The organism is Burkholderia sp. LMU1-1-1.1 (genome assembly GCF_040675865.1).
Lineage (GTDB): Bacteria > Pseudomonadota > Gammaproteobacteria > Burkholderiales > Burkholderiaceae_D > Rugamonas.
Genome location: NZ_JBEGHG010000086.1, coordinates 230,384 through 335,933 on the forward strand (window position 1 = coordinate 230,384; position 105,550 = coordinate 335,933).

The 105,550-nt window shown below is 64.1% G+C and carries 83 protein-coding genes, 2 tRNA genes, 1 rRNA gene and 2 pseudogenes (1 of these 88 only partly in view); 45 read left to right on the forward strand and 43 right to left on the reverse strand.

From position 1 onward, the window contains the following. The 3 genes from MRBLMU1_RS32230 to MRBLMU1_RS32240 form a co-directional block, all read right to left on the reverse strand. Positions 1–179: the start of a nuclear transport factor 2 family protein gene (locus MRBLMU1_RS32230; protein ID WP_363510724.1), read on the reverse strand. The gene continues 280 nt to the left of window position 1, outside the view; 179 of the gene's 459 nt are visible here — the first part of the coding sequence; its start codon is at positions 177–179; its stop codon lies beyond the left edge, outside the window. A gap of 154 nt (positions 180–333) precedes the next feature. Next, a complete protein-coding gene (locus MRBLMU1_RS32235; RefSeq protein WP_363510727.1) occupies positions 334–978 on the reverse strand; it encodes an NADPH-dependent F420 reductase in 645 nt (214 codons plus the stop codon). A gap of 138 nt (positions 979–1,116) precedes the next feature. Beyond that, positions 1,117–1,563: an Rrf2 family transcriptional regulator gene (locus tag MRBLMU1_RS32240; RefSeq protein ID WP_209723029.1), complete on the reverse strand. Its 447-nt coding sequence runs from the start codon at positions 1,561–1,563 to the stop codon at positions 1,117–1,119. A gap of 216 nt (positions 1,564–1,779) precedes the next feature. On the opposite strand from MRBLMU1_RS32240, the gene MRBLMU1_RS32245 reads away from it, so the two are divergent. The 7 genes from MRBLMU1_RS32245 (at position 1,780) to MRBLMU1_RS32275 (ending at position 11,316) form a co-directional block, all read left to right on the forward strand. Beyond that, positions 1,780–2,445: a response regulator transcription factor gene (locus MRBLMU1_RS32245; protein ID WP_363510731.1), complete on the forward strand. Its 666-nt coding sequence runs from the start codon at positions 1,780–1,782 to the stop codon at positions 2,443–2,445. Then, positions 2,435–3,844, forward strand: coding sequence for an ATP-binding protein (locus MRBLMU1_RS32250; protein WP_363510734.1), 1,410 nt, complete (start codon positions 2,435–2,437; stop codon positions 3,842–3,844). Before MRBLMU1_RS32245 ends, MRBLMU1_RS32250 begins: the two co-directional genes overlap by 11 nt. 151 nt (positions 3,845–3,995) lie before the next feature. Continuing rightward, entirely contained in the window at positions 3,996–4,400 is a 405-nt protein-coding gene (locus tag MRBLMU1_RS32255) for a YgiW/YdeI family stress tolerance OB fold protein (protein ID WP_363510737.1), read from the forward strand. Positions 4,401–4,508: 108 nt separating this feature from the next. Beyond that, positions 4,509–5,216: a DNA-binding protein gene (locus tag MRBLMU1_RS32260; protein WP_363510740.1), complete on the forward strand. Its 708-nt coding sequence runs from the start codon at positions 4,509–4,511 to the stop codon at positions 5,214–5,216. A gap of 411 nt (positions 5,217–5,627) precedes the next feature. Continuing rightward, on the forward strand, positions 5,628–8,504 hold the full coding sequence (locus tag MRBLMU1_RS32265; protein WP_363510743.1) for a TonB-dependent receptor: 2,877 nt from the start codon (positions 5,628–5,630) through the stop codon (positions 8,502–8,504). Between the two features lie 183 nt (positions 8,505–8,687). Further along, positions 8,688–10,226, forward strand: coding sequence for a carboxylesterase/lipase family protein (locus MRBLMU1_RS32270; RefSeq protein ID WP_363510746.1), 1,539 nt, complete (start codon positions 8,688–8,690; stop codon positions 10,224–10,226). 118 nt (positions 10,227–10,344) lie between these two features. Further along, positions 10,345–11,316: an AraC family transcriptional regulator gene (locus MRBLMU1_RS32275; RefSeq protein WP_363510749.1), complete on the forward strand. Its 972-nt coding sequence runs from the start codon at positions 10,345–10,347 to the stop codon at positions 11,314–11,316. Between the two features lie 92 nt (positions 11,317–11,408). Here the strand turns inward: MRBLMU1_RS32275 and MRBLMU1_RS32280 are convergent, their stop codons facing one another. Continuing rightward, positions 11,409–12,989 (reverse strand): isocitrate lyase, encoded by a 1,581-nt coding sequence (locus MRBLMU1_RS32280; protein WP_363510752.1) that lies wholly within the window; start codon positions 12,987–12,989, stop codon positions 11,409–11,411. Between the two features lie 485 nt (positions 12,990–13,474). Here MRBLMU1_RS32280 and MRBLMU1_RS32285 point away from each other — a divergent pair, with 485 nt between their 5' ends. Next, positions 13,475–14,992 carry a family 43 glycosylhydrolase gene (locus MRBLMU1_RS32285; protein ID WP_363510755.1) on the forward strand — a complete coding sequence of 506 codons (1,518 nt, stop codon included), beginning with the start codon at positions 13,475–13,477 and terminating at the stop codon, positions 14,990–14,992. A gap of 122 nt (positions 14,993–15,114) precedes the next feature. Here MRBLMU1_RS32285 and MRBLMU1_RS32290 read toward each other — a convergent pair whose 3' ends face one another. Both MRBLMU1_RS32290 and MRBLMU1_RS32295 read right to left on the reverse strand, forming a co-directional pair. Then, positions 15,115–16,806, reverse strand: coding sequence for a GH39 family glycosyl hydrolase (locus tag MRBLMU1_RS32290; RefSeq protein WP_363510757.1), 1,692 nt, complete (start codon positions 16,804–16,806; stop codon positions 15,115–15,117). Positions 16,807–16,938: 132 nt separating this feature from the next. After that, positions 16,939–17,583, reverse strand: coding sequence for an MSMEG_1061 family FMN-dependent PPOX-type flavoprotein (locus MRBLMU1_RS32295; protein ID WP_363510760.1), 645 nt, complete (start codon positions 17,581–17,583; stop codon positions 16,939–16,941). 122 nt (positions 17,584–17,705) lie between these two features. Between MRBLMU1_RS32295 and MRBLMU1_RS32300 the strand changes: the two genes are divergently transcribed. Next, the gene (locus tag MRBLMU1_RS32300) at positions 17,706–18,482 is read left to right on the forward strand and encodes an AraC family transcriptional regulator (protein ID WP_363510763.1); all 777 of its coding nucleotides are present in this window, start codon (positions 17,706–17,708) and stop codon (positions 18,480–18,482) included. Positions 18,483–18,498: 16 nt separating this feature from the next. Here MRBLMU1_RS32300 and MRBLMU1_RS32305 read toward each other — a convergent pair whose 3' ends face one another. Both MRBLMU1_RS32305 and MRBLMU1_RS32310 read right to left on the reverse strand, forming a co-directional pair. Beyond that, positions 18,499–19,848, reverse strand: coding sequence for a methyl-accepting chemotaxis protein (locus MRBLMU1_RS32305; protein WP_363510766.1), 1,350 nt, complete (start codon positions 19,846–19,848; stop codon positions 18,499–18,501). 195 nt (positions 19,849–20,043) lie between these two features. Beyond that, positions 20,044–21,072, reverse strand: a complete 1,029-nt coding sequence (locus tag MRBLMU1_RS32310) for an SDR family oxidoreductase (protein WP_363510768.1) — start codon at positions 21,070–21,072, stop codon at positions 20,044–20,046. Positions 21,073–21,183: 111 nt separating this feature from the next. Here MRBLMU1_RS32310 and MRBLMU1_RS32315 point away from each other — a divergent pair, with 111 nt between their 5' ends. Beyond that, the gene (locus tag MRBLMU1_RS32315) at positions 21,184–21,819 is read left to right on the forward strand and encodes a TetR/AcrR family transcriptional regulator (protein ID WP_363510771.1); all 636 of its coding nucleotides are present in this window, start codon (positions 21,184–21,186) and stop codon (positions 21,817–21,819) included. Between the two features lie 18 nt (positions 21,820–21,837). Here the strand turns inward: MRBLMU1_RS32315 and MRBLMU1_RS32320 are convergent, their stop codons facing one another. Further along, positions 21,838–22,608 (reverse strand): ParA family protein, encoded by a 771-nt coding sequence (locus MRBLMU1_RS32320; RefSeq protein ID WP_363510774.1) that lies wholly within the window; start codon positions 22,606–22,608, stop codon positions 21,838–21,840. A 125-nt stretch (positions 22,609–22,733) separates the two neighbouring features. Here MRBLMU1_RS32320 and MRBLMU1_RS32325 point away from each other — a divergent pair, with 125 nt between their 5' ends. Further along, positions 22,734–23,867: a branched-chain amino acid ABC transporter substrate-binding protein gene (locus MRBLMU1_RS32325; RefSeq protein ID WP_363510777.1), complete on the forward strand. Its 1,134-nt coding sequence runs from the start codon at positions 22,734–22,736 to the stop codon at positions 23,865–23,867. On the opposite strand, the gene MRBLMU1_RS32330 is transcribed toward MRBLMU1_RS32325, so the two are convergent. Next, positions 23,864–25,225 (reverse strand): diguanylate cyclase domain-containing protein, encoded by a 1,362-nt coding sequence (locus MRBLMU1_RS32330; RefSeq protein ID WP_363510780.1) that lies wholly within the window; start codon positions 25,223–25,225, stop codon positions 23,864–23,866. The two genes, MRBLMU1_RS32325 and MRBLMU1_RS32330, sit on opposite strands and share 4 nt — an antisense overlap. Before the next feature lie 296 nt (positions 25,226–25,521). Between MRBLMU1_RS32330 and MRBLMU1_RS32335 the strand changes: the two genes are divergently transcribed. Next, positions 25,522–26,403 carry a bile acid:sodium symporter family protein gene (locus MRBLMU1_RS32335; RefSeq protein WP_414646142.1) on the forward strand — a complete coding sequence of 294 codons (882 nt, stop codon included), beginning with the start codon at positions 25,522–25,524 and terminating at the stop codon, positions 26,401–26,403. Between the two features lie 143 nt (positions 26,404–26,546). Here MRBLMU1_RS32335 and MRBLMU1_RS32340 read toward each other — a convergent pair whose 3' ends face one another. After that, positions 26,547–27,038 (reverse strand): Hcp family type VI secretion system effector, encoded by a 492-nt coding sequence (locus tag MRBLMU1_RS32340; RefSeq protein WP_363510783.1) that lies wholly within the window; start codon positions 27,036–27,038, stop codon positions 26,547–26,549. Between the two features lie 232 nt (positions 27,039–27,270). Between MRBLMU1_RS32340 and MRBLMU1_RS32345 the strand changes: the two genes are divergently transcribed. The 3 genes and pseudogenes from MRBLMU1_RS32345 to MRBLMU1_RS32355 form a co-directional block, all read left to right on the forward strand. Continuing rightward, the gene (locus tag MRBLMU1_RS32345; protein ID WP_363510786.1) at positions 27,271–27,780 is read left to right on the forward strand and encodes a lysozyme; all 510 of its coding nucleotides are present in this window, start codon (positions 27,271–27,273) and stop codon (positions 27,778–27,780) included. A gap of 2 nt (positions 27,781–27,782) precedes the next feature. Then, positions 27,783–28,229 carry a hypothetical protein gene (locus tag MRBLMU1_RS32350; protein WP_363510789.1) on the forward strand — a complete coding sequence of 149 codons (447 nt, stop codon included), beginning with the start codon at positions 27,783–27,785 and terminating at the stop codon, positions 28,227–28,229. A gap of 17 nt (positions 28,230–28,246) precedes the next feature. Next, a pseudogene (locus MRBLMU1_RS32355) lies at positions 28,247–28,486 on the forward strand (integrase core domain-containing protein); the annotation flags it as partial. A 251-nt stretch (positions 28,487–28,737) separates the two neighbouring features. On the opposite strand, the gene MRBLMU1_RS32360 reads toward MRBLMU1_RS32355, so the two are convergent. Beyond that, a tRNA-Phe gene (locus tag MRBLMU1_RS32360) sits at positions 28,738–28,813 on the reverse strand. After that, positions 28,779–31,040 (reverse strand): family 1 glycosylhydrolase, encoded by a 2,262-nt coding sequence (locus MRBLMU1_RS32365; RefSeq protein WP_363510791.1) that lies wholly within the window; start codon positions 31,038–31,040, stop codon positions 28,779–28,781. The genes MRBLMU1_RS32360 and MRBLMU1_RS32365 overlap by 35 nt, the downstream gene beginning before the upstream one ends. A 157-nt stretch (positions 31,041–31,197) precedes the next feature. On the opposite strand from MRBLMU1_RS32365, the gene MRBLMU1_RS32370 reads away from it, so the two are divergent. Further along, positions 31,198–32,613: a M20/M25/M40 family metallo-hydrolase gene (locus MRBLMU1_RS32370; RefSeq protein ID WP_363510794.1), complete on the forward strand. Its 1,416-nt coding sequence runs from the start codon at positions 31,198–31,200 to the stop codon at positions 32,611–32,613. A gap of 8 nt (positions 32,614–32,621) precedes the next feature. Here MRBLMU1_RS32370 and MRBLMU1_RS32375 read toward each other — a convergent pair whose 3' ends face one another. Further along, positions 32,622–33,614, reverse strand: coding sequence for a DUF3616 domain-containing protein (locus MRBLMU1_RS32375; protein WP_363510797.1), 993 nt, complete (start codon positions 33,612–33,614; stop codon positions 32,622–32,624). Between the two features lie 132 nt (positions 33,615–33,746). Here MRBLMU1_RS32375 and MRBLMU1_RS32380 point away from each other — a divergent pair, with 132 nt between their 5' ends. Further along, positions 33,747–34,283 carry a DUF2058 domain-containing protein gene (locus MRBLMU1_RS32380; RefSeq protein WP_363510800.1) on the forward strand — a complete coding sequence of 179 codons (537 nt, stop codon included), beginning with the start codon at positions 33,747–33,749 and terminating at the stop codon, positions 34,281–34,283. Between the two features lie 37 nt (positions 34,284–34,320). On the opposite strand, the gene MRBLMU1_RS32385 is transcribed toward MRBLMU1_RS32380, so the two are convergent. The 6 genes from MRBLMU1_RS32385 to MRBLMU1_RS32410 all read right to left on the reverse strand — a co-directional run bounded on the left by MRBLMU1_RS32385 (position 34,321) and on the right by MRBLMU1_RS32410 (position 42,309). Then, positions 34,321–35,655 carry an alpha-amylase family glycosyl hydrolase gene (locus MRBLMU1_RS32385; RefSeq protein ID WP_363510802.1) on the reverse strand — a complete coding sequence of 445 codons (1,335 nt, stop codon included), beginning with the start codon at positions 35,653–35,655 and terminating at the stop codon, positions 34,321–34,323. 2 nt (positions 35,656–35,657) lie between these two features. Continuing rightward, complete coding sequence (locus MRBLMU1_RS32390) at positions 35,658–38,066, reverse strand: S9 family peptidase (RefSeq protein WP_363510805.1); 2,409 nt, start codon at positions 38,064–38,066, stop codon at positions 35,658–35,660. Between the two features lie 228 nt (positions 38,067–38,294). Further along, positions 38,295–39,650, reverse strand: coding sequence for an MFS transporter (locus MRBLMU1_RS32395; RefSeq protein WP_363510808.1), 1,356 nt, complete (start codon positions 39,648–39,650; stop codon positions 38,295–38,297). Positions 39,651–39,980: 330 nt separating this feature from the next. Further along, the gene (locus tag MRBLMU1_RS32400) at positions 39,981–40,571 is read right to left on the reverse strand and encodes a hypothetical protein (protein ID WP_363510811.1); all 591 of its coding nucleotides are present in this window, start codon (positions 40,569–40,571) and stop codon (positions 39,981–39,983) included. Between the two features lie 378 nt (positions 40,572–40,949). After that, positions 40,950–41,660, reverse strand: coding sequence for an SDR family oxidoreductase (locus MRBLMU1_RS32405; RefSeq protein WP_363510814.1), 711 nt, complete (start codon positions 41,658–41,660; stop codon positions 40,950–40,952). 70 nt (positions 41,661–41,730) lie between these two features. Next, a complete protein-coding gene (locus tag MRBLMU1_RS32410; RefSeq protein ID WP_363510817.1) occupies positions 41,731–42,309 on the reverse strand; it encodes a TetR/AcrR family transcriptional regulator in 579 nt (192 codons plus the stop codon). 131 nt (positions 42,310–42,440) lie between these two features. On the opposite strand from MRBLMU1_RS32410, the gene MRBLMU1_RS32415 reads away from it, so the two are divergent. The 5 genes from MRBLMU1_RS32415 to MRBLMU1_RS32435 all read left to right on the forward strand — a co-directional run bounded on the left by MRBLMU1_RS32415 (position 42,441) and on the right by MRBLMU1_RS32435 (position 52,593). Then, on the forward strand, positions 42,441–43,235 hold the full coding sequence (locus tag MRBLMU1_RS32415) for a hypothetical protein (RefSeq protein WP_363510820.1): 795 nt from the start codon (positions 42,441–42,443) through the stop codon (positions 43,233–43,235). A 120-nt stretch (positions 43,236–43,355) separates the two neighbouring features. Next, on the forward strand, positions 43,356–45,413 hold the full coding sequence (locus tag MRBLMU1_RS32420; protein WP_363510823.1) for a S9 family peptidase: 2,058 nt from the start codon (positions 43,356–43,358) through the stop codon (positions 45,411–45,413). Between the two features lie 137 nt (positions 45,414–45,550). After that, positions 45,551–48,196, forward strand: coding sequence for an aminopeptidase N (gene pepN, locus MRBLMU1_RS32425; protein WP_363510826.1), 2,646 nt, complete (start codon positions 45,551–45,553; stop codon positions 48,194–48,196). 451 nt (positions 48,197–48,647) lie between these two features. Continuing rightward, entirely contained in the window at positions 48,648–49,418 is a 771-nt protein-coding gene (locus MRBLMU1_RS32430; protein ID WP_363510829.1) for an NF038120 family PEP-CTERM protein, read from the forward strand. 16 nt (positions 49,419–49,434) lie between these two features. After that, positions 49,435–52,593 (forward strand): S8 family serine peptidase, encoded by a 3,159-nt coding sequence (locus tag MRBLMU1_RS32435; protein ID WP_363510832.1) that lies wholly within the window; start codon positions 49,435–49,437, stop codon positions 52,591–52,593. A 111-nt stretch (positions 52,594–52,704) separates the two neighbouring features. On the opposite strand, the gene MRBLMU1_RS32440 is transcribed toward MRBLMU1_RS32435, so the two are convergent. From MRBLMU1_RS32440 to MRBLMU1_RS32450, 3 genes are all read right to left on the reverse strand, one after another. Beyond that, the gene (locus tag MRBLMU1_RS32440; RefSeq protein ID WP_363510834.1) at positions 52,705–53,136 is read right to left on the reverse strand and encodes a hypothetical protein; all 432 of its coding nucleotides are present in this window, start codon (positions 53,134–53,136) and stop codon (positions 52,705–52,707) included. Between the two features lie 29 nt (positions 53,137–53,165). Next, entirely contained in the window at positions 53,166–54,203 is a 1,038-nt protein-coding gene (locus tag MRBLMU1_RS32445; RefSeq protein ID WP_363510837.1) for a hypothetical protein, read from the reverse strand. A 61-nt stretch (positions 54,204–54,264) separates the two neighbouring features. Continuing rightward, on the reverse strand, positions 54,265–55,425 hold the full coding sequence (locus MRBLMU1_RS32450; RefSeq protein ID WP_363510839.1) for a TIGR04552 family protein: 1,161 nt from the start codon (positions 55,423–55,425) through the stop codon (positions 54,265–54,267). 166 nt (positions 55,426–55,591) lie between these two features. On the opposite strand from MRBLMU1_RS32450, the gene MRBLMU1_RS32455 reads away from it, so the two are divergent. Further along, entirely contained in the window at positions 55,592–57,463 is a 1,872-nt protein-coding gene (locus tag MRBLMU1_RS32455; protein WP_363510842.1) for a hypothetical protein, read from the forward strand. Positions 57,464–57,588: 125 nt separating this feature from the next. Beyond that, a pseudogene (locus MRBLMU1_RS32460) lies at positions 57,589–58,991 on the forward strand (GntP family permease). On the opposite strand, the gene MRBLMU1_RS32465 reads toward MRBLMU1_RS32460, so the two are convergent. After that, positions 58,933–59,751 carry a DNA-formamidopyrimidine glycosylase family protein gene (locus MRBLMU1_RS32465; RefSeq protein WP_363510845.1) on the reverse strand — a complete coding sequence of 273 codons (819 nt, stop codon included), beginning with the start codon at positions 59,749–59,751 and terminating at the stop codon, positions 58,933–58,935. The pseudogene MRBLMU1_RS32460 and the gene MRBLMU1_RS32465 sit on opposite strands and share 59 nt — an antisense overlap. A gap of 130 nt (positions 59,752–59,881) precedes the next feature. Between MRBLMU1_RS32465 and MRBLMU1_RS32470 the strand changes: the two genes are divergently transcribed. Next, on the forward strand, positions 59,882–61,567 hold the full coding sequence (locus tag MRBLMU1_RS32470) for a M28 family metallopeptidase (RefSeq protein WP_414646143.1): 1,686 nt from the start codon (positions 59,882–59,884) through the stop codon (positions 61,565–61,567). A gap of 96 nt (positions 61,568–61,663) precedes the next feature. Beyond that, positions 61,664–64,456: a M16 family metallopeptidase gene (locus tag MRBLMU1_RS32475; RefSeq protein WP_363510851.1), complete on the forward strand. Its 2,793-nt coding sequence runs from the start codon at positions 61,664–61,666 to the stop codon at positions 64,454–64,456. Positions 64,457–64,624: 168 nt separating this feature from the next. Here MRBLMU1_RS32475 and rnk read toward each other — a convergent pair whose 3' ends face one another. The 8 genes from rnk to MRBLMU1_RS32515 all read right to left on the reverse strand — a co-directional run bounded on the left by rnk (position 64,625) and on the right by MRBLMU1_RS32515 (position 75,662). Beyond that, positions 64,625–65,032 (reverse strand): nucleoside diphosphate kinase regulator, encoded by a 408-nt coding sequence (gene rnk, locus MRBLMU1_RS32480; protein ID WP_363510854.1) that lies wholly within the window; start codon positions 65,030–65,032, stop codon positions 64,625–64,627. A 320-nt stretch (positions 65,033–65,352) separates the two neighbouring features. Continuing rightward, positions 65,353–67,383 (reverse strand): S9 family peptidase, encoded by a 2,031-nt coding sequence (locus tag MRBLMU1_RS32485; protein ID WP_363510857.1) that lies wholly within the window; start codon positions 67,381–67,383, stop codon positions 65,353–65,355. Positions 67,384–67,546: 163 nt separating this feature from the next. Then, positions 67,547–68,896: a diguanylate cyclase domain-containing protein gene (locus MRBLMU1_RS32490; protein ID WP_363510860.1), complete on the reverse strand. Its 1,350-nt coding sequence runs from the start codon at positions 68,894–68,896 to the stop codon at positions 67,547–67,549. 123 nt (positions 68,897–69,019) lie between these two features. Beyond that, positions 69,020–69,382 carry a collagen-like triple helix repeat-containing protein gene (locus MRBLMU1_RS32495; protein WP_363510863.1) on the reverse strand — a complete coding sequence of 121 codons (363 nt, stop codon included), beginning with the start codon at positions 69,380–69,382 and terminating at the stop codon, positions 69,020–69,022. 130 nt (positions 69,383–69,512) lie between these two features. Continuing rightward, positions 69,513–72,191: a bifunctional acetate--CoA ligase family protein/GNAT family N-acetyltransferase gene (locus tag MRBLMU1_RS32500; protein ID WP_363510866.1), complete on the reverse strand. Its 2,679-nt coding sequence runs from the start codon at positions 72,189–72,191 to the stop codon at positions 69,513–69,515. A 142-nt stretch (positions 72,192–72,333) separates the two neighbouring features. Further along, positions 72,334–72,753, reverse strand: coding sequence for a YidB family protein (locus MRBLMU1_RS32505; protein WP_363510869.1), 420 nt, complete (start codon positions 72,751–72,753; stop codon positions 72,334–72,336). Between the two features lie 137 nt (positions 72,754–72,890). Then, positions 72,891–74,243, reverse strand: coding sequence for a lactonase family protein (locus MRBLMU1_RS32510; protein ID WP_363510872.1), 1,353 nt, complete (start codon positions 74,241–74,243; stop codon positions 72,891–72,893). Between the two features lie 39 nt (positions 74,244–74,282). Further along, positions 74,283–75,662 (reverse strand): RCC1 domain-containing protein, encoded by a 1,380-nt coding sequence (locus MRBLMU1_RS32515; RefSeq protein ID WP_363510875.1) that lies wholly within the window; start codon positions 75,660–75,662, stop codon positions 74,283–74,285. A 178-nt stretch (positions 75,663–75,840) separates the two neighbouring features. Between MRBLMU1_RS32515 and MRBLMU1_RS32520 the strand changes: the two genes are divergently transcribed. Continuing rightward, on the forward strand, positions 75,841–76,386 hold the full coding sequence (locus tag MRBLMU1_RS32520) for a hypothetical protein (RefSeq protein ID WP_363510878.1): 546 nt from the start codon (positions 75,841–75,843) through the stop codon (positions 76,384–76,386). A 206-nt stretch (positions 76,387–76,592) separates the two neighbouring features. Then, a complete protein-coding gene (locus MRBLMU1_RS32525) occupies positions 76,593–77,753 on the forward strand; it encodes a low temperature requirement protein A (RefSeq protein WP_363510881.1) in 1,161 nt (386 codons plus the stop codon). 195 nt (positions 77,754–77,948) lie between these two features. Here the strand turns inward: MRBLMU1_RS32525 and MRBLMU1_RS32530 are convergent. Further along, positions 77,949–78,024 (reverse strand) — tRNA-Phe (locus tag MRBLMU1_RS32530). A 77-nt stretch (positions 78,025–78,101) separates the two neighbouring features. Here MRBLMU1_RS32530 and MRBLMU1_RS32535 point away from each other — a divergent pair. The 7 genes from MRBLMU1_RS32535 (at position 78,102) to MRBLMU1_RS32565 (ending at position 86,793) form a co-directional block, all read left to right on the forward strand. Further along, positions 78,102–79,322, forward strand: coding sequence for an FAD-dependent monooxygenase (locus MRBLMU1_RS32535; protein ID WP_363510884.1), 1,221 nt, complete (start codon positions 78,102–78,104; stop codon positions 79,320–79,322). A gap of 48 nt (positions 79,323–79,370) precedes the next feature. Further along, on the forward strand, positions 79,371–80,099 hold the full coding sequence (locus MRBLMU1_RS32540) for a DsbC family protein (RefSeq protein ID WP_363510887.1): 729 nt from the start codon (positions 79,371–79,373) through the stop codon (positions 80,097–80,099). Positions 80,100–80,188: 89 nt separating this feature from the next. Continuing rightward, positions 80,189–80,647 (forward strand): (2Fe-2S)-binding protein, encoded by a 459-nt coding sequence (locus MRBLMU1_RS32545; protein ID WP_090326937.1) that lies wholly within the window; start codon positions 80,189–80,191, stop codon positions 80,645–80,647. A gap of 11 nt (positions 80,648–80,658) precedes the next feature. Next, a complete protein-coding gene (locus MRBLMU1_RS32550; protein ID WP_363510891.1) occupies positions 80,659–82,911 on the forward strand; it encodes a xanthine dehydrogenase family protein molybdopterin-binding subunit in 2,253 nt (750 codons plus the stop codon). A gap of 5 nt (positions 82,912–82,916) precedes the next feature. Continuing rightward, positions 82,917–83,501, forward strand: coding sequence for a nucleotidyltransferase family protein (locus MRBLMU1_RS32555; protein WP_363510894.1), 585 nt, complete (start codon positions 82,917–82,919; stop codon positions 83,499–83,501). A 13-nt stretch (positions 83,502–83,514) separates the two neighbouring features. Continuing rightward, complete coding sequence (locus MRBLMU1_RS32560; protein WP_363510897.1) at positions 83,515–85,344, forward strand: M61 family metallopeptidase; 1,830 nt, start codon at positions 83,515–83,517, stop codon at positions 85,342–85,344. Positions 85,345–85,584: 240 nt separating this feature from the next. Further along, positions 85,585–86,793, forward strand: coding sequence for a GGDEF domain-containing protein (locus MRBLMU1_RS32565; RefSeq protein ID WP_363510900.1), 1,209 nt, complete (start codon positions 85,585–85,587; stop codon positions 86,791–86,793). A gap of 6 nt (positions 86,794–86,799) precedes the next feature. Here MRBLMU1_RS32565 and trpC read toward each other — a convergent pair whose 3' ends face one another. From trpC to rpe, 7 genes are all read right to left on the reverse strand, one after another. Then, positions 86,800–87,600 (reverse strand): indole-3-glycerol phosphate synthase TrpC, encoded by an 801-nt coding sequence (gene trpC, locus MRBLMU1_RS32570; RefSeq protein ID WP_363510903.1) that lies wholly within the window; start codon positions 87,598–87,600, stop codon positions 86,800–86,802. 7 nt (positions 87,601–87,607) lie between these two features. Beyond that, positions 87,608–88,270 carry a LysE family translocator gene (locus tag MRBLMU1_RS32575; RefSeq protein ID WP_363510906.1) on the reverse strand — a complete coding sequence of 221 codons (663 nt, stop codon included), beginning with the start codon at positions 88,268–88,270 and terminating at the stop codon, positions 87,608–87,610. An 11-nt stretch (positions 88,271–88,281) separates the two neighbouring features. Further along, positions 88,282–89,319 (reverse strand): anthranilate phosphoribosyltransferase, encoded by a 1,038-nt coding sequence (gene trpD, locus MRBLMU1_RS32580; RefSeq protein ID WP_363510909.1) that lies wholly within the window; start codon positions 89,317–89,319, stop codon positions 88,282–88,284. Positions 89,320–89,373: 54 nt separating this feature from the next. After that, positions 89,374–89,937: an anthranilate synthase component II gene (locus MRBLMU1_RS32585; protein ID WP_315215164.1), complete on the reverse strand. Its 564-nt coding sequence runs from the start codon at positions 89,935–89,937 to the stop codon at positions 89,374–89,376. A gap of 1 nt (position 89,938) precedes the next feature. Further along, a complete protein-coding gene (gene trpE / locus MRBLMU1_RS32590) occupies positions 89,939–91,435 on the reverse strand; it encodes an anthranilate synthase component I (protein WP_363510913.1) in 1,497 nt (498 codons plus the stop codon). A gap of 212 nt (positions 91,436–91,647) precedes the next feature. After that, a complete protein-coding gene (locus tag MRBLMU1_RS32595; RefSeq protein ID WP_363510917.1) occupies positions 91,648–92,331 on the reverse strand; it encodes a phosphoglycolate phosphatase in 684 nt (227 codons plus the stop codon). 1 nt (position 92,332) lies between these two features. Beyond that, positions 92,333–92,998 carry a ribulose-phosphate 3-epimerase gene (rpe, locus tag MRBLMU1_RS32600; RefSeq protein WP_363510920.1) on the reverse strand — a complete coding sequence of 222 codons (666 nt, stop codon included), beginning with the start codon at positions 92,996–92,998 and terminating at the stop codon, positions 92,333–92,335. Positions 92,999–93,175: 177 nt separating this feature from the next. On the opposite strand from rpe, the gene apaG reads away from it, so the two are divergent. After that, positions 93,176–93,550, forward strand: coding sequence for a Co2+/Mg2+ efflux protein ApaG (gene apaG, locus MRBLMU1_RS32605; RefSeq protein ID WP_090326982.1), 375 nt, complete (start codon positions 93,176–93,178; stop codon positions 93,548–93,550). A 33-nt stretch (positions 93,551–93,583) separates the two neighbouring features. Here apaG and MRBLMU1_RS32610 read toward each other — a convergent pair whose 3' ends face one another. Beyond that, positions 93,584–93,715 (reverse strand): hypothetical protein, encoded by a 132-nt coding sequence (locus MRBLMU1_RS32610; protein ID WP_363510923.1) that lies wholly within the window; start codon positions 93,713–93,715, stop codon positions 93,584–93,586. 10 nt (positions 93,716–93,725) lie between these two features. On the opposite strand from MRBLMU1_RS32610, the gene MRBLMU1_RS32615 reads away from it, so the two are divergent. Beyond that, complete coding sequence (locus tag MRBLMU1_RS32615) at positions 93,726–94,931, forward strand: murein transglycosylase A (RefSeq protein ID WP_363510926.1); 1,206 nt, start codon at positions 93,726–93,728, stop codon at positions 94,929–94,931. 9 nt (positions 94,932–94,940) lie between these two features. Here the strand turns inward: MRBLMU1_RS32615 and MRBLMU1_RS32620 are convergent, their stop codons facing one another. Beyond that, a complete protein-coding gene (locus MRBLMU1_RS32620) occupies positions 94,941–95,378 on the reverse strand; it encodes a universal stress protein (protein WP_363510929.1) in 438 nt (145 codons plus the stop codon). Positions 95,379–95,458: 80 nt separating this feature from the next. Further along, a complete protein-coding gene (locus tag MRBLMU1_RS32625) occupies positions 95,459–96,775 on the reverse strand; it encodes an MFS transporter (RefSeq protein ID WP_363510931.1) in 1,317 nt (438 codons plus the stop codon). 72 nt (positions 96,776–96,847) lie between these two features. Here MRBLMU1_RS32625 and MRBLMU1_RS32630 point away from each other — a divergent pair, with 72 nt between their 5' ends. The 8 genes from MRBLMU1_RS32630 to MRBLMU1_RS32665 form a co-directional block, all read left to right on the forward strand. Continuing rightward, positions 96,848–97,624, forward strand: coding sequence for an enoyl-CoA hydratase (locus MRBLMU1_RS32630; protein ID WP_363510934.1), 777 nt, complete (start codon positions 96,848–96,850; stop codon positions 97,622–97,624). A gap of 19 nt (positions 97,625–97,643) precedes the next feature. Next, the gene (locus MRBLMU1_RS32635; protein ID WP_363510937.1) at positions 97,644–98,333 is read left to right on the forward strand and encodes a response regulator transcription factor; all 690 of its coding nucleotides are present in this window, start codon (positions 97,644–97,646) and stop codon (positions 98,331–98,333) included. Continuing rightward, on the forward strand, positions 98,320–99,546 hold the full coding sequence (locus tag MRBLMU1_RS32640) for a sensor histidine kinase (protein ID WP_363510940.1): 1,227 nt from the start codon (positions 98,320–98,322) through the stop codon (positions 99,544–99,546). Before MRBLMU1_RS32635 ends, MRBLMU1_RS32640 begins: the two co-directional genes overlap by 14 nt. Positions 99,547–99,630: 84 nt before the next feature. Next, a complete protein-coding gene (locus tag MRBLMU1_RS32645; RefSeq protein WP_363510943.1) occupies positions 99,631–101,343 on the forward strand; it encodes a phosphoethanolamine transferase in 1,713 nt (570 codons plus the stop codon). Beyond that, positions 101,315–102,043, forward strand: coding sequence for a phosphatase PAP2 family protein (locus MRBLMU1_RS32650; protein ID WP_363510946.1), 729 nt, complete (start codon positions 101,315–101,317; stop codon positions 102,041–102,043). Before MRBLMU1_RS32645 ends, MRBLMU1_RS32650 begins: the two co-directional genes overlap by 29 nt. A gap of 59 nt (positions 102,044–102,102) precedes the next feature. Next, on the forward strand, positions 102,103–103,575 hold the full coding sequence (locus MRBLMU1_RS32655; RefSeq protein ID WP_363510948.1) for a DUF2868 domain-containing protein: 1,473 nt from the start codon (positions 102,103–102,105) through the stop codon (positions 103,573–103,575). Next, the gene (locus tag MRBLMU1_RS32660) at positions 103,572–105,047 is read left to right on the forward strand and encodes a GTPase domain-containing protein (protein WP_363510951.1); all 1,476 of its coding nucleotides are present in this window, start codon (positions 103,572–103,574) and stop codon (positions 105,045–105,047) included. Before MRBLMU1_RS32655 ends, MRBLMU1_RS32660 begins: the two co-directional genes overlap by 4 nt. Positions 105,048–105,441: 394 nt before the next feature. After that, a 16S ribosomal RNA gene (locus MRBLMU1_RS32665) occupies positions 105,442–105,550 on the forward strand; the annotation flags it as partial.

Genomic DNA, 105,550 nt, shown 5'->3' on the forward strand with positions numbered 1-105,550 from the left:
AACTCCAGCCGGGGGCTGAAGCCTTGTTTCAGCGTCGCGATATCGCGCTGGTTGATGGCGCCGAACACGCGCGCGTCCGCCGCCAGGATCTCGGCGCGCAAGTCGGGTTGGTCCGCGGCCAGAACGGGCGAAGCGAGAATGGCGGCAAGCACGAAAATTGTGGTGGTCGGTAATTTCATCGGAGCTCCCGTGGATTGAGTGATGGGGGCAGCGTACGCCGTTGCCGTGAAGTCGGCGACGCCGATCCGACGAATGGTCGATCGGGAGGGGCTGGCGGTCGCCAGACGGATTGAATGCGGCCGGCATCGGACGACGATACCGGCCGCGTCGCCCTTAGACCTTGGCGAAGTTACTCATCGCCAGGGGACCGAACGGCAGCTGAATCAACGGGCCGCCGACGTCGAGCGAGCCCAGGTCGACCGGGAAGTAGCCGATGGTTTCGAACAGTTTGCGCACTTCGGCCTTTGCGGCGGTGTCGTCGCCGGCGTAGAACATGGTGCGCTGGCCGCCGGCCACTTCGGGCTGGGGAATGACGTTGGCGTCGACATGGTTGAAGGCCTTGACCACGCGCGCGCCCGGCACCAGCCTGGCGAAGATGGCGCTGGCGTGCTGGTCGCCCAGATCGATCGCCTTGATGCCATAGACGGCCAGTGGATTGTTCGGGTCGTTGCGGTCAGGGGAGTCGGGGGCGAGGAACAGCACCGGATTGGTGGCGTCGATGACGATGCGGTTGTTCCAGGCCGGCAGGTCTTTGACCAGGGTCTCGAGCGCTTCCCAAGGTACGGCGACGACCACGATATCGGCGCTGGCGGCCTGTTCAATGGTGCCGGCGGTGATGTTCGAGCCGAGTTCGGCGGTCAGTTTGCCCAGCGATGCCGGGCCCGATTTGTTGGCGATGGTCGCCGAGATGCCTTTGGCGGCGAATGCGCGGGCGACGTTGGAACCCAGGGCGCCAGAACCAATGATACCGATATTCATATTGACTCCAAAAAGAAACGGGGCGGATTGTTCAGGACCTCAGTGCCCCTGAGGCTGCGGTCCTTGCCTTGCCAGTGATGGTTCGGCGATTAAGGTATTTGTGTAGCCAACACAGTGACATTTAGGGTCAAAAAAAAGCTACCAAGCCAGCGGGATCGTAAATTTCCCCAATCTTGCGGTCTCCGCCGCGATATCCGCGATGGTGACTTTCGACAATTCGTTCTCCAGGGCCGATTGCGCCTTGTCCAGAGTGGGCCTGATGGCTTCCTGGATGTTGCTGCCCACGATGCAATCCTTGAACGGGGAGACACGATGCAGCGTAAAAATATCCGTATCCTCCACCGCACGGTACACATCCAGCAACCGAATCTGATCGCTGGGCTTGGCGAGGATGGCGCCGCCGCCGGCGCCCAGTTGCGATGTCGTCAGGCCTGCCTCGCTCAGCAGGGACAGCAGTCGGCGGATCACCACCGGACCGGTCGCCGCCGAATGGGCGATATCCTCCGAGCGCACCGGCTTGCCATCCATAACGACGATGGAGACGAGGGCGTGAACGGCAACGACAAAGCGTGAACTGGTTGGCATGATCTGCTAAGAAACTGTGTTACAGCCACTATTACACACTGACTTGGGCGTGTCAACACTGTTTTATGAAACAATTTTTCTAAGGCTCAGACGCGATCTGAGATCGGTTGATCCATCGTGGGCTCTAAGACACCTTAAGATTGGGTTCATCTTGCCGCGTCAAACTCGGTGATGTTTTTCCGCCATACTGGCGGCAATCTCCTGTCCGAGTCTCCCATGCGCATTCTGTTAGTCGAAGACGACACCTCCCTGGGCGAAACCGTCCTCGCGTGGCTGCGGCTCGACCAGCACGCGGTCGACTGGGTCCAACGCGGCGATTCGGCCCAGACCGCGCTGATGACCCACCGCTACGATTGCGTGCTGCTCGACCGTGGCTTGCCGGGCCTGTCCGGCGACGCCTTGCTGGCCGAGTTGCGCGCCGCCGGCAACCCCGTGCCCGTCATCCTCATCACCGCCTTCAACGCGCTGGCCGACCGGGTCGAGGGGCTGGACCTGGGCGCCGACGACTACCTCGTGAAACCGTTCGAGCTGGAGGAGATGTCGGCGCGCATCCGCGCGGCGGTGCGGCGTGGCGCCGACCAGGTCAGCAACGACCTGGTGCACGCCGACATCACGCTCAACCTCGACACCAAGCAGGCCAGCCTGGGCGGCCAGCCGGTGGCGCTGACCGCGCGCGAATACCATGTGCTGTACGCGCTGCTGCTGCGCAAGAACAGCATCGTCACCCGGGCCCAGATCGAGGAAACCTTGTACGGCTGGGGCGACGAGGTGGAAAGCAACGCCATCGAGGTCTACATCCACAACCTGCGCAAGAAGCTGGGCGCCGACAGCATCGTCACCGTGCGCGGCCTCGGCTACCGGTTGAAGAACGATGACGATTAAACCGGCCGACCCGCACCGCGCGCCGTGGTCGCTGCGGCGGCGCCTGCTGGCGGTCATCGTGGCGGCCAGCACCGTGCTGTGGCTCGCCAGCCTCGGCATCGTCACCGTCATCGCCTGGCACGAGACCAACGAGGTGTTCGACGATGCGCTGGAGGAATCCGGCTACATGATCATGGCCGCCACCACCGAATGGAACGAGCGCGGCCTGCTGGCGTCGGCGCGGCCCGGCGGCGCGAACGGCCGCAAGGTCGATATGCAATACCAGATCGTCGTCGACGGCCGCGTGATCCAGCGCACCAGCGGCGCGCCGGTCCGGCCTTTTGTCACCGGCTTCGACGACAGCCACGGCTTCGCCGATCCCGAGGTGGACGAGCGCCGCTGGCGGGTGTTCGTGGTGCGCGACGACGAGCGCCGCTTCGAGGTGCAGGTCGGCCAGAAGTACAAGAAGCGCTTCGATATCCTGGAAGAGCTGGCCGAGTCGCTGTGGCTGCCCGTGCTGGGTTTTCTGGCCTTGCTGGCGCTGGTGTGCTGGCTGTTGACCGGGCGCGTGCTCAAGCCCTTGCACCGGACCGCGTCGGCCATCGCGGCCAAGACGCCCGATGACCTGGCGCTGGTGCCGACCGCCGGCCAGCCACGCGAGTTGCTGCCGATCGTGCTGGCGCTGAACGGCGTGCTGGGCCGGCTGGACGCGGCGTTGCAAGCAGAGCGCCGCTTCACAGCCGACGCCGCGCACGAACTGCGCACGCCGCTGGCCGGGTTGCACATGCATGTGCAATTGCTGCAGCGGCAGCATCCGGAGCTGGCGGCGGCCTTCCAGAAGCTGCGCCAGGATATCGCGCGCATGACGGGGCTGGTCGACAGTTTGCTCGCGCTGGCGCGGCTCGACCCGCTGGCGCGCGAGCAACTGGTGCGTCAGCCGGTGGCGCTGGCGCCGCTGTTGGAGCGGCTCGTCGCGGCCCACGCCGGCGAGGCCGGGCGGCGCGGCATCACGCTGACCGCGCGCTGCGATCTGGAGAAAGTGGACGCCAACCCGCAGATGCTGGAGATCATGCTGCGCAACCTGATCGACAACGCGCTGCGCTATTGCCCGGCCGGCAGCCGGGTCGAGGTCGAGGCGGACCGCATCGCCGGCCGTGGCCGCATTGTAGTGCGCGACGACGGCCCCGGCGTCGACGAGGCCAGCCGGCAGCGGCTGACGGAGCGGTTCTTCCGCGTGTTGGGGCAAGGGCAGGGCGGCAGCGGACTCGGTCTGTCGATCGTCAAGCGCATCGCCGACCTGCACGGCATCGATATCGTGTTCGGCGCCGGCCTGGACGGCCGAGGTTTGGGCGTCACGCTGAACCTGCCGCCGGAGCGAGATCCGTCGGTGACCCACGTAGGGCGGATTAGCGCAGCGTAATCCGCCATGTATGCGCCGCTGGCGCCAGTGCTGAATCGCGCTGGCTTCAAAATTCTTTAAGATACGGTTAATGTCCAATCGGTGTAATGCGTCCGTGCCTGCAATAAACAGCAGGTCCCCATAACGACCCACCACCACAAAGGACAACACCATGAAACGCCTACTTCAAATCTCCTGCATCACCGCTCTGCTGGCCGGTTCGGCCTTCGCCGTGGCCCAGCCGGGCGGCTACGCCGGGCCGTCGACCAACGCCGCGCCGGCCGGCTACTCGGGGCCGTCGACCGTGCCGATGATGACCGCCAAGGACTTGCTGGCCAAGGGCAAGGACGACCAGTACGTCAAGCTCAAGGGCAAGCTGGTCAACCACAAGGGCGGCGAGGAATACGAGTTCGCCGACCAGAGCGGCAAGATGACGGTCGAGATCGACGCCAAGCGCTTCCCGGACGGCGCCAAGATCGACCAGAACACCCTGGTGGAGCTGACCGGCGAATTCGACAAGGAAACCTTTGGCGAATCGACCCTGGACGTCAAGCAAATCAAGGTTGTGAGCAACTAGGCAACCCGTTGCGCGCGGCGTGCACCTTCGGCGAATAGTCTTGCCGCCGCGTAACAACATCTGTATCTTGTGGGGATCGTATTTGTTAAATTTCCACTGGAGCCTGCAATGTCACGTCAAGAAGTCACAGCCGAACAGGTCGCCTCGGCGGCCGATGAGTTACAGCGCGACGGCGAGCGGGTGACGATCGAGGCGGTGTGCGCGCTGCTGGAGGGCGCCTCCGTCAACGCCGTGCACAAGCATCTGACGGCGTGGCGCGTGCGCAACGCCAAGCCGGCCGAGGCGCCCAAGCTCGATATCCCGGAGCCGATCGCCATCGCGCTGGGCAAGTGGGCGCAGCAGTTGGCCGAGGAGGCCGGCGTCGGCGTGCGCGACGCGCTGGCGCAGTCCGAGGAGGATATGCAGGTCCTGCTCAAATCCGGCGAGCAGTTCGAGGCCGAGCGCGAAGAGCTGCTGGCCCAGGTGGCCAGCCTGACGGCCGCGCGCGACGAGGCGCTGGCCACCCTGGCCGAGCGCGGCGAGGAGATCGACCAGTTGCAGGCCGAGCTGCGCAATGCGCGCCATATCGCCACCGACGCGCTGGTCGGCAAGGCGAAGGACCAGTTGGCCATCGAGGGCAAGGATAGCCAGCTGGCCGATCTGCGCGCGCAGATCGAGCGCAACGTCGCGGCCGCCGCCGCGTTGTCCGACGCGCGCCTGAACGCCGAGATGGAGCTGGTCGGCGCCGTCACGGCGCGCGACAATTTCGCGGCGGAGATCAAGGAGTTGCGGGCGCGCCTGGCGTCGCGCAGCGCGGAACCGCGTCGGGCGGAATAGCCTCGCAGCATCCGCAATGCGGCCTCGGCGGCCTCGCCGAGGCCGCCGCGCCGCGCACCGAAATCGTCCCGGTGCGGCTTTCACGCAACGTTTTGCCGCGCGGCCGAGATTTTTTTTACCGCCGCCCGCCGCGTGGGGAGCCCTTCCCTTGGCGGTCGCCACGCCCGCCGGCGACTTGCATCGTATCCATCCCTTTTGCAGCCTCCACGCCCGGTGCAGCCCTTGATCGGCGTGGCGCCCCCGCGATCAAAACAATGACTTCCAGCATGTTGTCATAACGGTTTCGGTATCAGAGCACGGAAAAATTTGATTGGTTTGTGCTCGGTTCGCTCCTTAAGATTAGTTTCGCAGCACAAGAGAACATGCTTGCGAACTAAATCATTTACAAAAATTATAATTATGGAGACAGACATGAGCGTACCTGCCACCGGGAACCACGCGGCACCCCAATACCATCTGAAAATTAAGCTGTCGGTCGCCGTCCTGGCCGGCGCCGGCATCCTGAGCAGCGCCTCGGTGTGGGCGCAAGCGGCCGCCGAAACGACGCAGCCGATCGACACCGTCGTCGTCACCGGTGTCAAGGCATCACTGATCAAGAGCCTGGCGATCAAGCGCACCAACGACCAGGTCGTGGAATCGATCGTTGCCGAAGACATTGGCAAGCTGCCCGACAACAATGTCGTCGAAGCGCTGCAGCGCGTGACGGGGATCCAGGTCACCAACCGCTCCGGCGGCGAAGTCGGCACCTTGTCCATCCGTGGCCTGCCCGACGTCCAAACCACCTGGAACGGCCGCACTATCTTTACCGCGTCGGGCACGCAGGTCGCGCTGCAGGACATTCCCTCGAACCTGGTGCGCCAGATCGACGTCTACAAGACGCGCGACGCCAGCCAGTTGGAGGTTGGAATCGCGGGCCAGGTTGACGTCAAGTCGTTGCGGCCGTTCGATTTCAAGGGACCGAAAGTGTCGGTGCTGGCGCGTGAGACCTATCTCGATCCGGCGAAAAAGTACAACCCCCAAGTCAGCGCCTTGTTAAGCAACCGCTGGGAAACCGGCATCGGCGAAGTCGGCGCCCTGGTCAATCTGTCTGCGAGCCGGACGAAGTACCGCAACGAAAGCGTGACGCCGGGCGCGATGGTGCCGTTTGTCAGCCCCAACGCCGCCGAAGTCCCCGCCGGTTACACGCCCTTGCAGCGCATCACCGACACCAGCATCTGGACGCCCGGCACCCGTACCGGCTTGCCGACGGCAGCCGGTTCCACGCTCGATTTCAACGGCAAAGCCTATCCTTACTACCTGGCGCGCGACGCCGTTTTCCAGAGCGACCTGCAGGGCAAGCGCGAGCGTCCCGCCGCCAATCTCGCCTTGCAGTGGAAGCCGAACAGCAGTTCGGTCTATACCTTCGAATCGATGTACAGCGGTTATCGCGACAAGGCGTTCAACCAGTTGCTGTTCAGCTTTGCCGACTGGTGGGGCGATCTCGGCAGCAACCCTGCGGGGACGATTACGACGTTCCCGGGAACGAACATCATCAAGAGCCGCAATGTCGGTAGCGTCTATGGCTTCAACAGCGGCGACTACACCACGTCGGCAACCGATTCCCGCGTGTATGCCCTGAACGGCAAGTGGGATATCGGCGACAGGCTGAGGCTGGACGGCGATCTGTCGTACCAATCCAGCAGCTTCCACACGGAATTCACCGCCACCCGGATCGATCGCGTCGCGCCTTCCATCAACGTCGACTTCAATGCCGGCGGCGGCAACACGGCGTTCGGTTTCAACAACAATGCCGACCTGACCGACGCGACCAAGTGGAATGTCGCGCAGTTCTACGACAACGCCAACCGCAACAAGGGCAGCGCCGCGACGGCCAATCTGTCGGGCGTGTACGATGCCGACTGGGGTCCGCTGCAGACGATCCAGTTCGGCGCGCGCCTCGACGACCGCAAGGCGTCGGAGGCCAACCGGACCCAATCGGGCACCTTGAACCGTAACCTTGCCTCGCTCGGTCCGGAGTATTCCTCCACCAACTCGGGCTTCGGCACCGATATCTCGAACGTTCCGCGTTCATGGGTGGAGCCCAATGCCTACTACATCCGCGACCATATCGACGACTGGCGCAAGATGTTCAGCTCGACCGATCCGAACTTCCTGACTACGGACCAACTAAGGTTGCAGAAGACGTTCCAGGTCGATGAAAAGACGAGCAACCTGTTCTTGATGGGGAATACCCAAAACGAGCTGTTCGGCAATCGCCTGCGCGGCAATTTCGGCGTGCGCTACGTCAAGGTCGATACCGACATGACCTTCTATAAGGTCGACGCCACCACCAAGGCGGTCACGCCGTCCAGTGCCAGCAAGTCGACCAGCAAATTCCTGCCCAGCGCGACCTTGATTTACGACCCAGCCAAGGACGTCGTGCTGCGCGCTAACTATGGTCAAACCCTGCGCCGTCCGAGCTTCGGTAGTTTGAATCCTGTCCTGCAACTCGGTGACGACGTGACCAGGGTGGGTTATGGCTCGGGCAGCGGCGGCAATCCGGACCTGGAACCGACCCGCTCCAAGAACCTGGATCTGACGGCCGAGTGGTATTTCCAGAAGGACAGCGCGCTCTACGGTACTGCGTTCCAGCGCAAGATCGAGGGCCTGGTCGTGGATTTGCGCCGCAGGGTGCACGTCGATCCGGCGAACGATCCGTTCCGTAACTCGACCTCGGGCGGCGACCATACGAACGGCTACGACTACGTTATCAACTCGCCGGTCAACGCTTCGGACGGCAAGATCAAGGGCGTCGAGCTGGGGCTGGTTTATTTCCCGAAATGGCTGCCTAGCGTGCTGGACGGTCTGGGGTTCCAGGGTAGCTTTACGAAACTGTCGTCGTCGCAGAACGTGCCCGAGGTCAATGATGCCGGCGACGTCGTCGCCCAGCTCGAGACACCGTTCTTCGGCGTGTCCAACCGGTCCTACAACGCCACGTTGGCTTACGAAAAGGGCCCGGTCAGCGCGCGCTTGTCCTATGTGTGGCGCTCCGGTTTCCTGTCCACCAACGAAGCCGCGCAATTTGCCAATCCGCTCGGTATCTGGCGTCGTCCGGAAAAGAGCGTGGACATGCAAGTGTCCTACAAGATCAACGACAACATGTCGGTCGATATCAGCGGTGTCAACCTGACCAACGAAATGCAGCAGCAGTACTACCATTTCGGCAATGCGGGTACCCCGCAGACGACCAATTTCGGTACGCTCCAGATCGGACGTTCGGTCGCGGTTGGCTTGCGCTGGAAGATGTAAGCGTCACCATGTAGTACTCGCCGCAAGGGGGCGATTTTATTTGCGCGTCGCGGGCCTCGGTCCCCGACGCGTTTTTTTTCGCGCCAAGCCATTGGTGAATTTCGAAAAGGGGGCTGCGCAAATTCACACTGTTGCCAATGAATAAAGCGAGTAGCATTCCGACCATTATCGGAGAACATAATAATGAGACATTTACGTGCGGCCACCCTGGTCGCGTTGCACCTTGGGGGCCTGGCGGCCGGCGCGGCCCATGCGGACCAGCTGACCGCTGCGGTCAAGGTGACCGGCGGCGAGATCGCCGGCACGCGCGCCGGCGCGATGCGGGCCTATCTGGGCGTGCCGTTCGCCGCGCCGCCGGTCGGCGCGCTGCGCTGGCGGGCGCCGCAGCCCGTGGTGCCGTGGCAGGGCGTCAAGCAGGCGACGGGCTATGCCCCCGCCTGCGCGCAGACCGCCGTGTGGGTGGCCAATCCGAAAAGCGAGGACTGCCTCTACCTCAACATCTGGTCGCCCGAGAAAGCCGCGAAGCTGCCGGTGATCGTGTGGATACACGGTGGCGGCTACTACGGCGGCACCGCCGCGCAGGGCGGGTTCGACGGCGGCAACCTGGCCGGGCACGGCGCCGTCGTCGTCACGCTGAATTACCGCCTCGGCATCTTCGGTTTCTTCGCCCACCCGGAACTGTCGGCCGAATCGCCCGACCATGCCTCCGGCAACCAGGGCCTGCTGGACCAGATCGCGGCATTGCGCTGGGTCAAGAGCAACATCACGGCCTTCGGCGGCGATCCGGAGCGCGTGGCGATCGCCGGCGAGTCGGCCGGCGGCACGTCGGTCGGGGCGATGGTGGTCTCGCCGCTGGCGAAGGGGCTGTTCCAGCGCGCCATCGCCGAGAGCGGCTATGCCGCCGTGCCGCTCGACGCCGCCGACACCACCCACCTGGACCGCCGGCGCGCCGAGGCGCAGGGACTCGCGTTCGCGCAAGGACTGGGAGCGCGCGACCTGGCGCGGCTGCGCGCGATGAGCGTCGCGGACTTGCAGAAACCGGCCTGGTCGCCACAGGCGATCGTCGATGGCCACGTGTTGCGCGAAGATTTGAGCACGACCTATCGCCACCACCGTCAGAACGACGTGCCGCTGCTGGTCGGGTGGAACGCCGAGGAGGGCAAGGACCTGGCGCCGGAGATCCTGGGCACCGGCGATTTCACGGCGGCCAGCCACCGCGGGCTGGTGACGAAGTTGCTCGGCTACGCGCCGTCCGACGCCTTGATGGCGCGCTATCCGGGCGCCACCGATGCCCAGGCCAAAGCCTCCATCGATCGGCTCACCAACGACTGGTGGGGCTGGGGCAGCCTGTACTGGGCCAAGCTGCAAGCCAGGCATGGCCGCGCGAAATCGTACGCGTATTTCTTCGCGCACCAGCCGGCCGAACCAGCGACACCTTGCGGTTATGGCTGCGGCGCCGGCCACGGCGCCGAGATTCCGTACGTGTTCGACAATCTCGACAAGGATGGGCGCGCGTGGACCAGGTCGGACCGCGAACTGGCGGCGCGGCTGGCCCGGACCTGGGTCAATTTCGCCGCCACGGGCGGTCCGGAAGGGAAGGGCTTGCCGGCCTGGCCCGCATACGATGGCGGCAACGCGTCGGTGATGCGCATCGGCAACGACACCGAACTCAAACGCCATCCCTTGCCCGACTTCTCGGTGTTTCCCCCGATGGAAAAATAGTCTGTGCCCTAGCTCGATCCTGTCTAACTCTTGCCCAATCCTGTCGCCGTAGAACAATGTGCTGGCGGAATCCACGCGCGCACGGCTAGACTGGCAAGGTGAGATTCCGGGAGCGCCAGTGAAAGCATTAGAGTTGAAGGACCGTCCAGCCAGCGAGCACACCTTGCCCGTGCGACAGCGCATCCTGGCCGATTGCGCGCGGCTGGACTGGCGGGCGCCGGTCCTTGAGACCGGCGTCCCGGGCCTGACCTTGTATCGCGTGACCGAACAGTCCGCGCCGTTTTCCAGCATCTACGAACCCAGCGTTTCCTTGATCATTCGTGGCCGCAAGCGGGTGGTGGTCGGCGCCGAGGTCCTGGATTATGACGAGTCGAACTTCCTGCTCACGGCGATCGATTTGCCGACGACGGTGCAGATCCTCGACGCCAGCGACACCGAGCCCTACTACGCGGCCCTGCTGCGGCTCGACCTCGAGTGCTTGCGACGCATCATCGTGCAGCACGATGTGCGCGCCGTCGAGCCCCAGCGGGTCGGGATGGCCATCGCGGTGGGAACCGCCACGACCGGGCTGTTCGACGCGCTGGCCCGCCTGATCGGCTTGATGGAGACGCCGCGCGACATTCCCTTTCTTGCCATGCACATCCACGAGGAGATCCTGTACCGCTTGCTCAGCGGCGAGCAGGGCGCATATCTGCGGCGCATCGCGCTGTCCGGCACGCAGACCAACCGGGTGGCGACGGCGATTTCCTGGCTCAAGCAGAACTACATGGCGCCGCTGCGCGTCGAGCAGCTGGCCGAGATCGCGCGGATGGGCGTGTCGACCTTGCACCACCATTTCCGTGCCATGACGGCGATGAGCCCGCTGCAGTATCAAAAGCACTTGCGCCTGCACCACGCGCGGGAATTGATGCTCAGCGAGGCGGCCGACGCGGCCACCGCCGCCTTCCGCGTCGGCTATGAAAGCCCGACCCAGTTCAACCGCGAATACCGCCGCATGTTCGGCGCGCCGCCGATGCGGCACATCAAGTCCATCCAGCAACTCGACGATGTTCAAGCCAAGCCGTACGGGTTGGCGGGCACTGCTGATTAGGATTGGGAGTTGACCGAGATGCCGGCGCGGGAGGGCGAAAAAAAAAGCCCGCCGCGGCGAGCTTTTTTCAGTCCGTCACCGGATCCCGGGGATTAGAACTGGTTCATGGTGTTGTCCTTGCCGGCCGCTTTCAGCGCGGCCTCGCCGCTGAAGTAATCCTTGTGGTCGTCGCCGATGTCCGAGCCGGACATGTTCTGGTGCTTGACGCAGGCGATGCCCTGGCGGATTTCCTTGCGCTGTACGCCGGCCACGTAACCGAGCATGCCTTGCTCGCCGAAGTATTCCTTGGCCAGGTTGTCGGTCGACAGCGCGGCGGTGTGGTAGGTCGGCAACGTGATCAGGTGGTGGAAGATGCCGGCTTCGCGGGCAGCGTCGGCCTGGAAGGTGCGGATCTTCTCGTCGGCCGTGATCGCCAGTTCGCTCTGGTCGTATTCCACACTCATCAGCTTGCTTCGCTCGTAGGACGACACATCCTTGCCCGCTTCCTTCATCGCGTCGTACACCTGCTGGCGGAAGTTCAAGGTCCAGTTGAACGACGGGCTGTTGTTGTAGACCAGCTTGGCGTTCGGGATCACCTTGCGGATTTCGCTGACCATGCCGCCGATCTGCGAGATGTGCGGTTTTTCGGTTTCGATCCACAGCAGGTCGGCGCCGTTCTGCAGCGAGGTGATGCAGTCGAGCACGCAACGCGCCTCGCCGGTGCCGGCGCGGAACTGGAACAGGTTGCTTGGCAGGCGTTTCGGACGCAGCAGCTTGCCGTCGCGCTTGATGATGACGTCGCCGTTGCCCAGCGCGTCGGCCGACACTTCCTCGCAATCGAGGAAGGCGTTGTACTGGTCGCCCAGGTCGCCCGGCTTGGCGGTGACGGCGATCTGCTTGGTCAGGCCGGCGCCCAGCGAGTCGGTGCGGGCGACGATGATGCCGTCGTCCACGCCCAGTTCCAGGAAGGCGTAGCGGATGGCGCGGATCTTGGCCAGGAAGTCCTCGTGCGGCACGGTGACCTTGCCGTCCTGGTGGCCACATTGCTTCTCGTCGGAGACCTGGTTCTCGATCTGGATGCAGCAGGCGCCCGCCTCGATGAATTGCTTGGCCAGCAGGTAGGTCGCCTCGGCGTTGCCGAAGCCGGCGTCGATGTCGGCGATGATCGGCACCACGTGGGTGACGTGGTTGTCGATTTTCTCCTGGATGGCGGCCTTGGCCGCGCCTTCGGCGGCGTCCAGTTCACGGAACAGGCCGCCCAGCTCGCGCGCGTCGGCCTGGCGCAGGAAGGTGTAGAGCTCCTTGATCAGCGCGGTGACGGCGGTTTTCTCGTGCATCGACTGGTCCGGCAGCGGGCCGAACTCGGAGCGCAGCGCGGCGACCATCCAGCCCGACAGGTAGAGGTAGCGGCGGTCGGTGCTGTTGAAGTGCTTCTTGATCGAGATCATCTTTTGCTGGCCGATGAAACCGTGCCAGCAACCCAGCGACTGGGTGTACTTGGACGAGTCGGCGTCGTAAGCGGCCATGTCGGCGCGCATGATCTTGGCGGTGTACTTGGCGATGTCCAGGCCGGTCTTGAACTTGTTCTGGGCGCGCATGCGGGCGGCCGACTCGGGATTGATGGCGTTCCAGGCGCTGCCTTGTTGTTCTTTTAAAGCGGCAACAGCCTTGATGTCGTCTTGGTATTGGGACATGTGTATCTCCTGAAAGAAAAAGCGCGTTTGGGAAAATCGTCGAGTTCCGCTGTGGTTTCAATCGCGAACTCCATGACTAAATAGTAGGGTATTTTGGTGCGTTGCATCAAGGTCTTATATAAGACATATGACATAAATTTATCCTTTTTATTTCAATGACTTGGATAATAAATTTTGGCATGTGAAACCAATTTTCAAAAAATGATATGGCCGGCCCCGCTGGAATTGCGGCGCGATCCCGCGATGTGAAACGGGTTTTCAGCTGCTGAGTAAAACGGGGGCGCGGAGCCCGCGCGGCGGCCGCGCGCATATCGAAACCCGTATCGGCGCCGGAAAAAATGTGATTGGAGGGATTTTCGGGCGCCCATTAGCATGGCTTGGCAATAATAAAAATCGACACGCGCGGTTCGGAGCCGGGGTCCTCCCGATAAGAACGGTTTCATGCATTGCTCCGGACTACCTGATGACTATCCTTGGAGACAATAATGAAACGTATACTTTTATGGCTGGCGCTGCTGGCCTGTTTGGCCGGCTCCGCCTTGTCCGCGCACGCCGCGATCACGATGAACACCAGCGTGCAGTACAAGATCAAGAACGCCGCAAGCGGGCTGGTCCTGGGCATCGACGGCGCCAGCCAGGCCGCCGGCGCCAAAGTGGTCCAGTGGGCCGACAACGGCACCGCCGACCACCTGTGGCACTTCATGCCGATGGGGAATGGCGAGTACAACGTCGAGAACATGCTGACGCACCAGGTGCTGGGCGTGTCGAGCGCCTCCACGGCGGACGGCGCGCAGATCGTCCAATGGGCCGACAGCGGCACGCGGGACCACCTGTGGACCGTCACCCAGGCCGCCAGCGGCAACTTCCTGATCCAGAACGTCAACAGTGGCAAGTATCTGGAGGTGTTCCAGGCCAGTAACCTGAACACCGCCACCATCGACCAATGGGGCTTGACCGGCTGCGCCTGCCAGGAATGGCAGCTGGTCAATACGCAGGTGCGTCCGTATCCGGTGCCGCGCGCCGTCGCCGGCGAGGGACGGTTCGTCCACGATCCCTACATGCTCAGGGATGGCAACGGCACATATTGGCTGTACGGCAGCCACCAGACCCTGGCCACATCGACCGACCTGACCAACTTCACGCCGTACACCAACTGCACCACGACGCAGAAGGGCGGCTATGCGACGTGCCCGTCGATCGGGCCGGACTTCCCGTCATGGAGCGGATTGCAGACGCCGAAGGGGTGGAACAACGGCGCCAACACCGACATTTGGGCGCCGAGTTTGATGGTGGTGAACGGCACGTATTATCAGTACTACTCGATTCCCTACCTGCCAAGCACGGAAGCCAAGGCGGTGATCGGCGTCGCCACCAGTTCCGCGCCGCAGGGACCGTGGACCGACAAGGGATTCGTCACCAAATCCTGGACCAGCAACGACACGCCACCGGCCGGTTTCACGAAGACCACCGACAACGCGATCGATCCGGCGCCGTTCCGCGATGCCAGTGGCAACTGGTGGATGACGTGGGGCTCGTGGACCGATGGCCTGCATCTGATGCAGCTGAATCCGGCCACCGGCCTGAAGTCGACCACCAACACCAACGTCTATACGATCGCGCGGCGCGGTTCGCCGACATCGGCGGTGGAGGGACCGTTCATTTATTACTACAACGGCTATTACTACTTCTTCGCGCCGATTAACGTTTGCTGCAGCGCTACGTCGCCGTACCGGACCGTCGTGGGACGTTCGACCAGCGTGACAGGGCCGTATGTGGATCGGGGCGGGGTGGCGTTGACGGCGGGTGGTGGGACGATATTGGTCAGCACGCACGGAAATGTGATCGGTCCCGGTGGCGGGAGTGTGTTCACCGATGCGGGGAATAACAATCGGCCGACGTTTGTTTATCACTATTACGATGGCAATAACAATGGTCGGCCGACGTTGGGGATTAATCCGATTGGCTTCACGGCCGATGGCTGGCCGTATTTGATCGCGAATTAAGTCTTGGGTAATGCGCCGCCTGCGCATGCTTTGATGGCGGCGCATGCATGGCCGATTACGGCGTTCCGCCTAATCCGCCCTACGTGGATCCGTGGAACGCGGAGGTCGCGGGCCACGGCGTGTTACTTATAGCTTAGGATGAGCAGTGATACCGCTTGGCGGGGGAGTTGCATCTTCACCAGGGCGCTGCCGTTCGCCGTTTTGACCGTCGATGTCGCCCCTACCTGCGCGAGTTCGCTGGCCTTGTGGAGCTCGGCGATTTGCGCCGGCGTAGGATTGGCCGGCGCGCCCATGCGCTTCCACGCGGTGTAGGAATTGCTGGTGTCGTTGTCGACCCGGTAGTGGCGCAGCCGCACCTGCTTGGCGGGGATGCCGGCGATGCGCAGTTCCACCGGCGAGCCGGCGTCGATGACGTCGTCGTCGTGGTAGTTCCACACCATCACCGCGATGCTCTTTTTGTCCCGGGTCGCCAGCGCGTTGATGTCGGTGCGCGGGCCGCGCACGCCATCGGCCATGATGCGCGCCGCGTCGTAGGCCTGGTCGCCGCCGACCGCCACCCGCTCGCCACCCATCATGCCGAACATGCGGAACACGTTCAGCACCGGCTTGTTGACGCCGTTGGTGGCGAGGTCGCGGAAACCGGCGAACCAGGGCTGGTCCTCGAACTCGAACGACCAGTTGACGGCGCCGATCAGATTGACGCCGCGCCCGGCGGCCAGATCGAACTCGCGCGCGATCGATGCCGCCGTGTAGCTCGAATACAGGGTGCCGTTGCGGTAGGCGTTTTCCGGGTTGGTCCGCATGCCGCAGGCGGCACAGCCTTCCGGATCGGATTCGCCGATGATCACCGGAATGCCTTTGAGCTCGGGATATTTTTCAACCAGTGCGAAGCCCTCGTCGAGGCGTTTGAAATGGGTGTTCATGCCCATCCGCACCACGCCGTCGACCAGCTTGGGCGCGCCCTTGGCGTGGAAGGCCACGAAGTCCAGCGGCGAACCGGTCTTGCCGGTCGCGTAGTTCTTGCCGCGCAGGACGTGCTCGAGGAAATCATCCATGAAGCGTCCTGCGCCGGCCGTGTGCGGCCCGCCCATGCGCGCCGTCGGCAGCGCGCGCTTGACGGCGTCGGCCGCGTAGTCGTACATCTTGAAGTATTCGAGCTTGGTGTCCGGCGCGATCAGATAGTGGCCGTCCGGCTCGTTCCACACTTCCCAATACCAGCTCTCCACTTCCTTCTGCCCGTAGCGCGCCACGCTGTGCTTGACCCACTGGTAGATCAGCTCGGCCCACTTGTCGTAGTCGTTCGGCGGCGTGGCCCAGCCGGTCATGATTTCCTCGTAGCGCGTGCCGGGCTGCCAGCGGTGCTGATACGGGTGCGGGCGTTGCGACAGCGCCTGCGGCATGAAGCCGATCTGCGCCAGCGGCTTCATCTTGCGCTCGATATAGGTGTCGAAGATTTGGTCGATGATGGTCCAGTTGTAGACCGGCTTGCCGTCCTTGTCCTCGCTGTACATATCGGTCGAGCCCCATTTGAGCGCATAGCTGCCGTCGCCCGAGGTCATCAGGTTGTGTGCGCGCACATACACCGGGACCGGGCTCAGGGCCGCGATATCGCTGAGCAGCTTCTTGCCGTTGGGCGCGGTGGTGTAGTTGGGTTCGTCGTAGCCGAACCAGGCCCAGATCGGCGTCATCGGCCCCTGGACCTTGGCCGCGTCGACGGTCAGCTTGACCGGGGCCGCATTAGCAGGGGAGGGGGAGGCGGCAATGCCCAGCTGCGCGCTGGCCGCGAGGCTCAGGGCGGCAAGTAGTCTCTTCATATTATTCTCTCGTCGGAACGGGGTGGTTCGGCGACGGTAGGCCGATCCTGTGCGGCGGTCCAATGAAATTTCCACCTGCTGATATACCGAATTGGATATCGCAGCGGCAGGGCGCCGCCAGCTAGCCACCTGCTAGTACAGGTCGTGCCGTACCGAGTGGTCGTAGTGCTGGTTGATCTGTTCGATCTGCGCGTCGTCCATGCCCGCTTGGGGATGGTCGCGTTTGCCGAGCGCGGCGATGATCTTGCCAACACTGGGCAATGCGGCGGGAGCAAGCTGGGACTCGGCGCGCCATAGTTTCGCGCGGTTGACGGCCTTGCCGCAGTGGAGCAGCACTTGATCGATCCGGACCACCGTCGCGGTCTTCGGCAGGCGATCGCCTTCGGCCAGCCGCGCCAGCAATGCAGGCTCGGTCGACAGCTCGCCCCTGCCGTTGATGCGCATGAAGATCTCCAGTCCCGGGAAGATGAACAGCATGCCGAGGCGGCCGTCCCGTTCGATGTTGCGCAGCGATTCGATGCGGTTGTTGCCCGGCCAATCGGCAAAGGCGACGGTGTGCGCATCGAGCGCATGCACGAATCCGGCGGGTCCGCCGCGCGGCGACGCATCCAACCCTTGCTCGCTGCCGGTGGCCAGGCAGAAGAACGTCGCCGCCTTCAGATACTCCAGGTGGAAATCGACCAGGTGGTCCAGCACCGCCTTCTGGATCATTTCGGAGGGTGGCGCGTACAGGGCGTCGAGATCGACGGTTCCCTCGTTGACGGCTAGCTTGTCCATGGTCTCTGGTAATTCTCCTGCTGCACTCATGCTTTTGCTCCCTGGTTGCTCAAGGCCCCAGATTAATGCGATTTTGGTGGCGGCTGTACACCATCCACGCCATTCAATGTCAAAATGCGGCCATGCGCAAAATATCCATCAATCGCCACGCCAGCAATTCTTCGGAAGGTCCTGTGGTGTTCGTCGTCGAGGGCAGCCAGGAAGAAGAGCTGGTCACCGAGGCGCACCGGCATTCCCGGGGCCAGTTGTTCGCGTCGATGCAAGGGCTGTTGTCCGTCGGCGTGGAGGACGGCGTGTGGATCGTGCCGGCGATCCACGCGGTGTGGCTGCCGCCGCATCATCTCCACTCGGGCCGCTCGCACGGGCCGTTTCACGGCTGGAGCGCGTACGTCGCGGAGGAGGCGTGCCATGATTTGCCCCGGCAACCCTGCACGATCCGCACCTCGGGCCTGCTGAGGGAAGCGGTACTGCGCGCGAGCACCTGGCCGGAAGGGGAGTGGAGCGAGCAAAAGCGGCGCATCGTCGAAGTCATCCTCGACGAGATCAGGACCCTGCCGGTCGAGCCCTTCGGCCTGCCGCTGCCGACGGATGCCAGGCTGCAAAAGATCGCGCAAGCGCTGATCACAGACCCGGCCGACGATCGCGATCTGGAGGCCTGGGCCGCCTGGGCGGCCATCGGCGCGCGCACCTTGAGCCGGCGTTTTGTCGCCGAGACGGGATTTAACTTCACCGCGTGGCGGCAACGGGCAAGGTTGATGCGGTCGCTGGAAATGCTCGCCGACGGCATGCCGGTGCAGGCGGTCGCGTTCGATCTGGGCTATTCCAGCGCGAGCGCCTTCATCAGCCTGTTCAAGCGGACCTTCGGCCAAACGCCCGCCGCCCACGGGCGCGGCCGCTGAAGCGCCAGCCGTTCAATCACGTCTTCCGCGACAGGTCGGCCGCCTTCATCAGCCGAGCCAGTTCGACCGCGTTGGCCTGCATGCTGCCGGCCGCGCTGGCCGCCTGCTGCACCAGGGCCGCGTTGAGCTGGGTGACCTGATCCATGCCGGCGATGACCTGGTGCACGTGCGCGATGCCTTCGCTCTGCTGCTGGCTGGCGGTGGAGATCTCGCCCATGATATCGGCCACCTGCTTGACCGAGTTCACCAACAGCTCCATGGTCTGGCCGGTTTCGTCGACCAGCTTGCCGCCGGTCTCGACCTTTTCCACCGAGGCGCCGATCAAGTCCTTGATTTCCTTGGCCGCGCTGGCGCTGCGCTGCGCCAGACTGCGCACCTCGCTGGCGACCACCGCGAAGCCCCGGCCCTGTTCGCCGGCGCGCGCGGCCTCCACGGCGGCGTTCAGCGCCAGGATATTGGTCTGGAAGGCGATGCCGTCGATGACGCCGATGATGTCGACGATCTTGCGCGAACTTTCCCGGATCGCGCCCATCGTTCCCACCACTTGCGACACCATTTCGCCGCCCCTGACGGCCACCGACGAGGCGGCCACAACCAGTTGCTGGGCTTCGCGGGCGTCGGTGGCGTTTTGCTTGACCGTGCCGCTGAGGCGGTCGATCGCGGCGACCGTCTCCACCAGGCTGGCCGCCTGGGACTCGGTGCGCGCGGACAGGTCGTTATTGCCGGAGCTGATTTCGTGCGCGGCGGCGGTGATGGCGTCGATGCCCACCTGGGCCTGCTCGACCGTGGAGCGCATGCTGTCGAAGCTGCGTTGCACGGCTTGCTGTCCCCGGGCGGCGTCCAGCTGGTTCTTTTTCAACGTGACGGCGAGGTAGCAAAGCGCGGCCGATTCGATCACCACATAGGTCGCATGCACCAGGATCATTCCGAACCGGGGCTTGCTCAGGCACATGACGCCGTAGCCGAGCTCCTGCAACTGATTGAACGACAGATGATGCAGCGCCACGGTGGCGGCGGCGGCGATGATGACGCGCCAATCCTGATAGAACACCAGGAAGGCCAGCAGGACGAAGATGCCGAAATGCAGCTCCTCCATGCCGTTGGCCTGATGGATGTTCAGCGCGCAGAACACCATCATCGACACGCCGACCGACAGTCTGGTGACCAGGGCGTGCGGGTGGATGAAGATCAGCGCGGACGGGATCAGCGCCGCCGTCGCGCCCACCAGCATCGCGGCCTTCCAGGTGTCGTGCCAGGCGGCCAGCCCGAGTGAGAAGCCGAACAGGAGCCACAGCACGGGCAGGAAAAACTTGTTGACGGTGCTGATGTGGTGCTGCTGTTGCGCTAGCAGATAGTCGGTGGGCATGGCGGTTCCTGGGATGGCGCTTGCCACCGTCCCTCCAGGTGGTCACGCATTGAGACTTATAGTACTTTCATTTTAATGTCGCCTGGAAATTTTTAGCAATGTTTGCCGGTTGATAAGCGGGGGACCTTGCGCTGAACGCGTAGGCTGTCGGTTTTTAGCGTCAGTTTGTATGGGACAACGGTGGCCGCGCCTGCGTCAACACCAGCCGTTGTTGCGATACCAATTCACGGTGTCGGCCACGGTCTGTTCAAGCGGCCTGAACTTCAGCGCGAGTTCGCGCTCGCTCTTGCGGTGGTCGAAATGGGTGCGCCCGGCTTCCTTGACCATCAGCCGCACGGTGGCCAGGCTGAGCAGGATAGGCTTGCCGCTGACGCGGGCGTACAGCTCCTGCACCGCCGCCAGGGCGTACAACAGCGGCAAAGGCAAGGCGCGCGTGGGCGTTTTGACGTTCGCGATCTTGCCCAGCAACGGCACCAGCTGGCGCATCGTCATGTGGCGTCCCGCCGCCAGATAGCGCTCTCCGCGTTGCCCGCGCAGCGCCGCCGCGATATGCGCCTGCGCCACGTCGCGCGCGTCGACCACCGAAAAACTGCCGGGCACCAGTCCCGGCAACTTGCCCCGCACGACGTCGTTGACGAATTGACCGGACGACGTCGGGCCGATGTCGGCCGGGCCCCACATCCAGCCGGGCAGCACCAGGCTGGCATGCATGTCCGGATGGCGCGTCAGGAAGCGCAGCACGGCGTGGTCGGCCATGATCTTGCTGCGGTAATAATCGTCGGCATCGCCCAGTTCGCGCAGGCAGGTTTCGTCTATCGGGGCGCCCGGTTCGCCATTGAGCACGCCGATCGACGAGGTTTGGACAAAGCGCCGGACGCCGGCGGCATAGGCCTGCTCGATCAGCGTTTCGGTGCCATCCACATTGACGCGCTTGAGTTCCGTCCAGTGGCTGCCGCCCTTGTAATTGTCCCGAAAGAAGGCCGCCGTGTGAAACACGACGTCGCACCCTTGCAGCTTGCCGGCGAAGGCGGACACATCGGCCATGTCACCCGCCACCAGCTCGACCCCTGCCAAATCCGCGAATTGTTGCCGGCCCTTGTCGAACGAGCGTACCAAGGCCTTGACGGCGACGCCGCGCCAGACCAGTTCGCGCACGAGGTTGTTGCCGAGCAGGCCGGTGGCGCCGGTGACGAACGCGGACTTCAGGATGGTGTTGTTTTCCATTTCAATTGATTTCAAAGTTCAGTTGAAATCTAGTTTGATGGATGGACATCTGGATGTCAATTGATATCTGGATTTTGCGTTATCTGGAGTTCGTGTGATATCTTGGTCGCCATGAATGCATCCACACCAAGAAAGCGGCTGAGCCGCGAGGAAAGCCAGGCCCAGACCCGCACGCGTCTGATCGAGACCGCGCGGCAGCTGTTTGTCGAGCACGGCTACGGGGGAACATCGATCCGCGACATCGCCGATGGCGCCGGCTTCTCGCAGGGCGCGTTCTACTCGAACTTCGCCAGCAAGGAGGAGGTGCTGCTGGAATTGCTGAAAGGGCATATGGAGGCCGAGGGCGCGCAGCTTTCGCAGGTCATGGAAAGCGGCGGGCGCACGGCTGAACAGATATTCGCGGAGCTGGAATCGTGGGCGGCCACGCTCAACGCCGATGCAAGCTGGTCCATGCTATCGATCGAACTGCAACTGCACGCCAACCGCAGCCCGACGTTCGCGGCCAAGTACCAGACCGTATGGGAGGCGCACCGGGCCAGGCTCGGCGGCGTGATCGGCAAGTTGTTCGCGACCTTGGGACGTACGCCGCCGGCCGAACCGGAGGAGTTGGCGGCCGCCTTCATGGCGCTCACGCATGGCCTGGCGCTGCAAGGAATGGGGAACCGGCCCGATCCGTCGGGACGGTTGATCCTGGTGTTTTTGCGCGGACTCGTCGCCGGCGCCGGGTTGGCGGGCGCGACGCGATAGCCGTGGCAGGCCGTTGCCTCAGGCGGCCCGCAGCTCGCCATACAGCGCAAGGTACTCCTGGCTGAGCTTGTGGTTGCGGTCGAGGTGGATCATGGGCAGATTGCGCTCGTGCGATTCGCGGATGCGGATCGAGCTCGACAACTTGTTGTCGAACACGGGCAAGCCTTCCTCCTTGAGCTGTTCGACCATGCGCCGCGGCAGCGATGCTCGCGGTTGAAACTGGTTGACCACGATGCCCTCGATGTCCAGATCGGCGTTGTGGTCGGCCTTGATCTCCTTGATGTTATTGATCAGGGTGTACAGGGCCTGGCGCGAAAAATCGTCGCAGTCGAATGGAATCAGGCAGGTGTCGGCGGCGATCAGGGCGGACTGGCTGAAGAAATTATAGGCGGGCGGCGTGTCGACGAAGATTTCGTCATACTCCTTGTCCAGCTCGCGCAACAAATCGCGCAGCTTGTAGATCTTGTTGCGTGATTCCAGCTTCGATTGCAGGTCGCCCAGTTCGGGGTGGGCGACGATGACGGACAGGTTGTCGAACGGCGTCGGGTGGACGTAATGGCCGGGCGGCTGGGCGAACTGGCTGAAGCTGAGCACTTGTTCGAAGTAGGCGCCCAAGGTCGGCGCCACCGCGTGCGCCGCCGCGCCCAGCACGTAGCGGCTGGAATTGCACTGCGGGTCGATGTCGATCAAGAGCGTCCGCTTCCCCTGGCTGGCCGCGATGGCCGCCAGGTTCACCGCGATCGTCGATTTGCCCACACCACCTTTTTGATTGAAGATCACCCGTTTCATAGCTCGCCCATGTAGTGATGGAAATGCCATCATTCTAGAGCAAAGACCAAGTCGGGGAATGACATCGGTCGGATACGGGCGGCCTGTTGTTAGAATGCGTGCTTTACTCATCCTTTGGAGCCGCAATGACGCGCATTCTTCCCCTGTTGCTTGGTGGCCTGTGGAGCTGCGCCGTCATGGCGCAGGACGTGGTGACGATCGGCGTGGCGGGGCCGCTGTCGGGCGAGATCGCGCATCTGGGCAAGGCGATGGAGAATGGCGTGGCGCTGGCGATCGAGGACTTGAACACCCGTGGCGTCACCATCGGCGGCCGCAAGGCGGTCTTCAGAATGCAGAGCGAGGATGACGCGGCCGATCCGAAGCAGGGCACGGCCGTGGCGCAGAAGCTGGTCGACGCGGGCGTGAAGGCGGTCATCGGCCACGCCAACTCCGGCACGACCGTGCCCGCCTCGCGCATCTACAACGCCGCCGGCATCGCGCAGATTTCGCCGTCCGCCACCACCCCCGCGTACACCCGGCAGAAGTTCCCCGGCGCGTTCCGCGTGGTGGCCAACGACAACATGCTCGGCCGCGCGCTGGGCCGCTACGCGGTGGGAGAACTGGGCGCGCGCCGGATCGCCGTCATCGACGACCGCTCCGCCTACGGGCAGGGCGTGGCCGACGAATTCGTCAAGGGCGTCGAGGCGGGCGTGCCGGGGCTGAAAGTCGTCGGCCGCGAATTCACCACCGCCAAGGCCAGCGATTTCAGCGCCATCCTGACCCGCATCCGCGCGAAGAAGCCGGATTTGGTGTTCTTTGGCGGCATGGACGCCACCGCCGGGGGCGTGCTGCGCCAGATGAAGGCGCTGGGCATGTCGTCGCCTTTCATGGGCGGCGACGGCATCTGCACCGAAGCGCTGCCCACGCTCGCCGGCGGGAACGTGCGCGACGGCGCGGTCTACTGCGCCGAGGCCGGCGGCATCGATGCCGCGCACGAAAAAGCCGTCGCCGATTTCGTGGCCCGCTTCCACGCGCGCTTCCACAGCGACATCCAGACCTATGCCCCGCACGCCTACGACGCCACGATGACGGTGGCGGCGGCCATGCGGCAGGCCGGTTCCACCGATCCGGTCAAGTTCCTGCCGGTGCTGCGCCAGATCCAGTACCCCGGCCTGACCGGCACCATCCGCTTCGACGCCAACGGCGATCTACGCGACGGCGCGTTGACCGTTTCGACCTATCGCGCCGGCAAAAAAACCAAGCTGATCGTGCTGCGCTAAGTCGAACAAGGATTTTCAATCCCTGTCGCAGCCACCGCCACGCTCGCCTTGACGGCGTACATCGCCTGATCCGCATGCGACATCAACGCCTGCCGATTGTCGCCATGGTCGGGATAATGCGCCAGGCCGATGCTGACCGAGGCCCGCAGTTCGCTTTCCGCGCCCACCTCGATCGGCGCCGTCAGCGCCAGGTGTATCTTCTCCATCACCAGCTCGGCGTCCGAGGGCAGGGCGATATTTTCCAGCAGGATCACGAATTCATCACCGCCCAGGCGCGCCAGCGTGTCGGTCGTGCGCAGGCACGAAGTGATGCGGCGCGCGACCTGCTGCAGCAGCCGGTCGCCGCATGCGTGACCGTGGCGGTCATTGACGTGTTTGAACCCGTTCAGGTCGATGAACAACAAGGACATGCCCTCCTGCTGGCGTCGGGCACGGCCGAGAGAGGTGTCGAAGCGGTCCTGGAACAGGCGCCGGTTTGGCAGGCCTGTCAGTTCATCGTGCATGGCCATGAAACGCATTTGCGCATGCAGCCGCTGGCGCTGGATGGCGGCGGCGAGTTGGTGCGCCACGAATAGCAGCAAGTCGCGTTCGCGGACCACGTCGCAGGCGGCATGGATTTCGGTGCGCAGCACGATGGCGCCTATGATGCCCTCGGTCGTCGTCAGCGGTACCGCCAGCGCCCCGCCCGTCATGGCGTCCGCCGCAGCCCGCAACCGCGCCGGCAGGACTTCGGTGGTGCCGGCCAGCAGCAGCGGCGCGCCGCGCCGGACCACTTCCTCGCATAGCAGCTGCATTAAGGCCGCGTCGGGGGCCGTGCCATGGCCCGCGTGATAGGTGAAGCGCGGTTGTTGGCCGGCCGTGTCGAGCAGGGCGACGCCAAACCCTGAGGCGGGCAGCAGCTCGACGAGTATCTCGTGGCTGCGCTGAAACAGGTGTGCCAGGTCGTCGCTCGCATACGCCGCCTCGGAGATGGCGTAGAGCACCGACTGCATCGCTTGGGCCTCCTTCAGGGCCGTTACGTCGCGCGCGACCGCCACGCGCAGCTGATCGGGCTCGGACCAGCGCGCCGACCACATGATGTGGACGATGCTCCCGTCCTTGCGCAGGTAGCGGTTTTCGAAATTGATATGGGACTTGCCATTCATGACGTTCTGCGCCGCAGCCAGCGTGCGCGCACGGTCCGCGGGCGCGACGAAATCGATCATGGCCTTGCCGATCATTTCCTGTGGGGTGTAGCCGAAGATACGTTCGCTGGCGGCGCTGACGAACACGAAACGTCCGCTGATATCGACCATGCAGACGGCGTCGAGCAGGAGGTCGGTAAAGTTGGACACGGGGACGGCTACGCTGGGTTCCATATGTTCATTCTAACGGGCTATGTGCCGGAAAAGGACGAAATCGCAGCGATGGCGGTAAACAAGAGGCCCACGCAACGTCGCTGGCGGCAGCGGCACGGCCAAGGTTGAGGTGATGCAGGTGGCGGCGGCTGGTTTGACCCGCGCATGAGCGTTCGCGCCTCTTTGGGAACTTGTCTATTACGGTAATTTATCCATAAAGAAAATTGAAATCTCTTTTTGTGTTTATGGCAATACAACACTAAAACACAGTATGATGTCTCCCCGCCATCGCCATTCAACCCCCACTGGAGAAACGCGTGCAAGGAGATCTGTTCTCATCGTTGCTGCTGCCGCTATCGCTGGCCCTTATCATGTTTTCGCTGGGACTGGGCCTGACGCCCGCCGACTTCGGCCGCATCGTGCGCCAGCCGCGCGCGCTGCTGGTTGGCGTGGTCTGCCATTTCATCCTGCTGCCGCTGGTCTGCTTCGCTATGATCAAGGTCAGCGGCATGGCCGGCGTGTTCGCGGTCGGATTCATGATCCTCGCGGCAAGTCCGACCGGCACCACGTCCAACCTGCTGACCTATCTGGCGCGCGGCGATGTGGCGCTGGCGCTGAGTTTCACCGCCGTGGCGAGCGTGCTGACCATCTTCACCTTGCCGCTGATCGTCGCGTTCGCGCTGGACCACTTCGCCGGTTCGGCGCAGACGGTGCGCGCGCCGGCTGGGATGATGATGGCGCAGATCTTCATCATGCTGGGCCTGCCGGTGGCGATCGGCATGTTCGTGCGCCACCAATGGACGGCGCGCGCCTTGCGCATCGAGCCGGTGGCGACCAGGATCGCCACGGTGCTGTTCATCATCATCGTGCTGGGCGCGGTGTCGAAGAACTGGGCGGCGCTGCGCGACAACTTCGGCACCCTGGCGCCGTTCGCCATTTCGCTGAACCTGCTGATGCTGGCGATCGGCTTCGGCGTGGCCCGGCTGGCTCGCCTGTCGCGCCAGCAGTCGGTCACGCTCGGCATCGAGACGTCGGTGCAGAACGCGACCTTGGCCATGGTGATCGCCAGCACCGTGCTGAAGCAGGATCAGATGGCGGTGCCAGGCGCGCTGTACGGCGTGCTGATGTATGCGGGTGGCTTGCTGTTCGCCTGGTTGATGCGGCGCCAGGCGCTGAAGACGACGGCGACGCTGCGCTAGGGCCAAAACACAACGCTCCCGGGAAGGACGTTTCAGGTCATCGCCCGTGCCAGCAACGCGTGATAGCCACGGTGCAAATGAGTTGGTCTAGCGTTGTGGTTGGTTTTGCGTCGTCGCCGCGCCGTTGGCGGAGAAAAGTGCAGCTAGCAGATTTTATTAGCGGTAAGATCCCAGCCGCCGCCTGTATGTCCTGCGGCGCCGCCCGCGATCTTTTGCTGCGTGTATTTCCAGTTGGCCTTCGAAAACTTAAGACCGACGTGCTCAAATAGTAGTTCGCCTTCGTGAATCGCCGGAAAGACCCCACCGATCAGCACGTTTTCCAGTACGATTTCGAAATATTTGATGCGGTCCCCGTTTCCGTCCGCGCGCATGAACTCCAGCTTTGCCTTCGAGATGGTTCTTCCTGTCGAACAGGTCTGAAGCAAGATGGGAGACGAAAGGTCCGCGAGTTTGGTGATGACGACCTCGCCGTGCTCACAGCGCTCGGCGGTATGCCCGCCTCCGGTGGATGTTGTCGCCGATTTTGGCTGCAAAACCGACCAGGCCGCGCTCCGGCACTCGATCCATTGCTCGTGACCGTCATCGGCCGACTCGCCCTGAATTCCATCGATGTGAAGATAAACGTCGATTGCCATTTCGCCTCCGTTGATGACATGTATGTCTTGATATCGAAAGATGATTGTCGCCCCGAACTCGTCCGAGTTTGCTGCGCCTTGTCAATTAAGGAACGCGGGCGGAGAAGGCAATCTGCTCCATCAGCAAGTTGGGGATAGCGAAATCTTGAGAATGCTCATTGTCCGCCTACCTTTCGCTGTTAGTGTCGAGCTTCTATCGACGGCAAGTCCATATTGCGATCAGGAGGAGTTCATGGCCACTTCCGCAGTTCTATCAAATCCCAATGCGAATCTTTCGCTCAGCAACGAGGCTCGGAGCCGCATGCGGCATCAGCGTGAAGGCGTTGTGCGCGGATACTACAATGATGGTCGTGGAAACCGGGGCCATTGTAGCTACGGAATCGGCATTTTGGCGCATCGCGGCCCTTGTACCGCAGAGGAGTTAGGAAGGCCGTTGACGAGCGCGCAGATCGAAGCGTCATTCGCAGGCGCGGTCCGTGAGGCGGAACAAGCGGTCAGGCGCAATGTCACCAACCGGCAGCTGACGCAAGCACAGTTTGATGCCTTGGTGAGCTACACTTTTAATACGGGCGCGCGCGGGGCGCGGGAGACTTTTCAGCGTATTGACCGAGGTGATATGCGAGGCGCTGCGAATCTCATCATGAGTAACACGTATTCGACTCAACGCGGGCGCCGCGTATTCATGCCAGGATTGGTCCCGCGCCGACGCGAAGAAAGCGCCCCGTTTTTGGAGGCGCGTTAATCATGGCGCGCTTTTTGATTTTCGCTGGCTTGCTTGTTCTCGGTGCCACTCATGCCGTTGGTGGCGAGATTCGCTCCGCATTGACAGGGCGCTGGACGGTGACGGGCACTGCCGACGCGCAAGAAACAACTTCACTCTCCAGTGATGAAGTCGATAAGCTGACCGGCACCGAACTCGTTGTCACTGCTGAATCCGTGCGATTTTCGAACGAGACCTGTGACAAGCCGATATTCATGCTGACTCGTCATAGTACGGCCAGCTTTTTTCGACGTGAATACAAGATAGACCCGATCCATTTGCGCCTGCCTCATCTGGTCACCGAGATTGAGATAGTTTGCCAAGCGCCTTCGCCAATCAGCTTCGTCTATTTCAAGGACAAAAGGCATGTTGTCTTTTTCTGGAAAGGCTTTTTTCTGAACGCGGAAAAACGGATTGAGGGCAAGCCTTAGGCCGCGAGGGTGCTCCAAGTTCGGCGGCGCTGGCCTGGGCCGCCAAGCGTGGCATCCGCATTGGCTTCATCTAGCCTGGACAGCCGCAGCAGAACGCCTATGTCGAGCGCTATAACCGCACGGTGCGCTACCATTGGCTGGTCGATTACCTGTTCGACACGCTCGATAAGATCCAAGATTTTGCAACCCGCTGGCTGTGGACCTGCAATTACGACCGACCCAACATAGCACTTGGTGGCATCGCCCCAAGCCCCAAATTCAGGATAAAAATAGGTCGTAAATTCGATATCGAGGTCGATGTCCGGGCAATTGTTCTTATTGCGCTATTTTCATTTATTCCCGCCTGATCGGACAACCCCCATGGCCAAGTATTAGGGCTTGAGTCTGATACCGATATTGGGGGCTAGGCGAAGGAGTTGCGACCGGAAATAGACCGGACACGAGGACTTTCTGTTCCGCAAACAAAAACGCCGATCTGCATGGATCGGCGTTTCGTCAAGGATGTTCTTGGTGGCCCGGGGCGGAATCGAACCACCGACACAAGGATTTTCAATCCTCTGCTCTACCAACTGAGCTACCAGGCCAAGGCGCGCTATTGTAGCAGTCCTGTTTGAATTCGCCAAGCCCCCCTTCCAACGCCGCGAGATAGCGCGCCAGCGCATCGTCCAGCGGCGGCATCAGCTGGCCCCGTTCGCTGCCCAGCGCGCTGAACAGTGGATGGGCGGCGGCCAGATCCAGCGCGGTTGCCGGGCGCGCCAGCAGCCGCTCGGTCGACACCCCGGCCAGATCGGCGGCCCGCCGCGCCAGTTCCGCCCAGCTCAGCGCGCTGCCGCTGCTCAGGTGCCAGATGCCGGCCTCGCCGTCGATCAGCAGGTCGAGGCAGGTGTCGACCAGGTCCGGCACGTACGTCGGCGAGACGATCAGGTCGCTCGCGGCGGTAAACGGCTGGCCGGCCGCCAACGTCCGCAGCGCGCGCGTGACGAAATTATGCTTGTCCCACGGCCCGAAGAAGGCGCTGGTGCGCACCATCAACGCGCGCGGGTGGACCCCCAGTACGCGCTGCTCGGCCTCGGCCTTGCTCTGGCCGTAGACATTGAGCGGGGCGACCGGGTCGCCTTCCACATACGGACCGTCCTTGCTGCCGTCGAACACCAGGTCGCTGGAAAAACTCAGCAGTTCGATCGCGTGGCGGGCGCAGGCGGTCGCCAGGATCACCGGCCCCTGGGCGTTCTCGCGCAGGCAGCGTTCGGCGTCCTGCTCGGCCCGTTGCACGCGGACGTAGCCGCCGGCGTTGACGATGGCCCAGGGCCGGTAGCGGCGGATCGCGGCGTCCACCGAGGCGGGGTCGGCGATGTCCATTTCCTGGCGCGTCAGCACGTGGCAGGCCAGGTGGCGGTCGGCGCACAGGCGGGCGAAGGCGCCCCCCAGGGTGCCGCTGGCGCCGCTGATCAGGATCGGCCGCCCCGGTTCGGCGGGCGTGACGATCGCGGGCACCAGCGCCGGCCCGAACGGCATCGGCGGACACACCAAACGCTGCGGCCGGCGCCACCAGCCCAGCCCCTGCAGCACCGGGCTCGACGGTGTACGGCCGGTCGCCAGTTCGCGCATCAGGGTGGCCAGCGCGGTCGGCCTCGGTTCGGGGCCGCGCAGGTCGTAGGGGCCGTTTTCGTAGTAGCCCTTGCGCTCGGTGACCAGGCAGTTCCAGTCGAACGAGCCGAGCAGCGACCACACGGTGACGGCGCGCATGTCGACGCCGTCCCGCCGCGATTGCTGCGCGGCCTGCCAGATCTCCAGCAGCCAGCGCAGCTGGTCTTCGCGGTTGGCGTCGATGTGGGCCTCGGTGACCGCCAGCGGCAGGCCGTAGCGCTCCCAGGCTTCCTGCAACAACGGGCCGATGCCGGGCTGCGGCGTTTCCAGTGCGCGGGCGGCCACCACGTCGGCGTAGCCGTCCGGGCCGACGTCCCGCGGCGGGTAGTGCTCGGCCCGATGGTCGAGCCAGCGCTCGCTGGTGATGTAGTAGTTGATGCCGATGACGTCCGGCGGGCAGGGGTGGTCGCGGAACCATTCCAGCTCGTCGGCGGAGGCGCCGCTGTCGCGCAGGTAGCGCCACAGCGCATGGTCCGGCCCGACCATGCCGCACAGCAAGTCCCACGGCAGCCAGCGGCGGTCGTTGTAGAACTGCGCCTGCGCGGCCATCTCGGGCGTGCTGTAGGTTTTGCCGAGGTCGTCCGTCTGGATCAGCCTGGCATGCGGATTGACGGCGCGGATCGCTTGCATGGACAGCACGACGCCCTTGCACTGGTTGAGCAGCGCGCGCACGAAGGCGCGGTCGCTGCGTTCGTGCGGATACCACAGCCCGTACAGGGCGCAGAAGCGCGCGGTGGTGCACGGTTCGTTGACCGGGGTGTACTGTTCGAGCCACGGATAGCGGCGGGCGACGGCGCCGGCGTAGGCGGCCAGCTTTTCCGGGAACGCGGGATCGAGCAGGCTGGTGTCGCGCGGGCCGCTGCCATGGTGGACCAGGCCGGCGATCGGCGCTATGCCGAGACTGCGCAGCGCCGGCAGGCGTTCGTCCGGCCACGACCAGTCGGCCTTGTCGAGGCCGTCGGGCGCGACCAGTTCCCACAGCACGGGATAGCGCAGGGCGGTGATGCCGAGCGACGCGAAGCGGTCCAGGTCGCTAATTCTGCCGTCGTGGCCGTTCTGCTCCATCTGGCTGAAGTAGCTGTCGCGCACCCGGTTGACGGTGGCCTCCAGGCCTCCCCACAGCTCCAGGTGCTCGGACCGATGCGCGTCGTTGATCGTAGTCATAGCGTGGGCTGGTAGTCGAACTTGCAACAAGTATGGACAAGAAAGTCGCACCCCGGCGCAGCCTTGACCAGTGGACACTTTCCTTGACACTAATAATGTCGAGGTATAAATTCGACCGCTGTGCTATCTATTTTGCAATCCACAGGACGGGAGCGGTATGAAACGAGCGGCATGGTTGGCGGCGGCAGGATTGGGATTAACAATCACGGTAACGAGCACGGCCCGGGGCACCGAGTTGACGCCGGTGCAAAAGCAGATGCGCGGGATTTATCAGGAGCTGGTCGAGACCAACACCACCGATTCGGTCGGCTCGTGCACGGTGGCCGTGACGAAGATGGCCAAGCGCCTCAAGGCCGCCGGGTACAAGGACGCCGACCTGCGCATCGTGGTGCCGCCGGGCGGGCCGGCCAAGGGCAACCTGGTCGCGCGGCTCAAGGGCGACGGCAGCGCCAAGCCCTTGCTGTTGCTGGCCCACGTCGACGTGGTCGAGGCCAGGCGCGAGGACTGGACCCGCGATCCGTTCAAGCTGGTCGAGGAGGACGGCATGTTCTACGCGCGCGGCGCCTCCGACGACAAGGCGATGGCGGCGGCCTTCGTCGCCAACATGATCCGCTACAAAAAGGAAAAGCCGGCCCTCAAGCGCGATCTGGTGATGGCGCTGACCTGCGACGAGGAGAAGGTGCCGAGCGAATTCGACGGCGTCGAGTACCTGCTCAACCACCACCGCCCGCTGATCGACGCCGAGCTGGCGCTGAACGAGGGCGGCGGCGGCATGCTGGACAAGGACGGCAAGCCGGTCCGCCACGGCATCCAGGCCGGCGAGAAGGTGTACCAGAGCTTCCAGCTGGAGGTGACCAATCCGGGCGGACACAGCTCGGCGCCGTATCGCGACAACGCCATCTACCATCTGGCCGGCGGCTTGTCGCGTCTGGGCGGGTTCGCGTTCCCGTTCAAGCTGTCGGACGTCACCCGCGCCTACTACGAGCGCATGTCGACCATCGAGAAGGGCCAGGTCGCCGCCGACATGAAGGCGATCCTGGCAGAGCCGCCGGACCAGGCGGCGCTGGAGCGCCTGTACGCGGTTAGTCCCGGCCACAACTCCACCGTGCGCACCACCTGCGTGGCGACCAGGGTCGACGCCGGCCACGCCGACAATGCACTGCCGCAGCGTGCCCGCGCCACTGTCAATTGCCGCATCCTGCCGGGCGAGCAGATCGACGAGGTGCAGGCGACGCTGCAGCGCGTGCTGGCCGACGACAAGATCAAGATCACCCGCGTCGGCGAAGGCGTGATCAGCCCGATGCCGCCGTTGACGCCGACCCTGATGAAGGCGGTCGAAGAAATCAGCAACGACATGTGGCCCGGCGTGCCGGTGGTGCCGACGATGTCGACCGGCGGCACCGACGGCCGCTTCCTCAACAACGCCGGCATCTGGACCTATGGCGTCAGCGGCATGTTCCACGGGCCGGAAGGCTCGGGCGCGCACGGCCTCAATGAGCACATCCGCGTGAAGTCGCTGTGCGACGGCCAGGAATACCTGTACCGCCTGGCCAAGCGGCTGGCCACCGAGTAGCGCGGCCGTCAGAGACTGACGGTGACGCTGCGGAATTTGCGCTGCCCGGGCGGCGCCTCCTTGCACGGCACGCCGCAGGTCTTTTCGTCGCCGTCGTCGCTCAACAGCTGGAACGATTTGCCGTCGGTGCGCGAGAACAGGCCTTCGGGACGCAGGCCCTTGTCTATGCTGGTCGCCAGCGCGGTCGGCACCGTGCCGGTCGACGGCGACCATTTGTACAGCTTGAAGACGCCTTCGGAATCCTGCGGCCCGGCGACGATCAGAAACGCCTTCAGCTTGCCGGCATAATCGATGCTGCGGATGCCCAGGCCGTCGAGCGGCAGTTCGATCGGCGGCCCGAACACCGGCGCCTTGGCCGCCGTGCCGATCGCCAGCACCTCGTTCGGATTTTTCAATGTCAGCAGCAGCGCCTTGCCGTTGACCACGGGGCTGCGCAGGCCGATCAGCAGATGGCCGTCCGGCGTGGCCGCCAGGCCTTCGATATTCAGGCCGCCCTCGTCCTCGGGCGAGATGTGCGCCGCCTCGTGCAGCCGGTATTTTTGGAGCGGCGGGTACTCGGCGATGGCGTCGAGCAGGCCGGTGAAGGGGGTGCCGGCGACCGTCAAGGTCAGGTCGTCGCCCTTGCCGCCGATGTCGGTGGCGAAGAGCTGGCGCCGTTCCGGCCGCGCGCGCGCCTTCTTGTTGGCGCCGTGCGAGGCGATCCAGTAGATCCGCTTGCCGATCAGGGCCGCGCCTTCGATGTCCGCCTCGCGCTGTTTTTCGCCGGGGATGCGCAACTGGTCCGACAGGTCGAACGTCTGCACCGGCGCGCCCGAGCGGTCGCCGCGGTAAATGCGCAGGATGTTGTCCTCGTCGTTGGCGACGACGAAATGGTCGTCGTCGACGGCGACGCCGGCCGAGGCGTCGCACATGCCGTGGTGTTCCAGCGGCGCTTTGGCCGACGCGCCGGGCAGGGCCAGCAGGCCGGCGAGCGCGAAGGCGACTTTTTTCGTGTTGGCCATCTTTTTCTCCTGAAGAGCGGCATCGGGCCGTGGCGAAAAGGTCGGCGGCCGCGCCATATTTGCTATGCTAGCGTCTTTCCGCGTTCCGGTGCCGCAGCGCTGGCGGCGGAGCCTATTTACGGAGTAGCCGATATGGTCTCGTTACAAGAGCAGTTTTTGAAAGCCGGCCTGGTCGACAAGACCAAGGTCAAACTGGCCAACCAGGAAAAGAGCAAGCAGAAGAAGGTTGAACGCCGCACCGGCGAGCAGACGGTCGACGAAGCGCGCATCGCCGCGCTGGAACTGCAGCGCAAAAACGCCGAGCGCGCGCGCGAAGCGAACGCCCAGCGCGACGCCGCCGCCAACCAGAAGGCGATCGTCGCGCAGATCGCGCAGATGGTGCGGCAGAACCGCCAGGACAAGGGCAAGGGCGACATCCCCTACAACTTCACGCATGGCACCAAGATCGAGCGCATTTTCGTCTCGCCGGCGGTGCGCGAGCACCTGGTCGCGGGGCGGCTGGTGATCGTGGTGCTGAACGGGACGGTGGAACTGGTGCCGCGCGTAATCGCCGACAAGATCGCCGAGCGCGACGCCTCGATGGTGGTGCGGGTCAACAAATCCAGCACCCAGGTGGACGAGGACGACCCATACGCCGCGTTCCAGATCCCCGACGATTTGATGTGGTGAAAAAAGAAAGCCGCCAATGCGATTTGGCGGCTTTCTTTTATTCCGAGACGATGATGCGCCAGCGCCAGGGTTTGATGACGGCCTGGCCTTCGTCGCCGGCCAGTTTGTACTTCTGTAGCACGCCGGTCGGGTTGACGATGACCTGCACCGTGTTCTTGCCCTGCTGGCGGCGGAACGCGAACAACTGCTCGTTGATCACGTCGAGCACCTGCATGGTGCCGCCGGCCTTGCCGTTCCATAGCGCCGGGTTCTGCTTCTTCAGCTGATTCAGGCCCGCGTAGAAGCCTTCCAGCTCGGTGGTCTTCCAGTCGATGGCGTCCTTCTCGAAGAAGGCCAGTTTCTTCTCCAGCTTCGCTTCCTGGCCGTTGTACACCAGCGGCATGCCCGGCAAGGTGTAGCTCAGCACCGCCATCGCGCCGTGCGCGGGTCCATACAAATCCTTGTCAGCGCCTTGCCACGAGTTGATGTCGTGGTTGCTGGTGAACTGCAGCCGGTAGGCGTCGCGCGCGTATGCTTTCGCCGGATTGGCGACGTAGGCTTTCAGCTCGGCGGCACCGGCCTGGCCCTTGCCGATTTTTTGCATGATGCCGTTGAGCTGCCAGTCGTAGCTGGCGTCGAACGCGCGCGCGTGCAGCGCCGGGTCGTCCGCTTCCGCGAGCATGAACACGGGCTTGATCTTGTCCAGTTTCGCGCGCGCCTGCTCCCAGAATTCGGTCGGCACCATGCCGGCGGCGTCGGCGCGGAAGCCGTCGACTCCCGCTTCGCGCACCCAGAACGCCATCGCGTCCGTCATGGCCGTCCACAGCGCCTTGTTGCCGTAGTCCAGGCCGACGACGTCGGCCCATTCCTCGGTGGCGCCGCTGTCGTTCTTGAAGCTGACGGCGTGGATCTCGCCCTTGTCGTTTTTCTTGTACCAGTCGGCGTGCTCGGTGGTCCATGGGTGATCCCAGGCGGTGTGGTTGCCCACCCAGTCCAGGATCACGTGCATGCCCAGGCCGTGCGCCTGTTTGACCATGCGCCGCAGGTCGTCCATGGTGCCGAATTCCGGATTGACGGCTTGATAGTCCTTCACCGCGTAGTAGCTGCCCAGCGCGCCCTTGCGGTTCTTCTCGCCGATCGGGTGGATCGGCATCAGCCAGATCACGTCCACGCCCATTTGCTTGAGGCGCGGCAGCGTGGCGGCGAAGGCGGTCAACGTACCTTCCTTGCTGTACTGGCGAAGATTGACTTCGTAGATGTTCGAACTGCGCGTCCACGCCGGATGCTTGACGGTGGCGGCGGCCGGTGCGATTTTCTGCGCGCCCGCTTGCAGCGGCGCTCCGAGGGTGCAAATCAGCGCTGCCAGTGGCAGCAAGGTGGCAAGTCGTTTCAATGTCACTCCTTTTTGAGCGTGCGTTCAAACAGCTGATAGATGCGGCGGTATTGGTCGTACCAGCTTTCGGCGTGCACGTAGGCGTGGCGCTCCAGCGGGTAGGAGGCCAGTTCCCAGTTGTCCTTTTTCAGTTCGATGAAGCGCTGCGCCATGCGCACCGAGTCCTGGTAAAACACGTTATCGTCGATCATGCCGTGCGCGATCAGCAGGTGGCCTTTGAGCTTGTCGGCGTATTCGATCGGCGACGATACCTTGTACGCCTCCGGGTCCAGCTCCGGCGTGTTGAGGATGTTGGCGGTGTATTCGTGGTTATACGTGGTCCAGTCGGTGACGGGACGCAGCGCGGCGCCGGCCTTGAACTGGTCAGGCGCGCGCAGCAGCGCCATGAAGGTCATGAAGCCGCCGTAGCTGCCGCCGTAGATGCCGACATTTTTTGCGTCGCCCTGGTGGTTGGCCACCATCCAGTTCAAGCCGTCGATGTAGTCCTCCAGTTCCGGATGGCCCATCTGGCGGTAAATCGCGGTGCGCCAGTTGCGGCCGTAGCCGAGCGATGCGCGGTAGTCCATGTCGAGCACGATGTAGCCTTTTTCCACCAGCAGGTTGTGGAACATCTGTTCGCGGAAGTAAACCGGGAAGCGCTGCGTGACATTTTGCAGATAGCCGGCGCCGTGCACGAACATCACGACCGGATATTTTTTGCCCGGCTCCAGCGTGGCGGGACGATACAGCTTGGCCCATACCGGATCGGCACCGTGCGTCGACGGTACCGCGACGATTTGCGGCGTGATCCACTCGCGCGCCTTGTAGTCGGCGCTGCGGGTGTCGGTCAGTTGTTTGGCGGCGCCGCCGGTGCTGTCCACCGTGGCGATTTGCGCGGGCATGTAGGCGGTCGAGTAGCGCACCAGCAGCTTGCGGCCGTCCGGCGACAACGTGAAGCTCTCCACGCCGCCCAGCGACGTCAGTTCCTTCGGCGCGCCGCTGGTTGTGCCGCTCGTGGTGGCGCTGGAGCAGACCTCATAGGTGCCCGGCAGCTTGGGGTTGCACATGAAGTAGGCGGTCTTGCCGTCGGCCGACCATTCGACGTTGCTGGCTTCCCATTTGCCCGAGGTGAGCGCGCGCGGTGCCATGCCGGCGGTGGCGGGTTGCAGGTAGATGTGGGCGTAGCCGCTTTCCTCCGACTGGTACCACAGCGTGCTGTTGTCCGGCTGCCAGCCGAAGCCGTTGCCACGGTTGTTGACCCAGGCGGCGTCCGTCAGGCGGTGCACCGGCTGCAGCTTGGCGCCGGCCAGATCGACGGTGGCGATCCAGCGGTCCTTGTTGTCGATCGCCTGCGCCATCACGGCCACCTGCTTGCCGTTGTCGCTCCAGCGGATCGATTCGTCGCGGCTTTCGAAGCGCACGCCGCGATTGCCCTTCAGCGGATCGAGCTTGCGCGCGGCGCGCATCTCGGCCAGCGGATCGACATTGATGCCGGGCAGGGTGTCGAACGACAGTTCGGTCACTTTGCGCGTGGCCAGTTCGATCAGCTTCAGTTGCTGCGGTTGCGGGCCTTCGTCGCTGACGCGTTTGCGCTCGTCGTCGGTCTCCTCGTAGCCCGATTCGGTCACGTACTTCGGCATTTTGCCGACGCGGCGCTTGTCGCCGTCCTTGGCGCTGGTGACCACCAGCAGATAGCGCCCGTCCGGCGACAGCGCGCTGGTTTCGATGACGACCTTTTCGCCCAGGTAGACCGGCTGCGGGGCGCGGGTGGCGTCGGCGCCGCGTTCCTGGTTGCGGCGGTCGCGGACGGCGTCGCGCTCCTCCTTCTGGCGCGCCAGGGTCGAGAGCAGGCGCAGTTGCAGGTCGCGGCGCGCGCTGGCGTCCGGCGCGGCGTCCGGGTCCTTGGCGGTGCGCAGCACCGCCACCGGCGATACCAGGCGCTCGGCGCGGCTCCAGCTGAACCAGTCGCTGCCCACGCGGAACTGCACGCCGGCGCCGTCGGCGGTGTATTGCGGATCGGCGGCCGGGGTGGTGCCGCGCAGGATTTGTGTCAGCGCGCCGCTTTTCAAGTCACGTTCGAACAGGTCGCCGTTGCGCAGCAAAATCGCGCGCGTGCGATCGCGGTTGTAGACCGGATCGGCGCTGTCGAGGTTCGCCAGCTGCTTGTCGTCCACCAGCTTCGGGCCGCCGGCGGCGATCTGGAAGGTGTCGCGCAGCGGCGAGCCGGCGCGTTTTTGTTTGAAGTAGACCTGGCGGCTGTCCCAGCCCCACCATGCCGATTCGACCGGATTGCCGATCCAGTCGGGATTGGCCATGGCCTGGTCCAGGGTGATCGGTGTGGGAGTGGCCGCATGGGCCGCGTGGGCCGTCAAGGCGGTGAGCGCGGCCAGGGTGGTGGCCAGCGTGGTGGAGAAGGGCAGGACAAAACGCATTGATAGTTCGCTTTGAAGTTGGGTGAACGGGAGCGCCGGATTGCGACGCGTCCACGATTATAGTGGACCGCAACGCTTAATCGGTAGCGCCTGCCGCACAGGCAACGCGCATGGCTGCGTTGCAAATGCTCGCGATAGCGGGCTATCGCTGCGCTTTACGCCTTGCCCTGCACGCCGCCTGCGCGTCCTTCGCTCCCAATTAAACGTTGCAGTCCACTACCCGAACAGTCAGTTGCGGGCTATCTTGTCTCTGAGGCCGTCCTTGGCGTCCGGGCCGCCGCGGCGCGGCGCCATGCGCAGCGCCAGCATCAGGATCAGCCCCGCCGCCAGGTACGTGCCGATCAGCGCGGCGAGCATGGCGGCGCTGTCGCCCCAGGCCAGCAGGCGCGCGCTCAACGCCGGGCCGAAGGCGCCGCCCATCATGGCCAGGCCGCCCACCAGCGCGATGCCGACGGCCGCGCGTTGGCGGTTCAGCAGGTCGGTGAGGATGGCCGCCAGCAGCGGCAGCGCCGACGAGATGCCGAGCGACGCCAGCGACAGGCCGGCCAGCGACCATGCCAGGCCGTTGTCGGCGGCGATGGCCAGACCGAGGCCGCCGGCGGCCAGCACCATGCAAGCGATGAAGTGGCCGCGCCGTTCGCGCCGGCGGTCCGAGTCGTAGCCGATGGCGATCATGCCGGCGATGCCGACGACGCCGGGTATCGCCGCCAGCAACCCGGGTTCCAGCGGGCCGCCGGCGCCCCAGCGCTGCATCAGCGCCGGCGCCCAGTGCGCCAGCGCGTAGCTGGCGCCGGCCAGCAGCAGGTTGGCGAGCGCCAGCAGGCAGATGGCGGGATCGCGCAGCAGCGACCAGATGATGGCGAAGGCCGACGGCGGTTCGTCCTCGTCGTCGTCCTCGTCGATGCCGGCGGCCTTGGCGAGCGCCCTTTCATCGCGGTTCAAATCCTGCCGCACCATTTGCTGTTCGAAACCCGATAGCCATTTGGCATCGTCGGGCTGGTCGTCGAGATGGAAGTAGGCGGCGATGCCCAGCAGCGCGGCCGGCAGGCCTTGCGCCAGCAGCAGCCATTGCCAGCCCTGCATGCCGCTGTACAGATGCAGCGCCTGCTGCATGGCGCCCGACAGCGGCCCGGCGACGATACCGCCGATCAGCGTGGCCGACGCGAAGACGGCGAACACGCGCGCGCGCCGCGCGGCCGGATACCAGTAGGTCAGATACAGGATCACACCGGGGAAGAAGCCCGCTTCGCACATGCCGAGCAGGAAGCGGATCGTGTAGTACTCGAGCGGCGTGCGCACGAAGGCGCCGGCGGCGGTTGCCGCGCCCCAGCCGAGCATCATGCGCAGAAGGATTTTGCGCGTGCCGAGTTTTTCCAGCAGCAGATTGCAAGGCACTGCGAACAGCGCGTAGGCGAAGAAGAACACGCCGGCGCCCCAGGCGAAGACCTGGTTGCCGAAAGCGAGGCTGTCCTGGATGTGGCGCTGCGCGAGGTCGACGTTGACGCGGTCGATGTACGCGACCACGCAGCACAGCATCAGCAGCGGCAGCAGGCGCCAGCTGATCTTGCGGTAGATTGCATCCATGCCGGCAGCGCCGCGCAGGTGCAGAAGCGTGGCGCCATGGTTCACGATGCGGGGGCAAGAGTGGTCTGCATGTAGCCGATATTAGCCGTGCCTAAATTCTTAGGCAAGCGTTTGGCTCAATGGGGAACTCAAAACAACAAAGGATGGGCTGGCGCACCATTATGGCACGTCGGTGGCACGTCGGTGGCACGTAGGGCGGATTAGGCGGAACGCCGTAATCGGCCATCTATGAGCCGCCGACGGCGCATGCATGCATGGCCGATTACGCTGCGCTAATCCGCCCTACGTGGTTCCAAGGTGATTCGACATTCGAGGCCGGGCTTGGCGCGGTCAGATCCGCACCGAGCCGGCGCCCATGGCGCGGGCGTTGTCGTTCATGGTGCCGAGGTTGCGGCGGGGCCGCAACTCGGGCTTGGTGGCGGCGTCGCCGTCTTCCTGCGCCAGGAACTGGGTGCCGATCTCGAACCACTCGTCGCTGGAAATCACCTTTTGCGCCAGCGGCAGCAGTTCCTGTTCTTCCTTGTCCAGGCGCTTCAGAAGATTCTGGCAATACAGGTCGATGGTGCGGCACAGGAATTTTCCCTGCGAGGCGCTGCGGCGCATCGCCCGCCGCAGGCACTTGTGCACGGCGTTGAGCATCGCGCTGCCCAGCCGGCTGAGCGTCTCGAGGTCGTTCATCAGCGCGGCGCAGTTGGAATCGGCCGCGCGCACGGCGGGCATCAGGCAGGCCTCGACCTTGCGCTGGTGGCGGGCTTCGGCAAAGCTGGTCAGCTCCTTGAGCTGGGACTCGATGAACACAGGATCGATCTCCTGTGGGCGGCGCGCGATCGACTGCACATGCTGCAGCAACCGCGAGATGAAGTGGCGTTCTTTTTTTTGTTCGATGGAGAGTGTCAGTAGGACATAAGTGGCAGTTAGCATAACGTTTCCCATATTCGTCTGACTTCGGCTGCGCGGCAAGCGTGGAGTGCTGCGGCCAGCGCGGCCAGTGGGTTTACCTTAGCGCTGAGCCCAGCTCATTCAACGTCGATTTACAATTGTTCACAACTAGTGAAAAAGCAATAATTGTGCTGCAATAATAAGTATCAACTGCTTCCAATTTCGAAGATTACCGGCGGGGAAAACGCGTTATACACCTGCCATGCCGGTGATTACTGATGCGTGCTCTACCTGGCTGAGTGGGAAATTATGCACCCATTTTCTTGACCCGTGTAGGCGTTTACGGGTCACTAGCAAAAAAAGTTTTGTATCAAACCGCGCCAGGCGGGGCGCGGTTTTGCTTGTTGCGGCGCAGCGATTTCAGCCGGCCAGCGGCGTGCCGAGATAGGCGCCGCGCGGCGCGCCCAGGCCCTGCTTGACCTGCTTGCTGATGTCGTCGACCAGCACTTCGTCGTCACCGTTTTCGAGCGCGGCGACAATGATGCGCGCTACCTCGGCCGGCGGGGTTTTCTGCGCGTCGATGGCGGCGACCATGTCGGTGTCCATGTAACCCATGTGGGCCGCCAGCACCTGCGTGTTTTGCGCCTGCAGTTCGCCGCGCAGGCCGTTGGTCAGCGCCCAAGCCGCCGCCTTGGACACGCTATAGGTGCCGGTGCCCGGCATGCTGATCCAGGCCAGCGCCGACAACACGTTGACGATGGCGCCGCCGCCATTGCTCTTCAACGCCGGCGCGAAGGCCGAGCTGAGCGCCATCGGGCCGAAGAAGTTCGTGTCCAGTTCCTGTTGCATCGCCTGCAAGGCGTTGGGGGCGGTGAGATCGGTGCCGCTGAAGATGCCGGCGTTATTGATCAGGATGGTGAGGTCGGGAATCGCCCGCACGGCGGCCGCGATGTCGTCCGCGTTGGTCACGTCCAGCTTGATCGGCGTGACGCCGGGCAGGGTGACCGAGGCCGGATTGCGGGCGCCGCCGTAAACCTTGCGCGCGCCGGCTTTGAGGGCGGCTTCGGCCAGGGCTTTGCCCAGGCCGCGATTGGCGCCGGTGACGAGGACGACGGAGTCTTTGAAGTTCATGGCAATACCTTTCGATGAGAGTACAACATACAATATGACCGGTCATCTTAAAACCGGTGAAAAAAAACGATCAAGCCAATATGCGGTTCAACAGCATGTCGACGAAGCGGTCCAGCGGCGCGCGGTCTTTTTCGGCCTTGGCGCGCAGCACCGCGCCCTGCCAGGCGTCGGCGGTGAAATTGGCCAGCTCCCTGGCAGACTGCGCATTGGCGATGCTGCCGTCGCGCTGGCCTTGCGCGATGACTGCTTCCAGCATCGCGCCCATCGACGCGAACGACTGCCGCGCCTGCAGGCGGATGGCCGGACTCTGGTTCGACAGCTCGGTGCTGAAATTGCCCAGCAGGCAGCCGGCGTTGAATTCGGACGCCGCGTTGGATTCGACCATTTTGCCGAAGTAGTCACGCAACCTTTCCAGCGACGGCAGCGACGACTCGCCCAACAGGGCGCCGATCTGCCCGGCCTGCTCCGTATAACGCTGCAATACCTCCACCCCCAGCTCTTCCTTGCTGGTGAAATGGTTGTAGAACGAACCCTTCGGCACCCCGGCCGCCTCGGTGATATCTTGCACACTGGTGGCGTTGAAACCCTTGCTGTGAAGCAGGGTCAGGCTGGCGGCGACGATTTGTTCTTTGACGTTAGGTTTCGGCATGGGTGTAATATGACCGGTCGTCTTAAATAAGTCAAGCGTTGTTTCGCGGGTGGGTTACTTATTGTTCCATAGACTATGGTGAATACCAACTATATAGTTAGCGTACCAATGGTGAATATGGGTTATCTACTGTGCGTACCAAAGCTAGGGTGTGGGGTGGGCTTTCGCTGCCGTCGGCGTTGTTGCCGGGTTTGATGCTGGGCGGGGCCTTGCAGGCGGCGCCGCTGGACCTCACGCTATGCGTGTTCGACCAGCCATTTTCGCCCATGACTTTTCCGGACGGTTGCGGCCAGTCGCTGGAGTTGCTGCGGCGCGCCTCGGCGCTGCAACCGGTGACGATCCGCCAACTCGTCGCGCCCCGTTCCCAATGCATGAACCGCTTGCGCAACGGCCAGGTCGACGCCATGCTGGCCGCCTACACGCCCGAACGCGCCGCCTACGGCGCCTATCCGATGAAGGGGGCGCAGCCCGATCCCGGGCGCGGCGTCGGCGAGCTGCGCTTCGCCGTCTCCCGCCGGCGGGGCGGGACGGTGGCCTGGGATGGCCAGCGCTTTATCGGCCTGGGCCGGCAGCCGGTGGGCGCGCAACCGGATCTGCTGCACATGCCGATGCTGCGCGAGATGGACATCGTCATCGACGACAGCGGCTCCAGTGTGGACCAGGTGTTCGCCAAACTGGCGGGCAGGCGGGTGGCGGCGGCCGTGACCGAGCGCGAGGAGGGCGGCGAGCTGATCGCGCGCAAGTACCGGGAACAGATCGAAATGCTGCCGGTGCCGTTCCAGAAGACGCCCATCTACCTGATCGTCAACAAGGCCTTCTACCAACAGCACCAAGCGCAAATCGAGGCCTATTGGCAAGCTATCGCCCAGGCGCGCCAGACGCCCGGCTTCCGCCGGTTCATCGCCGAGTTCCCCAGACATCCTTAGGGGACGCCTCCCCGGTAAAGTTGCGTAAAGTAACAGTTTACTTGCCGCGGCGCGAACTTGGTATGATGCTCGACGACCGGCTACCAGCCGGTATTTTTCTACAACGTCGGAGATCCCCGAATGAGATTACCCCTGCTGCTGCTTGGGACCGCTGTTGCGGCCTCCAGCGCCATGGCCGCGCCGCGCGGCTTCACCGTGGAAGACCTGGTCAAGATGGAAAGGGTCGGAAGTCCCGCGCTGTCGCCGGACGCCACCCGCGTCGTCTACACGGTGCGTTCCACCAATATGGACAAAAACCGTGGCAACACGCAATTGTGGATGCTGGACTTGCGCGCGCCCAAGGCCGCGCCGGTGCGCCTGACCCAGGCCGACGCCAGCAGCAGCGATCCCGAATGGTCGCCCAACGGCGACGCCGTCTACTTCCTGTCGGCCCGTTCCGGCTCGTCGCAGGTGTGGCGGCTGCCGCTGGCCGGCGGCGAGGCGGCCAAGGTCACCGACCTGCCGCTGGACGTCGACAACTTCCGCCTGTCGCCGCAGGGCGACCGCCTGGCGCTGAGCCTGGCCGTGTTCCGCGATTGCGCCGACCTGGCCTGCACCAAATCGCGCCTGGACGCCAAGGCCAAGGACAAGGCCAGCGGCAAGCTCTACGACAAGCTGTTCGTGCGCCACTGGGATACCTGGGCGGACGGGCGCAACAACGTGCTGTACTCGGCGCCTATCGACGCCACGGGCAAGGTCAGCGCGCAGCCGGTCAGCCTGAGCGGCGCGCTCGACGGCGACGTGCCGTCCAAGCCGTTCGGCGACCGCGACGAGTACCGCTTCAGCCCCGACGGCAAGACGGTGGTGTTCGCCGCGCGCATCGCCGGCAAGACCGAGGCGTGGTCGACTAACTTCGACGTCTACACGGTGCCGGCCACCGGCGGCGCGCCGGTCAACCTGAGCGCCGACAACCAGGCCTGGGACACTAAGGCCAGCTACTCGCCGGACGGCAAGACCCTGGCCTACCTGGCGATGGACAAGCCGACCTTCGAGGCCGACCGCTTCCACCTGGTGCTGGTCGACGTCGCCAGCGGCAAGAAGCGCACCGTCGCCGACAGCTGGGATCGTTCGATCGCCGACTACCGCTGGACGCCCGATAGCAAGGCGCTGCTGGCGACCGCCGACGACATCGGCCAGCATCCGCTGTTCCATATCGACGCCGCCAGCGGCAAGGTCGCCAAGCTGACCGGCAACGGCTACGTCAGCGGCTTCGACGTCGCGCGCGACACCATCGTCATGGCGCAGGCCAGCCTGTCGTCCGGCGCGCAGCTGTATAAATTCAAGCTCGGCGGCAGCGGCGAAAAAGCCACGCAGCTGACCCAGTTGAACGCGGCCGCGCTGGCCGACGTCAAGTTCGGCGAGTTCGAGCAGTTCTCGTTCGCCGGCGCCAACGGCGAGACCGTCTACGGCCACGTCATGAAGCCGTGGGACGCCAAGCCGGGCGTCAAGTATCCGATCGCCTTCCTGGTGCACGGCGGCCCGCAGGGCAGCTTCGGCAACTCATGGAGCTACCGCTGGAATCCGCAGGTGTACGCTGGCGCCGGCTATGCCACCGTGTTCATCGATTTCCACGGTTCGACCGGCTACGGCCAGAAGTTCACCGATTCGATCAGCGGCGACTGGGGCGGCAAGCCGCTGGAGGACTTGCAGAAGGGCCTGGCGGCGGCGGTGCGGAAGTTCCCGTGGCTGGACCGCGAGCGCAGCTGCGCGCTGGGCGCGTCGTACGGCGGTTTCATGATGAACTGGATCGAAGGCAACTGGTCCGACGGTTTCAAGTGCATCGTCAACCATGACGGCGTGTTCGACACGCGCGGCATGGCGTACGCCACCGAGGAGCTGTGGTTCACCGAGTGGGAAAACGGCGGCCCGTATTACGACGTGCCGGAGATGCACGAGAAGTTCAACCCGGCGTTGCAGGTGAAGAAGTGGAAGACGCCGATGCTGGTGGTGCAGGGCGATCTGGATTTCCGGATTCCGACTGCGCAGGGTCTGGGCACGTTCACGGCGCTGCAGCGCCAGGGGATTCCGAGCAAGTTGCTGGTGTTCCCGGATGAGAACCATTGGGTGCTGAAGCCGGCGAACTCGGTGCTGTGGCATCACACGGTGATCGATTGGTTGGATGCTTATCTGAAGAAGTAATCGTGCGTTGTGCGTGATCCGGTGGGGCCGCTGGCGGCTCTTGGCGGATTACGCCGCGCTAATCCGCCCTACGTGTTTCCTCGTGAAATTTAACGCCCGCTGTCATTGCGGGCGTTTCCATATTTGAGAATGTAAAAATGAAAAAAAGTTTGATCGTACTGGCGCTGCTGCTCGCCTATGGCACAACCGCCGTCGCCCTCACCCCCGTCGCGCCCACGCACCCGCGCGCCGAGAACGCCTATCTGTCGCAGGAGGATGCCGCCGCCCGCTCGGCGCGCGTCAGCAACGTCGACTACACGCTCGAGTTCGCGCTGACCGGCAAGGAAACCTTCTCCGGCTCCACCACCCTGGCGTTCGACCTGAAAGACGCCACGCAAGCTCTGACCATCGACCTCGACAAGGCGACCATCGCCAGCCTGACCGTCAACGGCAAGGCCGTCACGCCACAATACAACCAGTGGTTCATCACCCTGGCGCCGCAGGACCTGAAGGCCGGCCGCAACACGGTCGCCATCGCCTACACGCGCCTGCACAGCACCAACGGCGAGGGCCTGCACCGCATGGTCGATCCGGTCGACGGCCGCGTCTACACGTATTCGCACTTCGAGCCGGCCGCCGCGCACCAGATGTTCGCGCTGTTCGACCAGCCGGACCTGAAGGGCACCTTCCAGGTGACCGTCAGCACGCCGGCCGACTGGGTAGTGTCGTCGACGATGCGCGAATCGGGTGTGACCGAGGTCGACGGCGGCAAGCGCTGGACTTTCCCGCGCAGCAAAAAACTCAGCCCGTACAACTTCTCGATGCACGCCGGCCCGTACAAGGTATGGGAGGACAACAGCGGCCCGTATCCGATGCGCCTGTTCGCGCGCCAGTCGGTGGCGGCGCAGGTGTCGCCCAAGGATTGGTTCGGCTACACCAGCCGCGGCCTGAAATTCTTCGACCAGTACTTCGGCGTGCCCTACCAGTTCGAGAAATACGACCAGCTGCTGGTGCCGGACTTCCTGTATGGCGCGATGGAGAACGCCGCCGCGATCACCTTCGCCGAACGCGCCTTCCTGCACCAGGATGAGATGACGGCGGCGCAGCGCGAGAGCCTGGCCGGCGTCATCATGCACGAGATGGCGCACCAGTGGTTCGGCGACCTGGTGACGATGAAATGGTGGAACGGCTTGTGGCTCAACGAGAGCTTCGCCTCCTTCATGGGCACGCTGGCCACGGCCGAGGCCACCGAGTTCACCCACGCCTGGCAGAGTTTCTATTCGGACGATAAGCAGAAGGCTTACACGCAGGACCAGCGGGTCACCACGCACCCGATCGAAACGCCGGTGCCGTCGACCGCCAACGCCTTCGACAATATCGACGCGATCACCTACTCGAAGGGCGCCTCGACGTTGAAGCAGTTGCGCCACCTGCTGGGCGAGGAGGTGTTCCGCCAGGGCGTGCACAACTACCTGGTCAAGTATTCCTACCAGAACGCCAAGCTCGACGACTTCATCGGTAGCCTGGCCCAGGCCGCCAACCGCGATCTCGGCCCGTGGACGCGGGAATGGTTGTACGAGCCGGGCGTGAACACCATCGCCGCCGAGTTCAGCTGCGCCGGCGGCAAGATCAAGTCGTTCAGCCTGCACCAGAACGCGCCGAGCGCGGCCATGCCGACCCTGCGCGAGCAGCGCGTGCAGATCGGCCTGTTCAACCTGGGCAAGGACGGCATGTCGCTCAGCAAGAACTTGGCGGTGACCTACAAGGGCGCCGCCACCGCCGTCCCGGAGCTCAAGGGCGTGGCCTGTCCCGACCTGGCGTATCCGAATTACCAGGACTGGGGTTACGCGAAAGTGCAGTTGGATAAGAAGTCGTTCGCCACCGCGCAATCGGGCCTGAACAAGGTTGCCGATCCGCTGCTGCGGTCGATGCTGTGGCAAAGCCTGTGGGACAGCGTGCGCGACGCCAAGCTGCCGCTCAACGCCTTCCTGGCCACCGTGCTGACCAACGCGCCGGGCGAGAAGGACTATACGCTGCTGGGCGATATCCTGGCCAAGGTGGGGCAGTCGCGGGCCTACCTGGACAAGATGGGGCCGCAGGCCGCCGCGTACCGGGCGAAGGCGGGCGGGCAACTGGAGCAAATGGCGTTCACGGCGGCCAGTGCCGCCAGCGCCGACAAGAATTTCCAGCGCCTGTGGTTCTCCACCTTCGTCGCCCTGGCCAGCAGCCAGACGGCGTTGGCGCAGCTGGCAGACATCCTCGCCGGCAAGCTGGTGGTGCCGGGCCTGAACGTCAGCCAGGACGTGCGCTGGGATATCGTCAACCGCCTGAACCGTTTTGCCTATCCCGGCAGCGAAGCCTTGCTGGCGGCCGAGCAGGAGCGCGACAAATCCGACAGCGGCCAAGCGGCCGCGCTGGCCGCGCGCGTGATCCGTCCGGACGCCAAGGTCAAGGCCGAGTGGCTGGCCAATATCGGCGATCTGCAGACCAAGTTGCCGTTCTCGAAGATACGCCAGGCGATGCAGGTCATGTATCCGGCCGACCAAGGCGCGCTGAACGAGCTCAGCGCGGAACAGCGTTTGGCGACGCTCGGACAGGTCGACAAGGCCGCCGGCCCGGTCTTCATGCGCTCCTACGCGGAGGCGATGATACCGGCCACCTGCACGCCGGCCAGCGTGTCCCGCCTGCAAGCGGCAATTGTTAAATTGCCGGACTTGTCGACGGGCACAAAACGTTCTCTTTTGGTAAGGCATCAAGAGGATGAGCGTTGTGTTGCCATAAAGAAAGCAATGACAGTATTTTAATTGCCGCGTCCGTTTTGTGAAAAAGCCGGCCATGCGCCGGCTTTTTTCTCGTCCGAGCACTTTGCCCGACGATGATCGCGACTAACGCGGCGTAGCCGGTAAATGCCAGAATTTGCTGGGCTGACATAACTTTTTTCGGACCAGATGGTTTCGATTCAGACACTCTTGTTTTGTAAAAGAACAACAGAAAAATGAGCGCATCGGCACAACTTCGTGACAATTTGATGACAGCGCTTTCATAGTGGAATCAGGATTTTATTTGGCACTTTCTCAATATTAAAGAATAATAATTCTTAATCTTAAGTTACTCAAATTGTGTTGTTTGTTTATATTCATTGTTACCTACAAAAAGTAGACAAAGGTTCCATCGGGCAATCAATCCGGCGGACCACGGCGCCATTACTTTCATCAAAAGGGCAGTGAGAAAATGAACCACTTGAAGCAAGCGCGATTGAAAAAAATAACCGGCGCCGCCCTCGGCGCCTTTGCGCTGATGAGCGCCACGCCGGCCATGGCTGCCGTGATCGATTTCGAATCCATCGGCTCGTCGATCTATGGCGGCACCGAGACCCTGGCCGAGAACGGCTATACGATGACCGTCATCGACACCCCGGCCGCCGGTCCTGCCGGCACCGGCTTCGCCGGCGCCGTCGGCGACGGCAGCGACCCGTATCTGTGCGCGATCGCCGCCTGCCCGACCGGCAACGCCAGCCATTTCTACATGGGCGTCAATGACGGCAGCCTGAAGGTGGAGCGCGGCGACAACGCGGCCTTCCAGGTGTCGAGCATCGACTACGCCTTCCTGGCCCCGGTCGGCGGCCTGCCCAGCTATTCGTGGGGTCAGCTGACCCTGCTCGGCATGCGCGCCGACGGCGGCACCATCTCGGTCGCCTACGATTTTCCCCTGCTCGACGCGCTGGGCAATTCGCCGTTCGTCACCAACTCGCTGACGGCCTTCGGCAACGTCAGCCTCAGCAGCCTGATCATCAGTTCCTGCCTGTTCGACGGCAGCGGCGGTTGCTACCGCCCGCTGCCTGGCGCGGAGAACCAGGCGCAGTTCGCCTTCGACAACCTCAACATCAACGCCGTGGGCGCCGTCGCCCCGGTGCCGGAGCCGGAAACCTACGCCATGATGGGCCTGGGTCTGGGCCTGGTGGGCCTGCTGTCGCGCCGCCGCGCCAAGGCGGGAGCCAAAGCCGCCGCCGCCACGATCAACGCCTGAGCAAGGAACACCCCACATGAAACTTCGTCCTATTTCCGCCGCCGTCCTGCTGCTGACGGCCGCCCTGATCGGCGCCGGACCGGCGCATGCCGAGTCCGAACGCCGCTCCTACATCGTGCAACTGACCGACAAGCCGGTCGCCACCTACACCGGCCAGGTCGCCGGCCTGGCCGCGACGATGCCGGCCCAGGGCCAGCGCCTCAACGTCGATGCCGCCGCCGTGCAGGCCTACATCAACTACCTCGACACCAAGCAGAACGCGGTCATCAGCACCATCAACGCCGCCGAGATCACCCATAAATACGATGTCGTCTTCAACGGCTTCGCCGCCATGCTGACCGACGACGAGGTGCGCGCGCTCAAAAAGAACAGCGGCGTGGCCGCCATCACGGCCGACTCCCTCATGGAGCTCGACACCAGCTACACCCCGACCTTCCTCGGCCTGGACCAGCCCGGCGGCCTGTGGGAAAAGCTCGGCGGCAAGGGCGTGTCGGGCGAGAACATTATCGTCGGCATCATCGACGGCGGCATTTGGCCGGAGAACCCGAGCTACGCCGACCGCATCGACGGCAACGGCAACCCGAGCCACAGCGGTTCGACCGTGGTGTACGACGCGCCGCCGGCCAGCTGGAAGGGCAGCTGCGACACCGGCGAGGGCTTCGGCGTGGCCAACTGCAACAACAAGCTGATCGGCGCGCGGTACTACAAACCGGCCGGCTTGGAATTGCACTGGACCGAGTTCCTGTCGGCGCGCGATTCGGTGGCCGGCGTCGAAGGCCACGGCGGCCACGGCAGCCATACCTCCAGCACGGCGGCCGGCAACGCCGGCGTGACCGCACAAAACGGCGGCCTGAACTTCGGCAAGGTCAGCGGCATGGCGCCGCGCGCCCGCATCGCCGCCTACAAGGTTTGCTGGACCGACGCGGCCACCGGCAAGAACGGCTGCGCCCCCTCCAACAGCGTGGCCGCCATCAACCAAGCGGTCAAGGACGGCGTCAACGTCATCAACTTCTCGATCGGCTCGAGCGCCGGCGGCGGCTCGTTCACCGACGCGACCGAACAGGCCTTCCTGGGCGCGACCGCCGCCGGCGTGTTCGTTTCCACCTCGGCCGGCAACCAGGGCCCGGGCGCCACCGCGCCGGCGCCGGTCGGCCACATCAGCCCGTGGCTGGCCTCGGTCGGCAACTCGACCCACAACCGCCTGTACCTGGCCGACGCCGTCACCGGCTCCGGCGCCAAGCTGACCGGCGCCTCGAGCAATGCCAACACCCCGGTCACGCCGCTGGTGCTGGCCAAGGACGCCGGCCTGCCGGGCGCCGATCCCCTCCAGCTGGACCGCTGCTACGGCGGCACCGACGCCGTCGCGCCGCTGCTGGACCCGGCCAAGGTGGCCGGCAAGATCCTGGTGTGCGACCGCGGCGGCAACGTACTGGTCAACAAGAGCGCCAACGCCAAGGTGGCCGGCGCGGTCGGCGTGATCATCGCCAACGTCGAAGGCGGCGCGGCGACCATCATCAACCAGGCGCACACGATCTCGACGGTGCATATCGTCAAGGAAAACACGGCCATCCTGAAGAGCTACATCGCCGCCAATCCGACCACGGCGGTCGCCTCGCTGGGCAACCTGCGCGCCAGCTTCGATCCGTCGGTCAAGGCGCCGATCATGTCGAGCACCTCGTCGCGCGGCCCGAACGTGGCCAACGCCAACATCCTCAAGCCGGACATGACCGCGCCGGGCACCGACATCCTGGCCGCCGTCACCGCCGACCTGACGCGCGCGCAGCGTGACGCCGTCGCCGCCGGCTCGCCGGCCCCGGTGACCGACTGGGCCTTCTACAGCGGCACCTCGATGGCCTCGCCGCACGTGGCCGGCGTGGCCGCGCTGCTCAAGCAGCTGCATCCGGACTGGACGCCGTCGGCCATCAAGTCGGCGCTGATGACCAGCGCGACCGACACCTTCAGCGACGGGCTGACCACCAAGGTCGCCTGGGACAGCAGCGCCACCAACGCCGGCACCTTGCCATGGGGCCAGGGCGCCGGCCACATCGCGCCGAACTCGGCGGCCGATCCCGGCCTGGTGTACGACATCGCGCCGGTCGAGTACGCGCGCTTCCTGTGCGGTCAGGGACTGACCTATACCAGCGCCCAGTGCGCCACGATCGGCGGCGGCATCGCCGCGTACAACCTGAACTTGGCATCGCTGACCGCCGCCAACGTGCTCGGCACGTTGACGATGACGCGCACCGTCACCAACGTCGGCGCCACCACCGCGACCTACAACGCCACGGCCTCGCTGCCGGGCTTCACCGTCTCGGTGCAACCGTCGACCCTGGTGCTGGCGGCCGGCGCCAAGGCCAGCTTCACCGTCAAGCTGACCCGCACCAGCGCGCCGCTCGACACCTGGGCCTACGGCGTGCTGAACTGGAAGGACGGCACCCATGTCGTGCGCAGCCCGCTGACGGCGCGCGCCACCGGCCTGTCGGCCCCATCCAGCGTCTACAGCGAAGCGGCCACCGGCAGCAAGGTCGTCACCGTCGGCACCGGCTTCGCCGGCGCGATGAGCGCGGTCAAGGGTGGCCTGCAGCCGGCCACCCGCGAGACGCGGAGCATCGCCACCGCCAACACCAACCTGAGCAATGCGGCGCTGTGCCAGGCGGGCGCCGCGACCGGCGTCAACCTGCATCCGGTGACGATACCGGCAGGCACGATGCTGGCGCGCTTCTCGCTGTTCGATTCGGAGACGACCGGCGCCATCCCCGGCGATTCGGACCTGGATCTGATCGTCATGCGCGGCAACACGCCTATCCTCAGCAGCGGCGGCGACACGGCCAACGAAACGATCCAGATGGTGGCCCCGGCCGCCGGCGACTACAACGTCTGCGTGATCGGTTTCCGTCCGAACGGCGGCCAGGCCACCTACGCGTTGTCGAGCTGGGTGGTGCAGCCTTCGACGGGCGGCAACTTCAAGGTGGTTCTGCCGAGCACGGCCACGGTGGGCGGCACCGCGAGCGTGGGCATGAGCTGGTCCGGCCTGGCGCCAGGCGTGCGCCATGTCGGCGTGGTCAACTATCTGCTGGGCGGCGTCAAGCAGGGCGCGACGGTGATCGATGTCGATACCACCGATCCGTTGCCGCTGTTTAAGAACTCGCGCACCAAGGAGGCGCTGGCGTTCTAAGCGTTTGGTGTGAATGTGAAAAACCCGCGAGGCCGGTTGGGCTCGCGGGTTTTTTTTGTTTTTGGTGCTGATGTTGGCGCGGGCCGTGCTTGCATGGCCGATTACGCTTCGCTAATCCGCCCTACGTGGATCTGTGGTGTTTCCACCGCCCGGATTCATGACACATTGGCCGGCGCGGCAGCTGGCGCCGGGGTCGCTGACCAGCGAGCAGGTCGACATCATGTGCTCGCGCTCGTCGTCGGCGCGGCGCGCGGCGGCGTGCTGGTCGATCAGCGCCTTGAGCACGGCGCCGTCGCTGTTTTTGCTCGACCAGGCCATGTAGCGTTCGGGACCGCCGCAAGCTTTTGAACCGAAGCCTATCGTGTGGCACTGGCTTTGCGTGTCGCAACTGGTGTCGGCGTTGGCCGCCTGGATTTTCTTCCACAGTTCTTCGGTCTTGCCGACCACCGGAGACGCGGGCGGCGGTGCGCTGCCGCAGGCGCTGGCGGCGAGCATCAACAGGCTTGCCGTGGCAAGGCGAAAGGAGCGGGTGGGGATTTTCATGATTTCATCATGATCCATTCGCCGCTGCTTTACAAGGGTTCGCTCAATCGTGCTTTGCGCGCAATACCGTCGGGGCCGAACAGGATGACGAATTCGGCGTAGGCGGACTTGCCGTCCTCCGGTTTGTTCTGCGGATTCATTTTGGGATACGGGTAGCGCCAGACCTGGTAGCCGCTGTCGAAGCGCACCGTCGTGGCCGGGCCCAGCGCGGCGCGCATTTGCGTCGTTGTGCGGTGGGTGTCGGCAATGGGCACCGTGCCGGCGCCTGGCGCGTCGTCCATGTAGTCGAATTCCACCAGGGTATCGTCGGACCAACGGCGGTCCCATATCGGCGCGTAGTAGCTGCGGTCGAGCAAGACTTGGCAATCGCAGAAGGGCAGGGTGTCCGGCGTTTGCGTGCCGCCCGCGTACAGCATGGAAAACGGCAGCGTCTCGGTGCGCGCGCCGTCGCGCAGCGTGACGCCGAACAGCGGCCGCTCGGCGAAGAATAGGTAGTTGCCGTCGGCGGAAGCGCAGACACGGTCGGGATCGGTGAGCAGCTCGCCCAGCCAGGCGAAGACGTTGGCGTTGTTCGACAGCAGTCCCGCTTCGACGCCGACCTGGCATTCAAGGCGCAGGTCGCCGAGGCGGCGCATACCGGGCGGCACGTTGGGGCTGCGCACCTGCGCGCGCCAGGTCAAGGTGCTGGTCTTGCTGCTGGCGATCAGCGCCGCGTCTTCGCGCAGCGCCTGACTATCGCGGTCGAGGGTGAAGGTATGGTCGGGAGCGACGGGAACGGGTAGGGCGACGGCGTCGCCGACCACGCGCAGGGTGATGCCGTCGAGCCGCGTGGTGGGCAGGCGCGGCAGCAATTGGAAACGCAAGGTCGCCTGCGGCGCCAGCGCCCGGTTGCGCTCGAACCGGTCCATGCCGGCGATCATTTTTCGGTAGGACTTGTCGACCGGATCGCGGGTGGCCGTGACGGTCACGCGGGCAGGGGTTTCCTGGCTGGACGCCTGGCAGCAGGCCGCGATCAGCATCGCGGCCGCCAGATAGTGCCACACGCGGCGTTGCATGGAATTGGGCAAGTCGGCTCCTGCTATTGGGGAAACCAATGTTAGGCCAGCGCGCGCGTTCGCGTCGCACCGCTCATTGCGCCGCTTGCGACTCCACCCAGCGCAGCAGGTCGCGGCCGAACACCCGCGTGCGGGCCGTGTCGATCTGGCGCCGCTTGTAGGCCTCGTGGCTGGCCGGACCGGCCAGGCTGCGCTCGTAGCTGGCCTGGTCCATCAGCTGGATCTCGTACTCGAAGAAAAAGCCGACGTCGTATTCCTGCTCGCCGCCGGCGCCGATGTTCGGGTGGTCCGGCTGGACGTGGATCATCTTGCGCACCGTCACCTGGATGCTGTTGAAGCCGCTGCCGCTGTGCGGGTTGTCGCAGCGCGTCTGCGGCTGCGCCAGGTCGGCCAGTTCGGCGTCCATGGTTCGCAGCAGCTCGAACGGATAGTCGTCGCTGTGCTCGATCCGCGCGCGGTATTTGTTGAAGATTTGCTTGGCCGCATCGAGGTCGAGCAAGGTGTTGCGGGTGCGCTCGGCGTCGACGTTGGTGACCGACAGCAGATGCGCGCGCTGCAGGCTGCGCAGCGCCAGCAGGCATTCGAAGCGGGTCGCGAACACCAGCCGCACGCCGAGGTGGTCGAAGATGTCGGCGGCCAGGTAGGCGGCCTTTTGCAGCAGCTTGAGCAGGATGCTCTTGCGGCCCTTGTTGTCCTTGCGCTCGTAGTGCAGCATCGGCAGGCAGACCTCGCCGTCGGTGAGGAAGTGGCGGTCGCCGTCGTGCCGGATCACCTCGTCGAGGGTGGCGAACACCTGCTCGCGGATGGCGTGGAAGTGGCGCAGCTTGAGGTTGTTGTCGATGTAGAAGATGCCGTGCATGACCTTGAGCACGGCGCACGACCACATGCGCCGCACGTCGACGTTGGTGCCGCGCAGCGAGGCGTACACCAGCAATTGCAGCGGATCGTCGGGATGGCTGACCTCCTCGGGGATCAAGCCGGCCTGGCCCGGGGCGAGGAAGGTGCAGGCGAGGAAGTCGACCGCCTCGCGGTGGGCGCGGGCGATGATCGCCGGCGCGGCCGGCTGCTCCAGGTCGAAGCCGTACTCGCGCACGAATTGCCGGGCGTCGTGGAGATTGCGTAACGCCAGCGCGCCGAGGTCGATGGCCGACACGCCGTTGGCGATGGCATTCAGATAGCTCCAGTTCAGCGAGAACCTGCCACCGCTCTTGAGCGAGGCTCGTAGTTCAGTCATGGCGTCCTGTGAGGGCTGCGATGTCCCAGTATTGCAGCCTGTTAAGCGAGCGTCAATCGATACCAACCGTTACCGTCGCCGGTGTCTCTTATTGCCAAATGGCAAATTATTAGGGTTTTATTTTTCACAAGTTTATAATGGTGGCCTTGATTCTTCGCTGACACCCATGACCTTTTTCAATCGCCGCCTGGCCGCGCTGGACGGCTGGTTCGCCCGCTGCACCGCTTTTCTGAGCCGTCCGCGCGCCGCGTGGCACGCGGCCTGGATCGTCCCCGTCCTATTCGGCCTGGTGTCCGTGATGAACGGCCAGGATGATGGCTGGGACATGCGCAACTATCATCTATATAACGCGCACGCGCTGATGAACGGGCGCATCGGCGTCGATCTGGCGCCGTCCGGTTTCCAGACCTACTTCAATCCCACCATCGACCTGCCGTATTATTTCCTGAACCGTTGGTTGCCGCCGCAGCTGGTCGGCTTCGTGCTCGGCGCGCTGCACGGGCTGAACTTCGTGCTGCTGGCCCGCATCGCGCGCGAGCTCATCGGCAAGCACCAGCGTCTGGTGCTGCTGCTGGCCGGCGCGTGCATGTTCGCGCCGGGCTTCTTGAGCGAGCTCGGCAATACGATGGGCGACAACCTGACGGCGCTTTTCGTGCTCGGCTCGTTGTATATCGTGCTGCGCCACTGGGACGGCCTGCCGCAATGGGGCGCGGGCGCGGTGCTGGCCATGGCCGGCGCCGGTGTGGCCATGGGCTTTAGCGCTGGGCTCAAGCTAACCAACGCGACCTACGCGGTGGCGCTGTGCCTGGCCTTGCTGACCGTGCCGCTGCCGTGGTGGCAGCGTTTGCGGCTGGCGCTGGTGTTCGGCGTCGGCGTGCTCGGCGGCATCGCGGCGACTGCCGGCTGGTGGTTCGTCAAGATGTGGAACACCTTCGGCAATCCGCTGTTCCCGCAATTTAATAACATCTTCCACAGCCCGCTGGCGACCGAGAAAGGCGTCATCGACTTCTACTTCCGTCCGGTCGGCTGGATCGAAAATCTGCTGTGGCCGTTCATCTTCGCGTTCAACACGCGGCGCGTCTCCGAGTTGCCGATGAAGCTGGCGGTGTGGCCGCTGCTGTACGTCTTGCTGGCCGTGTTCGTGGTGGTCTGGCTGCTGCGCCGCCGTGCCCGGGGCGGCCAAACCGCTGGTCAAAACACCGGCCCACATGGCGGCCTGCCGCAAACCGCATCGCCGGCGCTCGCTCCGCGCGCGGCCTTCACGCTGGTGTTTTTTGTCACCGCCTATATCGTCTGGATGCGCATGTTCAGCATCTACCGCTATCTGGTGCCGCTTGAACTGCTGGCGCCGCTGATGATCTGGATCGTCTGGCGCTACCTGGCGCCGGCCCGGCAACGGCTGGCCGGCGTGGCGCTGGCGCTGCTGGTGGCCGGCGTGTTTCCGGTCGCTAACTGGGGACACCAGGCCTGGGGCGAGCGCGCCTTCAGCGCCGAGGTGCCGCTGTTCGCGACGCCGGCGCAAAGCATTGTCTTCCTCGCCCAGCCCGATCCGCCGTCGGGCTGGCTGTCGATCTTCTTCCCGCACGAGGTCAAGATCATTTCGCTGGACACCGGTTTCCCCGAATCGCCGGCCTGGCACGCGCTGCGCGGGAAGGCCATCGCCGAGCGCGCCGGTCCGCACTATGTGGTGTTTGCCGCCAGCAAGAACGATCGGGACGGCTCGCTGTTGCGCAAACTGGCCGTGGCGCAGTCGTTGGGCCTGACCGGAAGCCCGTCCGGGTGCCGCAAACTGGCATGGCTGCTCAAGCGCACGGTCGAGGTGCGCAACTTGCCCGACGGCGGTTGCACCTTCGATCTGCCGCCCAAGTACCGCCTCGACCTGGCCGCGCTCGACCGCGCGGCCGTCGAGCGGCTGGCGCAAAAGCTGCCGCAATACGGGCTGCGGCTCGATGCCGGCAGTTGCGCGATCCGCCAGGCGGCCGTCGGCAAGGAGCCGTATCCGTACCAGATGTGCGGCGTGACGGTGTTGCCGAAATAAGCGCTTGGCACGCGCACGGATTTCCTGGTCTGGGGGGAGGGATGGGCGCCGATGATTGCACGCGGGCGGCGGGCTGTTGCATTTAACTCTACAATGGACGGAAGTCAATATTGTATGGAGCCGGCATGTCCTTTCTGATCGTCCTCGCCGCACTGGTGTTCCTGATGCTGGCAGCTTATCGCGGCTACAGCGTGATCCTGTTCGCCCCGGTGGCCGCGCTCGGCGCGGTGCTCTTGACCGATCCGGGCGCGGTGGCGCCGGTGTTCAGCGGCATCTTCATGGACAAGATGGTCGGCTTCATCAAATTGTATTTCCCGGTGTTCCTGCTGGGCGCGGTGTTCGGCAAGCTGATCGAGATGTCCGGCTTTTCGGAATCCATCGTCGTCGCGGCGATCCGCTACATCGGCCGCACGCGCGCCAACGCCGTCATCGTGCTGGTGTGCTCGCTGTTGACCTACGGCGGCGTGTCGCTGTTCGTGGTGGTGTTCGCCGTCTATCCGTTCGCCGCCGAGCTTTACCGTCAGAGCAACATCCCCAAGCGGCTGATGCCGGGCGCCATCGCGCTGGGGGCGTTTTCGTTCACCATGGACACCTTGCCGGGCACGCCGCAAATCCAGAACATCATCCCGACCACCTTCTTCAAGACCACCGGCTGGGCCGCGCCGTGGCTGGGCACGATAGGCGGCATCGCCACCCTGGCGGCCGGACTGGCCTTCCTGGAATGGCGCCGCCGCTCGGTGATGGCCACCGGCGAGGGCTACGGTGTCGAGGATAAGGCCAAGCCGGCGGCCGGGCAGTCGCCACAGCGCGGGCTGCCCCATCCGTTGCTGTCGGTGGCGCCGCTGCTGCTGGTGGGCGTGGTCAACTTCGCGCTGACCAAAATGATCCCCGTCTGGTACGGCGAGAGCTACGCGCTGACCGCCGACGCCTTGCCCGGCCTGCACGCGACCATCACCACGCCGATCAAGACGCTGGTCGGCATCTGGGCGGTCGAGGGCGCGCTGCTGCTGGGGATCATCTTCGTGGTCGTGACGGCCTTCGCACGGGTCCGTGACGCCTTTGCCGAGGGCACCAAGGCGGCCGTCGGCGGCGCGCTGCTGGCGGCGATGAACACGCCGAGTACGGCTTCGGCGGCGTCATCGCCGCGCTGCCCGGTTTCGTCGCCGTCAGCAACGCGCTCAAGAGCGTGCCGGATCCGCTGGTCAACGCGGCGGTGTCGGTCACCACGCTGGCCGGCATCACCGGTTCGGCGTCCGGCGGCATGAGCATCGCGCTGGCGGCGATGTCGGACCAGTTCATCCGCGCGGCCGAGGCGGCGCAGATTCCGCTGGAGGTGATGCACCGCGTGGTGGCGATGGCCAGCGGCGGCATGGACACCTTGCCGCACAACGGCGCCGTCATCACCTTGCTGGCGGTGACCGGGTTGACGCACAAGCAATCCTACCGCGAGATCTTCGGCATCACCGTCATCAAGACGGCGGCGGTGTTCTTTGTGATCGCGGTTTACTACTTGACCGGACTGGTTTAAGCGCCACCGGCGCTGTCAACGCGGGCGGATACTGCTTCTGGCAATTGGGGCAGAAGAAGCTGCGGCGCTTGGTCTTGCCCAGATGGCCTTTGTGAAACGGCAGATCGCAGCGCGGGCAGACGCGCTTGGTGTGCGCCAGCCAGTGCTGCTTGAGCACGAAGGCTTTCTTCCATTCCAGAAAGTCGAAACTGTATTCGCGCGCCTGCGCCACCAGCTCGCGCAGCTTGGCCGCCGGCAGCGCGCCCACCGTCGACAGCGGATGGACGCGGATGCGGAACAGCACCTCGTTCTTGATGATGTTGCCGACACCTGCGAAGATATCCTGGTCGAGCAGGGCGTCGCACACCAGCGTGTCCGGCGCGGCGCGCAGCTTTTTGAGCGCCGCCGCCGCCGACCAGTCGTCGGACATGACGTCGCCGCGCCAGTCGTACTGGCTGTCGAGATCGCCTTCTATCGTCTTGACCGAGCAGGTGTAGAAGTTGAGCTCTTCGCCATCGTCAAACTCCAGGCTCAGGCGCGGCGTCGCATCCTTGCGCTCGTTGATCCGGTAGCTGCCGAACATCAGCAGGTGGATGCGCAGCGCCAGGCCGGGCAACTGGATCAGGAAGTGCTTGCCCCAGCTGCGCAGGTCCAGCACCGGCTGGCCGCGCAGCGCCTCCATGTCGACGCCCTTGGTGTTGCCGCTCGCTTGCACGATGGTTTTGCCGATGAAGCCGGCCGTCTGCTCGCGCATGATGACGATCGATGGTCCTTCAGGCATGGAATGCTCCGGTTCGCAATGAAGCCATCAGTGTGCGCCGGCCGCCACCAGCGCACTGTTCGCCAGCCCACCGAGCGCGGTCCGTTTGCCGTACTTGTGGTTTCATGGCAGTATTGCCGATCTGTTTTCCATGCAGGTTTATCTTGAAAGGTCTATCTTGAAACATACGCTGCTCATCACTTCCTTGCTTGCCGCCGGTCTGGCGCAGGCCGCCACCGGTCCCGAATTCAGCCCGCAGAAGTTGTCGCAAGACGTCAAGGTGCTGGCGTCCGACGAGTTCGAGGGCCGGGGCCCGAACACCGCCGGCGAAACCAAGACCGTCAATTATCTGATCGAACAGTTCAAGGCGGCCGGCATGCAGCCGGGCGGCGATCCGGTCAAAGGCAAGAAAGGCGAGCGCAGCTGGACGCAGGACGTGCCGCTGGGCCGTTTCGAGATCAAGGGGCCGGTCAAGCTGTCGGTCAAGGACGCCAAGGGCAGCCAGGAGCTGAAGCAGGGCGACGACCTGGCCGTGCGCGCCTCGATGAGCGGCGCCAAGCTGGTCGACTTCAAGAACGCGCCGCTGGTGTTCGTCGGCTACGGCGTGACCGCGCCGGAGCGCAAGTGGGACGACTTCAAGGGCGTCGACCTGAAGGGCAAGCTGGCGGTGGTGCTGATTAACGATCCCGATTTCGAGACCGGCGCGGGCGAGTTCGGCGGCAAGGCCATGACCTACTACGGCCGCTGGACCTACAAGTACGAGGAAATGGCCAAGCGCGGCGCGCTCGGCACCCTCATCGTGCATGAGACGGCGCCGGCCTCGTACGGCTGGCCGACGGTCAAGAATTCCAACACCAACGTGATGTACGACATCGTGCGCAAGAAACCGTCGGAGGCGCACGCGCCGATGGAGGCCTGGATACAGCGCGATCTGGCGGTCGACCTGTTCAAGCGCGGCGGCCAGGACTTCGAGGCGCTCAAGAAACTGGCGCAGACGCGCGACTTCAAGCCGGTGCAGCTGAAGGACGTCACCCTGTCGGCCCACTACGCGGTCGACGCGCAGGTGATCACGTCGAAAAACGTGGCCGCCCGCATCGTCGGCGCCAGCAAGCCCGACGAGACCGTGATCTACAGCGGCCATTGGGACCACCTGGGCGTTGGATTACCGAACGCCAAGGGCGACAAGATCTACAACGGCGCGGTCGACAACGGCACCGGCCTGGCCGCGCTGCTGGAACTGGCGCGCGCCTACGGCAAGGCGCCGGCACCGGCGCGCAGCGTGCTGTTCCTGGCCGTGACGGCCGAGGAGAAGGGCTTGCTGGGCTCGGAGTACTACGCGCAGAACCCGCTGTACCCGCTGGAGCAGACGGTCGGCGTGATCAATATGGACGCGTTGAGCCCGCAGGGCTTGTCGCGCAACTTCACCATCTCCGGCAGCGCGAAAGTCGAGTTGCTCGACCAGTTGATCGCCAAGGCCAAGGAATGGAACCTGGTGTATTCGGCCGATCCGAAACCGGAGGCCGGCTACTTCTTCCGCTCCGACCACTTCCCGTTCGCCAAGCGCGGCGTGCCCGCCATTTCCTATGGCTCGGGCAATGACTTCGTCGATGGCGGTCTGCGGGCCGGCAAGCAGGCCGAGGAGAGCTACACCACCAACAACTACCACCAGCCGTCGGACGAGTGGAGCGCCGACTGGTCGTTCAAGGGCATGGCGCACGACCTGGGCATGCTGTACTCGCTGGGCCGCGACCTGGCCGAGTCGAAGGCCTGGCCGAACTGGGCGCCCGACGCCGAGTTCCGCGCCGCGCGCGACAAGACGGAGGCCAAGCGTAAATAGTTTTATGTTTAACTAAAATGCAATAAAATGGTTGCGCGCCGGCTAGGAAGCCGGCGCGCTTTTGCAGGGACAATTCCCATTACGAGGAGATACCGCATGACCATGTCCATACGCCGTACCACGATCGCGGCGTCCGTCGCGATGTCCGTCGCCCTGCTTGCGGCTAGCCCGGTGCAAGCCGCCGAAGCCGCCAAGCCGGCCGCGACCAAATCAGCCAAGTCCGACATCGCCATTCCCGATATTCCATACACCAAGTTCGTGCTGAAAAACGGCCTGACCTTGCTGGTCCACGAGGACCACAAGACGCCGGTGGTGGCCGTCAACACCTGGTACCACGTCGGCTCCAAGAACGAGAAGCCCGGCAAGACCGGCTTCGCCCACCTGTTCGAACACCTGATGTTCAGCGGCAGCGACAATTTCAACAAGACCTACATCAACGCCATGCAGCAGATCGGCGCGACCGACCTGAACGGCACCACCAATCCCGACCGCACCAACTACTTCCAGAACGTGCCGACCTCGATGCTGGACTTCGCGCTGTTCGCCGAGAGCGACCGCATGGGCCACCTGCTCGGCGTGCTGGACAAGAAAAAACTGGACCTGCAGCGCGGCGTCGTGCAAAACGAAAAGCGCCAGGGCGAGAACCAGCCGTACGGCGTCACGCGCCAGCTGCTGACCGAGAACACCTGGCCGGCCGGCCATCCCTATTCGTGGACGACGATCGGTTCGATGGCCGACCTGGACGCGGCCTCGATGACCGACGTGCAGGATTGGTTCAAGAATAACTACGGGCCGAACAACGTGGTGCTGGTGCTGGCCGGCGACATCACGCCGGAACAGGCGCGCGAGAAGGTCGAAAAATACTACGGCGACATTCCGGCCGGTCCGCCGCTGGCCAAGCACAAGGAATGGATCGCCAAGCGCACCGGCACCCATCGCGGCACGGTCGAGGACCGTGTGCCGCAGGGGCGCATCTACCGCGTGTGGAACGTGCCCGGCGCGCACACCGCGACCGAACCGCTGCTCGACCTGGCCGCGCAGGTGCTGGGCGGCGGCAAGACGTCGCGCTTCTACAAGCGCCTGGTCTACAAGGACCAGCTGGCGAGCGACGCCAGCGCCGGCAACTACAGCTCAGAGATCGCCGGCCAGTTTTATGTTGTCCTGACCGCGCGCCCCGGCGCCGATGTGGCCAGGATGGAATCGATCGCCGACGAGGAATTGCGCGCGCTGATGAAATCCGGCCCGAGCGCCGCCGAGCTGGACATCGCCAAGACCGCGATCCTGGCCTCCTACACCCGCATCGTCGAGCGTGTCGGCGGCTTCGGCGGCAAGAGCGATTTGCTGGCCAGCTGCACCACCTACACCGGCAATCCGGACTGCTACAAGGAGTACCTGGCGGCGGTCAAGGCGGCCACGCCGGCGCAGGTCAAGCAGGCGATGGGCGCGTGGCTGGACGACGGCGACTACGTGCTGGAAGTCAAACCGTTCGCCACCAACTACGCCACCACCGCTAAGCTGGACCGCAGCAAGCCGCCGGCGCTGGGCAAGGCCGAATCGCTGAACCTGCCGCCCATGCAGAAGGCCACCTTGTCGAACGGCTTGAAGGTGGTGCTGGCCGAACGCCACGCGGCGCCGGTGGTCAACTTCTCGATGATGGTCGATGCCGGTTACGCGTCCGACTCGCAGGAGTTGCCGGGACTGGCGAGCCTGACGACGAATATGCTCGACGAAGGCACGGCAACCCGCAGCGCGGCCAAGATCAGCGAGGAATTCGAATCGCTGGGCGCCAACTTCTCCGTGAGCACCAATCTCGACGGCGCCTCCGTGCAGCTCAACGCGCTCAAGGCGACGATGCCGAAGGCGCTGGACGTGTACGCCGATGTGCTGCTGCGTCCGGCCTTCGCCCAGAACGAGCTGGACCGTTTGAAGAAGGACCAGCTGGCCGCGATCCAGCGTGAAAAAGCCAATCCGTCGACGATGGCCTTGCGCGTGATTCCGTCGCTGGTGTACGGCAAGGGCCACGCCTATTCGCTGCCGCTGACCGGTAGCGGCACCGAGGCGTCCGTGGCGCGCATCGGCCGCGACGACCTGGTCAAGTACCACCAAGCCTGGTTCAAGCCCAACAACGCGACCTTGCTGGTGGTGGGCGACACCACCCTGGCCGAGATCACGCCGCTGCTGGAAAAAGCGTTCGGCGGCTGGAAGGCCGGCGAGACGCCGAAGAAGAACATCGCCCAGGTGGCGCCGGCCGACAAGCCGGTGGTCTACCTGATGGACAAGCCCGGCGCGCTGCAAAGCGTGATCTACGGCGTGCAGCTGGCGCCGCCGCGCAACTCTCCGGACGCGGTGCAGCTTGGCGTGGTCAACAACATCTTCGGCGGCAACTTCGGCTCGCGCATCAACATGAACCTGCGCGAGGACAAGCACTGGTCGTACGGCGTGCGTTCCAGCCTGTCGCCGGCGCTGGGCCAGCGTCTGTACATGAGCACGTCGCCGGTGCAGAGCGACAAGACCAAGGAAGCGCTGCAGGAACTGGTGCGCGAGTACGGCGACATCGCCGGCGCCAAGCCGATCACCGCCGCCGAACTCGCGGAGGCCAAGAGCAACGAAACCTTGGCGCTGCCGGGTTCGTTTGAAACGGCTGGGCAACTGGCCGGCGCCTACAGCACCATCCTGCAGTACAAGCTGCCGGAGACCTACTACAACACCTTCACCGACACGGTGCTGGCGATGACGCCGGAGCAAGCCAACGCGCTGGCCGCGCGCACCATCGCGCCGGGCAAGCTGGTGTGGGTGGTGGTGGGCGACATGAGCAAGGTCGAGAGCGGCGTGCGCGAACTGAAGCTGGGCGAAGTGCGCAAGATCGACGCCGACGGCAATCCGCAGTAATCAAGCGCAGAGACGGCCGCAAAAAATCCCCGCCGGAGTAACGCCGGCGGGGATTTTTTTTGATCGGACGATATGGTCCACCAATAAACCACGTAACCACGCAGGGCGGATTAGCGCAGCGTAATCGGCCATGCGCGCGCGCCAGCGCCGCCTCCATCACCCGCGCCGTCAGCGGGCGAGCTCCGCAGCCTGCTCCGGTTGATACAGCACCTCCAGGATGCGCACCCGCACCAGTTGCCCGTCCGGACGGGGCCAATCGATGGCGTCGCCCACGGACAGCCCCAGCAGCGCGCTGCCGACCGGCGTCAGGATCGAGATCGCGTCGGCGGTGTTGGCCAGGTCCCTCGGATAAACCAGGGTCAGGCGCAACTCCTCGGGCGGCGCGTCGATCTGGAAGCGCACGGTGGAGTTCATGGTGACGACGCCGGCCGGCATGTCCTGCGGCGCGACGATCTCGGCGCGGCCGAGTTCCTCCATCAGCCTCTCGTGGGTGGCGGCCTCGGCGGGCGGCAGGGCGTCGAGCAGGATCTCGAGCCGTTCGGCGTCGAGCGATGAGACGATGATTTTCGGTTGCATGATGATAGCTCCAGGTAAGTGGTTGCGGATAAGCGGGACGGCGAACGTGGCAAGGCCGCGTGCGATCGCGTATCTCGTCTAAGGATTGTTGCTGTGAGGGCGGCTCGGCAGTGCGAAGAAGACCGGGTGATCTCGCGGGGCGCTTACCGAGCCCGGGAAAGGCCGGCGGAGTTGCGCGCCGTTGGGGCGGCCGCAGGCGATGCCCCCTCGTTCAGGGACGAACAATGATTCTTCGCGGGAATGCGGAACATGTTCATGAGGAAATCGATATCGAGGGAGCCTGGGTTCAGTATATACCAAGGCTCCCCGGCGCGCCGGTCCTACTCCAGCGCGTCCTTCAATCCCGGCGCGAACTCGGCGCCGTGCTTGACTTGCGCGGTCGATGGCTTGAGCGCCTTGCCGATCGGTTCGGCGCGCCCGCTCAGGCACTTGGCCAGGAAGTTCTCGGTGACGGCGTTGAAGGCGATGTTGTTGACCGGCCGCGCGAAGCCGTGGCCTTCGTCAGGGAACACCACGTAGGTGACCGGAATGTTCTTGGCCGCCATCGCTTCGACGATCTGGTCCGACTCGGCGATGTTGACGCGCGGATCGTTGGCGCCCTGGCCGATCAGCAGCGGCCGCTGGATGTTGGCGGCGAAGTTGAGCGGCGAGCGTTCCTTCAACAGCGCCTTGCCTTCCTCGGTGGTCGGGTCGCCCATGCGCTTGTAGAATTGCTGTTTGCCCGCCTCCCAGTATGGCGGGATCGTCTTGAGCAAGGTGAACAGGTTGGACGGGCCGACGATGTCGACCCCGCACGCGAACGTGGTGGGCGTGAACGCCAGCCCGGCCAGGGTCGCGTAGCCGCCGTAGGAGCCGCCCATGATGGCGACCTTGTCGGCGGTGGTGACGCCGCTCTTGACGGCCCAGTCGACCGCGTCGATCAGGTCGTCGTGCATTTTGCGGCCCCATTGCAGATCGCCGGCGGAAATGAAGTTCTTGCCGAAGCCGGTCGAGCCGCGGAAGTTCACCGACAGCACCGCATAGCCGCGGTTGGCCAGCCATTGATGGTAGCCGTTGTAGCCGTAGCCGTCGCGCGCCCACGGGCCGCCGTGCACCAGCAGCACCATCGGCGCCGGCTTGCCGGGCTTGCCCGCGCCGTCGGCGTTGGCCGCTTTCGGCAAGGTCAGGTAGGACACCAGCGTCAGGCCGTCGCGCGACTTGATCTCCTGCGGATACATCTGCGCCAGCGGCGCGCCTTCCAGCTCCGGACGGGTCACGTACAACTTGGTCAGGCGCTTGGCCTTGCGCTCGTACAGCCAGGTGGCCGGCGGCGCCGTGACGGAATCGGCCGAGACCAGCCATTTGTCGTCGGACTCGGTGCGCGAGCCCACCGTGAACTGGCCCTTGATGTTCTTCTTCAGGAAGTCGAGGTCGGCCTTGAGGGCCGGCGCCAGCGCCACGTATTCCTGCTTCAGGTAGTCGACGCTGTAGGCCTGCGCCGCGCCGGTTTTTGGATCGTACAGCGCGCTGGAGATATCGGCCCGCGCGTCCTGCGCCACCACCGTCGTCTTGCCGGTGGCGACGTCCTGCGCCAGCAGCGCCGAGGTGTTGCGCCCGCGCGAATCGGTCCAGTACAGCGTCTTGCCGTCGGCGGTGAAGGTCAGCGGCGCGGTGGTCTGCGCGTCCTCCAGGCCGACGTCGGCCAGCGGCTCGCCATCGGGCTTGCCGTCCTTGAGGCGGAAATAGGTGGTGCCGCCGTCGGGACGCGCCTTCTCGGCCACGCGCAGGTTCAGTTGCTCGTCGGCCAGGAAGCCGGCGTAGCCGTCGTTTTGCAGCAGCAGGGTCAGTTTACCGGTGGCCGGTTCCAGGACGTAGACGTCGTGCCAGCGCGCATCGCGGTTGTTCAGGCCGATCAGCACGCGGTCCTTGACCTTGTTGCTGTAGGCGATGGGCCGCACGCGGGTCTTCTCGAACGGTGTCAGGCTGGTTTGCTTGCCGCTGACGACGTCGACGCCGTACAGCAGGAAATTCTCGTCGCCGCCCTTGTCCTGGATGAACATCAATTGCTTGGAGTCGGGCGACCAGATGGCGGTGCGGATGGGCCGCGTTTTTTCCTCGGTCAGCGCGCGGGCCTTGGACGGATCGGCGGCCGGCGCCACCCACACGTTGAGCACGCCGTCACGCGGCGCCATCCATGACAGCCACTTGCCATCCGGGCTGAGGCGCCCGCCGGTCTTGCTGGGATTGCCGAAGATCTTGGCCCGCTCGATCAGCGGCACGTCCGGCGCGGGGGCATCGGATTGGACCGGGGACTGGGCGTGGACCGGCAGCATGGTGGCGAGCACGGCGGCGGACAGCAGGTAGCGCATCATAGGGACCTCATCGTTGTGGAAAGAATGAAAAAATCGCAATTCGATGATAGACGAATATGAAGTTGCCAGGTTGACCATGCGACAGGCGGCACAATCCGGGGGATGGACGGCGCGTCGGCCGCCCGGAATCAGGCTGGAGGAGGTTGCCTCACGGGATGGCGTTTCAGGGTCCCGGCGGGAGGGCCCGGGAATAAAAGCCGAAGCGGTTGCCGCCGGCTTGCTTGGACGCGTACATCGCGTGGTCGGCTTGTTCCATCAGCCTGTCCGGCGTGTCGGCGCCGCCCGGCGCCAGCGCGACCCCGATGCTGGCGGAGATGACGATGTCGTGCTGCTTGATATGGAATGGTTTTTCCATCTGCTCCAGAATTTTCCTGGCCACGTGCTCGACGTGTCCGTTCCCGCCGAGGTCCTGAACGATGATCGTGAACTCGTCGCCGCCGAGCCGGGCCACGGTGTCGGTCTCCCGCACGCACGAGCGCAGGCGCGCCGCCGCGTATTGCAGCAGCAGGTCGCCGGCGTCGTGGCCGTAGGTGTCGTTCGCGTCCTTGAATTTGTCCAGGTCGATAAACAACAGGGCGACCGGCGCGCCGGAGCGGCAGGCGTGGCGCACCTCGTGTTCCAGCCGGTCGCGGAACAGGCAGCGGTTGGGCAGGCCCGTCAGCGGATCGAAGTTGGCCTGCCGCCAGTTGCGCAGCTCCTCGGCCTTGCGGTCGGTGATGTCGCGCGAGGTGCCGGCGACAGCCTCCACGGCGCCGTCCTCGTCCAGGACCGGGACGAATATATATTCATACACGTTGTCGCGCCCGGAAGGCAGCGTAAAGCGCACCTCGCCGCGCGCGTGCTGCCTGGAATGGATGACAAATCGCACCTGGCGGTCTTTTTCGGCGGCGTGCGGAAAGTCCAGGTCCTGGAAGCTTTTCTCGAGGACCGCGTGCAGCGGCCATCCCACCAGCTCGAGGAAGGCTTTGTTGGCGTAGGTGAAGCGGCCGTCGAGGTCGAACGTGAAGCCGAGGTCGGGCGTGGACGACAGGATGGCGTCGAACACCCGGGTTTGCTGTTCTTTTTCGTAGTAGTAACTGGTGACGGACTCGCTCAACGCCTGGTCGATCGCCTCGTTGAACCGGATCAGGTCGACCACGCCGGCGGGCGGCATCGGATGGTTTTCCGGCACCCGCTCCCACAGCCGCGTCACGCTGGCGCGCAGCGCCCGGTATTCGGACACGGCCGCGATCAGGCTGAAACCGGACTGCATGCGCGCCATGCCGTGCTCCGTGGCGGCGGTCGGTTGCGCGGGCGACGGCTGCACGCCGCGTCCCTTGGATTTCTGCGCCTGCTCGAACGCCGTTTCGGGCAACGCCAGATCGGCCGCCATCGTCTCCAGCATATGCCTGGCGTGGTCGAGCAAAATCACCCGGTCGAATTTATACTTCGCCGGCGCCAACGTGGTGGCGAAGGTCGCCCATTCCTCAAGAATGGTATCGATGTGCTCCAGAATGAAGTCCGACAGCGCCATGTTGCGCCTCCACCAGCAGCCCGATCCTTGAACATGGGTCGGTCGACATGTGTGGTGTGACAAGCGCCATGGAAAAAGGTTCTCGGCCGGCGCCGGCAGGGGCGACGCCGGCCATTGCCGGGTTTAACGTTGTGGAACGACGATCACGGTTTCGCCGGCTTTGCCCTTGTCGCCGGTCTCGCCTTTGGCGCCGTCGTAGCCGGTCGCGCCGGTGGCGCCGGACTCGCCCTTGGCGCCGTCGCTGCCCGAGACGCCGGCCGCGCCGGTGGCGCCGTCAAAGCCGGGCGCGCCGCTGTCGCCGGTTTTACCGGTGGCGCCGGTGGCGCCCGCCGGGGCCTGGGCACCGGTCGCGCCGGTCGCTCCCGTGGCGCCTGGCGCGCCGGCGGGGCCGGCGACAACCTGCACCACCGGTGGCGGCGTTTCGCGTTGGCAGGCGGTCAGGGCGAGGGTCGAGGTCAGGGCGAGCAAGATCAGTGCGGTTTTCATATGTATCCTTTGGTGGTGGGGTGGTCTGCCTGCAGCATGTTCCCCCGCACCGTGCTGGTCCGTGCGTTTGAGTACATAGCCGGCGCCGGTGTCCCGGATCGGCGACACACTGCCGCCGGATGGGCCTCCGCTACAGCGGCTTGCTACACAAACGGAAGTCGGGGTCGTCCGCATAAGGACGGATGTCGAAACCCAGGCTCGCCATCAGCTTGAGCATGCCGCTGTTTTTACACAGCACCAAACCGACGATCTCGCTCAGCCCTTTGTCGCGCGCCACGTCCATGATCCCCAGCATCAAGCGCGTGCCCAGGCCCTGGCCGCTGAAACGGTCGTCGACCAGCAGCGAGAATTCGCAGCTGCTGCGGTCGGGATTGGCGACGTAGCGCGAAACGCCGATGATGCTCGACGTCGCGACGAATTCGCCGTCGGGGCCGGGCGCGCGCAGCGTGCGCACCGCCACCAGCGCCATTTCGCGGTCGTAGTCGATCAGCGTGTAACGGGCCAGCATGGGCACCGACAGTTCGCGCAGCGAGGAGGCGAAGCGGTAGTAGCGTGATTTTTCCGACAGCCCGCGCACCAGATCCTGCAGCATCGAGGCGTCGTCCGGTTGCACCGGCCGCAAGGTGTACTGGCCGCCGCCGCGCATCGGCCACTCCCGCGTGTAGTCGGACGGGTAGGGCAGGATCGCCAGGTGGTGGTAGTTGTGCGTCGCCGGCGGCGCGGCGTCGACGACGATGCGCGCATCGACCACCAGCGCGCCGTGCTCGTCGACGATCAGGGGATTGATGTCCATTTCCCTGAGCTGCGGCAGCGCGCACACCATCTCCGATACCCGCAGCAGGATTTGCTCGACCGCTTCGCGGCGGGCCGGCGGCGCCCCGCGCCATTCGTCGAGCATCCGCGACGCGCGCACGCGCCCGATCAGGCGCTGCGCCAGGAACAGGTTCAGCGGCGGCAGCTCGACGGCGCGGTCGTCGATCAGCTCCACCATGACGCCGCCGGCGCCGAAGCTGATCGCCGGCCCGAACAACCGATCCGTGACGACACCGATGCACAGTTCGCGGCCGTTGCGCTTGCCGGCCATCTTCTGGATCGTCACGCCGTTGATGCGCGCGTCCGGCGCCAGCCTGCGCACGGTGGCCATCATGTCGCCATAGCCGTCGCGCACGGCCGCCGCGTTGCCCAGGTCGAGCGCCACGCCCTGCACATCGGATTTGTGGGCGATGTCGGGCGAATCGATCTTGAGCGCCACCGGGTAGCCGAGCTGGCTGGCGATGAGCATCGCCTCGGCAGCGCTGCGCGCCAGGATGGTTTGCGTGATGGGGATGTGGAACGCCGCCAGCAGCGACTTCGATTCCATCTCGGTGAGCGTTTTGCGCCGTTCGGCCAGCACGCCCTCGATCAACAGGCGGGCGCCGTCCAGATCGGGCTGATTCAATTGCGACAGCGGGGGCGGGGTCTGGCGCAGCAGCAGCTGATTCTGGTAGAACGACGCGATGCTGGAAAAGCCATCGACCGCCGCTTCCGGCGTGCGGAAGGTGGCGATGCCGGCGGCGGTGATGATCTGGCGCGCGGCGGCGACCTGCCGGTCGCCCATCCAGCACGTCAGCAGCGGCTTGCCCAGGCCGGCGCCGTCGGCGCTGACGGCGCGCGCCACGGCGTCCGGGTCGCTGCCGAGCTTGGGCGAATAGATCACCAGGATGCCGTCGACCTGGGCGTCGCGCGCGCACGCCAGCACGGCCGCGCGGAAGGCGTCGGCGTCGGCCTCCTCGGACAGGTCGAGCAGGCCGCCCAGGGTCGCGTGGGCGGGAAGTTGCGGCGCCAGCGCCCGCGCGCTCTCGTCGGACAGGCAGGCCAGCCGCAGGCCCAGTTCCTCTATCCAATCGGCCGCCAGCACGCCCGGGCCGCCGCCGTTGGTGACGACGGCCAGCCGCGGCCCGACCGGGCGGTAGCGCGAGGCCAGGCATTTCGCCGCCGAGAACAGCTGCACGAACGATTTCACCCGCACCGCGCCGGTGCGGCGCAGCGCGGCGTCGAACACCTCGTCGCTGGCGACGATGGCGCCGGAGTGGGTCAGCGCGGCCTGGGAGGCGGCGGCCGCGTGGCCGGACTTGAGCACCACCACCGGTTTGGTGTTGGCCGCGCCGCGCAGCGCCGAAATGAAGCGGCGCGCGTCGGTCAACCCTTCCATGCAGATGACGATGCTTTGCGTGGCCGGATCGGTGGCCAGGAAGTCGAGCGTCTGCGCCAGATCGACGGCGGTGTTGGGCCCCAGCGAGACCACGGTCGAGAACCCGACCGCGTTCTGGCTGCCCCAGTCGAGGATGGCCGAGGTCAGCGCGCCCGATTGCGACACCAGCGCCAGGCTGCCCGGGCTGGCCAGCTGGCCGGCGACGCTGGCGTTGATATGGAGGCGCGGGCGCTGGTAGCCGAGGCAGTTGGGGCCGAGCAGGTGGATGCCGTGTTTGTGGGCGATGGCATGCAGTTCCCCGGCCAGCGGGGCCTCGACGCCGGTCGACAGGATCAGCGCGGCGCGGCACTGGATGCGGCCCGCCACCTCCAGCGCGACCGCCAGGTCCTGGTCGGGCAGGGCGATCACGGCCAGATCGGCCCGCGACCGGGCCAGTTCGGTCAGGGTGCCGGTCATGCCGGTCTGCAGGAAGGTGACCGGCCCGGCGAAGCCGCCTTGTTCGAGTTGGGCGCCGATGGCGCGGCCGTAGCTGGTCTGGGTCTCGGGCTGGTCGGCATCGCCGGCGAAGACGACGATCGACTCGGGGGAAAACAGCGGGGTGAGGTAGTGGGTGTCCATGGGCGTCGGTGGTGTTGTTCGGGAGCTTGCGCCTACAGCCTTGGATCATAGACGAACTGGCGCACGACTAAGACGATTGTCCTGGCATCGACCGCTAAACCGGCCCTCCGCCGGCCGACGTTGTCGGACGGCGAGACGGGCATTAGCCGAAAAGCTTGCCCCGCAGCAGGCTCAAGCCTTGCTCCAGCAATTCGTTCTGCGGCACCTGGCCGCCGGGAGTGAGCTTGTCGATGATTTGCGGCAGTAACTGGGCCAGCCCGGTGGCCGCGTGTTCCGGTTCGATGCCCGCGTGCTGGGCGATCTGGCTGACCTTGTCCGCGCCCAGCGCGTCGGCGATCTGGTTGCCCGACACCGGGGCGTTCTCGCCGGTGCCTATCCATGACGCGACCTGGTCGGCGATGCCGCTCGCTTGCAGCTGCTGCAGGATGCCTTGCAGGCCGCCGGCGTTGTTAATCAAGTTCATCACGCCGCCGAGTAGATCGCTCTGGGAGACGGAGTCCTGTTTCTGGGCGCCCAGCGAACCGATGACTTGCCCTGCCAGTTGATCGAGTAATCCCATCATGTGCTCCTAGAGGTAATGGTTGGACGCGCTGCGGAAGGCTGCGCGATCCTTGCAATCATTAGAGCATAAGTTCGTGCCGATACGATACCGGGGCGGAATCGAACCACCGACGCGAGGATTTCCAAGACGGCTGTCGGTCACCGATGAAACAGGATGATCTGCGTCGGTTGGCCGGGCGTCGCGATGCTGCCGACCTGGGTTAATTGGCCGTCAGCGCCGACCGCGTATTGCGTTACCGTGCTTTTGATATTGTTGGGGACGTAGGCATAGGCACCGGTCGCGTCGAATGCCATCTGCATGGAGTAGTCGTCGGGGGCCGCTACCCGCGCGGGGTTAAGGGAGGTCAGCCGGCCACTTGCCGCGACGACGAATTGCTCGATGGTGTTGTGATCGCCGTTGGCGTAGACGTACTTGCCGTTGGGGGTGATCGCCATGAATATGCCCCGGCCCGCGATCCTGACATTCGCCGGCTCCATGGGCGTCAACAGACCGTCGGCGCCGATGTCGTATTGACTGATGCTGCCGCCATAGTTATTGACGGTATAGGCAAATTTTCCGCTCGGGTCCAAGACGATTTCGGTCGGCGTGCTGTCGGCGACGACGCTTGCGGTCGCCGCCGACACCAGGCTGCCATCGTCCGCGATGGAGAACTGGAACACCTTGCCCGAATAGCCGTCGCTGGCGTAAGCGCGCTTGCCGCTGGCATCGATGGTCATGTCGGACACCGAATTGACCCCCGCAACTTGCGCGCCCGTCGTTAGCGAGGTGAAGCCACCGTCCGCGTCCAGCGGGTAGCGATAAATGCTGCCGTCCCATGAGTTGAAGGAATACAAAAATTTGCCGTTCGGCGACAGCCTAGTGCCCTCCGTGGTGTCTCCACTGCGCACGGTGGCCTTGGGCTGTGCCGACAGTTCGCCGTGCGCGCCTATCGTGTAGGCGCGCACGGCGTTCGCCCGGCCCATGCCGATAAAGGCGTTGGCTGCCTTGTGGTCGATGGTAAGCGAGATGCGCTCGGTCGCTATCGGTACATCGGGCGCGCCGCTGGCGCGCATTTGGCCGTTGGCGCCAAAGGTAAACTGCGACACCGAATATTGATATGCCGAGAGTGCGGACACCCATCGGGCGCTGACCACGTAGGCGTAAGCCGTCGTGCAGGTAACGGCGATGCTGGTAACGGCCGCGCTGGAGATAGCGCCGCTGCCCTGGCTGATTTCACAGCGCTGGCCTGTCGGTTGGCTGGCGATGCCGACCGCATAGCTGCTGCCCGCTGGCAGCTTGTTGGCGAAGCTGAACGCGCCATTGCCTGTAAGCTCAAGGCTGGCCCCGCCTTTGTCTTGCAGCGTCAGTTTTGCGCCGCTGTTGAGTCCCGTGACCGCGCCACCGAGGCTGTAGGTGGACGGGGCGGAGGCGCCGCCGCCGCCGCCGCAACCGGCGGCGATGAGCATTGCGGCAAGCGGCGCGCAGCGGGTGCCGGCGAGAGATCGTTTCATGACGAGATTACCTTGCCGTAGATTAAGTGGTGTTACACGCTAGTACTGAGGCAAGCGGCGGAAGCCGTAAAATAAGGGGCCGCTGGTCGTCGCTCCCAGGGTGCAAAACGCGGTTGCCCATAACGTGCCGTCGCGCTTCTCGATAACGGTGCATGAGTCGCCCGCCCAGACCTTGCGCACCCCGCTCGCCGACTGTACCGGCCCGCCGCCCCTCGACGTCCCGTCGCCGAACTGGCCCTCGGAGTTGCTGCCGAAGCCCCACAGCGTGCCGTCCGCTTTCAGCGCCATCACGTAGTACGAGCCGGCCGACAGCGAGGCATAGCCTGGACCCACCAGCACTGGGGTATCGTCGCTCGCGGCCTGGTCACGTTTGATGGCATTGCGGCCCCAGGCCCATAGTTCGCCATTTTTCTTGATACCGTAATGGGCGTCGTAAGCACTGACCACCGTTTGATAGCCGTCGCCGGACTTGGTCGGGACGAAGGGGGTGGGCGATATATTTTCATTCCACGACCATAAGCTGCCATCCGCTTTCAGCGCCATCGAATTGCCAGCGGTGCCGGTGGCGAGATCGCTAAAGCCGGAACCGAACTGGTGGGGAATCAATTGGGCGGAGGGGGACTCCGGCACAGGACTTGAACGAGCGCCCCAGGCCCACAAGCCGCCGTCGCGCTTGAGTCCCACCACGCGTTCGCCACCGGAGGTATGCGCGCCCTTGGCCGCCACTTTTGCGTAGTCCTTGCCGATCTGAACTGGGGTGGGACTGCCCGCAGGCGGGCCTTCGGCGAACACGCCGTCGTTGTTGTAGCCCCAAGCCCACAGACCGCCGTCGGCGTCGATAGCCATGCCAAAAGCGCTGCCGGCTTCAATATCGGTGTAATTCGATCCCAACCGGGTATTGATGGTGACGACATTGCCTGTCGTGCTCTTGTCCCAATCGTTTTCCCACACCCACAGGCTGCCGTCCTCTTTCAGCACGGCCAGTTTGCGATTGACTTCGCCAACTTTCGCCACCGGCGTCAGGTAGGTCACGGTTTTGCTGGCCAGGCTGGAAGTGGTAGCGGCCGACGCATACAGTTGCAGTGGGTACTCGCCGGCGGTGCCTGATGGCGTGCAGCTAAATACCCGCCGTGTCTTGCCGCCGCCGGCGGCCTCAGTGGCGACGCAACCTGCCAGTTGGAATCGCATACCGTCGCCCAGATCGGTACCTGTCACCTCGAAGTCTGTGGGGCGGGTCAGGATTGCTGTTGCCGGAGAGATGTTGGAAATGGTTGGTGCCGGCGTCGCCGGCGGCGCAGGTGGTGGGGGCTGCGGGACCGGCGCACTGGCGCCATTGCCACCACCGCCCCCGCAGGCTCCCAGCACAGATAGCAGGAGCGTCGCGGGAAGGAGGCTGAGGCGTGGGGCTAAAAATTTCATATGGTCCTAGACATTTGTCAGAGGTGATATTTTAATTGTCTTTGGGCATCTTGAAACTATCACATTGTCACCAAGTTGCTCGGCAAGAGGCGGCCAGCAGCCAGCGATCGTTGAGCTTGGGGCGCGCCGCAGGGAGTGGCAATATTTGCGTGAGCGGCAACATCACGCATCCGCAGCGATGTTCAAGAAAGTGCTGTTAGAATTTGCAATCGTCTTTCGCCTTTGCAGGAGCACGCAAATCCTACCTTTTTTAGTCAGAACGGCGATCCGCCTGCCAAAGCTAACGGCCGCTGCTGCATTAGCCGTGCTGGCGGCGGTGGCCGGCACGATGACCTATACCGGTTTCCTTGTCGTCGGCGTGTTGGCCGATCAACTCGGCACTGGCCGCTTCATCGCAGGCCTGCTGCTCGGCGTACTTTTCGCGAGATTTCCCTGGATTAGCAACGGTAAGCCGCGTATTGTTGGCCTGCTGCCTAAACCGGTGCGTCGCCCGCTCATCGCGGGCATCCTCGCACTGTGCTTGTTGCACTTTGTCTGGCAAGGCGACTACGTGCCCGCATTGTTCATCGGATTCACGACTGCGTTTCTTCTGGCATTCCCGTGGTTGCGGCGCGTTCTATTCGATCGCCTGTTGGGGGCCATCTTCAAATTCACTGGCCGCGACCCCGTCAAGCGCGCCGATGACATGGTGATCGATGGCGAATTCAGGGAAAAGAAGGAATAAGGGAGGTGGACGGCAGTCGGCAAGCGGCTGCTGTCGTTGCAAGTTTCGATGAATAAGCTGATAGCATAGGCGCAGCCGGCGACGCAGGGCGACACGGTCCGCGCGCAGCAGCCCGTGAAGTGCACAAGCCAAGTGCTTTCTTACCATGTAACAACCACTGACGGTTGTGGCGTCAGCACTACGTGTCATGCGAAATGGTAGGCGAAATGCACAACACGAAATACTTCGAACCCAATCGTCGTGCCACCTGGCTCGAGTTGTTCTTCGACCTGATTTTTGTGGTGGCGATCGGTGACGTAACGCATATCCTGAACCACACGCACGAGGGGCACCTTGACCCACTCCGGTTCTGGCAATTCGTCCTCACTTTCATACCCTTGTGGTGGATTTGGGTCAGCCACACGATGTATGCCAACCGATTCGACGCGGACGACCGGAGGCATCGGCTGGCAACCATGTTCATCATGTTCTTGATGACTATCATCTCGGGCTTGATCGACCAACGATTCCTGGCCAGCTTTGAAGCCATCATCGTCTGCTACGCCTGTGCGAAATACATCATCGCCATGATGTATTTCGTGTCGAAACATCGGCACAAGAAAAGCGCGCAACTCGCAACGGCAGTTGGATGGGTGACCCTCGCCGGCGCCACCATCAGCCTCGCTGCGATCCTGTTCCCGGCGCCACAGCGATATGTCGTGCTTTATCTTGGAATACTGTTCGATCTGCTGGCGTTCATCTCTTTCTTGCCGCGTCATCTCCAGGGTATCCCGGTGCATACCGAACACCTGATCGAGCGTGTGGGCCTGCTCACGCTCATCTTACTGGGAGAGTCTGTTATCAGCCTGTCGACGGGACTGGCCAATATTAGCTGGACTGTGGAGAGGCTGGTGACCGCCGCCACCGGCTTCGTGACGATATCGAGCATCTGGTGGGTCTACTTCGACAGTTTTCACCTGCTGTCCAAGCAGAAGCTCACGACCGGTCATTCGGTCCTGTACTCGCATTTTTTTGTTTTCATTGGCCTGTCGATCTTAGCCAGCCTGATCGGGCACGCGATCCTGGATGACATGCAGATATCCGATTTCCGGGTACTGTCGGTCATCGGCACGGTCTGCTTTTTCATTGGCAAGCAGTACGCCTATTTCATGGAGCGTCCCGAGCTGCGGCCCCAGCTGGTCGTCAACACCGTGGTCGTATTCGTGTTGTCCGGGTTTGCCCTGCTATTGCCGAGAACCAGTTACATCCTGTTTGGTCTGACCGCTGCGGTGATTTGCTATGCTTTCCTCAGCCTCAAATACCTGGCCGTCCCCCGCGGGCGTCAGGACCATCCACGCAACAGCGCTATCGGGGGAGACCAGACATGAGCGCTACGGCAAGTTCGCGCGGCGCGATGCCGGTGGCGTTGCAGGGTGCTTAGTTTGCACAGGTGGACGATGTGGCCGGACCGCTGGACGAAGGGGCGCCGCTGCTTAGTACCGGAATTGGACCACGTCGGCTTTTCTGACGTTCGAAACAAAAACGCCAACCTGCGAGGGTTGGCGTTCTGTTTGAAGCATTCTTGGTGGCCCGGGGCGGAATCGAACCACCGACACAAGGATTTTCAATCCTCTGCTCTACCAACTGAGCTACCAGGCCAAGGAGCAGAATTATAGCAGGCCGGAGCGAAATTGCAAGGAACAATTTCTCGCGCACACTTTCGTTATAATGGGTGGATGAATAATCCATCGTCCCCGCCGCGCGTTATCGAGAGTGACATTTGCATTGTTGGCAATGGCGCGATTGCCAAGACCACCGCGCTGGGCCTGGCCCAGTCCGGCCTGAACGTCGCCTTGCTCTGTCCGCAGCCGTCCGCGCCAGCCGGCGCCGCCAGCGCCGCCGACCTCGGCTGGGACGCCCGGGTCTACGCCCTCAACCACACCGCCCACAACCTGCTGTCGTCGCTGAAGGTGTGGGACGCGCTCGACGCCGCCCGCGTGGCGCCGGTCGACGCGATGATCATCCAGGGCGACGGCGCCGGCGCGGGCGACTTGTCGTTCGACGCCTACGGCGCCCACGCCGGCACGTTGGCGTGGATACTGGAAGACCGCAACCTCGGCCAGGCGCTCGACGCCGCCCTTAAATTCGCCCGCAACGTGACCCTGGTCCATGGCCGGGCGACGCAACTGCTGCGCGGCGACGACCACGCCACCGTGCGGCTGGACGACGGCGCCAGCGTCAGGGCGCAGCTGGTGGTGGGCGCCGACGGCGCCGAGTCCTGGGTGCGCGGCCAGTGCGACATCGGCCTCGATTACCGCAGCTACGCCCAGCGCGCCGTGGTGACCAACTTCGATTGCGAAAAACCGCACCACGGCGCCGCCTACCAGTGGTTCACCGGCGCCGAGGGGATCATTGCGCTGCTGCCGCTGCCCGGCAACCGGGTGTCGCTGGTGTGGTCGGCGCCGGATCTGCTGGCCGACCGGCTGCGCGGGGAATCGGCAGCGCAGATCGCCGGGCGCCTGGCCGTCTACGCCGCCGAAAAACTGGGCGGTCTGACGCCGCTGCTGCCGGAGCTGGTGCGCGATTTCCCATTGCGCCTGATACGTCCGCACGCGATGACGTCGCCGCGCGTGGCGCTGGTCGGCGACGCCGCCCACGTGGTCCATCCGATGGCTGGCCACGGCATGAACCTGGGCTTCGCCGACGTGGCGCAGTTGATGAGGACCCTGGCCGAGCGCGAGCCGCAGCGCGGCGTCGGCGATGACCGCGTGCTGGCCCGCTACGAGCGCGCCCGCAAGGAAGACGTGCTGCTGATGCAGTTGACCACCGATGGCCTGGCGCGCCTGTTCGGCGCCGACGTCGAACCCTTGCGCGTGGTGCGTAATTTGGGATTAAACTTGTTGGATAAATTACCTGTGCTGAAGCGCCGCTTGATCTCTCACGCCATGGGCAAGTGAGTGGAAAAAAGGCGGCGGCATGGTCTGTCAGTAGTCACCGGAGATGTCATGAAAAAAAGTAAGTTCGTTTTGCTGTTGTTGTCTGTAATGATGGCGTCTTGCGGCCAGGCTCAAACCTCGCCGACCGAGGAAGAGATCAAGAAGCTCGTCGAGCCTCGCCTGGGCGAGGGCGTGAAGGTCGATTCGGTCAAGGCCACGCCTTACGCCGGCCTGTATGAAATCCGCATGGGTAACGAGATCCTCTACACCGATAAAACCGGCACCTATGTGTTCAACGGCCATATCTTCAACCTGACCACCGGCACCGATCTGACGCGCGAGCGCATCGACGATATCAACAAGATCAAGTTCTCCGATCTGCCGCTGGACAAGGCCCTCAAGAGCGTCAAGGGCGACGGCTCGCGCGTGATCGCGGTGTTCGAGGACCCGAACTGCGGCTACTGCAAACAGTTCCGCAAGACCACGCTCAAAGACATCGACAACGTCACCGTCTACACCTTCATGTACAACATCCTGCGCGAGGATTCGTTCACCAAGTCGGCCGGCGTGTGGTGCGCGACGGACCGCAACAAGGCCTGGGACGACTGGATGTTGAACGGTAAAACGCCGGCCGCCGCCGCCGACTCCTGCAAGACCCCGAACCAGGACGTGCTGGCGCTGGGCCGCAAACTGGGCGTGAGCGGCACGCCGTCGATCTTCTTCGCCGACGGCTCGCGCATTCCCGGCGCGGTCGACACCAAGGCGCTTGAGGCGAAGTTCGCCAAGCTCAAACAGTAAGCTTTTGCAGTTCTACCAGGGGACCCAGGCGGTCCCCTTAATATACCGATAAGCGATACCTATAAGCGGTTTCCCTCCAGGAGAATTGAATGATCACCTTGAATATCAACGGCAAGGACGTGCAGGTCGACGCCGATCCATCGACGCCGATTTTGTGGACGCTGCGCGATAACCTGAACATGACCGGCACCAAATTCGGTTGCGGCGCGGCGCTGTGCGGCGCCTGCACCGTGCACTTGGCCGGTGAACCGATCCGCTCCTGCGTGACGCCGATTTCGGCCGCCGTCGGCCAGAAGATCACCACCATCGAGGCGATGGAAAACGACAAGATCGGCAAGGCCGTGCAGGACGCCTGGGTCAAGCTCGACGTGCCGCAATGCGGCTACTGCCAGAGCGGCCAGATCATGAGCGCCACCGCGCTGCTGCGCACGAACAAAAAGCCGTCGGACGCCGACATCGACAACGCCATGAGCGGCAATATCTGCCGATGTGGCACCTATCAACGCATACGCGCCGCCATTAAAGACGCCGCCAGCACCATCGCTTAAAGGAGCACCGTATGCGTATCGAATGGCTTAATCAGGAAAACATGGCTTCGTTGGCTTCGGGCTCCGCGCCGGCGGCTGCGGATGCCGCCGGCCTTTCGCGCCGGAGCTTCATGAAGGCCGGCGCCGTCGCCGGCGGTGGCCTGGTGCTGGGCTTTTTCCTGCCCGGCGCGGGCCGGCTCGCCAGCGCGCAGCAGCCGCCGGCCAAGGTTTATGAACCGAACGCCTTCCTGCGCATCGCGCCGGACAACACGGTGACGGTGCAGGTCAACCGCATCGAGATCGGGCAGGGCGTGCAAACCTCGCTGCCGATGCTGATCGCCGAGGAACTGGACGCCGATTGGTCGAACATGGTCGGCGCGCTGGCGCCGGCGGGGGAGCAGTACAAGGACCCGCTGTTCGGCATCCAGATCACCGGCGGCTCGGGCAGCATCGCCCACTCGTATATCCAGTACCGCGAAATCGGCGCCAAGGCGCGCGCGATGCTGATCGCGGCTGCGGCCGAGCAGTGGAAGGTGTCGCCGGAGCAGGTCAAGACCTCGAAGGGCACCTTGACCGGTCCCGCGGGCCAGACGGCCACCTATGGCGCGATGGCCGATGCGGCCATGAAGCAGCCGGTGCCCGCCAGCGTCAAGCTGAAGGACGCCAAGGACTTCACGATCATCGGCAAGCCGGTCAAGCGCCTGGACGCGGCGGCGAAATCGAACGGCAAGCAGCAGTTCGGCATCGACTTCAAGGCGCCCGACAGCAAAGTGGCCGTCGTGGCGCGGCCGCCGGTGTTCGGCGCCAAGGTCGCCAAGTTCGACGCCAGCAAGGCCAAGGCCGTCAAGGGCGTGATCGAGGTGCTGCAGGTGTCGACGGATCGCGGCGGCAGCGGCGTGGTGGTGGTGGCCGACGGCTACTGGCCGGCCAAGATGGGCCGCGAGGCGCTGGTCATCGACTGGGACACCAGCGGCGTCGAAAAGGTCAGCAGCGACAAGCAACTGGCCGAGTTCAAGACGCTGGCGCGCAAACCCGGCACGCCGGTGCGCAAGGCCGATACCTCCAAGCTCGCCGGCGCGGCGAAGAAGATCTCCGCCGTCTACGAGTTCCCGTATCTGGCGCACGCGCCGATGGAACCGCTCAACTGCGTGGTCGACCTGCGCGCGGACGGCTGCACCGTGTGGGCCGGCACCCAGTTCCAGACCTTCGACCACGGCGCCATCGCCGCCACCGCCGGCCTCAAGCCGGAGCAGGTGGTGCTGAATACGATGACGGCCGGCGGTGGCTTCGGCCGCCGCGCGGTGCCGAGTTCCGACTACCTGGTCGAAGCGGTCAATATCGCCAAGGTCTGGAAGGCCGCCGGCAAGACCGAACCGGTCAAGGTGGTGTGGAGCCGCGAGGATGACATCAAGGGCGGTTACTACCGGCCGTCGCATGTGCACCGCGCCGACATCGGCATGGATGCCAAGGGCGGCATCGTGGCCTGGGACCATGTCATCGTCGGCCAGTCGATCATCACCGGCACGCCGTTCGAGGCGGTGATGATCAAGGACGGCGTCGATTCGACGATGGTCGAGGGCATGGGCGAGCCGTACGAGGTGCCGCTGAACCTGAGCGCGCACGCGGTCAAGGCCAATGTTCCTGTTCTGTGGTGGCGCTCCGTCGGCTCGACGCACACCGCCTATGTGATGGAGACGCTGATCGACGAAGCCGCGCACGCGGCGAAGATGGACCCAGTCGCCTACCGCAAAAAGCTGATGGGCGAGAAGGGCAAGCGCCACATGGCGGCGCTGGAGCTGGCGGTCGCCAAGTCCGGTTACGGCAAGAAGGCTTTGCCCAAAGGCCAGGCGTGGGGCGTGGCGGTGCACGAGGCGTTCGGCACCGTGGTGGCCTATGTGGTGGTGGCGTCGGTGAACAAGGATGGTTCGCCAAAGCTGAACAAGGTCACCGCCGGCGTCCACTGCAACACGGCCGTCAATCCGTTGACGATCGAGGCGCAGATCCAGGGCGCGGCGCTGATGGGGCTAGGCATGACCTTGCCGGGCGCCGCGATCACGATCAAGGACGGCGTGGTGGACCAGCAGAATTTCAGCGACTACACCGTCGCCCGCATGACCGACATGCCGGTCATCGACGTGCATATCGTGCCGTCGAACGATCCGCCCACCGGCATCGGCGAACCTGGCCTGCCGCCGCTGGCGCCGGCCTTCGCCAACGCGCTGTTCAAGTTGACCGGCAAGCGCCTGCGCAAGCTGCCGTTCGATCTGAGCACGGCCAAGGCGTAAGCCGCATGGCGCTGACGGGTATTTTGCTGGCGGCCGGACGGGGAAAACGCTTCGATCCGTCCGGCGTTCAAAACAAGCTGCTGCAAACCGTGGACGGCGCCGCTGGTGACCTCGTGGTCGCGGCCAGTGCGAAGAACATGCTGGCGGTGCTGCCGCGCGTGTTGGCGGTCGTGCGGCCCGGCGACGACAAGGTGGCGGCGCTGCTGGGCGCCCTCGGATGCGAGGTGCGCGTCTGCGCCGACGCCGACCTGGGCATGGGAGAATCGCTGACGACGGCGATCGAGCACACCAAGGGCGCGGAAGGCTGGGTGATCGCGTTGGGCGACATGCCTTACGTGCAGCCGGAAACCATCCGCGCGCTGGCCGCCACGGTGGAGCGGGGCGCGCGCATCGCGGCGCCCGTGTACGAAGGACGGCGCGGCAACCCGGTCGCCTTCAGTAGTTTTCATTTGCCGCTGCTGCTGGCGCTATCCGGCGACCAGGGCGCGCGCGCGATCTTGAAAAGCCATGCCGTGAGCGAGTTGATGGTCGACGACGCCGGCGTGGTGCGCGATATCGATACGCCAGGCGATTTGCGCGGCGACATATAACACAAGGACCGACATGAAGAAACCGAACAAGAACCCGGCGATCGCCTACAGCATCGTCGGTCACGATCTGGCGGCGCACCTGTTCCACGTCACGCTGACGGTGGACGCGCCGGCGCCGGACGGCCAGATCTTCGCGCTGCCGGCGTGGATACCGGGCAGTTACATGATCCGTGAATTTTCGCGCAATATCGTGCGCATCCGCGCGGAGTCGAACGGCGAGCCGGTCGCGCTGACCAAGCTCGATAAACACTCGTGGCAGGCGGCGCCGCAAAAGGACCCGCTGAAAACCGGCCAGTCGCCGCTTACGCTGCACTATGAGGTCTACGCCTGGGATTTGTCGGTGCGCGCCGCGCATCTGGACCAGAATCACGCGTTCTTCAACGGCACCAGCGTGTTCCTGCGCGTGCTGGGACAGGAAGACCAGCCGCACGTGGTCGATATCCAGCGTCCCGCCGACGAGGCGGCGCAAACCTGGCGCGTGGCGACGTCGCTGCCGGAGTTGAAGGCCAAGCGTTATGGTTTTGGCACGTATATCGCCGCCGACTACGATGAATTGATCGACCATCCGGTCGAGCAGGGCGATTTTGCGCTGGCCACCTTCAAGGCCCACGGCATCCCGCACGACATCGTCATCAGCGGCCGGGTGCCGAACCTGGACCTGGCGCGCCTGAGCGCCGACCTGAAAAAGATCTGCGAAACCCAGATCGCCTTCTTCGAGCCGAAATCGAAGCAGGCGCCGATGGACCGCTATGTCTTCATGACCTTGGCGGTTGGCGACGGCTATGGCGGCCTGGAGCATCGGGCTTCGACCGCGCTGATCTGTGCCCGCGCCGATTTGCCGAGCACGACCGCCACCAGCAAGGACATCAGCGACGGCTACCTGCAATACCTCGGCCTGTGCAGCCACGAGTACTTCCACACCTGGAACGTCAAGCGCATCAAGCCGGCGGCTTTCGCGCCTTATAACTTACAAGTCGAAAACTATTCGCCGCTGTTATGGCTGTTCGAGGGTTTCACGAGTTATTACGACGACCTGATGCTGGTGCGCGCCGGTGTTATTGCCGAGCCGGCCTATTTCAAGTTGCTGGGGAAAACTATCGGCAGCGTGCTGCGCGGTAGCGGCCGTACCAAACAAAGCGTTGCCGATTCCAGCTTTGATGCATGGGGTAAATATTATCGCCAAGATGAAAATGCGCCCAATGCAATTATTAGTTATTACACGAAAGGTTCGCTGATCGGTCTGGCGCTGGATTTGAGTATCCGCGCCAAGACGGGCGGCAAGAAATCGCTGGACGATGTCATGCGCGCTTTATGGCAGCGTTATGGCCGGGATTTTTATAACGGCGGAGGACGCGGCGTAACGCCTGCGGAGGTGGAAGCGCTGTTCGATGAAATCAGCGGCGGTCGCTTCAAACCATTCTTCGATAAATATATACGCGGTACCGAGGACGTGCCGCTGGCGAAAATGCTGGCGCCGTTTGGGGTTAAATACAGCGACGAGCGTAAATCGTCAAAGCCGAGTTTGGACGCGAATATCGGCCGCGACGGCAACGACTGCAAATTATCCAGTGTTCATGAGAACGGCGCTGCGCATTTGGCGGGTTTATCGGCCGGCGATTTATTGGTCGCGATTGATGGCTTGCGCGTGACCGCGACCAATCTGGAAACCCTGCTCTCGCGCTATGGCGTCGGCTCAAACGTGGAGGTGCATGCATTCCGCCGCGATGAGTTGATGACTTTCAGTGTGATCCTGCAAGGTGAGCGGGTACCCGGCATTACCTTGGCGTTGGACCCGGTCGCCAAAAAATCGACCGGCCCGCTGCGCCCCAGCGCGGCCCGCTAGCCACCGCATTCGCCGCCACCGCCGCAACGGTTCACCGTTTTGCTGGCGCTGGCGGTTTCTTTTCGCCAATTCCATGCTAGAAAATGGCATGTAATAGCCAAAATCCGGCATGTACTGATGCATCGGCGCCATATCTTTGTGCAATGCAGCGATTTCGACAGGCTTAATTTTCCGACAAGTGCGGTTCTGGATTAGAATTTAACCATAACTCTCTATTGGTCAGCTACCGATTCGCAAGTTATGCCACTCGATCCCGCCACTATCGTTTTGATGTCGACCGTGATGGCCGTGGCGATGAGTGTCGTCCTGTATTCCGCTCATTCAAGTTTTCCCCGAGAAATTAAAGGCCTGAAACAATGGGCGATCAGCCTGGTATTACTGGCGTTCGGTTCCGGCATTTACGCGTCGACCAGCGGACTTCTCGGCAATATATTATCGCCCTTGTGCGCCAATGCCGTTATTTTATGGGGGCTTGGTTTTGGACTGATCGGCACACAAATGTTCTACAGCCGCGAGTGCTCGTGGTGGTTATTTCATTTTGTTTGGACTTTGGGAATGGTGACAAGCGGTTATTATGTGATTGTTAATCCCGACTACTCCGGGCGTCTCGCCATCTTTTCCATCCTGGCTTTTGTTTTATATTCGTATCAGGTCGTGCTGATATGGGGATATGGCGAGCGCCATTTCTCGACCGTGTTTTTCGGCGTGCTGATGTTATTCCAGTCGGTGGTGGTGCTGATACGCGGCGTTTTGGCAATGACCCACAGCAGCGACGATATGAATTTATCCGTCAACGGCCCGCATCAAAACCTGTATTTGCTCACCAGTCATTTCATGACGCTGCTATTAACGGTGGGATTCATGACGGTCGCCACCCGCCGCTTGCAGACGATACTGGAGCGCCGTTCGACTTTGGACCCGCTGACGCAAGTGCTCAACCGGCGCGGTTTTACCGAGATGTATGCGAAGGAACACGCGCTGATGCGCCGTGAACAGACCGTCATGGCGATGCTCAGCATCGATCTCGACTACTTCAAGGCGATTAACGACTGCTATGGACATTCGACCGGCGATAGGGTGCTGGCCGACGTGGCGGCGGTGATCGCGAAGGCCTTGCGCGCCTCCGACCATGTCGCAAGGTTTGGCGGCGAGGAGTTCATCGTGCTGTTGCCGGCCACCGGCCTGGAGCGGGCGCACCATGTCGCGGAGCGCATACAGACCGCGCTGAGGGCGCCGCGTTCCGAAACGGAGAGCGAACAGAGCGCGGCGGCGGCCGCTTTGCCGCCTTACACCGTCAGCATCGGGATCGCCTGCCAGGTCAGTCCGGATGAGGATTTAGACAACATTTTGCTGCGTGCCGACCGCGCGTTGTACTGCGCCAAGGAACGCGGCCGCGACCGCATCGAGATCGCCGCCGAGGCCGTTCTGCCGCTGCACGCGTCCGCGTAATCCGGCTTAGCTGAACAGGCGGCGCAACTCGGCGCCCGGATCGGGCGCGCGCATGAAGGCTTCGCCGACCAGGAAGGCATGGACATTGGCGTCGCGCATCAGCTTGACGTCTTCCGGCACCATGATGCCCGACTCGGTGATCACCAGTTTTTCCGGCGGAATGCGGTCCAGCAGGCCGATGGTGGTCGACAACGACGTCTCGAACGTGCGCAGGTTGCGGTTGTTGATGCCCACCATGGCGGTGTTCAGGCGCAGGGCGGCGGTCAGTTCGTCGCCGTCGTGGGTCTCGACCAGCACGCCCATGCCCAATTCGTGCGCGCAGGCTTCCATTTCGGCCATCAGGCCGTGGTCCAGGGCGGAGACGATCAGCAGGATCGCGTCCGCGCCCATCGCGCGCGCCTCGTAGATCTGGTAGATGTCGACCATGAAGTCCTTGCGCAGCACCGGAATCGCGCAGGCGGCGCGCGCCTGGCGCAGATAGGCCTCGGAGCCCTGGAAGAACTGTTCGTCGGTCAGCACCGACAGGCACGCGGCGCCGTTGTCGGCATAGCTGGCGGCGATGTCGGCGGGGCGGAAGTCCGCGCGCAGCACGCCTTTCGACGGCGACGCTTTTTTCACTTCGCTGATAACGCCGGCCGAACCGGCGGCGATCTTCCCGCGCAGGCTGGCCTCGAAGCCGCGCAGGTCGGCGCGCAGTTCGGCGTTGCTCTCAACGTCGGCGCGCAGGCTGGCGAAGCCGCGGTGTTTTTTTGCGGCGGCGACTTCGTCGGCTTTGACCGCGAGGATTTTATTCAGAATGTCGGACATGATGGACCTAGGATGATTGTTGTTCCGCCAGCGCCAGGCGCAGGCCGAGTGCCAGGAAAAGCCCGCCGGTGACGCGGTTGAGCCACAGGGCGACCAGCGGCTTGACCTTCAGCCGCGCGCTGGCGAAGGCGGTGAAGACGGCCAGGCCGTTACACCATAGCATGCCGTTGAAGTTGAAGATGAAGCCCAGGATGATGAACGCCAGCGGCTTGCTGGTCGAATCGGCCGAGATAAATTGCGGCACGAACGCCAGGAAGAACAAGGCGACCTTGGGGTTCAGCACATTGGTCAAAAAACCCTGGAAGAAGATCTTACGATAGGGCAGGCGCGCGGTCGCGGCGGCGACCGTCGCCTGGTCCGCTTGCGAATCGGCGTCGCCGCGCAGTTTGGCGCGCAGCATGCCGATGCCGACGTAGATGATGTAGGCCGCGCCCACCCATTTGACGACCGTGAAGGCTGCGGCGGACGTCGACAGCAGCGCCGACAAACCCAGCGCGGCGGCGACAATATGGATCATCGTGCCGGCGCCGATGCCCAGCGCGGCGGCCGAACCGGCGCGCCAGCCCTGGGTCGCGCTGCGCGTCATGATCAGCAGCGAATCGGGGCCGGGCATGATGTTGAGCAGCAGGCCGGAGATGATAAACAGCGTCAGGTCGTGGATGCCGTACATGAACGCGCCCCTTAGTTGGTGCTGGCGAGGCTTTGCGTGACCCGCACGAACTGCTCGATCTTCTTCAGCGCGTCGCCGGAGTTGATCGCCACGCGCGCGCGCGCCAGGCCGTCCTCTATCGAGCTGGCCACGCCGGCCGCGTACAGCGCCGTGCCGGCGTTCAGGGACACGATGTCGAACGCCGCGCCAGGCTCCCCGCGCAGCGCTTCCATCATCTTCGCCTTCGATTCGGCGGCATTGGCCACCTTCAGATTGCGGCTGGCGATCATCGGCAGGCCGAAGTCCTCCGGGTGGATTTCGTATTCGCGGATCTCGCCGTCGATCAGCTCACCGACCAGGGTGCCGGCGCCCAGCGACACTTCATCCATGTTGTCGCGGCCATAGACCACGATGGCGTGCTGCGCGCCCAGGCGCTGCAGCACCCGGACCTGGATGCCCACCAGGTCGGCGTGGAAAACGCCCATCAGGATATTCGGCGCGCCGGCCGGATTGGTCAGCGGTCCAAGAATATTGAAGATGGTGCGCACGCCCAGTTCCTTGCGCACCGGCGCGGCGTGTTTCATCGCCGCGTGGTGGTTGGGCGCGAACATGAAGCCGATGCCGGTCTGCGCGATCGATTGCGCGATCTGTTCGGGCTTGAGGTTGATGTTGGCACCCAGCGATTCGATCACGTCGGCGCTGCCGGACGACGACGACACGCTGCGGCCGCCGTGCTTGGCCACGCGGGCGCCGGCCGCCGCCGCCACGAACATCGAGGCGGTGGAGATGTTGAAGGTGTGCGCGCCGTCGCCGCCGGTGCCGACGATGTCGAGCAGTCCGGTGGTGTCGGCCATCGGCACCTTGGTGGAGAACTCGCGCATTACTTGCGCGGCGGCGGCGATTTCGCCGATGGTTTCCTTTTTCACGCGCAGGCCCATGGTCAGGGCGGCGATCATCGACGGCGACATTTCGCCGGACATGATCTGGCGGAACAGGTGCAGCATCTCGTCGTGGAAAATCTCGCGGTGTTCGATGCAGCGCAGCAGTGCTTCTTGATGGGTGATAGCCATGGCAATTCCTTCTTTAATTTGTGGAGCGCACGATAGTGGGCGCACGCATGCCGCTTAACGAACCAGGAAGTTCTTCAGCAGTGCGTGACCGTGTTCCGACAGGATGGACTCGGGATGGAATTGCACCCCCTCGATGTCGTAGTCCTTGTGGCGCACGCCCATGATTTCACCGTCATCGGTCCATGCCGTCACTTCGAGGCAGGACGGCAGCGAGCCGCGTTCGATTGCCAGCGAGTGATAGCGGATCACCGTGAATGGGGAGGGCAGGTCCTTGAAGACGCCCACGCCCGTATGCGCGATTAAAGAAGTTTTGCCATGCATGACCTGCTTGGCGCGTATGACCTTGCCGCCGAACGCTTCGCCGATGGCCTGGTGGCCGAGGCAAACGCCCAGGATCGGTTTCTTGCCGGCGAAGTGCTTGAGCACCTCGATCGAGATGCCGGCCTGCGACGGGTCTTTCGGACCCGGCGAGATACAGATGTGGTCCGGGTTCAGCGCCTCGATTTCCGCGATCGTGATTTCATCGTTGCGGTACACGCGCACATCCTCACCCAGCTCGCCGAAGTACTGCACGATGTTGTAGGTGAAGGAGTCGTAGTTGTCGATCATTAGCAGCATCTCAGAACTCCCCATCCAGGCCATCTTGCACTTGTTCGGCGGCGCGCAGAACGGCGCGCGCCTTGTTTTCGGTTTCCTGCCATTCCATCTCGGCCACCGAGTCGGCGACGATGCCGGCGGCGGCCTGCACGTACAGCATGCCGTCCTTGATCACGCCGGTGCGGATGGCGATGGCGACATCCATCTCGCCGCCGAACGACAGGTAGCCGCAGGCGCCGCCGTAGATGCCGCGCTTGGTAATTTCCAGCTCGTCGATCACCTCCATCGCGCGCACTTTCGGCGCGCCGGTCAGCGTGCCGGCCGGGAAGGTGGCGCGCAGCACGTCCAGGTTGGACAGGCCGTCTTTGAGCTTGCCCTCGACATTGGAGACGATGTGCTGCACATGCGAGTATTTTTCGATGACCAGGCGGTCGGTGACCTTGACGCTGCCGATCTCGGAGATGCGGCCCAGGTCATTGCGCGCCAGGTCGATCAGCATCACGTGTTCGGCGATCTCTTTCGGATCGGCCAGCAGTTCCTTGGCCAGTTCGGCGTCGCGCTCCGGCGTCGAGCCGCGCGGGCGGGTGCCGGCGATCGGGCGCAGGGTGACCTTTTTCTCGCCGTCGGGCAGGGTCTCGTTGCGCACCAAAATCTCCGGCGAGGCGCCGACGATCTGCATGTCGCCGAAATTGTAGAAGTACATATACGGCGACGGATTCAGGGAGCGCAGCGCGCGGTACAAGGTCAGCGGCGAGTCGACGTACGGCTTGCGGATGCGCTGGCCGATCTGCACCTGCATCAAGTCGCCGGCCATCACGTATTCGTGGGCCTTGGCGACCGCCTTCAGGTACTCGTCCTTCGGGAAGTCGCGGATGGTTTCGGTGCGCACCGAAGCGCTGGTCACCGGCGCGTCGACGCCACGGCGCAACATCATGCGCAAGTCCTTCAGGCGCTGGCGCGCCTTGCTGAAGGACTCGGGTTGCGCGGTGTCGGCGTAGACGATCAGATACAGCTTGCCGGAGAGGTTGTCGATGACGGCCAGTTCCTCGGTCACCATCAGCTGGATGTCGGGCAGGCCCAAGTCGTCCTTCGGCTGCGTGTTGGCCAGGGTTTTTTCGATGTGGCGCACGGTGTCGTAGCCGAAGTAGCCGGCCAGGCCGCCGCAGAAGCGCGGCATGCCCGGACGCAGGGCGACTTTGAAGCGCTTCTGGTAGGCCTCGACGAATTCGAGCGGATTGCCTTCGTGGGTCTCGATCACGGCGCCGTTCTTGACGATCTCGGTGCGGGTGCCGAAGGTGCGCAGCACGGTGGTCGCCGGCAGGCCGATGAAGGAGAAGCGGCCGAAACGTTCGCCGCCGACCACCGATTCGAGCAGGAAGGTGTTTTTGCCGGCGTTCTGGGTCTGGGCCAGTTTCAGGTACAGCGTGAGCGGGGTTTCGAGGTCGGCGAAGGCTTCGGCGATCAGTGGGACGCGGTTGTAGCCTTCGTTGGCCAACGATTTGAATTCGAGTTCGGTCATGTCTTCTCTCCATGCCGCCAACATATGGGTGTGGGTTGGCGGTGGTTTGTCAAAAAACCTGTCGGGTGCGCGTGCACGTGCGACAGCAATCAGTTCGGCTTAGTTTTGCCAGGATTGCCAGCGTCGCCAAAGCCAGGCCTCAATCGAGCCGGTTTGGTTGACATTGTGTTTTTTGATGGAAGACATTCGGTCAGGTTTGGTTCAGCTAAAGGTTAATTTTGCGAACTTATACGGCTTGCCGCGTCGAGCAGCGTGTCTACTATACCATCGGAATCGATCCCGTGTATAGACTGTCCGTGATTGTAACCGTAAGGCACCGTCAACACCGGGCAACCCGCGGCCCGGGCCGCTTGCGCGTCGTTCGAGGAGTCGCCGATGGCCACCACCTGGGCCGGCGGCAGGTCGAAATCGGCGCACACGGTTTGCAGCGGCAGCGGATCGGGCTTCTTGCGCGGCAGCGAATCGCCGCCGTAGACCACGTCGAAGAAGCCGTCCAGTCCCTTGAGTTTGAGCAACGGCGTGGTGAAGGCAATCGGCTTGTTGGTCACGCAGGCCAGGCGCAGGCCGTTGGCCTTCATCGCCGTCAGGCCCGCGATCACGTCCGGGTACAGCGTGCTGTGGTTGCCGTTGATGCCCAGGTAGTGCCGCTGATAGGCGTCCATCGCCGCGTCGAAACGCTGCTCGACGCCGGCCGCGTCTAATTGCAAGGCCAGCACCGAGCGGATCAGGTTTTCCGAACCCTTGCCGACCATCAGCGCGATCTGCTCTTGCTCGATGGAATCCAGGCCCAGCTCTTTCAGCATGCCGTTGATCGCCACGTGGAAGTCGGGCATCGTATCCAGCATGGTGCCGTCGAGGTCGATGATTGCGGCGCGTACGCCTGTCAGCACGCCCATCTTAGATCGCCGCCAGGTTGGCGCGCATGGCGTCGATGACGGCCTTGTAGTCCGGCTGGCCGAAGATGGCCGAGCCCGCCACGAAGGTGTCGGCGCCGGCGGCGGCCGCCGCCGCGATGTTGTCGATCTTGATGCCGCCGTCCACTTCCAGCATGATGTCGCGGCCCGATTCGTCGATCTTGCGGCGCGCCAGGGCGATTTTCTTCAGCGCTTCCGGGATGAAGGATTGGCCGCCGAAGCCCGGGTTGACCGACATGATCAGGATCATGTCGATCTTGTCCATCACGTGGTCGAGGAAGTGCAGCGGCGTGCCCGGGTTGAACACCAGGCCGGCCTTGCAGCCGTTGTCGCGGATCAGTTGCAGGGTACGGTCGATGTGCTCGGACGCTTCCGGGTGGAAGGTGATGATGTTGGCGCCGGCCTTGGCGAAGTCCGGAATGATGCGGTCGACCGGCTTGACCATCAGGTGCACGTCGATCGGCACGTCCACGTGCGGGCGGATCGCCTGGCACACCAGCGGGCCGATGGTCAGGTTCGGAACATAATGGTTGTCCATCACGTCAAAGTGGATGATGTCGGCGCCGGCGGCGACGACGTTGCGTACCTCTTCACCCAGACGGGCGAAGTCGGCGGACAGGATGCTGGGAGCGATACGGAAATTGGGCATGACGTGGGGCCTGCATTAAAAAAGATGCGCTATTTTACGCTGCCCGGCCCGGCCGCGCCCGTTTTCAGCCGCGTCCTCCTTGCACGCGGTGCCGATTTGCGGTGCAATGGGGGCCTGACGATATACAATCGCAATTGATCTTTTTACGACCCCACGCCTCAGCCTTAAGGAATTTCGATGGCCACTTATGAATTTACTGTGTCGGTCAGAACCCAGTACTTGCCGGATCAGTCCGATCCGGAACGCACCAATTTCGTGTTCACCTATTCGATCACGATCAAGAACACCGGCACCGTGGCCGCGCAACTGATTTCGCGCCACTGGGTCATCACCGACGCCAACAACCACATCGAAGAGGTGCGCGGACTGGGCGTGGTCGGCCACCAGCCGCTGCTGCAGCCGGGCGAACATTTCGAATACACCAGCGGCACCGCGCTGCAAACCCAGCAGGGTTCCATGGTCGGGGAGTACTTCTGCGTGGCCGAGGACGGCCATCAGTTCGAGGCCAAGATCCCCGAGTTCGTGCTGTCGCTGCCGCGCACGCTCCACTGATCCGCCGGTTCCCGGGCCGCGCCGCTTGTGCCCTTATTTCGGATCGTCATCCTGTTCGGGCGGGGGCAACTTCCTGGTTTTGCCTTTGCCCTGGTACATCGTCCACCAGACGATGAACACCAGCAGGAAAAACGCCACGCATGCTTCCAACATCAATACCCACATAGCTATCCTTATGTCATTTACACGTCGTAGTCTACTCGTTCCGCTCTCCGTCGTCGCGCTTTCGCTGGCCGCCTGCACCACCACGCCGATCCCGCAGGAAAAGCCGGCCGGACAGCCGACTCCGCCCGCCGCGCCCGCCGTTCCTCCCGCGCCGGCGACCCCGCCCGCCCCGGCGGCGCTGCGGATGGTGCCGACCACCTTCGCCGCGCTGCCCGGCTGGGAGCGCGACGACGTGCGCGCCGCCTGGCCGGCCTTCATGTCTTCTTGCACCGTGCTGGTCAAGCAGCCGCAGTGGAAGGAATCGTGCTCGATCGCGCGCGGCGTCAACGCCGCCGACGACAAGGCCATCCGCACCTTCTTCGAGGCGTTCATGGTGCCGAACCAGGTGATCGCGCCGGACGGGGCCACCGACGGGCTGGTCACCGGCTACTACGAGCCGCTGCTGCGCGGCGCCCGCAAAAAAGGCGGCCCGTATCAAACGCCGCTGTTCAAGGTGCCGGACGACATGGTCACCGTCGATCTGGCCAGCGTCTATCCGGAGCTGAAGGGCATGCGCCTGCGCGGCAAACTGGTCGGCAAGAAGGTGGTGCCGTACGCAACCCGCGCCGACATCGAGAAGGCCGATTTCACCGGTAAGGAATTGCTGTGGGTCGACGATCCGGTGGAATCGTTCTTCCTGCAGGTGCAGGGCTCGGGCCGGGTGCAGCTGACCGACACGCAGGAAACCGTGCGCGTGGCCTACGCCGACCAGAACGGTCATCCGTACAAATCGATCGGCAAGTATCTGGTGGAGAAGGGCGAGTTGACCTTGGAACAGGCGTCCGCGCAGGGCATCAAGGCCTGGATCGCCGGCCATCCGACCCGCATGCAGGAACTATTCAATGTGAACCCGAGCTATGTGTTCTTCAAGGAGGAACGGCTGCCGGACCCGAAAGTCGGTCCGAAGGGCGCGCAGGGCGTGCCGCTGACACCGCAGCGTTCGGTGGCGATCGACGCCTCGCAGCTGCCGCTGGGCGCGCCGATGTTCCTGGCCACCACGATGCCGAACAGCGATATTCCGCTGCAGCGCCTGGTGATGGCGCAGGATACCGGTGGCGCGATCCGTGGCGCGATCCGGGTCGATTACTTCTTCGGCTTCGGCACCGAGGCGGCGGAAAACGCCGGCCGCATGAAGCAGCGCGGCAATGTCTGGGTGTTGTTGCCCAAGCAGCCGTAAAACCTCAGCTTATCTCAACACCAGCACCGGCAAGGTGGTGTGCGCCAGCACCTTGTCGGTCTGGCTGCCCAGCAGCAGCTTGTTGATGCCCTTGTGCCCGTGCGACGCCATCATGATGAGGTCGCAGTCGAATTTCTTCGCCGCCTCGACGATTTCCTCGTACGGGGTGTGCGAGACCGAAATCACCCCTTCGAACGGAATATCGGCCGCGCGCGCGGCCGCCGCGACCTTGTCGATGTAGCCGCGCGCGGCGTCCTGCATCTTGACGGCGAACTGGCCCGAGTCGATCACGGCGCCGCCGTCGCCCATCGACGACAGCGGCAAAGGCTGGATCACCGTGATGCCGACGATCTTGGCGCGATTCAGTTTGGCGAATTCGACCGCCGTCGCGGTCGCCTTGTCCGACAGGTCGGAGCCGTCGGTCGGCAGCAGTATGGTTTTGAACATGGCGCACCCCCTATCAGGATCGGTTGATACTGGAGCCAGCCTAATAGCTTGGCCGGATTTCCGGCGCACGGTAGGGCGGATTACGAGGGGGCCGCCGCCGGCTGCTCGGCCTCGCGCAGCGACGGGGACATGGCCATGCAGGCGGTCAGCACGATGGCCCCCACCGCCACGCACGCGAGGCCGGTGCGGACGCTGAAATGCTCGCCGATATAGCCGGCCGTCAGCGCGCCCAGCGGCGCCACGGCGATGGTCAGGAAGCGCATCGTCGACACCATGCGGCCGAGGTAGGCGTCCGGCGTGACCTTCTGCCGGACGGCCATGTACGGCATGACAAACAGCATCACGCCGCAGTCGAGGAAGAGCGACAAGGCCGCGAACGCCGCCGCGCTGGCCGCCGGATAGCCGAACAGACTGGCCGGTATCATCGGCGTCAGCATGAAGGCGAAGGCGGTCAGGCCGATGCCGATCAGGATGGTGCCGCTGGCGCCATGGCGCCGGGTCAGCGGCTTGAGCAGCATCGAACTGGCCAGCACGCCGAGGCCGCCCACCATCTGCGCCGCCCCCAGCATGCCCGCGTTCATGCCGAGGTCGCGCGTGGCGAACAGCACCGCCAGCGCCGCGTACCCGTAAAACAGCATGTGCCAGGCGCCCACGCTCCAGGCCAGGGTGCGCAGCAGCGGCTGCTTCCAGATGAATTGCAGGCCGTCGCGGATGTCGCGCAGCGGGTGTTTGTCGGACGGCGCCGGCTTGGGATCGTTGGCCTTCAGGTTGCGTAGCAGCAGGATCGACATCACGAAGCCGAGGGCGTTGAGCAGCACCGCGTACGGCGCGGTGAGCCATTGGATCAGCACCCCGGCCAAGCCCGGCGCCAGCAGCCGCGAGGCGGAGTCGGTGGCGGCGAATTTGGATTGCGCGTCCATCAGGCGCTCGCGCCCGATCAGGTTGGTCAGGAAAACCTGCTCGGCGCCGCCGCCGACGACGTTGCACGCGCCGGTGGTAAAGGCGACCGCGTACATCCATTCGACCGACAGCAGGCCCAGCCACCAGGCGGCCGGGATGCTGAACAGGGCGCTGGCCTGGATGGCTTTGCTGGCAAGCAGGATCGGTAGCTTGCGGTTGCGGTCCAGCACCACGCCGGCCGGCAGCGCGAACAGCGCGAACGGCATCGCCGCCGCCGCGCCCAGCATGCCCATCTGCGCAGGCGTGGCCTTGAGCAGCAACACCGCGCACAAGGGCACGGCCAGCGCGCCGATATAGCTGCCGAAGCCGTTGAGGATGGCGCTGAACCAGTAGCGCAGAAAGTCGCTGTTGCCCAGCAGGGGATCAGCGGCCAGCTTGTCGCGCAGCGGGCGGCGGAGTGAGGTAAAAATGGGAGGCTCGCCGAAGTAAGTTGCCAAGCTTCAATAATACCAGCGGCGGTGATAGGCGCTACAATCGACCCCATAATATTCCACCGTGGAGGTACAACCATGCAATATGAAGACCTGATCGTTGAAGTGCACGGCAAAGTCGCGCTGATCCGTCTGAACCGTCCCAAGGCGCTGAACGCGCTCAATGACCGCATGATGAACGAACTTGGCGAGGCGTTGTTCAAGTTTGACGCCGACCCGGCGATCGGTTGCATCGTCCTGACCGGCAGCGAGAAGGCCTTCGCGGCCGGCGCCGACATCGCCGCCATGGTCGACTACACGTATGTGGATACGTATCGGGACAACTACATCGGCCGCAACTGGGAGCACATCCTGCGCGTGCGCAAACCGGTGGTGGGCGCGGTGGCCGGCTACGCGCTGGGCGGCGGCTGCGAACTGGCGATGATGTGCGACTTCCTGATCGCCGCCGACACCGCCAAATTCGGCCAACCGGAGATCAAGATCGGCGTCACTCCGGGCGCCGGCGCCTCGCAGCGCCTGCCGCGCGCGATCGGCAAGGCCAAGGCGATGGATATGCTGTTGACCGCCCGCACCATCGACGCGGTCGAGGCCGAGCGCATCGGCCTGGTGTCGCGCATCGTCCCGGCCGACAAGCTGATCGAGGAAACGCTAGCCGCCGCCACCGTGATCGCCGCCATGCCGACCTCGGTGGCGATGATGGTCAAGGATGCCGTCAACCGCGCCTTCGAGGTGCCGCTGACCGAGGGCGTGGGCTACGAGCGCCGCCTGTTCCACGCCGCGTTCGGCACGCCTGCCCAAAAAGAAGGCATGAAGGCTTTCCTGGAAAAACGGCCGCCCAATTTTGACGGCCTGTAAGCCGCACCGCTCCACTCCCATGCGCATCCTGATTATTGAAGACAATCCCGACATCCTGGCGAACCTGTACGCGTTCCTGGAGGCGAAAGGGCATGTGCTCGACTCGGCGGCGAACGGCTACGCCGGCCTGGCCCTGGCGGCGCAGCACGAGTACGACGTCATCGTGCTGGACGTCATGCTGCCCGGCATGACGGGATTGGAACTGTGCCAGAAGCTGCGCAGCGACTTGCGCGACGCCACGCCGGTGCTGATGCTGACGGCGCGCGATACGCTGGAGGACAAGGTCGCCGGCTTCGACAGCGGCGCCGACGATTACCTGGTCAAGCCGTTCTCGCTGGTCGAGCTGGAGGTGCGCCTGAACGCCTTGCTGCGGCGCGCGCGCGGCCAGACCACCGGCGCCGCCGTGCTCAGCGTCGGCGACTTGCGCTTCGATACCGAGAATTTCGAGGTTAAGCGTGCCGGCACGCCGCTGGCGCTGACCAAGACCGGCTACACCATTCTGAAATGCCTGATGACGCAAGCGCCCAGGCTGGTGCCGCGTGAATTGCTGGAGCAGGAAGTGTGGGGCGAGGACCGTCCGGACAGCGACGCGTTGCGCACCCACATTCATGCGCTGCGCCAGGCGCTCGACAAACCTTTTGAATTCGCCATGCTGCGCACCGTCCCCGGCATCGGCTATAAACTGCTAGCCTCCGATGCCACCGTTTAAATCCTTGCGCCGGCGTATCGTCGTCGCTTACCTGACGTTCGCCGCTGCCGGCATCCTGTTTTTCGCCGTCATCGCCGCCGTCGCCATCGAAGGCATCGAAGTGAAACTGGTGGACGAGCGCCTGCAGGAAGTGGCGGCCTGGGCTTCGCCGCGCCACGCCGGCGGCCTGCCGGTGGAAATGCCGGCCGGCCTGAGCTTCCATCACGACGCTGAAATCCCGCTCTCGTTGCGCGATTTGCCCGATGGTGCGACCGAGATCACCGTCGATGGCGTCGATTTGCATGTCTGGTCCGGCAGGGACGATAACGGACGGTACGCGGTGGTCGATCACGCCAGCGCCTATGAAAAGATCGAGGTGGTGGTGTATGGCATGTTTGCCATCGGGTTTATCGGGTTTTTGATTTGCTCGATGATGTTCGGGGCGTATATCGGCAACAGCATGGTCGCGCCCATCATGGGCCTGGCCTCGGCGGTGCAGGCGCGCCGGCCGGACCTGCCGTTGCAGGACAGTCCGGACGAACTGGGCATCCTGGCGCGCGCTTTTTCGGCCCGTACCAAGGAGTTGACCGAAGTTCTGGACCGCGAGCGCTTCTTCACGGGTGACGTCAGCCATGAGTTGCGCACCCCGCTGACGGTCATCACCGGCGCGGCGGAAATCCTGATGACGCAGGCGCACGCCAATCCCGCCATCCATGCCGCCTCCGAGCGGATCTACCGCGCCGCGCGCGACGCCTCCGACTCGGTCACGGTGCTGTTGCGTCTGGCCCGGTCGCCGGACATGCTGGAGATGACGTCGGTATCGGCGGCCGGACTGGCCGGCGAGGAGGCGGCGCGCTGCCAGCCCCTGACGGCGGCCAAACCGCTGGAGGTGCGGTATGCCGGCGGCGAGGATTTCATGATCTACGCGCCGCGCGAACTGCTGATCGCCGCCATCGGCAACCTGGTGCGCAATGCTTGTCTTTATACCATGCAGGGTGAAGTGGTCGTGCGCCTGGCCGGCCGTTCGCTGATCGTCGAGGATACCGGCCCCGGCTTGCCGGCGGCGGCCCGCGCGCGCCTGCTGAACGAGGCCATCCCCGTCAGCGCCAGCGGCTCGTCGGGCACCGGCCTGGGCTTGGGGCTGGTGCAGCGCATTTGCGCTTATCTCGGCGCGGACCTGGCCTACAGGGAGCGCGTCGGCGGCGGCAGCGTGTTTGAAGTTCGATTTCCTTGAGGAATTAACGTAGATTTAACGCATCTTTGACGCGGAGTTGACCAACTAGTTAGTAAGGTGGAGGCTGGAATCCAGGAGCCTCTGTTGAACGTACACCCGAACTTAACTCTTAGTCATCATCGCGCGCGCTTGCTGCCGTTCCTGCGCGTCAAGCCGTTCTGGCGTGCGCAACGCGTCCATGTTCAGCACCTGACCCTGGCGGCTGCGGCTTTCTTTGTACTTTTGTATAACTTTAGCTTCTGGCAAACGTTTTTTGTCGCCACCGGCGGCTTACAGTTGGCCAATGTGCCGCTGTATATCGCGTCGTTCACATTGCTGACGCTGGCGTTCAACGCTTTCCTGACCTTGTTCAGCTTCCGCTACGTCATCAAGCCGGTGTTGATCCTGCTGTTTTTCGTCACCGCGTCCAGCAGCTATTTCATGAACCGCTACGGTATCGCCATCGACGCTTCGATGCTGCAGAACGTGATGGAAACCGATGTCCACGAGGCGACCGAGTTGTTCAGCTGGAATTTGGTGCTGACGATCGCCGTGCTGGGGGCGTTGCCGTCGGTGCTGGTGTACCGCCTCAAGCTCGAATTTCCGCCGTTGCGCCGCGCGCTGCTGATCAATCCCGCCGTGATCGTGGTGTCGCTGCTGGTCGCCGGCATTCTGATGATGGGATTCTTCAAGACCCTGGCGCCGGCCGTGCGCGAGTACCGCCAGATGCGCTTCCTGCTGACGCCCACCAACGTCATCCAGGCCGGTAACTCTTTCTTCAAACATAAAATGGCGCGCGCGACGGTGATCGCGCCGCTCGGCAGCGACGCCATGAAAGGCACTTTGTGGGCGCAGGAAAAACGCCGCACGGTGACCATCATGGTAGTCGGCGAAACCGCGCGCGCGATGAATTTCTCGCTCAATGGCTACAAGCGCGACACCAATCCGCTGCTGTCGCGCCAGGCCGGACTGCTCAACTTCAGCAATGTGCAATCGTGTGGCACGGCCACGGCGATTTCCGTTCCCTGCCTGTTTTCTGGTTTCGCGCGCGCCGACTATTCTGAGGACAAGGCGAGGGCGCAGGAGGGCTTGCTTGACGTGCTCAGCCATGCAGGCTTGCAGGTGCTGTGGCGCGACAATAACTCGGGTTGCAAAGGCGTGTGCGACCGTGTGACGTATGAGGACATGTCGAAGCCGAAGGCCGGAGATCCGTTCTGTAACAAGGAAGAGTGCTTCGACGAGCGCATGCTGCAGGGCCTGCCGGAAATCATCCGCAACGCCAAGCAGGATCTGGTCATTGTGCTGCACCAGAAAGGCAGCCACGGGCCGGCGTACTGGAAGCGTTATCCGCCCGCGTTCCAGCGTTTCGGCCCGGTGTGCACCAGCAACGAACTGGAAAAGTGCTCGCGCGAATCCATCGTGGCCGCCTACGACAATACCATCGCCTACACCGACTACTTCCTGAGCAAGACCATCGACCTGCTGCGCGCGGCCGGCGCCGCCGACGACGTCGATACCGCCTTCATGTATTTCTCGGACCACGGCGAGTCGCTGGGCGAAAAGAACATGTATCTGCACGGCGCGCCGTATTTCATCTCGCCCGACGAGCAGCGTCACGTTCCCTTCATGCTGTGGCTGGACGAGCGCTACCGCGACCGCTTCAACCTGGACCAGCGCTGCCTGGCGGCGCGGCGCGGACAGGAATTCTCCCACGACAATGTGTTCCATTCCTTCCTCGGCATGCTGAACATCAGCACGGCCGTCTACAACCCCCGACTCGATATTTTCCATGCTTGTACGCTCGCTAACCAGTCTTAAACAAGGAAGCGCGCTGCGGACCATCGACATTTCGTTGATGCTGTCGGGCGTCCTGATCCTCTGGATCGGTAACTACACCAATATCGATCTGGCGCTGGCCGACGCCATGTTCGACCGCGCCAGCGGTACGTTTCCCTGGCACCACGCGTGGCTGGCCGAACGATTCAATCACGGCATATTGAAAACCATCTTGCAGGTGGCGGGCGTGATGGTCGTCGCGCTGGCCGCGTGGGATTGGGCGCGGCCTCGGCCGACCTGGGACGCGTCGCGCCGCACCGGACTGCGCGTGCTCGCGCTATCGGCCATCCTGGTGCCGACCTGCATTAGCGTGCTGAAGCACTTCAGCGATTCGCATTGCCCTTGGGATTTGCAGCGCTATGGCGGCCGCGAGCCCTATGTGCGGCTGCTGGAGATGTTGCCGGCCGGCGTGTCGCCGGGGCAGTGCCTGCCCGGCGGCCATGCGTCCAGCGCGCTGTGGCTGGTGGGGCTGGCCGTGTTCTGGTTGCCGCACCGTCCCCGGATGGCGGCCGCCGTGGGCGGCTTGATGCTGGCGTTCGGCCTGGCGGTCGGCTGGATGCAGCAATTGCGCGGCGCGCATTTCCTGACACACACGCTCTGGTCGATGTGGATCGCCGTATTCATCGTCGACGTTCTCTACCGCACGCTCGGGCCGGCCGAGCGCCGTGCGGAATTGGCCTGATTCGGTAAATTGGGTCACAATCCTGTTGAGTTGTCGCTTTGACCAAAAACAGGAGCACTATGAACGAGCAGATTGCCAGGGACGTCGTCCTGGTGCGCGCCATTGAATTGGCCGACCAGAAGAAAGAAGTGCTGAGCGAGGATGACCGCATGTACGCCAGCCGCAGCGCGCGCGAACTGGCGCAATGGCAGGCCTCGGACAAGCATGCGGACGTCACGCCCGACGATTTCCTGCAGCAGCGCTCGGAACAAATACTGAAACGCCTCGCCGAGCGCACGCCGGCGTTTGCCGGCTTCGCCAAGCGCTCGACCGGCCTGCGGGCGCTGGCCTGGCTGCTGCCGGTGCTGGCGCTGGCGCTGGGCGCCGCGCTGGACCGCATTACCGATCCGCACCGCGTCGATCTGCTGTCGGCGCCGCTGCTGCTGATCATTGCCTGGAACCTGCTGGTCTATCTGGGCTTGTTTATCAGCCTGTTCATTCCCGCGCGCGTCGCGGGCGGGCCGAAGACGGGCCTGATCCGCCGCCTGAGCGTCGGCAAGCTGGCGGTGCCGCGCAAGGTGCCGCCGGTCTTGGCGACGGGATTGCTGGGTTTTATGGGCGAATGGTCGCAACTGAGCGCCAAATTGACGACGGCCCGGCTCGGCCGCACCATCCACCTGAGCGCGGCCATGTTCGCGCTCGGCGCGGTGCTGTCCTTATATGGGCGTGGTCTGCTGTCGCAGTACGCGGCCGGCTGGGAGAGCACCTTCCTCGACGCCACCCAGGTGCATGGCCTGTTGTCCTTTTTGTTCGCGCCGGCCATCGCCGTGTTCCAGTTGCAGGGATTCACCCTGGCCGAGATCGAGGCGCTGCGCTTCCCGCAAACCACCGCGCCCGAAGGCGGCGCCCGCTGGGTCCATCTGTACGCGGCGACGATCTTCCTGCTGGTCGTGCTGCCGCGCCTGGTGCTGGCGCTGGTCGCCAACTGGCGCGCGGCGCGGCTGAGCCGGCGCTTCCCGCTCGACCTCGACCAGCCATATTTCCGCAAACTCAACGAGACCATCGGCACGGGCACCGGCGGCATGCTGCGCGTGTTGCCGTTCAGCTTTACCGTCGACGAAGCCCGGCATCGCGGCTTGGGGCAGATCGCCATCATGCTGTTCGGCGAGCAGGGCCGCATGATGCTGCGGCCGTCGACCTCGTACGGCGAGGAGCCGCGCGAGGTGCTGCGCGACGTCGACCTCAACGATCCGAACGTGACCATGACGGCGGTGCTGTTCAACTTGACGGCGACGCCTGAGAAGGAAAACCATGGCGCCTTCCTCGACTATCTGGTCAAGGCGTCGCCGCGCGGCATCGCCGTTCTGCTCGACGAGTCCTCCTTTGTGGAGCGCATGGGCCAGGCCGACCAGCGCGGCCTTGCCGAGAGAAGCGCCCTATGGCAGGAGTTCTGCCACTTCCATCAGACCACGGCGACCGTCGTGAATCTGCTGGACCCTTCCATCCACCCGCTCGACGCCGGCGTCGGGCTGAAACTGTCGGCTGCCGCATGAGTGTTTCGATTGAAAAAACCGCCGATGCGGTGCAAATCCAGTTCGCACTGATTTCGCATACCAATAATGGCAAGACCACCTTGGCGCGCACCCTGGTCGGCATGGACATTGGCGAGGTGCGCGACGCCGCCCACGTCACGATCTTCGCCGAGTCGCATACCTTGCTGACGACGCCGCAGGGCGACAGCCTGCAATTATGGGATACGCCGGGCTTCGGCGATTCGGTGCGCCTGCTCAAGCGGCTGGGGCAGTCGGGCAACCCGATCGGCTGGTTCCTGCGGGAGGTGCTGGACCGCTACCGCGACCGGCCGTTCTGGCTCAGCCAGAATGCCTTGCGCACCGCCAAGGAATCGGCGGACGTCGTTCTTTATCTGGTCAACTCCTCGGAAAATCCGAGGGATGCCGGCTATGTGCCGGCGGAAATGAAGATACTGGAATGGATAGGCAAGCCGGTGGTGGTGCTCCTGAATCAGACCGGGCGGCCACGGCCCGCTGCGGAAGAGCAAACGGAGCAGGGACGCTGGCGCGAGCATCTGGCGCAGTATCCGGCGGTGCGCGAGGTACTGGCGCTGGATGCCTTCGCGCGCTGCTGGGTACATGAGCGTGTCTTCTATGAAGTGGTCGGAAAATTGCTCGATCCATCGCAGCAGGCCGGTTACGCCCGTTTGTTCGCGACCTGGGAAGCGGCCAACGCGCGCCGCTACGATCACGCGACACGGTTGCTGGCCAAACAGTTGGCGGCCGCCGCGCGCGATAGCGAGGCGGTCGACGCCGTGCCTTCGAGCATGCTCAAGTCGGCCTTGAAGGTCGTCGGCATCGGCAAGAACGAGGAGCAGCAGCGCCAGGACCGCGCCATGGGCAATCTGATCGCGCGGTTGAACCAGGCGACGGTCGAGTCGACGCGCGAATTGCTGATCCTGCACCAGCTCGATCCAACGGACGCCGGCAAGATCAATGAGCGGGTGCGCGAGAACTTCGCCGTGCGCGCCCCTATAGATAAGGCGCAGGCGGGATTGCTGGGCGCGGTGATCTCCGGTGCCGCGACGGGCTTGTCCGCCGACGTGATGGCTGGCGGGCTGACCTTGGGTGGTGGCGCCTTGCTTGGCGGCGTGGTCGGGGCGCTGACGTTCGCCGGCGCGGCCTGGGGTTTCAATTCCAGTACCGACCGTAATCAGGCCGCCGTGCAATTTACTGACGCTTTTATGCGCAATCTGGTGGTGGTCGGCATTTTGCGCTACCTGGCCGTGGCGCACTTCGGGCGGGGACGCGGCAATTTCGTCGAGAACGAGGCGCCGGCTTTCTGGCAGGAAGAGGTCGAGCAGGCGGTCGCGCAGCATGACGCCGCCTTGGTGACATTATGGAACGACCTGCGCCGGGACAAGGCGGACAGCGAGGCGGCGACGGCGTTGATCAAGCGGATAGCGACGACTACCTTGGTGCGGCTGTATCCAGATGTTGCAGACAGGCTTTAAAAGTCCTTGCGGTAATTGTTGCCTCTTGCTATAGTTCGCCCCCTCGCAGAACGACGTACACAAATACGGCGCGAAACGAAGAAGATGAAGAAAAAGAAGTGCTTGACGAAATATTCGAAACGCCTCATAATCTTGCCTCTTCGCTGATGAACACAACGCTTCTTCAGCAAGCAGTACCAAGCAGTACCAAACAAGTTCTTTAAAAATTAACAGTCGATAAGTGTGGACGTTTGATGAAAGTGCACGCGGAGCTTCGGTTCCGCGATACTTAAAATATCAAATGTTCACAAGAAGTAATGAAATAGGCGCTACGAAAGTAGTGGCCTGTCAGTATTTTGAGTGAGCGACCCGTCAGCAATGACGGTGCTACGAAAGTAGCAAATAAACAGAGATTAAACTGAAGAGTTTGATCCTGGCTCAGATTGAACGCTGGCGGCATGCCTTACACATGCAAGTCGAACGGCAGCGCGGGGCAACCTGGCGGCGAGTGGCGAACGGGTGAG

What these genes read in the sequence shown, in the direction of transcription:
- MRBLMU1_RS32635 (WP_363510937.1), top strand. Translation starts at nt 97,644, where the DNA reads ATGCGCATCCTGATTATTGAAGACAATCCCGACATCCTGGCGAACCTG.
- MRBLMU1_RS32615 (WP_363510926.1), top strand. Translation starts at nt 93,726, where the DNA reads ATGTCATTTACACGTCGTAGTCTACTCGTTCCGCTCTCCGTCGTCGCG.
- MRBLMU1_RS32440 (WP_363510834.1), bottom strand. Translation starts at nt 53,136, where the DNA reads ATGAAAATCCCCACCCGCTCCTTTCGCCTTGCCACGGCAAGCCTGTTG.
- pepN (WP_363510826.1), top strand. Translation starts at nt 45,551, where the DNA reads ATGAAAAAAAGTTTGATCGTACTGGCGCTGCTGCTCGCCTATGGCACA.
- MRBLMU1_RS32620 (WP_363510929.1), bottom strand. Translation starts at nt 95,378, where the DNA reads ATGTTCAAAACCATACTGCTGCCGACCGACGGCTCCGACCTGTCGGAC.
- MRBLMU1_RS32395 (WP_363510808.1), bottom strand. Translation starts at nt 39,650, where the DNA reads ATGGATGCAATCTACCGCAAGATCAGCTGGCGCCTGCTGCCGCTGCTG.
- MRBLMU1_RS32565 (WP_363510900.1), top strand. Translation starts at nt 85,585, where the DNA reads ATGCCACTCGATCCCGCCACTATCGTTTTGATGTCGACCGTGATGGCC.
- MRBLMU1_RS32585 (WP_315215164.1), bottom strand. Translation starts at nt 89,937, where the DNA reads ATGCTGCTAATGATCGACAACTACGACTCCTTCACCTACAACATCGTG.
- MRBLMU1_RS32490 (WP_363510860.1), bottom strand. Translation starts at nt 68,896, where the DNA reads ATGGCGCTGTCGGACTTCATTCTGGAGCACATCGATACCATTCTTGAG.
- MRBLMU1_RS32245 (WP_363510731.1), top strand. Translation starts at nt 1,780, where the DNA reads ATGCGCATTCTGTTAGTCGAAGACGACACCTCCCTGGGCGAAACCGTC.
- MRBLMU1_RS32560 (WP_363510897.1), top strand. Translation starts at nt 83,515, where the DNA reads ATGAAGAAACCGAACAAGAACCCGGCGATCGCCTACAGCATCGTCGGT.
- MRBLMU1_RS32290 (WP_363510757.1), bottom strand. Translation starts at nt 16,806, where the DNA reads ATGAAGAGACTACTTGCCGCCCTGAGCCTCGCGGCCAGCGCGCAGCTG.
- MRBLMU1_RS32470 (WP_414646143.1), top strand. Translation starts at nt 59,882, where the DNA reads ATGCAGGTTTATCTTGAAAGGTCTATCTTGAAACATACGCTGCTCATC.
- trpC (WP_363510903.1), bottom strand. Translation starts at nt 87,600, where the DNA reads ATGTCCGACATTCTGAATAAAATCCTCGCGGTCAAAGCCGACGAAGTC.
- MRBLMU1_RS32610 (WP_363510923.1), bottom strand. Translation starts at nt 93,715, where the DNA reads ATGTGGGTATTGATGTTGGAAGCATGCGTGGCGTTTTTCCTGCTGGTG.
- MRBLMU1_RS32455 (WP_363510842.1), top strand. Translation starts at nt 55,592, where the DNA reads ATGACCTTTTTCAATCGCCGCCTGGCCGCGCTGGACGGCTGGTTCGCC.
- MRBLMU1_RS32365 (WP_363510791.1), bottom strand. Translation starts at nt 31,040, where the DNA reads ATGACTACGATCAACGACGCGCATCGGTCCGAGCACCTGGAGCTGTGG.
- MRBLMU1_RS32575 (WP_363510906.1), bottom strand. Translation starts at nt 88,270, where the DNA reads ATGTACGGCATCCACGACCTGACGCTGTTTATCATCTCCGGCCTGCTG.
- MRBLMU1_RS32325 (WP_363510777.1), top strand. Translation starts at nt 22,734, where the DNA reads ATGACGCGCATTCTTCCCCTGTTGCTTGGTGGCCTGTGGAGCTGCGCC.
- MRBLMU1_RS32345 (WP_363510786.1), top strand. Translation starts at nt 27,271, where the DNA reads ATGGCCACTTCCGCAGTTCTATCAAATCCCAATGCGAATCTTTCGCTC.
- MRBLMU1_RS32485 (WP_363510857.1), bottom strand. Translation starts at nt 67,383, where the DNA reads ATGATGCGCTACCTGCTGTCCGCCGCCGTGCTCGCCACCATGCTGCCG.
- MRBLMU1_RS32295 (WP_363510760.1), bottom strand. Translation starts at nt 17,583, where the DNA reads ATGGACAAGCTAGCCGTCAACGAGGGAACCGTCGATCTCGACGCCCTG.
- MRBLMU1_RS32350 (WP_363510789.1), top strand. Translation starts at nt 27,783, where the DNA reads ATGGCGCGCTTTTTGATTTTCGCTGGCTTGCTTGTTCTCGGTGCCACT.
- MRBLMU1_RS32435 (WP_363510832.1), top strand. Translation starts at nt 49,435, where the DNA reads ATGAAACTTCGTCCTATTTCCGCCGCCGTCCTGCTGCTGACGGCCGCC.
- MRBLMU1_RS32510 (WP_363510872.1), bottom strand. Translation starts at nt 74,243, where the DNA reads ATGAAACGATCTCTCGCCGGCACCCGCTGCGCGCCGCTTGCCGCAATG.
- MRBLMU1_RS32380 (WP_363510800.1), top strand. Translation starts at nt 33,747, where the DNA reads ATGGTCTCGTTACAAGAGCAGTTTTTGAAAGCCGGCCTGGTCGACAAG.
- MRBLMU1_RS32390 (WP_363510805.1), bottom strand. Translation starts at nt 38,066, where the DNA reads ATGCGTTTTGTCCTGCCCTTCTCCACCACGCTGGCCACCACCCTGGCC.
- trpD (WP_363510909.1), bottom strand. Translation starts at nt 89,319, where the DNA reads ATGGCTATCACCCATCAAGAAGCACTGCTGCGCTGCATCGAACACCGC.
- MRBLMU1_RS32630 (WP_363510934.1), top strand. Translation starts at nt 96,848, where the DNA reads ATGCAATATGAAGACCTGATCGTTGAAGTGCACGGCAAAGTCGCGCTG.
- MRBLMU1_RS32300 (WP_363510763.1), top strand. Translation starts at nt 17,706, where the DNA reads ATGCGCAAAATATCCATCAATCGCCACGCCAGCAATTCTTCGGAAGGT.
- MRBLMU1_RS32545 (WP_090326937.1), top strand. Translation starts at nt 80,189, where the DNA reads ATGATCACCTTGAATATCAACGGCAAGGACGTGCAGGTCGACGCCGAT.
- MRBLMU1_RS32320 (WP_363510774.1), bottom strand. Translation starts at nt 22,608, where the DNA reads ATGAAACGGGTGATCTTCAATCAAAAAGGTGGTGTGGGCAAATCGACG.
- MRBLMU1_RS32310 (WP_363510768.1), bottom strand. Translation starts at nt 21,072, where the DNA reads ATGGAAAACAACACCATCCTGAAGTCCGCGTTCGTCACCGGCGCCACC.
- MRBLMU1_RS32525 (WP_363510881.1), top strand. Translation starts at nt 76,593, where the DNA reads ATGCACAACACGAAATACTTCGAACCCAATCGTCGTGCCACCTGGCTC.
- apaG (WP_090326982.1), top strand. Translation starts at nt 93,176, where the DNA reads ATGGCCACTTATGAATTTACTGTGTCGGTCAGAACCCAGTACTTGCCG.
- MRBLMU1_RS32260 (WP_363510740.1), top strand. Translation starts at nt 4,509, where the DNA reads ATGTCACGTCAAGAAGTCACAGCCGAACAGGTCGCCTCGGCGGCCGAT.
- MRBLMU1_RS32475 (WP_363510851.1), top strand. Translation starts at nt 61,664, where the DNA reads ATGACCATGTCCATACGCCGTACCACGATCGCGGCGTCCGTCGCGATG.
- MRBLMU1_RS32285 (WP_363510755.1), top strand. Translation starts at nt 13,475, where the DNA reads ATGAAACGTATACTTTTATGGCTGGCGCTGCTGGCCTGTTTGGCCGGC.
- MRBLMU1_RS32495 (WP_363510863.1), bottom strand. Translation starts at nt 69,382, where the DNA reads ATGAAAACCGCACTGATCTTGCTCGCCCTGACCTCGACCCTCGCCCTG.
- MRBLMU1_RS32505 (WP_363510869.1), bottom strand. Translation starts at nt 72,753, where the DNA reads ATGATGGGATTACTCGATCAACTGGCAGGGCAAGTCATCGGTTCGCTG.
- MRBLMU1_RS32375 (WP_363510797.1), bottom strand. Translation starts at nt 33,614, where the DNA reads ATGGCCAACACGAAAAAAGTCGCCTTCGCGCTCGCCGGCCTGCTGGCC.
- MRBLMU1_RS32540 (WP_363510887.1), top strand. Translation starts at nt 79,371, where the DNA reads ATGAAAAAAAGTAAGTTCGTTTTGCTGTTGTTGTCTGTAATGATGGCG.
- rnk (WP_363510854.1), bottom strand. Translation starts at nt 65,032, where the DNA reads ATGCAACCGAAAATCATCGTCTCATCGCTCGACGCCGAACGGCTCGAG.
- MRBLMU1_RS32515 (WP_363510875.1), bottom strand. Translation starts at nt 75,662, where the DNA reads ATGAAATTTTTAGCCCCACGCCTCAGCCTCCTTCCCGCGACGCTCCTG.
- rpe (WP_363510920.1), bottom strand. Translation starts at nt 92,998, where the DNA reads ATGCCCAATTTCCGTATCGCTCCCAGCATCCTGTCCGCCGACTTCGCC.
- MRBLMU1_RS32405 (WP_363510814.1), bottom strand. Translation starts at nt 41,660, where the DNA reads ATGAACTTCAAAGACTCCGTCGTCCTCGTCACCGGCGCCAATCGCGGC.
- MRBLMU1_RS32640 (WP_363510940.1), top strand. Translation starts at nt 98,320, where the DNA reads ATGCCACCGTTTAAATCCTTGCGCCGGCGTATCGTCGTCGCTTACCTG.
- MRBLMU1_RS32520 (WP_363510878.1), top strand. Translation starts at nt 75,841, where the DNA reads ATGTTCAAGAAAGTGCTGTTAGAATTTGCAATCGTCTTTCGCCTTTGC.
- trpE (WP_363510913.1), bottom strand. Translation starts at nt 91,435, where the DNA reads ATGACCGAACTCGAATTCAAATCGTTGGCCAACGAAGGCTACAACCGC.
- MRBLMU1_RS32240 (WP_209723029.1), bottom strand. Translation starts at nt 1,563, where the DNA reads ATGCCAACCAGTTCACGCTTTGTCGTTGCCGTTCACGCCCTCGTCTCC.
- MRBLMU1_RS32265 (WP_363510743.1), top strand. Translation starts at nt 5,628, where the DNA reads ATGAGCGTACCTGCCACCGGGAACCACGCGGCACCCCAATACCATCTG.
- MRBLMU1_RS32330 (WP_363510780.1), bottom strand. Translation starts at nt 25,225, where the DNA reads ATGGAACCCAGCGTAGCCGTCCCCGTGTCCAACTTTACCGACCTCCTG.
- MRBLMU1_RS32280 (WP_363510752.1), bottom strand. Translation starts at nt 12,989, where the DNA reads ATGTCCCAATACCAAGACGACATCAAGGCTGTTGCCGCTTTAAAAGAA.
- MRBLMU1_RS32250 (WP_363510734.1), top strand. Translation starts at nt 2,435, where the DNA reads ATGACGATTAAACCGGCCGACCCGCACCGCGCGCCGTGGTCGCTGCGG.
- MRBLMU1_RS32450 (WP_363510839.1), bottom strand. Translation starts at nt 55,425, where the DNA reads ATGACTGAACTACGAGCCTCGCTCAAGAGCGGTGGCAGGTTCTCGCTG.
- MRBLMU1_RS32315 (WP_363510771.1), top strand. Translation starts at nt 21,184, where the DNA reads ATGAATGCATCCACACCAAGAAAGCGGCTGAGCCGCGAGGAAAGCCAG.
- MRBLMU1_RS32410 (WP_363510817.1), bottom strand. Translation starts at nt 42,309, where the DNA reads ATGCCGAAACCTAACGTCAAAGAACAAATCGTCGCCGCCAGCCTGACC.
- MRBLMU1_RS32550 (WP_363510891.1), top strand. Translation starts at nt 80,659, where the DNA reads ATGCGTATCGAATGGCTTAATCAGGAAAACATGGCTTCGTTGGCTTCG.
- MRBLMU1_RS32270 (WP_363510746.1), top strand. Translation starts at nt 8,688, where the DNA reads ATGAGACATTTACGTGCGGCCACCCTGGTCGCGTTGCACCTTGGGGGC.
- MRBLMU1_RS32465 (WP_363510845.1), bottom strand. Translation starts at nt 59,751, where the DNA reads ATGCCTGAAGGACCATCGATCGTCATCATGCGCGAGCAGACGGCCGGC.
- MRBLMU1_RS32235 (WP_363510727.1), bottom strand. Translation starts at nt 978, where the DNA reads ATGAATATCGGTATCATTGGTTCTGGCGCCCTGGGTTCCAACGTCGCC.
- MRBLMU1_RS32370 (WP_363510794.1), top strand. Translation starts at nt 31,198, where the DNA reads ATGAAACGAGCGGCATGGTTGGCGGCGGCAGGATTGGGATTAACAATC.
- MRBLMU1_RS32500 (WP_363510866.1), bottom strand. Translation starts at nt 72,191, where the DNA reads ATGGACACCCACTACCTCACCCCGCTGTTTTCCCCCGAGTCGATCGTC.
- MRBLMU1_RS32660 (WP_363510951.1), top strand. Translation starts at nt 103,572, where the DNA reads ATGAGTGTTTCGATTGAAAAAACCGCCGATGCGGTGCAAATCCAGTTC.
- MRBLMU1_RS32655 (WP_363510948.1), top strand. Translation starts at nt 102,103, where the DNA reads ATGAACGAGCAGATTGCCAGGGACGTCGTCCTGGTGCGCGCCATTGAA.
- MRBLMU1_RS32400 (WP_363510811.1), bottom strand. Translation starts at nt 40,571, where the DNA reads ATGCTAACTGCCACTTATGTCCTACTGACACTCTCCATCGAACAAAAA.
- MRBLMU1_RS32340 (WP_363510783.1), bottom strand. Translation starts at nt 27,038, where the DNA reads ATGGCAATCGACGTTTATCTTCACATCGATGGAATTCAGGGCGAGTCG.
- MRBLMU1_RS32535 (WP_363510884.1), top strand. Translation starts at nt 78,102, where the DNA reads ATGAATAATCCATCGTCCCCGCCGCGCGTTATCGAGAGTGACATTTGC.
- MRBLMU1_RS32255 (WP_363510737.1), top strand. Translation starts at nt 3,996, where the DNA reads ATGAAACGCCTACTTCAAATCTCCTGCATCACCGCTCTGCTGGCCGGT.
- MRBLMU1_RS32555 (WP_363510894.1), top strand. Translation starts at nt 82,917, where the DNA reads ATGGCGCTGACGGGTATTTTGCTGGCGGCCGGACGGGGAAAACGCTTC.
- MRBLMU1_RS32420 (WP_363510823.1), top strand. Translation starts at nt 43,356, where the DNA reads ATGAGATTACCCCTGCTGCTGCTTGGGACCGCTGTTGCGGCCTCCAGC.
- MRBLMU1_RS32305 (WP_363510766.1), bottom strand. Translation starts at nt 19,848, where the DNA reads ATGCCCACCGACTATCTGCTAGCGCAACAGCAGCACCACATCAGCACC.
- MRBLMU1_RS32595 (WP_363510917.1), bottom strand. Translation starts at nt 92,331, where the DNA reads ATGGGCGTGCTGACAGGCGTACGCGCCGCAATCATCGACCTCGACGGC.
- MRBLMU1_RS32650 (WP_363510946.1), top strand. Translation starts at nt 101,315, where the DNA reads ATGCTTGTACGCTCGCTAACCAGTCTTAAACAAGGAAGCGCGCTGCGG.